We start from the raw sequence: 94,272 nt of genomic DNA, 5'->3' as shown, positions 1-94,272 counted from the left end.
CTGATCCTGCCAACGTCTTATTGTCATACCCAAACGCATGTTTATCTAACATATGTTCGATGAACATGCGTTCTTTTTTTGACTGCTCCAAAAACGCAATTTCCTATAAAGCAAAAAATGGCAGGATTCCTGCGAATCCTGCCATCATCATTCCATCAACGAAATTATTTAACGTTAACTTCAGCGCCTTCTCCTTCGAGTTTAGCTTTGATTTCTTCAGCTTCTTCTTTGGATACAGCTTCTTTTACTACCTTCGGAGCGTTGTCAACAAGGTCTTTTGCTTCTTTTAATCCAAGTCCTGTGATTTCACGAACAACTTTGATTACTTTAACTTTGGAAGCACCTGCAGAAACAAGTTCTACATCGAACTCTGTCTTTTCTTCAGCTGCTGCTGCTTCTCCGCCTGCTGCTGCTACAACAACACCTGCTGCTGCGGATACACCAAATTCTTCTTCACATGCTTTTACTAAATCGTTTAATTCTAATACAGATAATTCTTTGATAGCTTCAATAAATTCAGCTGTTGTTAATTTTGCCATTTTATTTACCTCCATATTTTGTATCGGTTTCGTTCTCTTGAATCAATGATTCTGAATCAATTACTCAGCTGGTGTTTCAGCTGGTTCTTCTGCCGGAGCTTCCTCTGCTGCTGCCTCGCACGCCTCTGCTCCACCCTGTTCAGCGATCTGATTAAGTACACGAGCAAGATTTGTGATAGGTGACTGTAAGCTTCCAAGCAATTTGGAAAGGAGCTCTTCTCTTGAAGGAATCTTGGAAAGTTCTGTGATTCCTGCTGCATCGTAAACAGTTCCTTCTACTACACCGGCTTTTACTTCCAGAGCCTCTGCTGTCTTGGCGAACTTGCAGATGATTCTTGCCGGAGCTGTAGCATCGTCTTTAGATACAACCATTGCGCTCGGTCCTTCCAGGTATTCTTCCAGACCTGCGAAATCCGTACCTTCAAAAGCTCTTTTCATCATTGTGTTCTTGCAGACTTTGTAAATGACACCTGCTTCTCTTAACTGTTTACGCAGTTCTGTGTCCTGTGCTACTGTAAGTCCACGGTAGTCAACAATGACAACTGACTGTGCATCCTTGATGTCATCAGCGATCGCCTGCACGATTGGCTGTTTTAATTCCACTTTTGCCACGATTAACGCACCTCCTTGTAGTATTTGTGAGCTGCCAGAAAAAAACCTCTCTGCAAAAAGACAGAGAGGTCAACATTCAAGTAAAGAATTTTGTCTTCCTCGGTAGGCGTTTTGATCCTTATGCCGTCCGGCACCTACTGTCTTCGGCAGTTACTTCGTAACAATACCATATATACTCATGGTTGTCAATATTTTTTGCTAATTTTTATTCTTCTGTTTTTGACGGGATTTTCATCGCTCTGTAAAACAGCAGGCCCCAAGAAACGGTGCCAGTACCGCAAAGCACATTCCTGCTTTCATTCCAAACTGTTCCGCTGTATATCCAAACTGCTGCGCAAAGGCCGTCACATTTTCACTTCTGACGGCGCTGTCTGTGATCACCCCGACAATCTGCGGATAGAAGGTCGCCGCTCCGAAAAGCGCCAGGCCAAGCAGGTCGCCTATCGTTTTATTAATTCCAAATGCCGTTTCCAGATAACTGGATGCCCACTGGCTCATCGTCGATTCCGACGCTCCCGCAAAGGAAATGCAGATCAGATACAAAACCGCGGTTCTGCTGTGCAGCACTCCTGATGCCCCGGAGTCCTCTTTTTCTCCTTTCAGTTCCGGAATCGGCGCAGCCGCCATCATAATAGATGTTACTGCAGGGAGCAAGGTCAGAACCAACGTCATGCTCTGCCAGTTTTCACTGCCAAAAGCAATCATAAATCCCGCCGAAACTACTACGACAGCCAGCACACCCCACGCGTAGCAGGAATGAAGGCGGCTTTTGTGATCCGATATCGTTCCATTTTCATTCTCATAGTCCCCTCTTCATATTTAAGCTTCATTCTATCACATTGAAATCATATGATGCAAGAAATCTTCTTCCGGGTTTCTATAATACCCAGATTCCATCATTCATGGTACAATGATCCTGAATAAAGCAAAAAACGGCATCCGGATTCCGGATGCCGCTGACGGAGGATTTGAACATGATTTTAATCAAACAAGCAGAAGTCTATACACCTCACATTATCGGAATCAAAGATGTACTCGTCTGCGGAGGACAGATCGAAGCCATAGAGGAACGCATCTCTCTCCCGCTTCCATCCTGTCATGTGATTGACGGAACAGGAAAACTGCTCATTCCCGGAATCATCGATCCGCACGTGCACGTCACCGGAGGCGGCGGCGAAGGCAGTTTTCACACTCAGGTTCCTCCTGTCTCCCTGTCAGATCTGATTCGGGGCGGTGTCACTACTGTAGTCGGTCTTCTCGGAACAGACGGAATTACCAGAAGCGTTGAAAATCTGCTTGCCCGTGTCAAAGCACTGAAAGAAGAAGGAATCAGCACCTATGCCTGCACCGGTTCCTATGGCTTTCCGTCCGTCACTCTGACCGGAGACGTCAAAAGAGATCTCGTATTTATCGATGAGATTTTGGGGGTGAAACTTGCCCTTTCGGATCACAGAGCGCCAAACGTCACTGTCAATGAACTCATGCGGCTCGGAAGTGACACCCGTACTGCCGGAATGCTCTCCGGAAAATGCGGTATCGTTGTCCTTCACATGGGCGATGCCCCGTCCGGTCTTGCACCTGTCCGGGAAGCACTTGCACAGACAGCCATTCCGGTCAAGATCTTTCATCCGACCCACGTCAACCGCAAACGTGAGCTTCTGGAGGAAGCGTTTGCGTTTGCCCGTCAGGGCGGCTTCATCGATCTGACCTGCGGGATTGACGGAGCCGGACGCCCGGCCGCCTGTATCATGGAGGCCAGAGAACGTGGTATCCCGATGGAGCAGATCACCATAAGTTCCGATGGAATGGGAAGCTGGTCCACTTATGATGAATCCGGCAGTCTTCTTGCGATCGGATACGCACCGGTAGATACGGTTCTGAAGGAGGTCAAAGTCCTCGTCCAGGAATATCAGCTCCCTCTGGAAGAGGCTCTGTGCTTTGCCACTTCCAACACGGCCAGATCGCTGGAACTCTTCCCGAAAAAAGGATGTATCCGTGCCGGCTCCGATGCAGACCTTTTACTTCTGGAAGAAGATCTTTCCATCCATACAGTCATTGCCGGCGGCAGGCGTATGATGGAAGATCATGTGCTTCTTCAGAAAGGCACCTACGAAATCTGATCCGATACTGTGAAATTTCTGTTAAACAAAAAGCAGGCACGGTCCGGGATGTCTGATTCCCGGCCGATGCCTGTTTTTCAATACTTATACTTATTTCAATGCTTATTCATGAATGGTCATTCGGATGGTACCGTCGGCCTCTTCCAGCAGTTGTGTGCGGAAAAAGATTTCTGACGCTTGTTCCAGATACACAAGATCCTTGATTCCAGAAGTCTCATAGGATGAATGCATGGCCAGCTGCGGGAGCCCGATATCAACGGCTTTCATAGACATCTGCGCCATGGCAAGATTGCCAAGCGTGCTTCCTCCGGCCATGTCAGAGCGGTTGGCAAAATACTGTACCGGCACCCCCGCTTTCCGGCAGATTTCCTGAAACAGCGCCGTACTGATGCCGTCACTTGTATATTTCTGTCCCGCATGGGACTTAATAACAATTCCCTCATTTAAATATGCACAGTTCCCCTCATCGGTTTTCTGAGGGCAATTCGGATGCACAGCATGTGCATTGTCACAGCTCAGAAGAAAGCTGGATGCAGCTGCCCGGCAGAAATCATCTTCCCCTTTTCCAAGGGCCCGGTTGACCCGTTTCAGGACATCTGTCAGGAACGTGGATGCAGCACCCTGTTTGGTCCCGGATCCCACTTCCTCGTTGTCAAAGCACGCAAAGACATTGATGCCTCCCGGATTTTTCCCTTTCAGGAATCCTTTCAAAGATGCATAGGCGCATTGAAGGTCATCCAGCTGAGGGCAGGAAAGGAACTCTTCCTCCAGCCCCCAGATCGAAGGTTTCATCCTGTTATATAAGAAAAGATCCATTCCAAGAATATGTTCCGGCCTTATCTGCAATTCCTCCGCGATCAGCTTCCTGACCGTATCCAGCTCCAGTTCCCTGGCAGACAACAGAGGCAGCATATCCTCCTGAAGGTTAAATTTCTGTCCCTCATTGACTTTACGGTTCATGTGAATTGCAAGACTCGGAATCAACAGAAGATCTCTGTCGATCTTCACCAGACGCTCCTGTATTCCGTCTTTTGTGCGCACGACTGCTCTTCCCGCCAGAGAAAGCGGACGGTCAAACCACGGTGCGCAGAGCATTCCACCATAGCCTTCTGTGTTAAGCTTTGTATAATGCCCTTTCACTGTCATTTCGGCACGTTCTTTTACCTTGAATGTGGGAGAATCACTGTGAGACGCCGCAATCTGGAATCCGTAGTCCTGCACGTCGTTTCCCACCTCAAATGCCAGGATACTGGAATGATTGCGGGTCACATAATAGCGCCCGCCTCTGTGGATTTCCCATCTTTCGGATTCTGCCAGCGGGAGAAATCCCTCCCGCTTCAAAATCTCCGTCATCTGTTCCACCGCATGAAACGGTGTCGGCGAACTCTGAATAAAGGCTGCCAGTTCCAGCGCCTCATCTTTGCACACCTGCGTATCCATCATCTTATTATGCATCCTGTACCATTCCTTTCTCCCGTTCCCGCTTTGCAATCTTTGGCAGGATCAGGCCAAGTGCAGTCAGAACAATCGGTGTGATGATGTTGAGCGCCATGGTCATCGGATCTTTGCTGTACATTCCCATAATACAGCACGCCGCTGTCACAACAAAACACCAGCCTCCGAAGAAATATGCTATCTTTTGGCTCTTCACAAACCGGTACTCTGCCGGAATACGCTTGATCGCTCTCCGCAGCGCAATGTAGGCTACAAATACCCACAGATAACGGAGCGGCATACAGACAGAATTCAATCTTGTCAGCTGCTGAAGAACGGATGCCGCTCCAGGCATCACGGTCTGGATCAAAATAATTGCGCCGGAAAGAATGACCACCAGCCAAATTCCATTGCTGAACGCACCGTATTTGTTCTTTTTCAACAGTTTGCTTGGAATGAATTCTTTTGTCTTCTCGTTATCAAGAAGCATACGAAGAGGTGCGTCAATACTTAAAATCAAAATTGCGAACTGTCCGATCATGTTGCAGAGCGCATAAAGAACCAGGAACAAGTCTCCCACATGGTAATACTCGCCCAGACGCTGGAACGCCCAATAAGCACCGTTCGCGGCATAAGAATCAAACGTCTCCTGGCTTTCATTGATCACCGCCGGATCAAACATCATTCCCATGGCGATTGTTCCAAGGATCGCACATCCTGCCACCATGACCGCCATAAAGATAATTCCCTTTGGAAAACCTTTACTTGGATCTTTTACTTTATTGACATAAGGAGAAATTTTCTCGCATCCGCCTACCGCAAAGACCAGAATGGAAAGGCTTGTGAAGTAACCCATATTAAAATTCGGAATCAAATTATCCAGACTGAAATCCAGACTGATAAAATCTGCGCCCGGGTTAATCGCAGGTGCAGCGAACATCATTACGATGTACAAAAGGGACATGACAAACATGCTGGTTCCGGCAATCGTTGTCAGCTTCTTCAATGGATTAAGACCTCTGCTGGCAATATAGCAGCAGATCAGAAATACTGCCAGTGTCGCAAGCTGTACATAAACCGTCGGAATCGTATCATAGGTCTCATGATCACGGAAAATCGCCCAGCTCAGCGCTTTAAGCCCGCCGCTTCCCTTGCTGGCAATGTAAGTGATGTGACATGCCCAGTACGTCCATCCTGCATAATAAGCGATCTTCGGTCCTGTTGTCTCATAGATCCAGGAATTGACACCGCTTCCGCTGTTCTTGAAAGCGGAGCCCAGTTCTCCGACCATCAGGGCATACGGAATAAAGTACAGGGCAAACATCAGTATCCAGCTGAGCATTACCTGCGTTCCGTTAAAATAGATAAATCCGTTTAATACATTTCCAAATCCCCACACGGTAGAGAATGACATAAATGCAAGGACATACCATTGTATTTTCTTATCTTGTGTTTTCATATTTCTTCTACCTTTCTACTGTTTTACGTACAGGGAAAGAATTTCTTTGATCACTCTCACGGCAAGATACATTCCTTCCGCTGTATCATGTTCATACGGCCCGTGGTACGCATGTCCGCCCGTTCTCCCACAGACCGGAGGTTCATCCTCTCTTCCTTTTAGATTTTCCGGCAGTTCCCTGCCTTTTCGTTCAAGCGCTTTTCACATGATTCCATTATAATTTTTATAAATATCAGTTTCAAATAACTAATCAGAATGACTTATATAACTGTTCCCTTATAATCCCTTTTATTTTGACTGATAATTTTCTCTTTGTATCCATAAATTGTATATCTTTCCCACACAAAAAAACAGCGCCCGAAAACTTTCCTTTTTTCCGGGTACTGTTTTTCTTCTTATTATTTGTTTCTTTTATATGTTTCATAACAGAATGTTTATAATTCTTTTTCTTCCACCGCAATTTTCATAAATTCTGCCATACACTTTGTGAAATATTTATTTTTACGGTAATAGAAATATACATTACGCTGCGCTGCCGGATCATCAATTTTATAGTATATAATATTCCGGTTGTACGGAAGACTTTTTACTACCGTGTCACTTACAATCGCGATCCCCATCTCCCGTTCTGTATATGCCAGGATAGACAGAATCTGATCCATCTTAAACGCCACACGCGGCACAAATCCGGCCCGTTTGCAGATTGCCTCCACCCGTTCTCTTGTATCATTGTGAGCCCGCAGCATGAGGAACGGATCCTGCTCAAACAGTTTCAACGCCACACCGTAGACTTCCGAACGCATATGAACATTCTGCTTGATATCATCCGATGTCATGCCCCACGCCTGAGCCGCTTTGTTGCTTTCAAACGAAGCAGGCACGGCAAGCAGCAGATTCTCTTTCATAAAAAACCGCCTGTCATAGATCTCCTCATCCATCGGATAGTTATCCAGCATCAGATCCACTTCCCCTGAAAAGAGCTTCTTCTCGATCTGGGAAGTGTGCGCTTCCACAAGGTTCAGTTTGATCTGCGGAAATTTCTCACGGAATTTCTTGATAATCCCCGGCAGTACAAACGAGATAAACAGATAGGTCCCGCCGATGCTCAGGCGCCCTGTGAGCATGTCGTTCAGATTCCCGACATAACACTCAAACTCCTCCTCCAGATCCATGATCTTTTCTGCCGTCTTGATATATTTTTTCCCGCACTCCGTCAACTGAACCGGCACCGTACTTCTGTCGAACAGCGGCATTCCGATCTTCTTTTCAATCTTCTTTACCGTTGCACTAAGAGCAGGCTGCGAAATGTAAAGATTGGCCGCCGCCCTGGAAAAGCTTCCTTCTTTATAAACTTCATAGACATATTCCATGTTTGCAAATGTATTTTCCTTCATGATTCTTCCTTCTCTTTTTTGCTTTCCGCCAGCCGGCACACCGCTCTGCCATCCGCCGCATCCAGATACAATACCGCATGTCCCCGCACATCATACACTTTTACGATCCGCAGCAGGTCCGCCGCGGTTTCTCCGGCTAATCTCTCTGTCACTTCCGGGCAGGCCGAAAGCATCTCCGGACGGTAGATTCTTGTCTTGCTGTTCTCGTTGATCGCTCCGTAGTAAACGTCAGCCTCAACCAGATTCTGGAACATGTGGCTTCCATAGGAAAGTTCCGGCCGGTACCCTGCCTTCCCGTACGCCACTTCACAGATAGCTCCGAAACTGCTGATATCCGCATAGGAAACCGGAACACCAAGCTCCGGTGACGAAGTCCCGATTCTGCCGGGAGCCAGAAGGAGTGCTTTCTCCTCCGTCTCCTCCAGATAATGATTGATCTTTCCGATCACATGCCCAACATCCGGTTTCTTCTTATATGGATAGTCATAGTACGCCTGCGGATCCACCCAGACAATATAATCAAGCTTCTGCTCTTTGGAACGCCGCATGGAAGTCCGCCGCACATCAAACAGGAATTCTCCATCTTTATCTTTCGGGATCTTGACCTGATCCGAAATTCCCGAACGCAGCGGCCTGCACTGTACAAGGGTTACTTTCCATCCATCTTCCGATGCATTCACGGCAAACTCGATATCCACCGGCTGCCGGTAATTCTCCTCCAGTTTTTTCAGAAGCGTTTTCATCATCCGGATAAACGTACGGTCTTCCACCAGTCCCTGACAGTCCGCAAAATAGATCTTCCTGTAGTCTCCCCGTCTTGCAAGCAGTTCTTCCGCATCCGTATCCCGTTCCAGAAGCAGCCGACGATAAGATTTCGGGAAGATATCCAGAAGCTCCGACAGATTTTTCGTACAGATCTTACGGGCATCCAGATCGATCACATCCACCTGACGCTGAGAGTACTTGTGTTTCTCCCCTGTCGTTCCCCAGAGATTCCCCTGCGCGCAGTCCAGGCCTACCAGCCGCGGATAATCCCCCGGTGTCCGGGTTACGGCTCTCGTTCCAAGCCCTGCCACCAGCCGGAGCATCCCTGCTTCCGGATTAATGTGTTCCATCCATTTGTATGGATTGTAGGAGCATCCCATCCCCGCAGCAGCCGGAAAATACAGACTTCCGATCTGTGTCCCCGCCGCCTTTTGAATCAGAAGCCCCATCTGCTCTTCCTGATCTTTCCGATGCCATTTCTTCCGGTATTCCACCGCTTCCTGATTCTTCACACTGTCGTAGACTCTTGAAACCGCGTTCAGCATTTCCCGGATCCGCTCTTCTTCTGTCCCCTGATTCGAGCAGAAAACGGACTCATACTTTCCAAAAAATGCATTGTCATACCCGTCTTCCATCAGGCTGCTGGAACGGACGATATACGGTGCTCCGTTAAAATAATTCAGGATCCTCTCAAACTCTCCCCGGAACGTTTCGACCGTTTTTCCGTCCCGTACCTGGCAGAAAATCTCCGTTCCCACAAACCAGGAGGGACAGCGCTCCCACCGATCTGCATACTCGCCAAGAAGTGTCTCCATCATCTTCTCCACCAGGACAAATCCGCATGCCTTCCCGCCGATCACTCCGCCTCCTGTCTTATGATCAGAAATCCTCTGAAAATCTTCCTCTTCAAAATATGTGAGGATTGTTCTCGCAAGTCTCGGATCCTGCGTCATCATTTTGCGGCAAAGCTCCCTCTTTTTTTCCTCTTCCATAATTCCTCATCCTCTCTGCTCTTCTACTTAAAAGTTTATCCCCCGACATCTCCGATTTCAAATACAACTCGTCTATAGTCTCTATAACTGTTTATTTATATCATAGCTGTTTTGTCTAATTATTTCAAAATATTTTTGATTTTTTTGTCTATTTTTTCGATTATTTTATGGGCTGCTATAGATTTTCTTTTATAAAATTTATACAAATATAAATATTTGTTTTTTCTCCCGGCCGTTTCTATAATGAGGGCAGAGCAAGGAGGAAAACGATCATGACATCTCTCAGAGCACTCTCCAAAGAAAAACTGACGGATCTTCAGTCTGCACTTTGGAATGAATACAAACAGGAACAGGCGAAGGGACTTCATTTAAATATGTCCCGCGGAAAGCCGGCCCCGGATCAGCTGGATCTTTCCATGGATCTTCTCCGTCTCCCTGATTCCTGTATATTGGAAGACGACACCGATGCCAGAAACTATGGGATCCTACAGGGTATCCCCGAATGCCGGAAGCTGTTCGGGAATCTGCTCGGTATACCGGCAGATCAGATTATTATGGGAGGAAATGCCAGCTTAAATCTCATGTTTGATACAATGGCTTTCCTGTTTTTGTTCGGCACAGGCGGAAACAGGCCGTGGGCCGATTATCGGACCGAAGGACGTACCGTCAAATTTTTATGCCCGGTTCCAGGCTACGACCGCCACTTCCGGATCTGCGAAGAACTCGGCATCGAAATGATCCCTGTCCGTCTTCTGGAAGACGGCCCGGATATGAACCAGGTGAAAGAACTGGTCAAAAACGACGAGCAGATCAAGGGCATCTGGTGTGTCCCGCTGCACTCCAACCCGCAGGGTGTCTGCTACAGCGATGCTGTGGTAGAGGAACTTGCTTCCATGGAAACAGCCGCGGATGATTTCCGGATTTTCTGGGACAACGCGTACGGAATCCACCATATATACGAAGAGGTACCGCTGAAAGATATCCTTACAGCTTGTGAAAAGGCCGGCCATCCAAACCGGTGCTACTATTTTTTCTCTACCTCAAAAATTACCTTTCCGGGAGCCGGTGTTTCTCTGATCGCCGCAAGTCCGGACAATATAAAAGAGCTTCTGGGCCATATGTCCGCCCAGACAATCAGCCACGACAAGCTGAATCAGCTCCGGCATGTACAGTTTTTCGGCACGCCGGAAAAGATTCTGATTCATATGCAGAAACTCGCTGATCTTCTGCGCCCTAAATTTGATATCGTCCTTCAGAAACTGGAGGAAGGTATCGGTCAGGATTCTTCCATTGCATTCTGGAGCCATCCGAAAGGAGGCTACTTCATCTCCCTGAATGTCTCCGACGGATGCGCAAAACGGACGGTCGAGCTTGCCGGGCAGGCCGGAGTCACGTTGACAGCAGCCGGCGCCTCTTATCCATACGGAAAGGACCCTGATGACAGCAATATCCGTATTGCCCCGTCTTACCCTTCCGAAGAAGAACTGGCACAGGCCATGGACATCTTGATTCTATGTATAAAAATCGCATATCTTGAAAAACTGCTGGGGAACCAGCCAAAATAGAAAGGTCATCAAAAAGGAGAAATGTAATCATGAAACAGAGCTACAATCCGTATGACAATGTACTGAAGGTAGTACAGGACGCAGCTGCCATTCTTGGATACAGTGACAGCGACATTGAAGCAATCAAGTATCCGGAGCGGGAACTGAAGGTTTCCATTCCGGTCCGGATGGATGACGGGACGACACATGTATTCCAGGGGTACAGGATCCAACACTCCACTTCCAGAGGTCCTGCAAAAGGAGGCATTCGTTTCCATCCGGACGTCAATGCAGACGAAGTACGCGCGCTCGCTGCATGGATGACTTTTAAATGCGCTGTTGTCAACATCCCGTACGGCGGCGGCAAAGGCGGCGTTGTCTGTGATCCATCCAAACTTTCCGAGAACGAAATCCGGGCTATCACAAGACGTTATACCGCAGCAATCGCTCCGCTGATCGGACCGGAACAGGATATTCCGGCACCGGATGTAGGAACAAATGCCGCTGTCATGGGATGGATCATGGATACTTACAGCATGCTCAAAGGCCACTGTATTCATGGTGTTGTCACCGGAAAACCGCTGGAACTGGGCGGAGCTCTTGGACGAAACGAAGCTACCGGACGCGGCGTTATGTTTACAACCTTAAATATCCTGAAAAAACTTGGCATCCCTTCTGAAGGTACAACGGTTGCTGTACAGGGTGCCGGAAATGTGGGAAGTGTTTCTGCCAAACTGCTTCATGAAGCAGGATTAAAGGTCGTAGCCATCAGCGACGTTTCCGGCGGCATCTACAATCCGGACGGTCTGGACATTCCGGCCATTTTATCCTATCTGGCCGCAGACCGCAGAAATCTCTTAAAAGATTTCAATGAGGATGGTACCACCCACATCTCCAACGAGGAGCTTCTGGAGCTACCGGTCACCGTCCTGGTACCGGCCGCTCTGGAAAACCAGATCAATGCAGGAAACGCCGGAAAAATACAGGCAAAGCTTATTGTGGAGGCTGCCAACGGTCCGACCACTTCCGATGCGGACGAAATCCTTGCAAAACGGGGAATCGAAGTGGTTCCGGATATTCTTGCCAATGCAGGCGGTGTTGTCGTCTCCTACTTCGAGTGGGTGCAGAACATTCAGTCCGTCAGCTGGACCGAGGACGAAGTCAACAAGAAACTCAAAGATATCATGGACGCGGCCTTTGAATCCGTATGGGATCTGACACAGGAAAAGCATACCACACTCCGTATGGGCGCTTATCTGATCGCATTGAAACGTGTTGTGGATGCGAAATCCGCAAGAGCAATCTGGCCGTAAAAAAAGCAAAATCCTCCAGAAAAGTTGAACATATAACTTTTTACATAAACAGGCGCATATATAACTGCGCCTGTTTTTTCTTCCATTTCCCGCTTTCTTCTGCTATACTTATTCTGCATTTATACAATCGGGCTATTTGCCCGGACTGGTTCGTGAACTTCCCAGTATAAAAAACCAAGTATCTCAAAATTCAAAAAAACAAAGGAGATTGGAGAATGAATGCAAGAAAAGTAATTCTGGACTGCGATCCGGGAATCGATGACGCACTGGCGCTCATGCTGGCTCTTTCCCTTCCGGAACTTGACGTCATCGGGATCACAGTTGTCTGCGGGAATGTTCCCGTCGAAAAAGGCGTGAAAAACGCACTGAAAATCCTTGAACTGATGAACAGAACAGAGATCCCTGTCTATGCAGGTGAGGCAAAGCCTCTTGTAAGGCCATACGTAGACGCGATGGATACCCACGGCGGGGACGGTCTCGGAGAATCCGCTTTTCCGGATCCGGAAGGTTCCCCGGCCGAAGCCGACGCAGTTTCTTATCTTTCTGATGTGCTTTTATCAGAGGAACAGGTTTCTGTCATTGCGCTTGGCCCGCTGACAAATCTGGCCCGGCTTCTGGAACGGTCTCCGGAAGCATTTGTCCGGATACAGGAGCTTGTCTCCATGGGAGGCACTTACAAATCACACGGGAACTGTTCTCCTGTGGCGGAGTACAATTACTGGTGTGATCCGGATGCCGCCGCAAAGGTCTTTGAAGCATATGCTTCCTTGCCGGAACTGTTCGGGAAGAACATTCATATGATCGGACTCGACGTCACCCGGAAGATCGTCCTGACTCCAAACCTGATCGAGTACATGAAACGGCTTCATCCGTTCCTTGGCGGAAAAATCGAAGCGATCACCCGGTTTTATCTGGACTTCCACTGGGAGCAGGAAGGCATCATCGGATGCGTCATCAACGACCCGCTTGCTGTTGCCTATTTTGCCGATCATTCCATCTGTAGCGGCTTTGACGCCTATACAGCAGTGGAAACCGGAGGAATCAGCTACGGACAGACTCTGGTGGATGCCTGCGAATTCTGGAAAAAGCCGCACAACAGCCACATCCTGACCGAAACGGATCCGTACCGTTTCTGGCTTTTGTTCTGCTGCCAGGTGCTTGGCGCAGACGAAACGGCTGTCCGTCACATGCTTTCCCAGATTCTGACAGAGGAGGTGACGGCATGAAATTTCCCAAAAAACTGACTGTACTACAGATGTGCTTCCTTGCTCTGGCTGCCGTATTAAACATTGCCGGGGCAAATATCGCGCTTCTTCTTAGAATCCCTCTGTACCTGGATACCCTCGGCACCTTTTTGTCGGCTATGTTGTTCGGCCCGTTTTACGGAATGATCCCGGGACTGTTAAGCGGGCTTCTGACCGGATTCACCACAGATATCTATTCCCTGTTTTATCTCCCGGTTCAGCTGGTCACCGCTCTTGCGGCTGGATTCCTCTTTTACGAGAAAGCTTTCAAAACGGGAAAATACCGGATTCTACTGTACGCTGCGGCAGTGACGGTCCCTGGAACGATTGTTTCCGCTTCCATCACCGCATTTCTGTTCGGCGGAATTACGTCCTCCGGTTCTTCTATCCTCGTACAGCTTTTGCACCATACAGGGCTGAATCTGACGGCAAGCGTGTTCTGTGTACAGCTTCTGACGGATTATCTGGACCGGGCTGTTATGCTGTGCCTGTCTGTACTGGTACTTGGAGTGCTGCCAACTTCCATGCTGGCAGTACTAAAGAAAGGACAAAGAAATTATGGATCGTTATAGTAAAATCACCAATAAAAACCAGCGGGAAATCGTCCTTCTGAAAGCCTATCCATGCGTCTGGGGCAAATGCCGGTTCTGCGATTACATCGATGACAATTCCAGAGACAAAGAAGGCATGCTCGCACTGAACCGTGAAGTGCTCTCCCACGTCACCGGAGAATTCGGTGTTCTGGAAGTCATCAATTCCGGAAGCTGCTTTGAACTTCCAGAAGAAACACTGGAGGATATCCGAAACATCGTCCGGGAAAAGAACATCCAAAAGCTCTTTTTTGAGGCCCACTGGATCTACCGGAAGCGTCTGGATGAAATGCGGGAATTCTTTGGAATCCAGATCGTCTACAAAACCGGTGCCGAAACCTTTGATTACGACTTCAGAGAACATTACCTGAATAAACATGCGGACTTTCAGGATGCCGAAGAGCTGAGCCGCTACTTTGACTCCCCGTGCCTGATGGTAGGAATCAAAGGCCAGACAAAAGAGATGATCCGAAACGATATTGCGCTTTTAAAGCGTTACTTCAAACTCGGTACCATCAACGTCTTCACCAACAATACGACGGATGTCAAACGGGATGAGGACCTGGTTAAATGGTTTCTGGAAGAATTCCGGTATCTGGAAGAAGACCCTTCCATAGAAGTGCTGTATGAAAATACCGACTTTGGTGTCGGAGACTGATAAAAGGCTGCGCGGCGTGCGCAGCCTTCTTTTATGGCTGGATGGTACGGATATCATTTTCCCGATCTACTTTGCATACATTTCCATCACTTTCCCGATCTCCCGCTTCATCTCTTCTTTGACCCACTCCGGCCCCAGAATTTCCATTCCGTCGCCGAGTGCAAAAATCCATCCGAAAAACTGGCTGCTGACATTGACATCTACGGAAACCGTAAAGTATCCTTCCTGTCCCGGTACCATCATGACCTCTTTTCCAAACCGGTCAATAATGACTCCCGCAAGATCATTTCTGACCCGAAGTCTTACTTTCTCCTCTTTCCCCCCAAACATTCCAAAACTTTTCCTTGAATAGGATGCCAGATCCAGCTTCTGGTAGAGCTCCCGTCCTTCTCTTTGCTCCTCCGTCATCTGAATATGCAGCATCTTATCCACACGGTAGTGCTTGATCTTTTCCGCTTCCGAATCATAGCCGATCAGATAATAGTTCTCTGCATCCCAGGACAGTCCCCACGGACTGACACAATAATACTCTCCTCCCCGGCGCAGCTCCATTTCCTTTTTCGTATTCCATTGATAGTAGTGAAAACGGATTTTCCTGTTCTCCGCAATTGCATGATGAATCTCGTCCACATTATAATAGATACTTTCATTCATCGCCTTGATCCGTCCGGACACATGAACCTGACGCTGAAGCTTTCTTGCGTCATATTCACTCACAAAGCCTTCCAGCTTTTTGATCAGCTCCCGTGATTTCCGTGCTGTAATAAATTTAGAAGACTGGATTGCGTCTACGAGAAGTTTCATCTCCGGAAGTTCAAACTGCCGGTCCACCACGTGATAGTGGTAGGACTTGCCGACCTGTTCCCCTTCCACTTCGATCCCAAGCCGCTCCAGATCTTTCAGATCTGTATAGACGCTCTTTCGTTCCGCCGTTACTTCATACCGTTCCAGTTCCCTCAGGATCTCCGGCATTGTAATATAATGTTCCTCATCGGTTTTTTCCAGCATGATTTTCGCGAGATAATATAACTTAAACTTCTGATTCGATCCTCTTGGCATCTTCATTTCCCTCCGGCCTTACGGTATATGTACCAGTATATCACAACCGTCCTCTGCTCCGCCCGGTTCTTCTTTCTTTTTCTTTCCGTCATTCAGATCTTTCTTTCGGATTTTGCAGATGACTCCTTCGTGAAGCACATATACCACTTTGGCAGATGCCGTTTCTCCGATTTTGTCATAAATTCTTCCCGCACTCATACTTTCTCCAAAAACCGTGTACGGGCTGTTCGCCACATAACCGATCTTGCCAATCCCCTTAATCTCTGCCCGGATTGCTTCTTTATCATATTCATTGTCCGGTTCTTTGATAAGTTCGATTTTCATTCCCGGTTTCAGGAAATCCTGTCCAAAATAGTGTTTCATCCCCGTAATTGTAACATAGACTTTTCCCATCTTTAGTCCTCCATATAATCGTAGTACTCTCTTTCGCTGGCGAAGAGAATGTAGCGCCCTTCAACCAGTCCCATATACCCTTTGTCCGTAACATATCCTTTCATATGTTTCACTCCCTTCACCTTTTCTTTTTCTGATTTTATCTTAGCCCTCATGATGTCCAATAAAAACGACTGTATAAAAAGAATCAGAAAAAGATTGCAATTTGCCGCGTTTCTGCTTATCCTATTATATGGAAGTAAACATAATGAGATCTTAAGAAGCGAGGTATGTAAAATGAAACCGATTAAAGAAGGAAAAGTACGTGAAATCTATGATAATGGTGACAGCCTGATCATGGTCGCTACTGACCGTATCAGCTGCTTTGATGTGATCCTGAACAATACGATCACAAAGAAGGGCACTGTACTGACTCAGATGTCCAGATTCTGGTTTGATATGACAAAAGATATCCTTCCAAACCACATGATTTCCACAGATGTAAAAGATATGCCGGAATTTTTCCAGCAGCCGCAGTTTGACGGCAACAGCATGATGTGCAAGAAACTGAACATGCTCCCGATCGAGTGTATCGTCCGTGGCTATATTACAGGAAGCGGCTGGGCAAGCTATCAGAAAGACGGCACAGTATGCGGCATCAAGCTTCCAGAAGGGCTGGTAGAATCTGACAAACTGCCGGAACCAATCTACACACCATCCACAAAAGCAGAGATCGGTGAACACGACGAAAACATTTCCTATGAGCAGAGCATTGCCCACCTGGAAAAATATTTCCCTGGAAAAGGTGAAGAGTACGCTGCAAAACTTCGTGACTATACCATCGCTCTTTATAAAAAGTGCGCAGATTACGCTTTGACCCGCGGCATCATTATTGCAGACACCAAATTTGAATTTGGTCTGGATGAGGACGGAAACATTGTGATCGGTGATGAGATGCTCACACCGGACAGCTCCCGTTTCTGGCCTGCTGACGGTTATGAGCCGGGACATGGACAGCCGTCCTTTGACAAGCAGTTCGCACGCGACTGGCTGAAAGCAAATCCGGACAATAACTGGACACTGCCGGAAGATGTCGTACAGAAAACCATCGACATCTATCTGCAGGGATATGAAATGCTGACAGGAAAGACACTGTAATCTTTTCAAACTTCTTTATAAACTGATAAAATGCCTCCACCCGTTCGGCGCTGCCGGGTCATGGACCCACAGTTCCATCCGGGGTGGAGGCATTGTCTGTTATATCTTTTTCTGAAAGCGCACTTTTAAACAAGCCAGAAACTTCCATCCGGCATCCGGTATAAATTTCCTTTCTCCACGCTGATTTCTTCTCCCGTTTCAACATTTACAGCTACAACATACTCCAGATATTCCGGTGTCTCCGCCCACCTGGAAAAATACAGCGTATTTCCGTCCCGATAAATCATACTGTCGTTTTCTTTAACTGCAAATCTTTTTTTCTCCGGCCAAAGAATCTCATAGACCTGATCTTTCTGTCGGCTAAGTGTCAACGGGGAGGCTTCTATTCTAAGATTATAACAGTCATGGATATCTGTAAGCGGAATCTTATGAAGGATTTGTACTTCTTTTCCAGGCATAAAGGAGTAAATGATCACTTCTCTTTTTCCAAAATCTACTGCCGCAATTCCAAACCTGTCTTCATCCCATACCGGCCTTTCATAATAGACATTTTCTTTCTTTTTCAAAGGGGCATAAACTTCTCCATCCGGATAGTGAATGAAATAAATCTGATTTCCGGAAAAACCAAGGCCCATACTGATCATATCTTCTGCCTCATAGATCTCATAAGGACCGCCTCCATAATGCATTCCTACATACCATTCGTCCGTTCCCTCCGTCTGTTCCATCCAAAGAACGGGCAGCTCCAGCTTTTTCTTTTTCATTGAATCCCTCCTTCCGTTTGTGGTGTCAGTATATCGAAACCGCTCCGGAGAAACAAGGAAGCTTTCCTTAAGATTTTTTAATTTTTACCATCATAATTTTTCATACTACAGTATAAACAATATGCACAAAAAACAGTTGAGTTCTTCCCTATCTGTGCTATAATATTCCCAGAGTATGTTAGCAATACGAAAGGAGCATATTACCAATGAATGACAGAATTTCAAGAGTATTAAGCAAAATGGAAGAGAAAGGCCTGACACAGCTGATCGTATCCGATCCGCTGAGTATCCGTTTCCTGACAGGAATCATGGTTAATCCGGGCGAAAGATTATACGCTCTGATTCTCAGAACAAGCGGAAAGCACACCATGCTTCTGAACTACCTTTACTTCGTAAAGGATACAGGATTTGAAGAAGTCTGGTTCTCAGATATGGAAGACCAGATCTCCATTATTGCAGAAAATATTGATCCGGAAAAACCGCTCGGTATTGACAAAACATGGCCGGCACGTTTCCTCATCCCGCTGCAGGAAAAACTTCCTCAGCTGAAAACAGTATGGGGATCTGACTGTGTAGACGGCGTCCGCGCAGTAAAGAACGAAGAAGAAATCGCAATCATGAAGAAAGCATCCGAAATCAACGATGCTGTTATGGAAAAGGTTGCTGATTACATCAAAGAAGGCATGACAGAAAAACAGATCGCTGACTTCATCGATTCCGAATACCTCAAAGCAGGCGCAAGCGGAAACAGCTTTGATACAATCGTATGCTTCGGACCAAATGCTGCTGACCAGCATCATGAGCCAAGCGATACACGTACTCTGAAAGCAGGCGAATGTGTCCTGATCGACATGGGATGTGTATGGCAGGGATACTGCTCTGATATGACAAGAACATTCTACTGCAAATCCGCTGATCCGGAACAGACAGAAATCCACGACATCGTACGTGAAGCTGTTTTAAGAGCAGAATCTGTAATCAAACCAGGCGTTCGTTTCTGCGATATCGACGCTCAGGCAAGAGATTACATCGATGAAAAAGGATACAGCGAATACTGGAAGATCCGTCTTGGACACTTCATCGGACAGGAAGACCACGAATATGGTGATGTCAGCCCGATCAACAAAAACGTTGCTGAACCAGGCATGATCTTCTCCATCGAGCCGGGTATCTACATCGAAGGAAAATACGGAGTTCGTATCGAAGACCTTGTTCTTGTAACAGAAGATGGACATGAACTTCTCAACTCTGTAGAAAAGAAATATCGTATCGTAGGCTAGTCTTTTGATACAAATGCCGCTGCCTTGCAGGACATGTTCCTGAAAAGGCAGCGGCTTTCTTTTTGCACTATTATAATCCATATTCCCGATACAGCTCTTCCCGCAGCTTCTCATCCTCGGCAATCCGGCTCAATTCTTCATTTCTTCCTTCTTCCACCCCTATCCTCTGGCTTTCTTCCCGGACTTTCTTCTCATACCATTCACGATCGAATTCCTCTAAGATCACGTCCTCCACCTCCGAACTGTTCTTTTCCAGGAATTCTTTCAAAATATCTTTGTCAATGCATGCTTTTCTCGCTTCTGCCACTGCGTTTTCAATAGGCACCCCGTTTTTCAGATTTTCCTTTACTTCATTGACAAAGTAAGCATACTCCCATAATGCACGGCATTTTTCCATCAGTTCCTTGTTGTGCCCGAGATTGATATTCAGCATCACTGCACGGCATTCGACCGCGGGTTTCTCTTCTGAAGATTCTGTTGGAAGAAATGCATCTGAAAGACATAATTCCTGGTAATCTGCTTCCGTCTGATTTCCATTGTAGAATACCACATATTTCGGAACCGGTAAAGGAATCAGAGTTTTCCCATAAATGTTTGCGTCTATCTGTTTGATATAGTTCTGATAAATTCTTGCCAGGTAGATAAATCCCCGAAGCGGCATATTGGGGTTGGGTGTGCTTTGATTGCAGAAAAGGGAGCACCTTTTGCCGTTTCTGGCGGCAGTCTGGTGCTCCCTGTTTCCAAAATTATTTTTTCTTACTTTTTTATTTGATCAAATCTGGTCCGATGGCAAGGACGTCATCCAGATTCAGATCTGTCTTCGGCTGTACATCAGCCAGTGCTTTCATGGTGATGACTGCAAGCTGTCCGCTTCCGTTGTAGAGCGGCTTGTCACCCCGGTTTGCAAATGCGAGGTTTACATAAGCGGTTCCATCACCGTAAACTTTATTGACTGTCAAATCTTCCATTGAAGCAACTGCGTCTTCCCGGCTGACAGATACAAATTCCAGTTTTGCCGGATCGTAGTCAAGCACCTTTCCGAAGGCATTGATATTTTCAGCCTCTTCTGCCATTGCAGTAATTGTAAAGGTTTCTCCTGCTTTGACCGTTTCTTTTTCCGGCACGAGGAGAATCTTTCCGGAAACAGTTCCGGTCTGCTTTGTGCCTCCGTCCAGCTGGAACATGGTGTATGCGTAGTCGTATACATCGTAAACACCATTCATGTTGATATCTCCGCCTCTCTTTTGAATCTGATCCACGAAGTTGGATCCGTCCTTGATAGAGGTTCCGAGATAGTTCTTCATGTTCGTGTAATCTCCTTCGGAGACTTCTTCATTCTTGTTTGTACTTCCCACAGCAAATGGTTTCGTGCCGTCTTTTTTGTAAACCGGAAGTTCGTGTGCCGCAAAGTAATTTCTTAAAGACTCTGTTACTTCCAGTTTCAGGAAGCGTGCAAGAACACCGGTAAGTGGTACGGTCTGTACGTTTTCCTCCACATCCAGATCCGTATTGTACGTCCATGCATCGTGTTCGGCTCCGTTCCACTCCAGTTTCCAGTGTACTCCGTCCATACTGGAGTAGACGTTCATACGCTGTACTGTACCGCTTCCATAGCTGTCACGCGGATAGTATTCGAATTTGTCCAGTTCGTATGCCGCGCCAAAATCGTAGATGAACGGGATCTTCTGTCCTGCAACATCGTCTGCCGAGAAGAAGAGGCCACGGAAACTGTGATCTGTCGCATATTTCAGCGGGCCGGCCTCATCGCTTCCGGTAAATGTTACCTTACCTGCTGCTCCGATTTCATTTCTCCACGGATCAGACAGCGTCATCGTTCGAACCTCGCTGCTCCATGCAGAATAGCCATCTGCATTTCTGGAACGAATCTGGTAACTATGTTCGGAATGATAATCCAGATCATCGTGCAGATAAGAGTCTGCGTCTCCCATCGTATAAAGCTGTCCGTCTACCAGCATTTCGTAACTGGAAGCACCATCTGTCTTTGTCCAGCGCAGCCACATGGAGGAAGCTGTTTTCTCCTCTTCCGCGATCGTAAGCTCCGGCACGCAAAGCGCCGGATTTTCCTGCTCTTTTCCTACTTCCATCTCACAGACAAATCCCTGAATTTCCACGGACTGTTCTACTGCTGTCACATCCACTTTAGGAAGCCGAATGTAAAGCTTCGGTGCCGTCCGAACTTCATCTGTCATCTTTGCAAGCTCTTTCTCATCTGCGGATGCAAAAGTACGAAGTTTTGGAGCTTCCTCATAGTAATAAAGTGCCTCGCCCGCATCCGGCATCTGGTTTTCCAGTGTCTGTAAATCTCTGGCTTCTCTTGCTTTCAGAGTCTCTGCTCCGTTCTTTACAAGCACCGCATCCGGTTTTTGTGTCAGATGGACAATCCATGTTGTACTGCGGTCTGGTTCATATCCTTCATAAGTTCCTTCGGACCGTTCTGCCGTCAGAACTGCCTTGTCTCCCTCTACTTTAGATGTGTACCGGATAGAAACATGATCCCCGTAGGAAACATGGTCGATCGTTCCGTATGCTTCGTCTTCTTCTGTCTCATTGGAAATATATTTTCCGTCATCCTCGTATACGGTATAGGTCGTTTCACCTGCCGGCCATACTTCAACGATTCTATGATCCTTTTTCACTGCATCCGGCGTATTGTTTGCTTCGTACATCGGCAGAATCGCTCCCTGTTTTACAAAGACAGGCAGCTTCCAGAGCGGAACATCAAAGTTATTTAAAACCTGCCCGCCCTGATACAGTTCTCCGGTCAGATAATCTACCCAGATCTGCTCCGGATCCGGCAGGTAGATATGATTTCTTACATCATTTCCCATCTCGTCTCCTGCCACGTTCTGGTAAACCGGCGCCACCAGAATACTGGAGCCGAGCATAAACTGATACTGCATGGAACGGCTGTATGCATACTCATCATCCGGATATTCCAGGAACATCGCTCTTACCATCGGAAGGCCTGTATCCTCATTTCCGGTTTCCAGATTGGATGCGGACACTGCGCAGGTATAAATATACGGCATCAACATGGATTTCATCTTCATATACATCCGGTTGATTCCGGTATACGGATCACCGAAAGTAAACGGTGCTTTCATATAGCTTCCCCATCCGTCCATGTTGAGCATCTGCGGTGTAAAGGATTTCCACTGGTAATCTCTTGCCGCAATCAGCGGTTTCCCGCCGAAAATTCCGTCCATATCACTTCCGATATTCGGGTTTCCGCTTAAGGAACTTCCAATGTAGGTCGGGATGTGGAAACGGATATATTCCCAGTTTCCTCCGGTCTGGTCACCACTCCATACACTGTTAAATCTCTGAGAGCCTGCCCAGCCGTCCAGAGAAATGATGTTCGGGCGGAAGTTCTCTGATGTTGTGACAATGTCGTACGCTGTCTTGACTCCATTTAACTGGAAGGAATATCCCGGTCCGACCCATGCCACGTCCGTTTTCAGCGTAGTAGCGCCGCCCCTGGTTACTTCCTTACGGAAATCACGGAGCAGATGCCAGTATGTCTTCTCGTCTGAATCCGGGCTTAAATTGCTCTCTGTCCACAGTCCGGATGCCACACCTCTTTTGTTTGCGTACTCTGTAAAGCGTGCCAGATTTTCTACATTGGCGTCCACTGCAGCGATACGCTCTTCGGAACTGCTTCCATCTTCCAGAACGCCTCCCTGTACATAGTAGCCGTTCTGGCCGTAACCTCCGCCATATCCATCGTTTGGCAGGAAATATCCAAGCGGCATGTCATACAGAAGATATTTATCCAGAACAGCCCTTGCCGAATATTCATACGGAGTATCAACATTTTCCGGATAGTTCTCTGTAGCCACTGTCGGGGTTTCTCCGTTTAATGACTCGGAATGCTGTCCCTCGGAAAGCCGGTAGCCGGTTGCCATTCCACTTTCATAATGGGTGGTTCCTTCGTTAAGGTGAGACTCGGTTCCCTTGACATTCCATTCCTTATCTCCCGCTTCCTCTGACCAGGCATCTCTGTTGTAGCAGTTCAGGTGGCCTTCATAGAATCCATACTCCGGAAGCAGTAGCGGATTTCCGGTTACATGATAGTAAGCCCGAAGCAGATCCATAACGATCTGACGGCCTCCTTCATTTTCGGTCACAAAATAATACGCACTGAAATGGTGCTCTTTGTGGGCAGCCGTAACCACATCCGCATCTGACTCACCGAAATCATAGAGTCCGTCTGAGAACGTATTTCTCAGCACACCATATCCGCCTGTCGTATAATAAAATGGATTCGGAGATGCCACACCTCCGTCCATCCATGCACTTTCATTGACAATCTGAATCTTCCGGCCTGTATGCACAAACCGGCCGTTCTGTGTTCCGCCGCCGTAGAAATGCTCATTTTCCCCGCGCAGAAGTGTCTGAACCGTTTCTTCTGAAGTAAATTCCAGAGACTTCGCCTCCTCCATTACCTTTCGCTCTCCTGCATAGACCGTCATCAGCGCTTTCGCTTTATCGAACACAATCCTTGTTCTGCCGCACTGTACTGTGACAGATGACGTGTCTTCCAGAATCTCAGCCTCTGGCTTTGTGTAGGCGTCCGCCTCATCCGGGTACTGCTGAATCTTTGCCGTATGGGCCTCATCTCTTGGAGCAGCATATTCCGGAAATGCTCCATCTGTACTTACATCGTAGCGGAAAATCGATTCTTCCAGAAATATAATCTTCCCCTTGATTCCTTCCTGAAATGACAGATATACGATATTGCTTCTGTCCGCATCCTTCTGAATGACGGATGCCTCACTTAATGTCCCGCAAAATGCGTTCTTTTCCTCACTCATTACAATCCTCCTTTGACACAACCAGAATGGTTATGCATGATGCCTTAAAATTTTGTAAATTCATTCTACCAGAACAGACAAAAAAGCGCTATCACTGAGCGCTTTTTCTGTCCAATATTACAAAAAGATTGTACTTATGTATAAATATATAAAGTGATTCCATCCTTCAATCTCTGAAGTCCGTCTTTTAGAACCGCCCTCGGGCATGCAATATTCATTCGAAGAAATCCCTCTCCTGTTTTGCCGTACTGGATTCCGGACGACAAATACAGCCCGGTCTCTTTCCTCAGAAACGCAGCCAGTTTTTCCGAATCCTCTGTAATTTCCCGGCAGTCAATCCAGAGAAGATACGTAGCTTCGGAAGGAACCAGATGAATCTTCGGGATCTCTTTTTTGATAAATTCCCCCGCAGTCTGTTTATTTTCATATAGATAGTCTCTCAGTGCATCCAGCCACGGGCCACCTTTCTGGTAAGCCGCGATTGTCCCCGTCATGGCAAAGACATTCGGCTCCGCCGCTTCATCCGTATTCAAGGCCCGCCAGATCTTATGACGCAAAGTTTCATCCGGCACCATCACAGCCGCTGTCTGTAGCCCCGCCAGATTAAATGTCTTGGTAGGCGCAATACAGGTAATACTGTTATTCCTGCACTTTTTCGATACCGATGCAAACGGGATATAGGATTTTCCAGGATCCGTCAGTTCACAATGAATTTCATCCGAAATAACCACCACATGGTATTTCCAGCACAGCTCTCCAATCCGCTCCATCGTCTCTCTCGTCCAGATTTTCCCCACCGGATTGTGCGGATTACAGAAAATCAACATAGTCGTCTGGGGATCAGAAAGCACTTCTTCCAGCGCTTCGAAATCCACATCGTAACATTCTCCATCATAGGAAAGCGGACACTCTACAACATATCTTCCATTATTTACAACCGAATTGAAAAAAATGTTGTAAACCGGTGTCAGAAGCACGACTTTCTCCGCCGGAGTCGTAAGTTTCCGAACCGCACTGGAAATGGCCGGCACCACGCCGGTACAGAAAATCAGCCAGTCTTTTTCTATCCGGAACTGATGGCGCGTCTCCCACCAGTTCTGAATTGACTCATACCACTCATCCGGGATCAAAGTGTATCCAAAAGCACCGTGGCCTGCTCTTTTCTGAATTGCATCCCGGATCTCCGGCGCCGTTTCAAAATCCATATCCGCCACCCACATCGGAAGCTCATTCCCGGCAACGTCCCATTTTACAGACAGAGTTCCACGCCGGTTAACCGGCTTATCAAAATCATAATTCATACCCTGTTTCCTCCTGTCCTGCCCGATTATGCACAAAATCGATCCAGCTTTTCTTCAACCGACTTGCAGCAGATCCTGGTCTTCTCCGGGTCAATCCTGTCTTTTTCAATAATCAGTTCTCCGATCTCATCCGCGCAGATCGTACCGCCGGACGGGTTCAAAATGCTGTCTACCTTTCCTGTGATTTCAGCATTCACGGTTGAATACTCAAATGCCAGCGTTGTATTCAGCAGACGACAGTTCTTCATTACAAGATTGTCGATGTAACACATTCCCTGAAGACTCTCGATTGTACAGTTAATCAATGTCAGATTTTTCGCATTCCATCCCAGATACTCTCCTGAAATAAAAGAATCATAAACTGTCACATTCTCACTGTTCCAGAACGCATCTTTCGAAAGCATCTTGGCATTTCGGATTTCCATGTTTTTCACACCGTCAAAAGAATAATTCCCTATCAGCTGGAAATCGGACAGCTTCATATTTTCACTGTTCATGGCAAAATAATCACCCTTTGCCGTAACATGTTCCATTGTCACATCACTGCAGTTCCAGAAAGTCTCAGCCGCATTCGGGAATGTCACATATTCCAGATGCACCCCCTGACAGCGCCGGAAATTCTTCGGCGCCTCAATGACCGCATTTTTCACCGTGATATCATTTGTATACCATACACCCGCTCTCGCCATCTCAAACCATGTACAGTCCTCCGCATAGATATGATTACAGTACCAAAGCGGATACTTCCATTTAAACATGCTGCCATAAAGCCTGATATCACTACTCTCCTTTAACGGCGACTCCCCATCTGTAAAAATTGTATCATAAACATCCGTATGCTCCGCATGAAACAACGGCCTTTCCCCTGTCAGATACGCCTGCTTTACTAATTCTCTTTCTGCCATGTTCCAAAACCTCCTCACGATCTTCTTTATAAATACCTGCTCCTGGATAATACCCAGTCTCCTTACTAAACTAACTATAGAACGGCCAAAACAAAATAGCAAATACTTATGTACTATGCCTTTTCATAGCTGAAAGTTATGGATATTTTTCGGGGACGTGTTCCGGCGTTTCGGAACCTGTCCCCGATGGAAAAAATCTGACAATTCGGTTTTGGCCTTATTTTATGCGGGTTTTGAGACTTTTTTGTCCATTTACGTCGTGTACCTGTGCACCGGAACACGTCCCCGATAAAGCGTATAAGATAGTAATTATTTATAGTTTATAAGGATTTATAGTTGAAACCTATTCTGCTTCGGGGTATAGTATTGGTAGTGTTTTATAGTACGTTTTAAATTTTGTATAGTTTATATTTTATGTGATGAGTCTGATGGAGGAATGTGTTTATGGAGCTTCGTGTTCTTCAATATTTTCTTGCGATTGCAAGGGAACAGAGTATTGTTCATGCTGCCGAGTCGTTGCGTCTTTCACAGCCGACGCTTTCTACGCAGATTAAAAACCTGGAGGATGAGCTTGGTAAGAAACTTTTTATCCGGGGTGGTAAGGGTTCCCGGCGGATTACGCTTACAGAAGAGGGGATGATTCTGCGTAAGCGGGCTGAGGAGATTCTCGAGCTTGTCCGAAAGACGGAGTCTGAGATCTCTGCTTCTGATGATGTTCTGATCGGTGATATTTATATTGGTGCCGGCGAGACTGACGGGATCCGGCTGATTGCGCGGGCGGCAAAGCAGATGCAGTCGCGTTATCCCGGCATCCAGTTTCATATTTCAAGTGGAAATGCTGTGTTTGTGAGAGAGTCTCTTGACAGGGGACTGATTGATTTTGGAATTGTTTTTGGTCCTGTAGATCTGACGAAATATCATGCTTTGAAAGTTCCGGTACGGGATATCTGGGGTGTGCTGATGCGTAAGGATTCGCCTCTTGCCGAGAAGGAATCAATCCGGAGAGAAGATCTCTGGGATCAGCCGTTGATCGTCTCCCAGCAGGAGTCCAACGGCGGCCAGGTGCTGCAGTGGTTGAAGCGGGATCCGGCTGATCTTCGTATTGTAGCCACCTACAATCTGATTTACAATGCTTCCCGGTTGGTCGATGAAGGGCTGGGCTATGCGTTTAGTTTTGACCATCTGATCAATACGACCGGAGACAGTACTCTTTGCTTTCGTCCGCTTGATCCGGCACTGGAGATAGAGATGTCAATTATCTGGAAAAAGTATCAGGTGTTTTCCAAACCGGTGGAAAAATTTATTTCTGTCCTGCGGGAATCTCTTTCTCTGGATGAAGCATAGGTTTCTCCTCCATTTTCCCCGCTTTATTTGACAATCGGATGTATTCTCTTTTATAATATAACTATTACATTTGTAAGATTGAAGGGAGGAATCTGTTATGACCCGTTTGCCGCAAATCTCCGAGGCGGAATTTGAAGTCATGAAAATCGTGTGGCAGCGTGCCCCGGTCAACACAAATGAAATCACGGAATGTCTGGAGAAAACGACATCCTGGAGTCCGAAAACGATTCAGACGCTGATCAAGCGGCTGGTCAACAAAGGTGCTCTGACCTACGAAAAGCAGGGACGTATCTTTGTCTACACTCCTCTGGTCGGAGAAAAAGAATATATCGGACAGGAGAGTTCTTCTTTTCTGAAGCGTTTTTACCATGGGGATCTCACCGAAATGGTTTCCTCTTTCCTGGAGGAGGACCGCCTTTCGGAAGAAGACCTCGATGAACTGCGTGCGCTTTTGTCCGGAACATCAAAAAAAGGAGGCCGCTGATCATGGAACGTTTTATGATACATTTTCTGTTCTGCAGCCTTCTTCTTTGTGGAATCATCGGTATCTTTTTCTTTCTCCGGACAGTATTCAAAACACTGCTTGTCGGACGGATGCGGTACCATCTCTGGCTTGTGCTGCTTATACTGTCTGCCATTCCGTTTCTTCCGGGTCTCCCTTTTAAATTTTCCGGAAATATTTTATGGTCTTTCCTGCCGTCAAACCATTCTTTTTCATTTCATGCTGTATCCGGAACAGGCCAGAATATGCAGCCTTACGTTGCTGCCGCCGGATGGATGAATGATTTCACGGAATCTGTTACACAGAGAACGCCGTCTTCTCTTTGGGGTTTTCTTTTTGCCGTCTGGATTGCCGGCGTCCTTTTTATGGGAATCTTTCTGATCCGTTCTGCACTTCGTCTCCATGCACTGAAAAACGCTTCCCTTCCTTTGCAGCATGAAAAAGCAAAAGCGCTGTATCAGTCGTGTCTGGAGGAACTGCACATCCGGCGGAAGATTCCTGTGTACAGCAATGCCTTTTTAAAGTCTCCGGTTATGGCCGGGGTCATTCGTCCCGGCATTTACCTTCCGATTCACCTGATCTCTGATTATCAGGAAAAGGATCTCCGGTATATTCTGCTTCACGAACTGTTTCATTACCGCCACCGGGATTCACTCATCGGACATCTGATGAATCTTGCGGGTATGGTCTACTGGTTTCATCCGCTGATGCGCCTTTCTCTTCACACCATGCGGGAAGACCGGGAAATTGCCTGCGATGCTTCTGTGCTGTCCCTGCTCGATGAAACTTCCTATGCCGAATATGGGCAGACCCTCATCCGATTTGCCCGGAAAACATCGCTTCATCCGTTTCCTTTTACAGCCGGACTTGGAGAAAATAAAAAACAGATCCGAAAACGGATTCTTTGCATTGCTTCCTACCAGAAGCCTACACCCTGTAGGCGATTCAAAAGCGGGTGCGCCTTTTTCCTGATCTGTCTCCTTTTGTCCGCATCGGTTCCCTTTCTTTCCTCCGATGCAGCGGCAGAAAATGCGGCGCTTCCCGAAAATGGAGCTTCCGGTACTTCATCTTCCCTTTCCGCCTATTTCCAGGGCTATGAGGGATGTTTTGTCCTGTACGATATGGAAGCGGACGACTGGACCATCTACAACGAATCCCTTGCCCGCAGCCGGGTTTCACCGGATTCGACCTATAAGATTTTTGATGCCCTGTTTGCTCTGGAAGAAGGGATAATCACTCCGGAACACAACTTTCTTCCACAGCCGGATGAATCGTATCCATTTGAAGAGTGGAATCAGGATCAGACACTGCAAAGTGCAATGACCTCCTCCGTCAACTGGTATTTTCAGAATCTGGATCATCAGATGGGCGCATCCGTCCTGCGTTCCTACCTGCATCAGATCGGCTATGGAAATGAATCCCTTCAGGGAGATCTTTCTTCTTACTGGATGGAATCTTCTCTGAAAATTTCTCCGGTGGAGCAGGTGCAGCTTCTTGTTTCATTTTATTACAACGACTGGAATTTCGATCCGTCACATATTGAAACGGTCAAAGATGCTATCTGCCTTTCCTCATCTTCGGGAACTGCCCTTTATGGAAAGACGGGAACCGGACAGATAAATGGGCAGAATATCAACGGTTGGTTTGTCGGTTTTGTAGAGTCTTCCGGGCACCCGGTCTTCTTTGCATCAAACCTTCGGGGCAAAGATGCAGCCGGAAGCGCAGCAGCATCCATCACCCTTTCCATCTTATCGGATCTGGGGATTTATTCTGATGAATCCCTTTAAATTCACGCAAAATGAAGCGGACAGGAATATTTACTCCTCGTCCGCTTCTTCCCACTGTTTTCCAAGCCGGTACTGATATTCCGGCACTTTCGCAAGTTCCTCCTCGGAAATCTCATTTCCCAGATATTGGAATGTCCCGTCATCCGAAAACTGCACGATCAGTTTATGAGTCATCGCATTGTCATTACACGCTGCCATGCACACCGCCTGCACCGTCAGTTCCACTATGCCGTCCCCCTTTTCTTCTGCCTTTACAACTTCCGGAATGGAAGTTCCAAACGTAGTCGGAGAATAGTTCCCGGTCCCAAGCCGTACCCACAGATAGGTTCCTGTCTCTGCATCGTATTCTGCACAGGCCCTGAGTTCATCTTTCGTCACCGGAAGATATTCCATGATCAGACTTTCAAATTCTTCCGCCTCGATCCCGTCCGCATACCGGTCATAATCTATGATCGTTCCATATTTCATTTCATAGAATGATTCAAACACTCCATTGTAATCCAGTCTGGAAAGATCGGACGTATTCCAGTTTGAACAAAGTAGATTATTTCCCTGATATCCAAGTGCCAGAACACACTTCCTGGAAAGTTCTCGGTACGTTTCTTCCATGGGCCGGATCCGTATCATCGTGGATGCGTCCACGACTTCCGTAACTTCCGGCGGCTGCGGCGCACACAACTCGTAGGAAAGCCAGCCTTTTTCCGTGTAGTTCCACCATTTCACCCTTGTATAGGAAGTGGAAGAAATGACAGGTTCCCCGTCACCGCTCCACTCGGAAATGGTATCCACCACATACAGGTTTTCCCCGTCATACTCAAACTCCATCCGGTTCAACCCGCCGCTGGACTTCACCTTATAAAGAACGGTCGTTCCCTCTTTTCCTTCCTTGCAGTCTGCCAGAAAGTCTTCCATCGTCTCATAGTTCTCCATTGTCGAATAGGCATCCGCGCCGGTTACCGTCAATCTGTCTTCCTTCAGCACCTCCTTCAGGGCGACAATCTCCTCATCGGATAATACTCCATCGGATGCATCCCCTTTATCCATGTTCTGATACTGACTGGAAATCAGCTCCATTGCCGCACTACACTCTTCTTCTGCATCTTTCTTCTTTTGGGTATCCAGCGGAAGATTGTATCCCTTTTCCCACTGTTCTGTCTGCTCTGTTGCCTCAGCTTCTTCCCCTTTGCTCTGGCTGTTTTCTTTTCTGTCTCTGCTCAGCATGATGCCGCTCAGACCAATCAGCAGAATCAGGAGAACTATAAGCATAGCATATTTTCTGTAAATTTTTTTACTCCCCATAGTAATGATTCCACTCCTCCTCTGTGAGCCTTGGCTTATACCAGAAATTAGTCATCCCTTCCTCCCTGGAAATCACACGGTTGGATACATACTGAAAACTCCCGTCTTTCATCGGGCGCACCACCAGTTCACTCTTCATGGCACAGTCCAGCATTTCCATCTCCCATACCGCTTCCACGGTAAGCTGAACCGTTCCATCCTCCAGTTCTTTATATCCGGTCACTTCCGGATACGGCCCGTATGGCGAGCCTCCATCATAACGCCCCCGCGGGCGGTAGAGAAAGGTGCCGCTCTCCGGTTGAAACTTCATATGGTCCCGGATCGTCTGCCTGCCAAAAGAAAAATAACTTTGCAGGACCTCCTCAATTTCTTCTTCCGGCACATGATATTCTGCCCCTTCCTTTGCTTCATATGGAACAATTTCCCCATATTTTGCGCGGTAAAGCCGTTCATACAGATCGCAAAAATCCAGTTCTTTGCTATCCTGCTCCGTCCAGTCGGTAATCAGCAGATTATTCCGCTCATATCCGACAGATGCGAGATAGGTCTGGTAAGCCTCCCTGCATGTCTGATCCAACGGCTTGACCCGGAAGGCTTTTTGCCCCGGAGCGCCGTCGTATCCCGCCGGACGGGATTCCTCCAAAAACAGATATCCCTTGTCCGTATAATCCCATGAGGCGGCTTCAAATTCATGATAATAATAGACCTCCGGGCTGTCGTTCTCCCACTGAAGGGAAGATTCTGTCACCTCTATGTTTCCATTCTGAGCCTCCAGATCGTAACGGATCCAGCCGCCTTCGTCCGTTACACAGAAAAACACCACTGAATCTTTTTCTCCTTGTTCTGCGCTTTCGCAGAAGTCCTGGACCTGCCCGGGATGTACCATGTTAATCTGATTGTCCGTGTCAACCGCCGCATATCCCTGCTCCCCGATGGCCTGTATGATCTGTTGCTGAAATGCCAGCGTATCTTTTTCCCCTCTGCCTCTCTCCTCTTCGTAAATCTCCCGGAATCCCTCTGCAAGCTGTTCGGACTCCCTGGAAATCCGCTCTTCTTTTTCCTGTCTTTCTGTTTTTTTCTGATTTTCCTGCCTGTATCCGTCCTCTCTTTCCACGGCAATACTGCACCCCGCCCCGGCAAACAGAAGAATCCATCCTGCAATCATCCACTTCTTCCAGCTCAAGAACTTCTCTCCTTTTCCATCTGTTACCACTGTAAAATATCTTCCCGGAAATGCAAGAATCTATCTGCTTTTCTTCCTTGTGTCTTAATATTACACTTGTAAGATTTCAAAGTCAAGAAGATTCCAACGGGCTGACTACGAATATTTCGCAGCAGCCCGTACCTCTTTTAGTCCTCTTCACTTATTTGGATTACAGGCGTGTTCCTCTCCCCGGTCTGCTTCCGCACCCATTCCCGGATTCTATCCGCGGAGATCCTCTTTTCTCCAAACACTGCCCGGTCCGGTCTTGCTAAGTATTAGTTTACACGATGGGACTCCTTTTTTCTTGACCGGATATGTGCAGTTCCATTTTTATTCTTTGTTCCAGCGAATGCCAATGCTACACAGCAGCAGTGCAAGAACCAGAATCACCGCAAGTGGAATGACGTTCTCCATCCATCCTCCCGCTTCTGTCATCAGGCAATATCCCCATGCAGCCGGAAACGCATTTCCGATGACCTGCAGCACGTTCGGGAGCAGTTCTTTCGGGAACAAAATGCCTGACAAAAGAATCGACGGAAGAAAGACAAACATTGACCACATGGAGGTCTTACTCTGATCTTTCACCATCAGACCGATCACGCCTGCCACGCTGATCGTAACAACCAGAAACAGTACCAGTGAAACCACATATGCAGCCGGATGTTCCGGAAATTCCGCGTCAAAAAACAGTGGCGCAGAAAAAAAGAGAATCATACTCATGCAAAACAAATGTACAAACGCAGAAAGACCTGTCGTAAAGAATCCAAGCCACTCCGGAACCCCGTTGGATTTGTAAACCTGCCGGATCTTGCTTCCGTAGATTTCCACAAGAGAAGGTGGAACACCGATGAGCGCACCCATGGAAACGCCAAACACGGTCATGGACTGGATCAGTGTCTCCTTGGCTTCCGGCATGACAGAAGTAAAAATGCCTCCCATCACCGCAAAGAACAGAAGCGGCACCAGATAGCAGGTAAGCAGAAGCGTCCGGCTCCGGATATCCATTTTCCACTGGAGCGAGACTCCGTAAAAGAATGCATTCATCCGTCATTCCCCCTTTGTGATTTTCATAAAGTGTTGTTCCAGCGATCCCCGGTCCACATGAAGATCCAGAATCGTCGCACTCCTCTTCCGGTACTGTTCCAACAGTTTCATCAGATCTGTTCCAATGTCTTCTGATTCGAACTCTTCCGTGCCATGTTCTGTCCGAATCGAAATCCGGTACTGCTTTCCAACCTTTTCACCAAGTTCCTCTACCGTTCCGAGAAATACAAGGCTGCCCCCATTTAAAATCCCAATCCGGTCACAGAGGCTTTCCACCTCTGTCATATCATGGCTTGTCATTACAATGGTCTTTCCATTTTCCCTCAGCTTTCGGATCAGGCCATGAAGCGATACCCGCCCTTCCACATCAAGTCCTGCTGTCGGTTCATCCAGAAACAGGAGATCCGGATCCCGTATCAGGGCAAGTGCCAGATGGAGCCGTCTCTTCTGTCCCGTCGATAACTGATAATACTGCTTCTTTGCAAATTCCGGAATGCCAAGCTCCTTCAGCATTCCCGCATCCGGCACGCAGTGATTCCACTTTGCAAACAGCCGGACCGCCTCCATCGCCCGGATATGCTCCGGCAGTGATGCCGACTGCAGCTGAATTCCGGTTTTCCCTTGAACATTGATCTGTCCTTCGTCATATGTTCTCAGCCCCTCGATGCATTCCATGGCCGTCGTTTTACCCGCACCATTTATCCCCAGGATTCCAAAAATTTCCCCCTGATTCACACCAAAATTCAGATCTTTCAACACCGTATGTGTCCCGTAACTTTTCTTTAATCCACAAACCTGTACTGCTTTTGTCATGCATCTTCCTCCTGAAACGGATTCACTCCCAGCCGGGAAAAATAAACATCCAGAACCTGCCCGACATACTCATTGGCCATCGCCTGTTTTTCCTGCCATTTTGGATCCGTTCCTTCAAATTTTCCAACTTCCACCAATTTGGAGAGCATACTCAAATCCCCTCCGGTAAATTCCGTGATCATCTTCCAATAATTCTCGGCAAAACGCTGTCCCTGTTCGCTGTCGGCCGGAACTTTCGCTATGTAAAGCTGTATTGCTTCCTCCTGAAGCTTTTGAAACCGGTGCATAAAATCCGTTCCGCTTTCCCGGTCAAAGCGGCTTCGGATGTGCTCCAGTGTCTGATCGTCAAAATGCTTGATCAGCCAGTAATACTCATTATTCATCTGCAGGTTTACGATAATATCCGCATACTTTTTGAAATCCACCTCCTGCATCTGAAGCACTTCTTCCCGCAGAATTTCAAGCTCCCTTAATGATTCGGACAGACTTTCGACTTTCCGTCGCACTTCTTCTGCCTGCTGTGCCAGGGCATCCGCCACCTCATCCGGCGTATCCAGCGGAATCAGGCGGTTTTTGATATCCTGCAGGGAGAATCCGAGCTGTTTCAAAGATAAAATCTGGTGCAGACGGATTACATCTTTATCTGTATAAAGCCTCCGCCCGCCTTCACTGATGGAAGAAGGCGAAAGCAGTCCTTCTCTGTCATAGTGCTGTAATGTCCGGACTGTGACATTCATCTTCTTTGCCACTTCCCCAACGGTCATAAATCCCTTCGGTACTGCTCTTTGTTTTTCCATGTCCGTGTCACCTCCTGCTCCTAGTATACTTCATGACGTAACGTCACAAGCAAGCCCCTTTAAAAATTTTTTCTTGACCGCAGATCCCGTCTTATGATAGACTGGTGACTCGGAAAATTCAGGTCTTTATTGGAAACGTACATTCTCCCGAATGAATAACGAACAACACGATTTTTCTGCTGATTTATTATTCATTCATAAGGAGGATTTTTTATGCCAAGAACTAAAAAACAGGAACTCATTTTTTCACTTCTGATGGTATTTTTCATGGTTTATGCCATGATCTGCTACAATATTGCACTGAACATGGGCGGAATGAATTATGCCGTATTCGGAGCAGCCTTTCATGAACTGATCATCATGTACCCGATCGCCTTTCTTCTGGACTTTTTCTTTGTGAGCCACATCGTAAAAAGAACCGCTTTTAAAATCGTAGACCCGGAAAAAGAAAACCCATTTCATCTGGTACTGGCAATTTCTGCCATCACCGTAATGTGGATGTGTCCACTGATGAGTCTTGCGGCTACACTGCTGTTCAAAGATGCAGGAATCAACGTAATCCCAGTCTGGCTTCAGACTATCGCAATGAATTTCCCGATGGCATTCTTCTGGCAGATGTGCTATGCCGGACCACTGGTAAGATTCCTGTTCAGAAAAATCATGAGACAGTCATAAAATAGAAAAAAGGAGCTGAGTTTAAAAGAAAACTCAGCCCCTTTTTTCTGTTATTTTACAGGAAATCGCCCGCAGGATTTTTTCTCCGGACAGTAATTCAGGAATTCACATTTTGGTTTACAGTACTGATCTACAATCAGCTCCCATTCCTCTGAAAGATTCCGAAGTTCTTTCAAAATATCCCGCATCAGATCACGATATTCCCAGTATGCTCTCATACACATCCTCTGTTTGCAGATATCCAGAAAATTCCTCAGATTCCGCTTATCCACAATCTTGGTTCCCATGCCAAGCGGCAGGATCATGGCTGCATCCTCTTTTGGAATCTGACATTCCTCGATCAGAAAAGAAGCGCATTTCTGAATTTCCTCCATGCAGGAACGATACCTCTCCAAAGCCAGATCTTTGTTTTTGACAGAAGGCGGAATTACAAACTCAAAATTCTGATAATTGATATATCTTGTACTTGCCTGCAGCCTTGTCGGAGCACCTCCTATATGAGTATACCATTCCCGAATTACTCTGGCCGAATACCCATCCAGAACCATTTCTATATTTACATACTCCAGTACACGTCCATGATTTGTTTTCAGACATTCCAGCCCTCTTTTATAGTTTTTCTCCGGGTCCTCTATATCGCTGCCCCAACAGATTCCAGCTCTTTCCCCCATCAAAGTAAGTGGTTTTCTCGTTGTTTCCTCCAAAAGCGTAACTTTGCCCATCGTACAGCCCTGATCTGTCCTAAACAGATTTTTTCCTTTCCTCAGTCATTATAAGTATCTTACTACAAAACCTTCGATTTTCCAAATGGTTCTCTTCAGTCAGTATAAAGAATCCCCGACATCATTTGGGAAATTCATCCAAACTCGCTGTGGAACAATACAGTATTCTGTTTGATTTTCTGAAGATCTTATAATCTTCATGTAAATGTAGGCTAAAATATTAGTCATTTCTTGCTTTTTTTAGATTTTAGGATAATATATTCATTATGAACACCCATATTTTTTCAAAACAACCCCCACTGGAAATCGAAGGAGAACTGGAACATCTGTTTGAGGAAGTTCCATTCCTCTCCATAGAGGAGGTCGCATATGTCAAAGATTGAACGTCTTCATGTTTTCTATCATGGTCGAAAGGTCGGAACAATGATGCTTTACCGGAAACGACTGACAGCATTTGAGTATGATAATACATGGCTGATTGCCGGATTTCCGATCAGCCCGTTTTCTCTTCCGTTGGAAAAAAAGTATTTCTTCCTAAAGTCGATCCATTTGAAGGACTGTTCGGTGTATTCGCAGACAGTCTTCCAGACGGATGGGGCGTCTGCTTGTAGACCGGTAATATCCATGAGCGTGTAAACGAATGTCTCGGCATTTATCTCCAAAATCCATCCTGATACACAAAAGATCCCGGCATTTCCATAGAAAAAAGGACGATTCTAGAAAGGATTGAGCGTTTTCAAAGCCTCAATCCTTTCTAGAATCGTCCTATCTCTTTAAACATCATGATTTATGCAAAACATGCTACTGAAATAATGACTGATGCAAACATAAAAAAGAGTCCGCCTATTCGCATAAATGCAATATATAAATCCGTTGGTTCTCCATTTTTCGCGGTAAAATAATGTTCCATTTTCCAAAGCAGCTTCGGATTGATTAACATAAACAATCCTAAAAGAAATAAAATGACCGGCCAAATAAGATTTATATCCTTCATTTTCTATCTCCCACAAATAATTTTATTTCGTGCACGAAAAACAGTATTTCCTCTATATCTGGAAACCTTACCATTATACAAAGGTTTACATAAAAAATTATAACGGATTTCAGCATAGCCGCAGATTCCCTGAAGAAGACCTAGCCTGTAAGATGTCACTTCCAAATACCGCTACCAGATGTTAAATGTCTTATCCGTTGTCCTGCACTGTACCTGAAGTTCATAATAATGCTGGATCAGCCGATCTTCCTTATCTCTTCGTTCCAACAGCTTTACATTGAGTACTTTTCCTTTGAAAAGTACACCTGGCCTTTTCATTCTGAAATGTCCTCTTATGTTGATCGTACCAAGAGCAAATACTGCCGCACCGATCAGTACAAGCACGATTGTCTGGAAAGTAAAAGATCCCATAGCTTTTTCTCCTTTGTCATATTTCCAAAAAGATCCTGCCCCGGCTCATTTCCTTTTAGTTCTGTCCGTAATATGCGTTTGCTCCGTGTTTTCTGTAGTAGTGTTTATCCTGAAGATCCTGCGGTGCCGGTTTTACTTCCGGATTAATCATCTCACAGCGGGCTGCCATCTTCGCCACTTCTTCCAGGACAACGGCATTGTGTACAGCCTCATGGGCATTTTTGCCCCATGTAAATGGCCCATGGTTCTTGCAGAGTACCGCCGGAACAGCCTCGTAATCTTTCTCCTTGAATGTTTCTACAATTAAAAGGCCTGTATTTTTCTCGTACTCATCAAATTCTTTTCCTTCCAGACAGCGCGCACATGGAATTTCACCATACATGTAGTCTGCATGTGTCGTTCCATAGCACGGAATTCCTCTTCCCGCCTGTGCCCAGCTTGTTGCCCACGGAGAATGGGTATGAACTACGCCTCCGATGTTCGGGAATGCTTTATAAAGCTCCAGATGTGTCGCTGTATCGGAAGAAGGGTTGTATTTTCCTTCAACTTTGTTTCCTTCCAGATCCATTACAACCATATCTTCCGGTTTCAGTTTGTCATAATCCACGCCACTTGGCTTGATTACAAAATACCCTTTTTCCCGGTCAATCGCACTTACATTCCCCCATGTGAATGTAACCAATCCATATTTCGGGAGATCCATATTTGCCTCGTAAACAATCTGTTTTAATTCTTCCAGCATTTTTTATTCCTCCGTAATCGTATATAATACTACTTTGTTAATCTCGCGGTTTGTCGATACAATCATCCCTTTTTTATAATATCGATTCCGCTTACTTTCAATTATACCATTGTATATAATTTTTTGTCATTATTTTGGGGATGAATGATCTTAAAATGAGCAGGAATCTTCCTTTAAAAGTATTTTTCCTCAAGTGCCAGAAGATCTTCCGGACCTTTTGCTTCTTTCAGTTCCTCCACAAGTTCTTCATTTGAAAGCATCTCGGCAAGTCTTGACATATTGTCCAGATGCTGATCCGTATTGCAGGAAGCAAGTGTGAAAAACAGAATGGCATCCTTATCATGGTCAGTCGGATCAAAACTTACCGGCTGATCCAGCTTCATAAAGGCAATCTCTGTCTTATGTACGCCTTCTGCAAATTCCTGCGAATGTGGCATCGCAAGCCCTGGCATGATTACAATGTAGGGACCATATTTTTCGACACATTTGATAAGGTCTTCTTTATAATTTTCCTCCACTGTTCCGTCCGCTTCCAGAACTTCACAGCTCATTCGGATTGCATCTTTCCAATCTTTTGCACTCTTTGCAAATTTATAATGTTTCTTTTCCACAAATTCTTTTAACATCTCTCTGACTCCTAGAATAATACTTTGATTTACAACCAGCTCTATCTTCTGCGTCCCTATGTAGGCGCGAGCTCATAAGTCCTGTCTCCCTTTAATTTTCCTGCAGAAGACTGGAAAAATCATGGAAATATCGTTCCCGTTCTTCGGTTGTCATCTTCACCAGTTCCTCAAAGCGATCCATGCTGATATATCCTGCCGAAAATAACAGCTCAGTATACTCTTTTTTGGAGAAACCATATACTTTCTCCCATTCACAGATTTTTTTCATACCATAGTAGTAACAGGTAAAGTATCCCGGGGAGTTCTGATGTGCCCTCACCTGACCTCTTGCTGTCACCCAGTCAAATCCAAGTTCCTTTTCATAAAGCTCAATTACTTCTTCCAACGATGCACCATAGTAAAAAAGCATTAGATCGGCACGGATCCGCACAGAAGCATGATGCCGCCGGTATGCGACAAAAAGTGGAAAAAACGGGTCTTCTGAAAAAAGATCCTGAAAGGCGCGCTCGGTTCGAAGACAGGTTCCTTCCAGAAGTGGCACCAGCTTAGCTCCAATTTTCACCGTCTCCGGTGTCTCATCAACCACAGCACGCACATACTGTACATGATGGCCCGGATATGCTTCATGAAGCGTGTTCATCCGGATCCAACCATCCGTTACATTTTTATAGTTGTATACATTCAGAAACATCTGTCCTACAAGAGGCCGGATACTGAAATCTCCACCTTCATAGCCGCCCCACGGATAAGAATCTTTACAGCACTCCGGCACCGGCAGACAGATACACTCTTCATCCTCCGGAAGCCGGACATACTCATGCGCCAGTGCCCTTGTCCGTTTTAGATACTCATTTGCACGGGCCAGCATCTCTTCCGGGGTGTCACACGGTCCTTCATATTTAAACAGGATTTCATTGATTTCCTCCATGGTAGTCGGCGCCGGTTCCGGAATATCCAGCCTTCCGGCAATATCGAATACGTCCGCCCTGGTCTTTTCAATCTCTTCCTGATACCAGGAAAGGAGCTCATCCAAAGACACACCCATCTGTTTTTGCAAGATAGTACGGTATAATTCTTCGTCCATCTTCACCGTCTGTTTCAGATCCTCTTCCTCCGTCTCCGCTGGTATCATTTTTTTACCATCCCGAAGTTTCTCTGCCATTTCTTCTAAAACAACTTCAGTCTCTGCCAGGGCCTTTTTCAGTCTTTCCAGTTGATTTTGTGAAAAGGATGAAAAAAATCTCTTCAAGTCCGTTCGGTACATCTCCACCATTCTGCTTTCTCTCATGAATTCATCTGAAAGATCTCCTTTTCTTCCCTTCTCTTTTGCCTGAATCAGTTCAAGTACACTATCCTTAGCTTCACAGATCTCGCGTAGATAGTCTAGCAGCCCCTGGCAACGTTCCTCGTCCGGATGCCGGTTCAATCGGGAAGTATTCTCGATTTCCCAGTGAATCCCAAGATGATCTGCCTCCGGATGTTCCTCTTTATCCTTCAAAGTATACTCCAGCGAATCCAGAAAGTCCTTAAAATGATGCTTTATCAAGGAGAATACCCGGTCTGGTTCCTCCAGTTCCTCCATCCTCTTTTTCAATTCCTCCACCCTGCTCCATGCCTGTCTCATGTGCTCTTCTGTTGGAAGAAATATCTTGCTTTTCTTCTGTTTGCCATCCAGCCAAAATCTGGACAGCAACGCGCAGTCTCTGTCCAGTTCCCGGTACTGTCGTCTCAGTTCTTCGTATCCCTTTGCCATCTCCGTTCGCTCCTTTTGTGTCCGATTGATCGGTTTTATGATCTTTTCTCCATCTTAGCACAGCATTTACGGTTCTTCAATACAACACAAAAAGGGACACTCTCTGAAAGTCTGCACTTTCAAAGAGTGTCCCTGATTACTTTATCTTCTGTCTCTTAGCTGAAAGACTGCTCTGTACGGTTAATGATCTCATCCTGAAGCGGTTTATCCAGGTTGCGGAAGAAATCACTGTATCCTGCAACACGAACAATCAGATCTTTATAATCCTCCGGATGTTTCTGTGCATTAATCAGAGTCTGGCGATCCACTACGTTGAACTGGATATGGTGACCATCCATCGCGAAGTAAGAACGGATCAGGTCTGCCATATGATTGAGGCCTTCTTCGCCTGCTACAACGTCCGGTGTAAACTTCTGATTCAGAAGTGTTCCGCCTGTTGCAAGATGATCCATCTTGGAGCAGGATTTAATAACTGCTGTCGGTCCGTTTGTATCTGCGGATTTTTCCGGAGAGATACCTTCGGATACCGGTTTGTGAGCTTTTCTTCCGTTCGGAGTTGCAAGGATGACATCTCCGAAGTATACATGACAGGTTGTCGGCAGCATATCGATGCGGTATTCTCCGCCTCTGATATTCGGACGTCCTGTGATGGTGCTTCTGTAAAGCTCGAAAATATCCTGCATGATATCATCTGCGTAATCATCATCATTACCATATTTCGGGCTGTTGTCATGAACCATCTTGTAGATGGAATCATATCCTTCGAAGTCATGTTCCATTGCTTCGATCAGCTCTTCCATGGTGAAGTTCTTCTTGTCGTAAACATTGTATTTGATTGCAGCAACACAGTCAGTAACCGTTCCGATACCTACACCCTGAATGTAGCTTGTGTTGTATCTTGCTCCACCTGCATTGTAGTCTTTTGCCTTGGAGATACAGTCATTTGTTACAACAGACAGACATGGTGCCGGCATGTTTTCAGCATATAATTTTTCAATAACATTGTTTCCACGGATCTTAACATCTACGAAGTACTCAAGCTGTTTCTTAAATGCAGCCCATAATTCGTCAAATGTCTTGAAGTCTTTTGCGTATCCAAGCTGAAGACCAAGCTGCTTTTTGCTGTACTCATCGTATCCGTTGAACAGTGTCAGCTGGAAGATCTTCGGAATGTTCAGGTAACCTGTCAGGATATAAGCTTCGCTTCCCCATGCTCCGGTCTCTACACATCCTGAGGATCCACCGCGTCTTGCATCCGGCAGACTCTTTCCTGCATTAAGGAGCTCTGCAATCTGAGCCTCTGTGTTATAGAATGCCGGCTGTCCCCATCCTTCTCTGGAGATTTCACATGCTCTCTTTAAGAATTTTGCCGGTGTCTTCTTGCTGATGGTTACGTTGGAGTTCGGCTGAACCAGTCTCATCTCATCCATGCAGTCAAGGATCAGATAACTTACTTCATTGACACCGTTACGTCCATCCGGTGTTACCCCGCCTGTGTTGATATTTGCGAAATCGGTGTATGTTGCACTTTCTTTCAGTGTGATACCAACTTTTACAGGAGCAGGCTGATTGTAGAATTTTACCCACAGACATTCCAGAAGTTCTTTTGCTTTCTCATCATCCAGAATACCGTCGGCAACATCTTTCTGATAATATGGATACAGATGCTGATCCAGTCTTCCCGGGCTGAAAGCATCCCAAGGATTCAGTTCTGTCGTAACTGCAAGGTGTGTAAACCAGTACAGCTGGATTGCCTGCCAGTATGTCTGCGGCTTGTGTGCCGGTACAACTTCCAGGTTTGCAGCAATCTGAAGCAGCTCTGCCTTTCTTGTCTCGTTTTCTTCTTTTTCTGCCATTTCAAGAGCAAGTTTGTGATAACGCTCTCCAAGAATAATGACAGCATCGCACGCGATGTCCATCGCTTTCAGCTCTTCTGCTTTATCCAGAGCTTCCGGATCATTGATATAATCCAGAGCATCCATTGTCTTTTTGATTTTCTCTTTATAATCCATGTATCCGGTTGTGAATACCTGCTCGCCTCCGCATGTATGTCCAGGTCCTCTCTGCTCCATGAACTCTGTGAACATACCTGCTTCATAGCAGTCATGCCATTCCGGTGTCATCTTGGAAAGAAGCTTTTCTCTCATGCTTCTTCCTGTCCAGTACGGGATGATCTCTTCTCTCTGAAGCTTCCGGTCTTCTTCTGTTGTCTTGAAGGATACCAGATCTCTTTCGCTCATGACGATCATATCCTCTTCACTGTGGCAGCAAAGTTCCGGGAATGTCGGAGATGCCTGAGGATCTTTTCCTTTTTCACCAACGATCAGTTCGCCGTCTCCAAGATATAATGTCTTCTTGGAAAAATATTCTTTCAGAGTCATCGCTCTCATAACCGGAATTGAATATTTTCCATCGTTTTCTCTGTAAAAGTCTGTCTCGATTTTTGCTCTTTCCAGGTCAATATGAACCGGAGTAGTTACACTGATCTGTCTGAGTTTCTGAATTCTTTCATTCATACCGCGAAGTTTTGCCATTTTTCTAACCTCCTATTTTGGTGTTCGTATATCCTGCATTGATAAATATAGCCGCCAGTGCTTCCATCTCTTCTTTGTCTGGTGCATGCAGGTCAGTGCCTTTATATTCCATATCCAGCTTTCTGTATTTTCCGCTTCCGGTATCATGGTAAGGCAGCAGATTGATCTGAGCCGGATGGATATCGTGTTCCTGAAGAAACGCGATGGTTTCTTTCATGTTCTGTTCGTTTCCGTTTACCTCTTTGATGGTAGGAATCCGGATATAGATTCTGGCGCCGTCCTGAGAAAGGCGGACCAGATTTTCAAGTATCAGTTTATTGTCAACTCCGATGTACTTCTTATGAAGCTCCGGATCCATAATCTTCACATCATAAAGGAATGTATCTACATAAGGAAGAATCTTCTGAAATCTTTCATAAGGAGCATATCCGCATGTGTCGATGGTAAGCGATATTCCCTGACGGTCCAGCTCTTTGGCTGCCGCGAGGACAAAATCCATGTCCACTGACATCACTTCACCGCCCGAGAAGGTAACTCCTCCGCCGGACTGTTCGTAAAACATCTGATCCTTCATGAGTTCTTTAACCAGTTCTTTGACTGTATACTCATATCCGACGATTTCTCTTGCGGACGCCGGACAAACATCTGCGCATTTTCCGCAAAATGTACAGGACAGTGAATTCCATACCGGCTTGTGATCCTCCACATGGATCGCACCATTCGGGCAGGCCGCCGCGCAGGCTCCGCATCCTGTGCATTTTTCCCTGTCCAGCTCCATCTCTCTTTCAAACCTCTGGGTCTCCGGGTTATGGCACCATACACACTTCAAAGGACATCCTTTGAAAAATACAGTTGTACGAATCCCGTCCCCATCATGAATCGAAAATTTCTGTATATTTGTGATATTTTTCATGATTCTCTCCTGTCAGTTCTCCCTCTTTGAACCTCAGTTTGAACTTTAGTCTAATCGTTAAATTAAATGTACAACAATGTTATAATTTTGTCAATAGGGAATGAAAAGAATTGATAAAAAAATAACATCTTTTACATCCAGATGCGCAAATTATCCTGTGACTTACTCCGTGGAACGTGGAATCTCATCAATATATTCAAGATATTTCCAGACCCACTCCTCCGTATACTCCCGGGCAGCAACTTCCATGGCATTATTGTAATACTCCTCTTTATCTTCCTCCGGCGCAGTATAATGTTCCGATGCGTTTTTGAAAATATAGGCATCGGCGTACATCCGAAGCGTATGATCGTCCTCATACTGGTCTTCCCAGTTCACACTGTCCGCTACCGCCTGTGTGTATGCATGATTGACCTCATGCAGCAGAATCTCAAGCATTCTCTCTCTAGAATAGTACCATGCCTTGCTCGTAACGCTGATCATCTGGTCTGCTTTGGAGTAGTATCCATCTCTCTCGCTTTCCGCTTCATACTGCTCCACTTCCACCGTTGGCGGCTCAATTCCCCAGTACCGGCTCTCCAGATCAACAAGGGACTGCCATAGTTCCTTTTTCTCCTGATTGTCCAGGGTAATATAGACATCCCCCTGCCACATGCTCAACATACGTCGGTTCTCATTCCATCCCCTGTCACCGTAAATTTCTGTCGACACTTCCTGTACTTTCGTTTCCGCAGGCGTTGTCCTGCTCATACCGTATCTAAGAGTACCCAGAAAGGACAAGGCTATCAGGACTGAAAAGCTTTTGTAGATGATCTTTGTCCACAGGTGGCCTATTTTCCTGCCGTGGTATTTCCGGATTACGACCTGTGTAAGCAAAGTCAGGATGTAAAGGACAAATACCGCCACAAGCAGCTTTGCCTCCCATACCTCCTCCGCCCACCAGCGGAACGTCAGAAGGATCCACGCCGGGGTCATGCCGGCTAAGATCATTCGGAATAACGATTTCTTTTTACTGTAGTCCATGTAAGACATCATGCATCCGGTGAGAATCGTATAGGCAAAAAACAGATACGTTCCTTTCACTACTTTTTCGTGATACACGAAATAGGTAAACAGTTCTTCTGAAAATACCGTGCCAATCACAGTTGATAGGAGTAAAGTTAAATAGGCAGTATGTTTTTTCGCGAACGCATTTGCTCTGAATAACAAGCTTCGAATTTTTTTCATTGGTACTCCCCTCTCATATGATAAGTTACTTTATAATCATGGCCTCAGCGGTTACAATAAGTTCTATGGGAATTGTAGCTATGGTCACTGCTCCATCCCAGTATCTAGCCACCAACAGCCTATTTCTACCGAATAAGGCTAATAACGCGAGGTTTAGGACGGCGCAGTGATCTGGGATAAATCATGATTACATTTTCTTTTATTCTTGCTTTCAATAATAGACTCCTTCCCACTTCCTACGAAACTTGAAATCACAATCACCCTGCTCGCTTTCACTAACTCCAATATTTTAACTCACATCCATTTTTACCATAGTCTAAAATTTATTAAAAAACATATACTAGTAGTTTTCTATTTATTTAATATCATCTATTAATCCATACTCCAAAGCTTCTTTTGCAGTCATCCAATAATCTCTATCAGAGTCTTTTTCAATTACATCTCTGGTTTTTCCAGTTTGGGTTGCCAAAATTGTATACAAGTGCTCTTTTGTTCTTGAAATATGCTTAGCAGCAAGCTCTATCTCTATTGCCTGACCTCGAGTTTCTCCCAATGGTTGATGGAGCATTATTTCTGTGTTTGGAGTAGCATATCTTTTGCCTTTCGTCCCGCAAGCTAATATGAACGCTCCCATAGATGCTGCCATCGCTGTTGCGATAACCTTTATATCTGATTGGCAAGCATTCATACAATCAACAATTGCAAGGCCATCTGTCACAGAACCACCCGGAGAATTAATCATAAGCGTTATATCCTTGCCATTTCCAACAGCATCTAAGTATCTGAGTTGACATATAATCTCTCTTGCTGTGTTTGAATTGATCTCGTCGAACAAATATATTGTTCTATTTTCTTGAAAGTCATATGTAAAAAGATCCATCTGCTCAATACCAGTTTTCGTAACTCTTTTCATATTAGGAATCATCTTCTGTGCCTCCAAACAATTCATCATATAACTCCGAAAATTTTTCCTCTACATCATCTTCAGAGATTTCTTCTTTTGTTACCTTATTAGTATTCTCCGCCTTTTTTTCTGACTTTGAAAATTTTTTCACTTCTTGTGTGTCTGGCTCTTCAAATGAAATTTCTCCCGATATAAGCTTCGAAAATAAATTTTCCGGAGTAAAAACGCAAAGATCCATATCCTCTAAGTTATCATGCCACGGTTCACATTTGTTCGTTGAAGCAAGCATTGGATAAACTTCATAATCCGGTAACTTTGCTGCATACAAATAATCCCCAACAATAACTAATGCATCTTTATATGTTCTTGTCTTTTTCATATGTCTAAGATCATGAACCGAAACTGCCGGAATCATTTTCTGTTCTTTTGACACACAAATAGTACCAGCTTCTTCAGAAACCTGCTTTAATACATCTGCACTACTATTTCCCAAAAAAATATGAGCTTTCATGTTGTACTTAATATTTAGCCAGTCCTTTTCGTATGTTGCTGCCATACCATCATCACTTTGATAAACTATAGTGAAATAAATCTGCCGTGATCTACTGATACTAACTTTGCTCCCAAGGTTGGGAATACGAGTATTCGAACACTCATCTATGATAAAATGGACATCTTTCGGCGCCCCTTCATGCTTATCTCTATATCGATTCGTATATTCATCGATTAATTCTTGATATACTACATCCATCAAGTAAGATGCCACGCAATCCATTCCGGATGTTTCGTCAGGAATAATAAAGAAGAGCGCCATTGGTTTTTGATACATTTCCCTTGGATCAAAGGTCGAAATAGATATCTGTTTCAATAACGCTTCACATACTGCAAATTCCTCAATCAGAGCACTAGCTGAAATAATAACAGAACGCACCGTATTCTCTGCAGCACCAAGAACATTTAACAACTCCCGTACCGGATTATATGGTAAATCTTTTGGCATAATTTCCAATAACATTTCCGCAATCTGTCTTATATAAGTATAATCCATACGAATAAAGGATTTAACAGATGCTAAGTTAAATTTTTCTTCTTCTCCGGCTGAATTTATAAGTATCCTTTTTAAAATGTCTATAATCAAACGATTAAGTCGCTGCCCTTCTTTAGGCCAAAAAGGATCTTTTGCTTGATTGTTTTCCAAAAGATTTCCCAGTAATTTTTCTATATAGACATTGGCTTTTGTTTTTTCTCCCGCTTTCTCAAATCTAATTGCTGGAGCTAAAACATTTAGTCCGTCACCCGAAAAGTCACGTAGATTTACACAATGGACTTCATAGCCATTTGTTTGTAATAGATGAATGATTGCAGGATCAGCATAGAGTTCTCCTTTAGGATCATTTACCACAAAGGAACATCTATCATTTAATACACAACTCAATATTTTCGGTCGAACAACGCAACGTGTTTTTTTGTTTCCAGATTCGCCACTAATACGTACATGTGGTCCGTATCGAAGGCAGTAAAGTTTATGCTGAGTTGAATCATAATAAACTGGTATTCCTGCTGCTATATGCGGATGTTCCTTCGCTTTGAAATCATACACATCGCATATTTTTAATAAATCCTCTGAAGAATCAGATAAAAAACGCTGATTTTCCTCTTGATTTGCATACTGTCGCCAAATAGATTCATAATCATAAAGCTTTTTTTTACTCAAGCTATTCTCTCCTTTCTAAAAGAATCTTTATGTCCTTTGTTACTTCTTTCACACCCTCTCAATATTTTTTCCATTTCTTCGTTATAAAGCATATAAAGACCCGTTGTCCTTACCTCTGTTGCACTCTCAATTAATAGTTGTTCATCAATCCATGTACTTGTTCTAGAAACCGAATTTTCTAATCCTGCAAGTAGTGAATCTAACTGTGATACACCGCCAATTTTTTCTTTATGCTCAATGACCAAATCTGCTATTTTCGTTACTAGCTCTTTGGAAATACGTTTATGTTTCTTACTTATGTACTGTTCTAGTTCTTTTGTATTCTTAAAAATTTGATTAGTCGTTATACAACCTTTTTCAAAATACTTAGAAAGTAGAATGATTAATTCTCTTACATCTTTCTCTTCATATGCTCCAGCTGTGAAAACATATTTTAAATTAAAATACGAGTGTTGATCATGAAGATACATGAAAAAGATATTAAGAAAATCTTCGTGGATTCGATCACCTAAAATCCACTCTTTCAAATTTATGACAACCGTCTTTTCTTGTAATTCATCCGAAAATGGATGATATCGACAGACTTTTTCATAGTTTATAATTCCTTCCCAATTTTCCTGATAGGGAGGTACATATGGTAAACAATAAAAAGACCAAGGCATTTCATCACCATATTTTTCACGGATATACTCTAAAACAATTTTATCGTTGTCTTCAACTCCCGGTGTTAAAATAAGATTAAACTCTTTCATATTCCCCTCCTATGCTGTCATTACTTTTGTTTTTAAGAACTTTCCAACAGAAATCATTTGAAGGAAATAGCAAATATTAAAAAAAAGTCGTTGTTTATCCGTATAAGAAGAATTTAGTCCAACATGTTTTTCACCATTATTATCTACAAACACAATATCACACCCTTTTTTCTTAGCGTTTTTTCCTAAGTAAAGAATAGTTTTCTGTAGATCTATAGAATAACATCCTATGTACTTATTCATAGTCACCCTATCGCCGTTTCCGAAAATACTAAATTCAACTCCAGCATATCTACAAAAATAAACATCACATATGCCTATACGTTTATATTGATACGTTACCCCTAATCGACTTAAAATTATAAATAATAATCTTTTCTTCTCATCCATACTAGTCCACCTCCTCAGACAACGTTGTATAACAATATTTTTCAATCTTTTTTATCCTCTTCTTAGATGCCGGATGACTAGCATACATGATGCCACGAAGTGTTTTGGGTGCACCGTCTTCCACTGAAAATCTGTTTAAAAAGAATGCAAGTTCATTGGCAAAATTCATTTTTGCTGCAAAACGATCCGCACTATACTCCATATTTCGGCTGATTATTCCAACTGTTATCTGATATATAAACAAAGATATATGTTGAAATCCTGTAAAAAAACATCGAATCATCTTACTCAAAACTCCTGTAATAAAAATAGATAAAAATCCACCACATAGCCCCAGAAAACACAATAAAGCAAAAGCAATCCAGAGAAAACCTGTGCTTAGAAATCCCATGATACTCAGGCCAAGGATAATAAGAGTTATATCGCAAAAAAGAATTCTTTTGATGAACGAATCCGCAGCAAGGCAATGCGCGCTTTCATGTGCAAGGACACCGGCAATACTGGCATCATCTAAAGCAAGTAATCCTTTTGTCACTCCAATATGGTTTCGTCCATAAGAATATGCATTTATTCGTTCATCAGGTACCATATACAGCCGAAGATATCTCAAATCTACTCCAGTACTCTTTCCCTGTTCACAAAGTAATTGATATGCAGTCTCAAGCTTGGATTTATAATAAACATCTAAATTTTGAACTGGTATAGCTTGATCTTTTGCAAGACTTACATATTCTCCCAAATATGCGATAATCGCAATAATTGCTGTGATTCCTAGTGCCCATTCTGCTTTGAAGACAGAACAAAATACAAAGAAATTAATTATCACTAGGATACACACCCTGATTAAGCCAAATATTTTTCTCATGATCACTCTCCACATTACAATGTAGTCATTATCTTTCTTCCAGACATGTCCAAAATAATCTGATTCGACTTTAACATTGATAGTAATTCTTTGGAATACAGCGCCTCCTTTACAGGGGCAAGTGTCTGATACCCTTGCGTTTTATTTCTACCCAAAAGTACATCCCAGGGTTTATTACTTGTAATTCTTCGATCTAATGTTTCACTATATGTACTTCTCTGAATATAGACTTCTCCTAACTCATTTTCCAATAATTTTGCACTGGACATATTGTGTCTTCCATATATCTTTATATCACAGCGATTTAGTATTTCTGGCAACACGGAACTTGGTGCAGTAAATATGTCTTTTGATAAAATGTGTAAGTTCACTCTTGAATAAAGTTCTGTGCAAAGATAATGTAACTCTTCTCTACTTCCACAGCCGCTATCAATATAGATCACCGTATTAATGTTACTTTCTTCATCTATCTCAAATTTTAAAAGTTGCATCACCATCTGTTTTAAATTCTGATCTCGTCCTAATCTTCCTGTATGCAAGACAACAGCAGATTTTTGAAGTCCCTTTTCCGTCTGTTTTATAGTTCTTTCCTCAAGAAATGGTTGAAGTAACGGAAATATATTTTCCAAATCCGCCCCTACGGAAGACAATTCACTATACTTACTTAGAAGAAAACACATTTCATCTTTATCGATAAATCCACCTTTTACCATGCCGTCCAATTTTCTTACAACAGACTCATAAGTACTATATCTCGCAAGATCAGATAATGTGAGGTTTGTAGCATTTCCCTCCAATAACCACATATGTTGAATGAGACTAAGGTAAGCCACTACTTTTTGTTTTTCCTTTTCCGTCATCTGAAAAGTTCCCAGTAGTTCTCTCAGTTTAGAAATATCTTGAAGAGTCGTAATATTAAACGGATTATACATAACCACACCAGAAAGCCTATTTATCACCCTGTATCCTTCAGATTTTAGCTTTTCCACTACACCAACAGAGTCTCTTGTGTCATCAATAACCAGCAAAGTATGATTTTCTGAATACGCCCTATGAATAATCTCTTTTAGCAGTACCTCATGAGCTTGTGTTTCTCCTGATACAAGAAACTGTGCCGCCCTTTCTGTTTGTCGCATTGTATGTTCAATATAAGATAAATAATTCACTCCTTCGACCTCCTATTCTCTAATTTTGACTCGATAAGGCCGTTCTGCTTCCACTTTGATATACATTTCTCCAATTCCTAAACTTGCAAAGTCCTGATCTTTCACATATGGCTCTTCTTTCATTTCCACTATCGGTCGATCATATCTGGATAATGGTGTTATTATTTTTTGAACAATATGATTTCCGTAGGCAGCCTTTAAAAGATCCCGTGTTGTAGCATCCATACCTGGATTAAAATTAGCTATTATCGGAAAACCAGCTAATAAAGATCGAATATCATGTTCATTTCCTTCCTCTGCTACTGCAAACAGGCTTTCAAAGCTTTGGGTAGATAGCAATATCTGAGTTCTTTTTCCATTCACATCCCGTCCTAATGTCGCAAGTTTTGCCAACGGGAACTCTCTGGCACGAGTCTTGTCTACTTCGTCTAACACCATCAGTAAATCCCCACCTATAGTTGTCTCACTTCCTAGCATCATATTTGTTATTCTTTTTAAAAAGTACTGCTCCATTATATAGGAAGACTTACTTCCTTCTTCGTGACAAAGGCAAATTCGAGTAACATCATTTTTCCCGGTACTATGAAGGAAGTCCCAAATAGAATCATCCCCTGCTTCTTTGAAAGTTCCTCTTAGCACTCTCACAATCTTCAAAATAAAGATCCAAATGTCGTGCCCACGTTTCGTCAATTTATACTCATTCTGATCTTGAGGATCATAATCGAAGTGTATCTTTAAGAAATTAAGATTAGGCGGATAATTTGCTATGATCCTCAAAATCTTTTCTGGTTCTTCATTCTCAAGGAAACCAAAAGTTTTATCATTAGGAATGTTTTCACTTGTTGAATTGAGCAATGCTACAAAATATCTCTCGATTGATTCTTCAGCTGTAGAAACAAAATAAAGATTTGCTCCTGCACTTTTGTGGTACTCCGAGGCAGCAATTGAAGTGAATTCCTGAATATTCTCCAAATAATTCTCTTCGCCACCAGAACGGAATTCCTTCATAGCATTCCATCTGAACCCCCTCTCTTTTGGATATCCAGTAGAATTCTGACAAATAAACACCCCTCTATCTCCCATCAGTTCATCAAAATCATGTGGTTTTATCTGAAGAATCGCCAATCGAAGATTCGATTCTTCAGATAAACGGTGGCGAATTATTTTTTTGACAAACTGTGTTTTCCCAGTTCCTGTTATTCCCGTTATAAAATAATTCTTTTTTGAAATTGGAATTTTTATTGGTTTATATTCAGGTAAGATATAAGCTGAGATACCACTTTCTGCGTCCCATAAAGGCGTTTTTTTCTCTTCATTCTCTTTTTCAAAATACATTTTCTTTCCCTCCTATGCATCGTCGTCAATCGACGAAAAGCTGTAGTCATCCATTGCACTCATTGTATCTATCTCCACTGAATTTTCATCCACTCCTATCATCGCATCATTTTCTTCTAATGTCTGCATACTGGAAACATCCATTGTCTGCGTTTCCAAAACACTGGACATTTCAAATGTATCTTCATATATAACTTCACCATTCGCTACCGCGAAATCAAAAGTTGCAAGAATCTGATTACGACCACCGTTCACTACAGAATCTACATCCGCTATTAACTGTTGCTCATAAGACATTTTCTCGGTTCCAATTCGTCCGGCCTCGCGAGCTGCAATTTCTCCTGGATGATTAAAGTATGCGTTCCATGAATCATCTTGGATTTCTGAGACACGTGCCCCTAACCCAGCTAATTCATCAGGTGTCATCTGCTGTCTTACTTCCTTAAACAGTACACCTTCAAAGTCTCTTAAATGCGAATGCTCATGTAGTAAAGCTTCAAATGCTTTTTGTAAATCATCATTTTTTTGAAGAACATCAGATTTTATGTACTCAGAGTTCAAAACAATAGTCCCGCCTTCTTGAAAAGCATATACATTTGGTTCAAGTTTCTGCGAGAGAACTTCCGCGGGAATCATATGATCCAGAGCGGCTTTTTTATTCTCCAAAGCCTGGAACTGTTCCAAAATTTCTGCTTCTGACATTTTTGAAACGCCCAGTGTGTTCAAATTACGTTCTGCAAGAGTTCCTGCTTTCAGAGCTTCATATTCTTCTCTTGTCATAACTTTTCCTCTTACTATCGAAACAAACATCGTATTAGCATATAAATACCGGCAACCATGATTACTGCTGGCATTGCTGTGACAATTATTGCTTGAAATATTCCTAGCACACTTGATGTAAAGTCAGATGAGCCAGTAATCTTCTGAATAGTTACTAAAAACAGAACCAGTAAAAACACTGTCTTTAATAAACTAGTTCCTTTTCTCATCTTACTACCTCCTAGTATTCTGCAAGAATTTTCATTCCCTGCTCACTATCACTTGAAAGAAAGGTTACAGTTCTGTTGACAGAGGCTTCATCGCCAAGTCCCAACCCAGTTTTATGAAAAGGTCCAGAGGAGCCAAGTCCTTTTACTGTTATGTTAGAGCCATCAATATTCAATTCATCACAAATAATGGACTTAACTGCCTCTCCCCTTTCTTCACTCAAAGATCTCACATCGCTACTTTCCACATCTATACCCTCATCACCGGCACATCCGCCACAAATAAGTAGTTTGAAATCTCGATTCTTGGACATAAACTCAATCACATACGAAAGTTCTTTTGTTGCTGAATTTTTATCCAAAAATTCGGCTGTATTTGGTTTAAATGCTACTTGTTTCTCACTAAATGTAATTCCTTCGCCCTCTTTAAAAATAGAATTCACCTTATCTTCAGACAAATTTTCTGCAGAAACAACTTTTACAAGTTGGGATGTTACCCCCTCCGTCGGCATACAAGATACTGGCTGATCTGGGAAATTGTAGGTTTCATCCAATGCAAGTCTTTTCTTAAAGGTAACAGATTCAGCCCCCATCCCTTTAAAAAGCTCATCATAGAAAGTCTTTAACTTTTCCACTTCTTCTGAAGATAGTGGGGCTTGGTCTCCCCGAACATCCCCCAAATAGTAAAATACTACACGAATCCCAGACAGATCTATCTTCAATTTGTCTACAAGAGTTGCAACGCTTTGTTCAATATCCATCGTTGAAATCGGGCAATCAATCATATTAATTTCTCCAATCGTGCTAATCCCTGTATGGCAGATTACAAGTGTGTTCGACAGTTCATCTGTCTCTCTTGCTCTGATAGCTCTTACCCCTAAAGTCAATGCTGCAGCCATGTCTGTTTCAGGTGCAGATGGAGTGGCTTCCATAATTCTATTCTCTATGTCAGTCTGCATCGAATTTTGGATTCTTGTAAGCATAGCCTGTGTGTACCCCTTATCTTCAAATGATGGCACTTCTCCCTCATAAATAATAGATGGATTTCCATCAGCGCCGATAATAGTATAGGAACTACCTGCTGCTTTCATAAGACATGCCAATTCATCGATACTGCAATCCATAACAGGGTGGTTATTGCAGTTTCCTAGGATAACGCTTAAATTGGACCTTTCAATCACTTCTGGGTCTTTGCCACATCCTACACATCCCAAAGTAACTATCATGACGATTCCTAATACTATAATTTTTTTTGCGATCTTCTTCATTTTATCCCCTCCTATACTGCCATTTTTTGAATTTTGTTAATATTGTCCCCTTTGTCTTCCTCATGAGTTCCAGAATATGAACTCTCTTCCAACATATTCTCTACTTTTTTTCCTGCCTTTTCGACTGTTTCAGCCGTTCCGATAGACTCCACCCAAGTACGGGTGAACTGTGCCTTTAACCGTTCCGGCAGTATAGATATATGGTTTATAGCCGCCTTACGTTTGTCTTGATCAAGTCTCATAGCTGCTTGATACTCACCTAAAATCGCATCTCGTTCCGTTAATGCGTTCTCTAACTCAAGTTCAAGAACAGACTTTTCTTTCTCTAGCTTCCGTTTCATTTTCACTTTGTCACTATTTCGATTATGATTAAAATGGAAACACAACAAGCCAGTAAATGCAGTCAGAAACGATGTAATCAAAGTAATACCATACTCTGCCATCGTGTAACCGCCTTCTCTCGCAATAAACTGCCCCGATGCAGAAATAGTCCCAAACTGCTGATCCATAGAACCAAATTTGATCATTGGACCTGCAACAACACTCAAACCAAATACTAAAAGATATGCTACCGACAGGATAATACGAGTTCTTTTACTCATAAAGGATTCGTCAGTAGTTGACCAAATATTTCCAAGGGCTGACATACTACAATTTGAAGTAATTGCCATTCCAAAAACGCTTACAAAAAGAAACAATCCTCCCATCGTTACAACACTTTCCAAATACGGATATGTAACAAGGACATCCGAGGCAATTGCAAAAAGATTAATAAGCAATCCCATAGGAATCTCTTTACCAAACACCGTTATTTCATTGTGCACCTTATACTCCTTTAAATGGGCAAGTTCTTCTTGGATTTTCTCCAATTTTGTTTGGGTTTTCTCAATAACACGTTCTACTTTACCAAGACGAGTATTTGTTACATTCTGAATACGAGTACTCTGGTAATCGGCCCATGCACAATCATTTTCAAAATCGGCTTTAATTGGATTCAAAATTTCAGCATCAATGTAGCCATACGCCTCTGTCCCGGAATTGTGTTTATCCATAGACTTCACTAAAGGTTCAAACGTCTTCATGGCTTTCTTACAGAGATTATCTGTATATTCTGGATCGTTATACTTATAGTCATGGGCGATAAAACCAATGGCGTTTGACAAGACAGGTAATTGCGTGTCAACGAATTCCTCATGCAACACCTTTGTTGAATTCCTTTTCTTCTTAAACATATTTCTTACCCTCCTTTATGTAATTTGTTAACATTACATCGTCATTGTCATATGTCTGTCTGTAATCATCAAATACATTAGAATAAGACATTTCTGGGAACTGCTCCACAGATACCTCTTTAAGGCGCATGCCATGACTATAAGTGGCAAAACGTGTCTTGAACTCCTCTGCGACGGCTTCAAGTTCTTTCTTCAGAGTGTATTCACACGTTTTTATCGATTTTTCAAGTTCAATCAACTTACTAAGAATTTCAGTGTGTTTCTGGTATAGTATATTTAGTTTCTTTCCAGCTGCTTCGCACTCTCTTGGCGTAGCACCCTCAGTACATATACTTTTTATCTCATCACATATTCTCATATCATCTTTAATGAGCTGAGCTGCTTTAATTCTTGCAGGTGCCAAAAAATTTCCTAACATTCCAACCCTGCGTTTGCAATAACTCTTATAGTTTGCCATCTGCCACGCAGTATATTTTGATCTAACATCTCCCCTTTCATCATCTATACATACATCTCGCCAAATATTGGCGTCAAAAAAACCCAAACATCCAACTAGAAACTTAGGTGTAGCAAGCCCGCGAGGTTTAAGTCCTTTAGGAAAAAGCTTTTCACTCTTTCCAACAATATTTGTTACAAGATCTACATTTTTCTTACTCATAATGCTTTCCTCCTTTTACGCCACTTCAAGTTCTTCCAATGCAGAACGTCTATATGATTTCATCAAGCACTTGGCGATTGTGTGATCGCGTCTGGGATTGCTATTATAACTGTGATATTTTCGCAACTCAGTTTCTGAGCGGCCATTGCGAAAGTAGTCATACACTCCTTTGTGATATTTTTCGCTGAAAAGATATGCTTGTCCAGCATCGCAATGTAAATAGAAATGAATATAATTGTTACTTTTTTTAATAGTAATTTTGTTCTTCATGATAATTCCTCCTCGCTTTTGTTTATGTCTAAATTTTACTATAGCCTTTATAATATGCACACTAACCACGAATATACAAGAAGGGCATGTGCATAAAGCACATACCCTTTAATCATATTCGATATTCTGTTTAACAGTGAAAGATCTATCTGGTCCTCTTCGTTATCGCGTCCACGATCTTCGATTCCGAGGACCAGATAATCCATCGAGCACTCATATAGCTCGGCAAGCTTGGCGAGATGTGGTGGTGTGGGCCAGTTTTTACCACTTTCCCACTTGTAAACCGTCAAACGGCTTACATCCATGATCTGTGCAAGCCCTTCTTGAGTGAGATTGTTATCACATCTCAGTTTTCCGAGGCGCTCTCCAACTATTTTACGGGTTACTTCTACCGTCTGACTTTTAATTGTTCTTTTCATACATTCTTCCTCCTTACTTATATGCCCCTCGTATATCCATTGGATTACAAGGATTAAAAAAAAGAAATCGTAAGATTGTATGAAGTAGAATCCCGTTTAGTTGTAACTAAATTATAATATAACTTTGAATATAATACAAGACTTACTGAGCAAACGAAAGTACATTGTATACCAACAGTATACTATTGTAAAATCACTTTTATCCCATTCCTTAGTACATTATACATACTAAACATACATAAAAGTCATTTTATTCCTTATTATGCTTAGTATTGTTTCATCGTCAAGTTCTTGATATTCTTCATCCACTTTGCGCATAGCTATTATCAATTTTTTTAATGCACTTTTTTCAAAATCATCTTCTTTAAACTTTTTATAACACTCATATTTTCCGTAGGCAATGATTACTTCTATAGTTGCGCCACTATTAGGAATTGATGTTTCAATCTTTTCTACACATTTTTTTGCATATTCAAAGTCATTTCTGGAAAATGCGATAAATGCCATATATTTATATGTAATCTCCGTTGGATGATTATATAATAGCAGGTTCTCTGTATCAAGCACATTCTTAAGTTTTCTATACAATTCTGAATTAACTTCGTCAAGATGGAACAAATATATACCTCGAATAAAAACGTATAACCCAAATCGTAGAGCAATCTTTCCTCTCTCAGATTTTCCCTCACGCACAAGATAATCCAGCTGTTCTTTAAGGGTGTTATACCCGCCAAAATAATCAATTGCCATTGCATCATAGCTTTCTTTTTCCCCTTGATCCAGAAAAAAATGTAAAAGATATGACATTGTAATCAATTGGTTGCTCGGATCATCTTTCATAATTTCTAATGCTGACAAAAAGATCTCTTTAGCTGACGGATCTCGTAGAAAAGCTAACACTTGCCCTTTCTGCGAAAGACATTTTGCATAGTGCAAGGATTCTTTGAATTTTTCTCCAAAGATTTCCTCTTTCATATCATTTAAAACTTTCTGATAAGTAATATTCGTTTCTGCAATTTCTAAAGCTTCTTCAAAATGAAATGTATCATTCAAAAATGTACTTCTTTTATTTCTAGTTGCAATAAAACGCTCCATTCGAATGTAAAATGCATAAGATTCACATTTCTCGTAGCATTCTCTTGACCTTTTACTATCCCCTATATGAGTAAATATAGATACACCTGCATCATACAGGTCATAAAAACAATCTAAATTTTTTTCCTCTTTATGCCTTTCATCTTCTGCGAGATCTGCTAAATGCTGATAAACATATAATAATTTATCTGTATGTACATTTGTTTTCTGTGTTGCCTCATAAAGCTTATGTACAGCTTCGACTACTGCTTCCCATTCATTCTCCTTTTTAATATCTAATATAAGCTTTTTTATCCAAGTCTTTACGTAATAATTTACCGCAGATCCATTTAGTTTCGTCAAATCATAGGCATATGACAATGCTTCATAATAATTTTTATGTTCAAATTCCGTATAAGCCTTTTTATACACCTCATCCGTTTTATCATAGGTAAATAAAAGATTAGTAACTCCTGGATTTAAATTTATTACACGCTCTGCAATCAAGTTAGTCCATTCATTTTTAGTGTTTTCTCCAATATTAAAAGACAAATACGAACAGATCGAATCTGCAAGGTACAAAAATTCCATCTGATTATATGTTTCGCCAGAGTATACAATAGAACGACTGCTGAGCCATTCAACTTCAATGTCTGTTTTTCCAGTACTAAGCATCTCTCGTTCTAAAGCTGTTCTATACATATAAGGATTTGTAAGTATGTATTCATTTTTATCCCCATTATTATGATTTGGATCTTCGCAAATATAAATGCCAAGAGTCTTGAATCTTCTGTTTAATTCCTCATCATTCTGTTTTACCAACACCCTTCTTGTCGCCAAATCCACATTCACTTTATCTATATGGGTAATGACTGGATTATGGAATATCACACGTTCCACAACATCTTCCGCCATATGCAAATAAAGATTTGCTGCATAATTATCCTTTGCCAATTTTGATACACTTTCGTTTAAAAGTTCTCTTTTACCTCCATCATTACGAAGAAGACAATAGATATAGTACTGACCTTTCCGTTTTTCACGAAGAAGATCAGTATCTTCAAATGTTCCTTTTTCAAAGAATTCTTTTAAAGTTTCACTGATTTTTGCCTTTGTTTTCGCTTCCTGAAGTCTATTGTTTCCATTTCTATGCAAGTCTTTTGGAAATTTTGTCCCGACACTGCTGCATACTTTTTTATAATAAGATTTTAACCTTTTAATTTCCTTTGCTTTTTCTCCTACAATTCCCTTATCATCATATATAATACCACCGATAAAGACCGGTTCCGTTTCCAACTTATTTTGAATATTTTCAAAATCACCCTGTTCATCTAAAGTAATGGTCAGCATATCCTTTTCTCCTATTCCCCATAATATCAGGCGTTTGCGAAACGCCACAAGCCACATAAATACGGTATTTTTTGTTTCTGAAAATAACTCTTCACCGGATATGGTATAATAAAGTTGATAAAGACTATAAAGCACCATCCACGAAAAGAGTTATCCTAATATTGACAATATCAGGATACCATATAAACGGTATTGATTGTCAAATAAATTTGGTAATTCTAACCATCTTCCTATTTCCATATTCATTTCCTTGCTGTTCTAACATATGTTCGATCAGCAGGGTTTCTTTTTCCCTTATCCAAAATCGGAATTTCCGTAAACGCCAAATAGCAAGTACCTTGACATTTTTCGGCGGCTGCTCTGCAGCCGCCTGTTTTTAAACTTTGCGAATTTCTGCCGGAAGTTTTTCTGACCATGGAAGAAGATTTTCCAGAAAGGAATAATCCGTATCCTCCATGTGTTGTGGAATCTCTTCCAGGAGATACTGCACATAATCAAAAGGCTTCAACTGATTGGCTTTTGCAGTTTCCACAATACTGTAAATGATCGCGGATGTCCTGGCCCCATTGATCGTATCTATCATCTGCCAGTTTTTCTTCCCGATACAAAAGCCACGGATCGCTCTTTCCGATGCATTGTTATCTATCGGGACATCCCCGTCCGTGAGAAATACCCGAAGATATTTTTCCTGATTCAGAGCATAACCAACGGCATCTCCAAATTTATCCTTTTTGGATACCTTCATGGTTTTCAGATACGCAAAAAAAGCATCCACAAGTGGCTTGATCACCGCCTGCCGCTGCTGAAGCCTTTCATTAGATGAAAGGCTGTTCAGTTTCCCTTCTTCCCGGTAGATCGCCTGAATCTGTTTCATCAGAAGAAATGCTTCGGATTCCTTTTGGCTGGATTTGTTGATGACCTTCAAAGCTTCATCAAATCTACGGCGGCAATGTACCCAGCATCCGGCAATTCTCAGTTCCTCCAACTCGTTTTTGTTTATGAGCGAGGTCAATTCCTCGTAATTGGCGCGGCACTTCCTTAAAATCATCATTGTCAGACAATTATAATTACTCATTCATGCCTTGATTACCATTATCGATACATTACCGTAAAATCAAGGATTTCAACCGCGATAGCGGCGCGAATGCGTCCTTGATTTTTCGGAAATGTATTGATATTCTTTGAAATTGCATGAATATACAACGCTGATTTTAGGGAATCATAACGATGAAAATGGGGAAAATTGCTCGCCAAAAAACAGATCACACCGATGCAGGAATGGGGAAGGGACAGCCGTCCCCTGACGTTCCTGGATACCGGCGTGGTGGCGGAAGCATTCCTCCACCACGAGACCCGTCTGGTAGACAAAGGCGCATGTATCAGCTTCCAGGGCAGGAAGTATGAAACGAAGCCTTCCCTGATCGGCTGCAAAGTGGAGATTTCCTACGACCCGATGGCGCTGGAAGTGATCCGGGTATCCTATCCTGGGATCCCGCCTTTTGAGGCCGGGCCGGTAAAGATCGGGGAATTCTGCTCCAAAACTCCGGCGCTGCCGGTCTCCATGCAGGAGCAGGAAACGGAAGCTTCCCGGTTCCTTTCCGCGTTGGAGAAGAAACATGCACAGAGCAGACAGCAGGTAGCTGACGCGATCTCCTTCGGCCAGTACAGGAAGGATGGTGGCAGCGATGTATGAAACATTTTTCCAGATGGAGCATACTCCCTTTTCCAGGAACACACCGGTTGCCGACCTTTATGAGTCGCCTGCCATGGCGGATACCCTAGGGAGACTCGCCTATGCGGCAGACCGCCAGCTCTTTGCAATAGTCACTGCAGATGCCGGATGTGGAAAGTCTACATTGATCCGCCGTTTTGTGACCAGCCTGCCCAAAGAGGAATACCTGTTCCTGTATCTGTCGGATTCCAAGCTGACCCCGCGGTGGTTCTATAAAGGGATGCTGGACCAGCTGGGGATCGAGTCAAAGTTTTACCGCGGTGACGCAAAGCGGCAGCTCCAGAAGGAAGTGGAGATCATCCGCGGCGTCCAGAAAAAGAAAGTGGTCTGTATCCTGGACGAGGCACATCTTCTGGAGAAGGAGACCATTGAGGAATTCCGCTTTCTGCTGAATTACCGCTTTGATTCTATCAGCCCGATGGCGCTTGTCCTTGTCGGGCAGACGGAACTGTGGGATAAACTCCGAATGCAGCGCTATGCGGCAGTCCGGCAGAGGATCGATATCAACTGTGTCCTTCCCCATCTGGACCGTGCGGAAACCGAACGATACATCCAGTCCCATCTGGCTTATGCCGGCGGCAGGCAGGACATCTTTACGGAGAAAGCCCTGGATGATATCTATAAGGAGTCCACAGGAATCCAGCGCCGGATCAACCGGATCTGTGAAAAGAGCCTGATGTATGCCAGCCAGCAGGGGAAGCGCCTGATCGATGAACACCTTGTCCGCTACATCATTGAACATGAGATGCTGGGAGGTGACACACGATGATCACATTTACCTGTAAAGGGAAGGGATGCTCGCCCCGGCAATGGGAAGGCAGCCTTGAGATCCTGCAGAGAGGGAATCCATGTGAGGCAGAACTCTGTGCCAAGGGAAGCCGCTTCCACCTGATCGTAGGAAAGCATTCCTACGGGAACTATCTCTGTATCCCCAACTGGGATGTTGGTACAGAACTCTCATCACTGACAGATCTCTTCTGGAATGAGGAACGCCTCCGGCATTACAGCCGAATGAAAAAGGCAGATGCCTGTACCATCGTATCGGCGCTTAAAGTGCTGGCAGAGCATGAATGTATGAACTAATTCCTTTCGTGATGGGGCGGACAGCCGCCCCATCAAAGGGAACATTCCATGACAGATATCCTGGCAATCTCATGACAGCATGACAGAGCGAGATCATGACAACCCAGGAGAGCATTAACAACTCACCTCCTGTAGTCCTGGTCAAAAAAGTTGAGTACTAAACTTTTTTGACTTTCTAGTGATGAGTCTATTATCTCACATATGGTGGTTTTGAAAAGGTACCTGATATTTGGCGTTTACGAATTTCCTGGTAAAGTACAAAAAAATAGAGGCTCTACGACATTTTTAATGTCGAAAAACCTCTTTTCTGATTAACACCTGATATTATGTATAAATTCCAGTAATGCCATTACCTGATCAGTTCATTCAGCAAATCTTTATCACAAATTGTTCTCTTTTCACATGATAAATCTGCAATCCAAGGCAAAGAATCTTTAGATTCACTTTACTCTTCATCCGTACACAAAGGGTGATTACTGGCTGTTATACTGATAAATTGATAGTCATATCTATAACCTTATCAACAAATCAGCTATTTCCAAAATCTTCCAGTTCTGGAAATATTCTATCACTTTCTTAACATACTCTAATGAAAAAGCATCTACCATCAATCCATTCTTTCTCATCTTCTCTTCATATATAACATTTCTGTTTGTTCTTCTGGTGTATAGTCTAGAAAAAAAGCAAATTCAATTCATCCACTCTAACAAGGAAGCGATAGATAGACCCAATACTGCCGTAATATCCTCTTACTTTCAATTCTCTGAATATCTGGGTGCCGTTAAACAGATATAGTTCACAGCACCATTCAATAATATGTTTTTTAATCTGTTCTTTAAAATCATTAATTTTTGTTCAACAGCTTTCTTGCTGTATTTGGGGACATTCCAAGAATTCTGGCAGTCTCTCTTGGGGACTGTGTCTGATTATAAACTCTCTGGACGGCTATACAAACTCACAAATTATATGCCTTTTTCAATAAAAAATAATAACAGAAACAGGGGCAATTCTGAGTATAAAATCAGAACTTGATCTACTTTCTACTGCCACACTTTCAAGCAGGACAAATCTCTTCGCAAATGCCGGGGCAATTATCAGTATAAATCAACATATGTAGGCTTGTCACCAGTATTGCAATATCAAATATGTCCCTCTTCCTGATCTGTTTATTGATCTGGAGATGTCACGGACAGACGTCAACTATAAAAAGTAATGTCTAAGTATGCCAATCCTGTTGTCCTAATCCTGGATGAATGGCTTCTGTTAAAAATAATTAATTCAGAACGAAAGGTTATCTTCAATCTGATCCACCAGAGATGTAAAAAAAGCAACAACACCCTTCTGCTCCCAGTATGATGAATTTGATGAATGGTATAACCATTTTTTTGAGGTATAACAATCCACTAGCAGATGCGATCATTGATCGTATTGCCATAACAGCTATCGCATCAACATCACAAGCATTGATGCCAAACATAACATCTCCATGCGTGAGGTCTATGGTTTGGACAAAACATTATAAGAATAAACTCGCATGAGATGATTTCCACTTCCTGGGCATCTGATTTCCAGATTTCCGGAAGTACGATTTTCTCATATGGGGAAGACAAGTTTAGTCATCAAGCCGGTTAAACTGATTACCCTTTATATCGGGCTTTTCTCACGTGCTATTTGGCATCAGTTTGATGGGCAATGATCATGTTTTGTGATTGCCCTCTATATCGGGCTTTTCTCACTTTATAGCCTTTGCCCTAATATTACTAGTTGGAGGATTTTTTGTAGAAGTGAACAAATAATTCGTGATTGCCCTCTATATCGGGCTTTTCTCACTTTTATAGCCTTTGCCCTAATATTGATGGTTGGAGGATGTGATTGCCCTCTATATCGGGCTTTTCTCACAGGCATAATGCGGGAAAATCACCCATATGCTGCACTCTTAGTCAAGGTGATTGCCCTCTATATCGGGCTTTTCTCACTTGGTGGTATCATTTCCGGAATAGGTTTAATCCTTTTAGGGATTGTATGTGATTGCCCTCTATATCGGGCTTTTCTCACAATAGAATTTTCGCTATTCTTTATTTAAGTCTATCACTTTTAATTGTCACATTCAAGTTTTTTATATAGAAAAGTGGGGCAACCGAAGAAAAATCTTCTTTATAAATGTCCTATTTTGGGCATTTTTTAATTTTAGCAAATCAGCGATTCGGTTGACCCACTTTTATACATATGATACCAGGATCAGAAATCCTTTGCGCCCAATATCATGTATACTTAAATGGTTTATACTTTTCATCCTTTTCTATACAGCACAATATCTTGTGAATTTCATTTTTTATAATACGGTCATACGTGATCTTTTGTCCATTCACAGACAATTTTAGATTCAACTTTTGTTCCAATTCCCTTATGAATATGCGTTTTCCCACATTGTTCAGATAAATGCCCTCTTCCTCTGCTGTCTCAAAATGTGTATTCCTATGCACCTGAAGATTATGTATTACTGAAAATATGGCCCGATCCACTATCAGAGGTTTAAATATCTCAGCAATATCCAAATTAAGCGATTCGCTCCGGCTATTCGCGGAATGTACAATTCCAATTCTTATATCTAGTGCCGTCTTGTAAATCGCATTTGCAATTCTTCTATAAAGAAATGTATTTCCAAAACTAATCAAAGCATTTACTTCGTTTTTGGGCGGCCTTCGAGTTCTTTTCTCAAAAGGGAACTCCTCGTTATCGATCATGTCATCAAAAGTTTGCAAATACCGCTGTTTTGCTCTGCCTTCTATCATCATAAGCTGATTTATATCTTTTACATTTTTCATCTGACTCATGTAATCTGTCATAGACTCTATCACTTTTTTTAACGATTCTTTTTTTGAATGTTTATAAAAATATCTTAGATTTTCCCTCTGATTATGCAAGGATGCTATCTCTATTTTTATCGCCAACTCCAGTCTTTTAGGCGGGTCATTGTATAAGGTTACCTGTTTCAGCAATATACTTGTTCGCTTATAATGCTCTTGCGAATGGAAGCTTCCCAGAAAATTTCCATACTTATCAAATATATTGACCGTTAATTTGCGCTGATTAGCATACTCCAGAAATGACTTACCAAAGATAATATTGGAATAAATATTGATCGATGAGCAAGCTTCCACTGGAATAAAAATCTTGTGGTTTTCGCCTTCAAATAAAATTGAAAAATCCTTTCGATTTAGTATTCCATCACTGATAATATGATAATCCTGTTCTATTTTTTGTATTGCAGAAGGATGCCAGGTTCCATAGTATTCACATTTCTTTTTTCCTGCCTTTATGGCGATAACTACCTTTGCTGCTTTATCTCTCTTGAATTCGTATCCCAGAAAAGTTCGCACAATTGCCGGATAGATGCCACTCTTTTTTTGATTTATTTTAAGTCCTAACTTTGTCTCCAGATAATAGTTTGCATCCGCAAAAGCTTTTCCCGCCTCTTCCTCTGTATTGCAGTAAATATTGATATTGTCTGCGAAACGACAAAAACTATATTTCGATTCCATATATGCGTCAAAATCCATCATATATACATTACTGAAAACAGGACTTAAGGGACTCCCCTGCACAAGCCCCAATGCTTTTTTTCTTTTCTTCCGTCAATAACGATCCATGAATACAAATAGTCGTGAATAAGCCTTTTCTCTGCTTCATCGCAGATTTCTTTCTGCAGAAAATACTCCAGCCTTTGCAGATTAATATTTTCAAAAAAATCCTTCACATCTATTTCTGCCACAAATTTTTTCCCTGAATCAATAAGCGCTGCTGCATATCGAACTGCTTTCTGTACTCCTCGATCTGGTATATAAGCAAATGAATACTTTGAAAATTTCTCTTTGTACACGGTCATCACCTTGTTTTTCAAAACATCCTGAATGATCCGATCTGTACATGTGTATTTTGAAATCAGTCTTTTTTTCCCTTTTTTAAAGATCATCTCCTCCAACAGCACCACCGAAGGTTTATACTTTCCCTCTCTAAGGAGAGAAAGTATTTTTTCTTCGTTCAATTTCCAGTAATCTGCAAACTCACTTATCAGAATTCCATCTGCACCGCAATTGTTGGGTTTAGACAAAAGTCTGTTAACCGATCCTTCAAAATTTTCCTTACTAAAAATCACTATGATTCCTCACTATAAAATATTATCTTTATGTCTTATGACACCTATAGACTCTTTCCGTGTATACTTTGTATTCTGGATTTCATAAATATAGATACTATCGTCTGCAGGCACAATAACCTTTTTCAGTTCGTTCTTTAACTTGTTTAGTTTCGCTTCCGTAATTATGCCTTCGAAAACGGAGTTTTGCACATGTGTCAGATATTTTCTGCAGATTTTCATCGTCTTCGTCACTCGTTTCTGAGCCACATCATAGGTTACTATCACAAACATTTTTTATTCCAGTTTGATTCCGACAAACGGATTCCAGGTGATATGATTGGAGTACGATTCTTTATTCTTCTCCTTTTTCCCTTGATTGTTACTACCTTTTCCCCGTTTACCATTTTTACTATTATCATAGTTTTTGTCTCTGTCCGCTTTTTTTTCATTCAAATCCTGAGCTTTTTGAGAACGAACAATTATATCTCCACCTTTATCGTTTACAGCTCTATTCGGAAAATACAGAATATCTCTCACCGTCTCTAAATAAAGACGATTTTTTGCATCGATCTTTCGTTCTCCTTCTTTAACCTTATATGTAAACCGATCAGAATTTATCTCCTCCAATAGGAATGCTGCCCTATCTTTTGTTTCTCCTTTTCCAACCTTTTTTTGATCTTTACTGATAATCGGTTTAATGACCACATTATGCCGAAGCAAAATATTTTGCAGATGATTCAGTACGTTCTTTCGATATTTCATATCATATGTAAAGAATCGATCAAAGATCTCGCCATATAATGATAAAATACTGTCATTTCCCTGATAGTACTTGAAATGATCAATCTTATTTCTCAGTTCAACAATATTATCATGCTCTCCGACTACTTCAAATAATTCCAGCCCAGCATTATAAAGTTCATATTTTTTCTTTTCTACCGTACTTGCCCATTGGCAAAACGCCCCAATCTTTAACCCCGCACTGCCTGTTTTACACCGCGCTTTTAGTTTCCCTTTTTCAGGTACATATACAGGAAATCCATTTATATACATAGCTATAATTTGATACAAAACAGCATTCTCAATGAAAACTGTATCTGTACAAATTGTTTTATATGCATCTGGTTTTTTTGATTCATTCATCAGGCATCTATAATGGAATCCAAGCTGAAAATACAGTAGATCCCGCTCTCGTAGATAGGACCAGTTAATCAGTTGCCCTAAAAGTTCGTTAATCAGTTCTCCATAATCTGACAAGTCACGCAGTTCCACTCTGTTTTTTAATCTCTGATACTCCAGAATTTGTTGCTGTTCCTCCCAAGAAACGGTGTCTCCCTTATTTTTAGTTTGAAGAATTTGCTCTTTTTTTTCGTTAAATTCTCGGCACTCATTTTGGCTTATTTTCTTAACCACTTTTTTCAGCACCATATCCGGTGCATATAATTTTGCCTGAATAATGTTTCTGTTTACCTTTGGATTGGAGGCATCAACATACAAATCGATTTTCCCCTCATTACCAAATGCCAACAGAGCACTATAGTCCAATGGCATAGCACTATCCTCAAAATCCACATACCCTTTCAGATACGATGCATAAGCCTCTTTATCTTTAAAATAATCCGTAAATTTATCGGATATTCGAACTGATAACAAAAGGCAGACTTCCAGTATCTGGATCCATTTTTTTACCTGCTCCACATTTCCAGCAAAAAGATGCAATTGGTACTCTCCTAAACCGTCTGCTCTTTTTTGTATATCACTCACATACTGCAAATAGGAACGCATAGACCCTATCAGCAAATTTAGCGTCCTTGCATTCATAAATTTTCCAACAATATACCACTTTTGCAGATCTGGACTATTTTTGACTTCAGATATCAGAGCATCATATTTCCTTGAATTCCAATTCGGAAGAAAGCTATCCTGGCTTACTTTAAATAGTTCCTTAGTTGGATTGTACACAAACTCTAATTCTTTGCTATTCTTAATATACGAAGCAAACGCCATCTTTAACGCTTCTTTCAACAACATCTTGTAATGCTGATAAATAGGCTCATTAAACATACTGTCGTTTGCACTCTGCACTTTTCTTTCTTTATTGTTTTGCTGATTATATTCTGTCATAAAGGATTGACATATCTCAGCTAAGGATGCATTTTTAGATATTTCCCAATATCTTTTCGTAAAGTTCTCTATCGCTCTTTCCTGTTTTATATCTGTTCCTTTTAATGCTTTAACTGCATCTTCAAACAGCGCTTTTGCACTGGAATCCTGCAAGAAAGCGTTATAGTAAACTTCTTTGAACAAATAATAGCATGCGCTGTACCACTGGTCCTGTATTGTCAGATCATAAACCGGTTCCTGTAATTTCAACAATTGTTTCAGAAAGTCAGGAAATGACTTTCTTGGCAGAATTGTGTTATAGGAAAGAATTTGTGCGGCCCTGGAGCATTCTTTTCCGTATAATTTATCTAAAATTACATTTAAATCCTTCTGCGTGTAGAACAGAGCCAGATTATTTGAATAAAACTTGTTCTTTTCAACATCCAAACAGATTCCTGCCTCTTTTTCAAACAAATTTCCAAACAGCCTCGTATTCCAGCTGCCTTCATCAATAGCCGCTGTTTTAAAATGGAAAGTTTCATTTCGTACCGCATAAATTGCACGCCTCAGATCATTTAAAAATTGCAGTTCGTAATTAGAATCTGAATACGCATTTTCAAATAAACTCTCATCCCATGATGACCTGCCACCAAAGAATTGTAAAATCGCGGATAATATTTCTCCTTTTTCTGTATATTTTACGTGCCGGGCTATTGTCTTATCATCCCACAGCAGAAAGTCTGATTCTCTATCCGACAAATTCTCCATCTGGCAGGTTGCTCTAGCCAAATTATTTGTAGAAAATGCCACATCAACTGCCATCTCTCTTTGTAAATCTTCCTGCGCTTTTACCATTTCATAGTCAAAAGAAGAAATTCCCTTAATCGCAAAGTCATTAATCTTTCCTGGTTTTTTATCATAGGAATCGTTCCATATATCATCTAATGCAAAATGATACACTGCTTTTCCAAGCGCGATATACTTGATACTTAAAAGATTTAGTATATCCTTCCACACCTTTTCAGACAGATATCCGATCTTCAATTTGAATAGTGTACCTACATTACATTTTTTAAGTATACGTTCTACCGCATTTTCCATATGATGAATCCAATACTGATTCATAGCCATATTCTCCAAGAAAAATCTATGATATCTCTCGTCTGCGGCTAATGCATTTGCAAAATGATAGCAGGCAATATTACGGCGTCTAATGTCAGTTCTTAATTGTTCTAAGCTATGTTCCTTTTCAACTTTGTTTATTATATTATTGTTCTGCTCGGCTTTTAACAAAACTTCTGGAATTTCTACAAAATATATATTTACTTTTTTTGCGGTCTCATGTCTCTCCCACACGTTCAGCTCAGAAGAAAAATTAATATTTTCTGGCAACGAGACTTCAGTTCCCTTGACATAAGAAGAAGGCGCGGCAAAATATGTATCCAACAAGCGACGCAGCTTTTTTAGACACTCCATCCTACCACTCTCATCAATTTGCGCATATTCCGTTAAAAAAGCATCCAAGCCCGCTTTTTCAATTTGTTTTGTCTTGGTTTTTTTTCCGACATTTGATATTTTAGACAAAGATAACTTATTTTCCTCTGGCTGTATAACCATGTCCTGATGTTCAATGGAACGAATTATCATTGTTCCACTGGACTCTTTCTTATCTGAACTATTCTCATCCGGATTCCACTTATTATAGTCCTCACGAATCAGTGCCAGTAGTTGCTTAATCTGCCGTTCATCGTCTACGGATATATTCTCTTTCCCTATATTTTTCAAAAAAACCGTTGCAGCCTTTCGTGAATCAAATATTTCTTTATTATAGGTCGAAACAACCAGGCTTTTTCTCAATGTAATCAGAACAAAATCCTCTATTTTGCCTTTAAATTGGGGCAATCTTTGGTTCTGCATATTGGATATTATCTGATTATCCGAAAGCATCCTCTTTGGTTTCTCACTAAAAATAATTTTTCTTACTGTAAAATTCGCTTTTTTCGCATAGTTCTCACATGCTCTCCTCAATTCATAATTTGCCTTCTGAACCGTTTTCTGTGCTTCTCGCTTCTTGTTTTCGGTTTCTGATAAGTAATCTTTCCACTCGTACTCCGAAGGAGCTGTTCCTGCCTGTATTTGATTGAAAACATTGTACAAAATTTTTGTATTTTCACTTCTTTCTGTAAGATATCCTGTCAAATCAATTCCAGAACCGCCAGGTACTTTATAAACAACTCCCCCTGCTCTGTTTTCCATTACAGCAACTGCCGTCCTTTTATGCCCTTCTTTCGATATCTTCATTCTGCTTCACCTCATTCCTATGTATTTTTACTTTGACTGTTCAAATGTATATAGAATAATGTTACTAATAAACATCTGGAAAGTAGGTTTATCCTGATTGTGGACAGCTTCCTCACTGTCTAACGCTACCTATTCTTTCCTAGATATTGTATTATAGCCAGCTATAAATCTTTTCTCCTTTCCACAAACAAAAACGCTTAGTATTCCTACAGTTCATAAATTCTAATTTTTACCAGAATACAAAAGAACATGGACCGCTTACAATCCAATTGTACTGTAAATCATTTAAATAAGTTCTGTAAGTATATTCCCAAGAATCAAAATACTATACACTACTTATGTAACATTCTTTTGCTTAGCACTAAACATGATGTAAAATTTTTTCTCTTCTATTTTCCCATTTCTTCTTTAATTTCCCGTATCAGACGTAATGCTCCTGTAACTAATGTCAAATAATATCCTTCATAAACCCATGCACTCGTTTGTCTTATATAATCTACGAGTTCATCCGAATATCCATCTTTTACTATTTTTCTAACAGTATTCTTTATATCTAAATCCAAGTCTTCATATACATATAAATGCAAGGATCTTTCCGCATAAGACAATAAAAATTCTTTATCCAATGGATTTTCTTTGATATAACGACTAACTTCTTTTTTAACCTCCTGTAGTACTGAATCTTCTATATCTTCCTTTTCATCTTCTGATACCCATTCTCCATCAAAATACATCATTTCAAGAATTCCATTATCTCCAAATTCTATGATATATTTATTTTCTCCATATAATTCAATGACCAATTGAAGTTCTGTTCCTGCATAATTATAAAATTTATCTCTACCATATTTATAAAGGATAGTTTGAATTTCACCGAATGGAAATAAAGGCTTTCCATCTATCGCAAGATATTCATCATCGTTTTTATATATCATAATATCTGCCAACTCATTTACATTTTCACTAAAAACTTATAAATTCTTCCCTCTTGGATTTATTCAATATTTCCTTAATCGTTTCAATAAACTTTTCTTTTGTCATGTTCTTTCCCCCTTACATATTCCTCTACTTTCTCAATTAACTCTATCGCTGTGGCAATCTGATCTTCTGCCTCTTCTCTCGTTGCTAGCTAGCAAGCATCATAATCGCTCGCATGCCGGATTTCTTCCGCCTCAGCAATTCTTCTTCCTAAAGCTCGTGGAAAAATTTCTGTCTTTATATAATTCTTAATAAATTTTGTCCCTTTTCGTTATGCTGCATCAAACAGTTTTACCCCCTCCCTTTCTATATTTGTGTAAAACGGGTATACGTCCACCCACTTATTAAAATGCTCCTTATTCTTGACTATCGGCTTGATATCCAGATCATAATCCATGTTAAAATCATAGGTCATGCCCGACAATTCATGGCGGTATTTTTTTATGTCAATATCGCTCAAATCCAAAAGCACCATAATATCAATGTCCGAATTTTCCGTATAATCTCCTCTCGCATAAGAACCATATAAAATAACCGTCTTTAAATGCTCTCCATATATTTTACTGAGCAGTTCCACATACTGCTTTACCAAATCGCTTGTTACTGTCGGCATATCAACACCTTCTCTCCTTAAATTCTCATAGGCTCTGACAAACCATCTCTAACAACTACTTATATTATACTTGGTTTTGTTCTGTTTCGACAGGCTTTTTTGCTTAGTCGGTTCAAAATCCCGTGACACAGATAACACAAACAGCCATGACGGTTCTCTGTCAGTACCATCATGGCTGTATTTTATCTTTTATTCTATTCGCTCTTAGTAAAGCTTTGCTCCTGCCGGAATCTTGTCATCCACGATCAGTACATTCAGTCCTTCTCTTCCATCTACAAGGTGAGTTGCTGAAATGATCATACCGCAGGAATCAATTCCCATCATCTTTCTCGGAGGCAGGTTGACAATCGCAATCAGTGTCTTTCCTACCAGCTCTTCCGGCTCATAGTAGTCGTGGATACCGCTTAAGATCACACGGTCTTCCCCGCTGCCGTCATCGAGAACGAACTTCAGAAGCTTCTTGCTCTTCGGCACTGCTTCACACTCTTTGACTTTTACTGCACGAAAGTCGGATTTGCTGAATGTTTCAAAATCAACCATATCTTCAAATAACGGCTCTACTTCCACGTTGGAGAAATCGATATCAACTTTCACCGGTGCAGTCTCTGCCGGTGCTGCTTCTGCTACTGACTCTGCCGCTTTTCCTGCTGTCTGAGCTGCATTGTGTGCCTCATTCTTTGCTGCGCCCTGTGCTTTCATTGTCGGGAAATATTTTATGATCTCTTCGTGATCACTCATTATCCCTTATCCCGGCTTGCAACTGATTAAGGAATTTATTCACAATCCTTCGTTATCATTCATTATTCAATTCATTTTGTTGTCATTTTGCTGTCATTCAAAACTTTTGTTGTCATTCTCGAATTTGTGAGCCCTTCTCAAAAGATATCTAATTTAGCTGCCAAATTCTCGAATGATTCTTGTTTCTTCTTTTCTGTTGCTTCAGCGTAGATGTCCAATGTAGTCTCAATATTCTTGTGACCCATAATGGACTGGATAACTTTTAAATTCGTTTCGTTTTCGCAAAGTCTGGTGCAAAAAGTGTGCCGCAAATGATGGCATGAAAAATTAGGTAGAATAATCGGATCCCTGTGTTCTTTTTTTGCCCGCACCACTTCATCAGCATTATAGTTGTTGGCAATACGTTTTATTGTGTGATTGACTGTCTGCGGATTTGGCACCGAACCAAAGCGGTTACAGAAAATAAAGCCCGTCATTCCGTCAATCTCTGTCTCATTGAATCCGTTTTCTTTTTGTTCTTCATAGAGCATTTCAAAAGCGTCTTTTACGATATCCAACATCGGTATAGTTCTGATGCCGGCATCTGTTTTCGGAAGTGAAACCCTTAAAACACATTTATTACTTCCATTCGTCGGATAATATACCAGGCTATGATTAATACTGATTACCCGATTTTCAAAGTCAATGTCTTGCCAGCGTAATCCAAGGGCTTCCCCAACCCTGCAGCCTGTTCCCAATAAGATAGTAAACATAGGCCACCAGTGATAATAAATCGGATGATTAGCAATATACTCCATAAAACATCTCTGCTGTTCAATGGTCAACGCATGTCTGACGCCTCTATTTTTCCCTGACTCTCTGCTTATTTCCTTCATTACACCGTCTGTAGGATTTTTTCTGATAATCTCATCCCTTACCGCCAACTGAAATGTAGGATGAAGCAAACAATGCACTGAATCAAGTGTTCCTAATGAAATACCCTGCTGATTAAGAAGATGATAGTAAAACTGCAAAACATCAGAATATTTTATCTCTGCAATTCTTTTCAATCCAAAAGTATCCTTCACATAGTGATCATAAGTATATAAATAAGAACTTCTTGTAGACTCTCTCAAATTATATTTAGTAGAGATATAACGATCAAAGGTTTCATTCAGAGTAGCCTTCCCGGCCACATATATGTCCAAACCGTCCAACTGATCCTTTAACAGTTTTTCTTCCTTTTCTCTTAATTGTGTAAGATCATTTGCATAAATAAATTTTCGTCTGCCAAGCGGATCCGTATAAGTATACATATACCGCTTATCTGACGTTCTCTGCACCTCTCCTTTTCTTAACGACCTTCCCCGCAGATCTTTCCTTGTCTTTGCCATGTTATTTTCCTCCTCCCAATATGAAAGAAGGACTCACTGATTATTCCTGCTTAGAGATAAAAGCCTCCACTCCACGTAAAACAACATCTGTAGTGGTCATATTGTGTTTTTCGGCGTATGCAAGCATCTGAGAATATAACTGGTCAGACACACGAATACTCAAGACTTTCTTCTTTGTGTTTTCAGACTTTGGTCTTCCCATCTTAGTCATAGCTACATTCATACCTCCTATAAATCATATTATACTTTTTGTATGACAAAATGTCAACAGGCAACAATCTTATCCGAGTCCTTTTTCGCACTGTAAATAATCAATATTCTCTAAATGTTTCAAGATACTTTTCAAAGATCTCACAGTTCACTAAGACAACTTTATCAATTTTATATGTCGCCTTAGCCTCTTTTGCTAATGCCTGGAATTTTGTCAATCCAAGACTGTATTTTTCAGCGCCTTCCTGATATCTCACAAACTTCTTTTCACAGCGCTTCGTTGCTTCAACATCTTTTCTCGCAAAACCCATAAATAAAAGCCCCTTTCTACAGATTAGATAGGGAATAATACTATTCCCTTCACTTTTCCATAAGAAAGAGGATTATTTCACAAGATGCCAAATTAATTATTATAATTTATTTTGAAATATTATCCCTTAACTTCCTCCAACTCCTCTCAGTTCTCCCGGACCATCTGTACCCGCTTCTTCCTGATGCCTTCCACCTCAAAAAGGTGGCCTATGTCATCTTCAATAACAGCAATAGTGTCCGTTCCAAACTGCTGCACAATCCTCTTCACAAACTTTTGCCCTATTCCCTTTATCAAGCTGCTACCCAAGAATTTCTCGATGCCATAGATGGTGGCAGGCATGGTCTATTCCCATTTTCCGCTATGAACTGCCTGCCGTATTTAGCATCTTCAGCTTCTGATAATGCGACAAATATCTGTTCAGGCATTGTGCCGTCCAGTCCGTATTCAGATTTTTCGATACCTCATCGCAAAACGGCTCAAGATAGCCCGGCGAAGGAGGATGTTATAAAGTTCGATACTTTTTTCTAATCTTGGTTTCATACTTACGTTTCTCAGCCTACAATTTCCGTATATTTCATCCCTCGTCCGCCCATTCTGATTTCATCAGAGAAAATCCAGTTGCTGCCATTCTAATAATCACATAATTGGTCAGTTAAATGCATCCATTAGTTATCTTCCTCCTCAAAAACTTCCCAATACCCTTTACGACTGGTTCCAGCCCTTTTTATCTTGTTCGCCCGTTTTAATTTTTGAACATAATATTTCACCTTACTCACTGACCAATCTAAACTTTCAGCAATCAGTGTATTGGTCATATCAGGATTTAGTTTTATCCAATTCAAAAGTTTCTGTTCCTCTTCCGTCAATCCAGTTTGGTTTGATTGGTTTGATTGGTTTGACCGACCATTCTGACCAAAGTCAAATGAATAAGCATCATTCAGCGGCACAATAATACGAAAAACATCGCCTTCCATAAACGTTGGCTCAGCCCCTGAATAGTATTTACTGTACTTGTAAAGATTTCTTACACCGGAACCAAGTCGGTCTGCCCTGCCAATATTTCTAAAAAATGAAGAAATAATCGGGTTCTTCGGATTTGGCTCCAGATTTTCCGGGGTAATGATACCCTGTTTAGAAGCACGGCTGGCATTTTCCACATACATTCTATCTTTTTCAATCACAAATTTTGCTGCATATGTGCTTGTAAACTCTCTATGCATCAAAGTATTACTAATCATCTCCCGAGCTAAAATGTTTCTTAAACTGACATTAACCTCATTCTCCAGAAAAAATTTATCAAGAAGATGCTTTCTGGCAAATTCCATCAAAAGATCAAAGCTTTCAATCAAATTTGTTCTAATGATTTCCCTGTCGTCGTATCTGTCTACATTGACCTTTCTGACCAGAGCATCTGTTTCATATGCAGGACAGGCATTAAGGATAATATGGTCTTTCCCCAACAGCATAATTGCAGCAAGGTTGTAGCCTTTTTCTCCAGTACTGATATCCATGCCATACAAGCCTGCACTTTGTAAAAGTTCCTGATCTTCCATATGATCCCATGGATGCTTTCCCCCTGCATGGGTCAGTGCCATTTGACGAATTCTTGGCAAAAGATCCAATCTCAAATCAGCCATCGTAACAAAAGGATAAATCTTCTTTTCCGTAAAGATATTTTGTTTACGAATATACATTGCTGCAATCTGACTGGTTGCTGTCACTTTTACATCTGCATCATCCACACGGTCATAAACCACCTTCTTATAACTGTGAACTTCTGCGCTTGGCGGAATGTGTACATGAATGATACTATGTCCCTTCTCATCCTTAATCACTTCAGGAGTCAAATAAACGGTCGGGGAAAATAATGCTGGGTTACTGATTACAGCGATAAAGTTTTTCACCATATCAGGAGCCGCTTTTTCCGGCACGCCAACTACAGTTCCATCATCCAGCACTCCCATAAAAATGTCTCCGCCAAAGCGATTCAAAAAAGAGCATACCAATTCTTAATCTCAAAAACAATGCAGTATCTTATTCCTGTTCACATAGCATCACTTCTTGCCCTCCCCCTAGTAAATCCTATGTCCTTCCTGCTCAAACTTTCGTAACCCCTCTCTCTTTTGCTGATAAACAAATAAATGCTCAATATTTCCTCTGTCTGCCATTTTAAACGCTGATCGTGCTATTCGCAACGTATTCATAGGATTAGTTGTTGCATAAATATTTACTCTAGACACAGTTAGAAACTTCCTGACTTCTTCTGATACCGAATTTATAAATTTAGGGCTAAAATGACGAGTATGACTATTATCAGTATTTCTGCTGATTTTTACCGTTGGGAGGGATTTCTTTCTAAATGGTATTTGGTTTGACTCTATAACATATGTATCCTCAAGAATTAAATTTATCTCCGATAAATCCGCTCTCATATTTTTCTTTTCAATGATGCACTCTGGCTCAGCTTCAATTACCGGAAAATCCATTTCATCTAAAGGGTAATCTTTAAATATATTTTTAATAACAAGTTTAAACTGCATATATATCGGCACTAAAATAAGATTACACTTTTTAATTCCCAACACCTTTGCACAAAACCAATACCATATAAACGGATAATCATGATATACATTATCATTATTCATTACAAATTCTTTGTTGTATCTACGGATTACTATAAGAACGGCAAATAATAATCCTAATGAAATCGCCACATTTCCAGCTTTCAGTATATAATACGGGAGAAAATTGCTTATCTCTGGTTCTGGTTTATGATCTCTCAAATAGTCCTCAAACCATGAGGGAATATCTAGTATATATGGCAAAAAAATTACTGTTATCAACATCAACACTTCTAATATTTGGACAGAATTTGCCTTTATTTTTTTATTATTTTCATATTCATTCCCCCGTCTCTTGCTATAGATATAAACCATCCTTCCCCTTTTCGCACTCAAAAATTTCAATAATTATACCATTTTTCAAATCCCCCATCCAAACACGCCATTCTTCTACGCCCACAATGATAAAAAATATATACTCGCAACCCGTTTTTTCTTTTTTTAGCGAGTCTGTCCAGTCTGCCCAATCTATACTAGACGGACTGGGAATCCGCTGTGGATGTGTATGCCAAACTCCCATATAATAACTTTTATTACGCTCTGCTTTTTTTAAAAAGAGTATATGGCGTGGATCTTTTATGCTAAATCTAAACCGATTTTTAGTATCTAACATATAAGGATGAGATACTGTCTCAAGAGAAACATGTCTGCAAATTCCAGTCGATTGGTGCGTCCATTCCAGAATTAGCGGTGCACCTATTCTGAAATAGCGGTGCGCTGATTCCATTCTAAACGGTGCGCTTTCTTTTATAATGAACAATGAAACTCGTTCATTACAAGTTGAGAAAGGAGCACCAAATGCAAAAATACTCAACCATCATTGGCGTGATTGAATTACGTCAGAGCGGTATTGGATACCGCACTACCAAGAAGCGGTACAACATAGGAAACAGTACCGTAACACTTATTATGAACCGCTTTCATGAACTGGGGCTTTCCCTGGAGGAGTTGAAAGCAATGCCGCCGAAGAAAGTCGAGGAGGCTTTCTATCCGCCAGAGAATCTCCGCCGCGCTGAAAAGGAATTGCCAGATTTCTTTCAGATCCATCAGCGTATGATGGCGATGGAGACTCCTGATCTTGCATTCCAGTGGTTGGAATACAAAAAAGAGCATCCGAATGGCTATCAACTGTCACAGTTCTACAAGCTCTACCGAGATTTTCTGAGAGAAAATTTCGGACAGGATTCCGTATCTATGCCAGTCGAACGAATCCCAGGAGAGCGGATGTATATTGACTGGGTCGGCGACCAGCCTGAACTGCTGACGGATCCTGCAACCGGCGAGATACACAAAGTTCATGTGTTTGCTACGACACTTGGCTTCAGCAGCCGTGTATATGCAGAAGTATTCCTTGACGAGAAGCTGCCAAGTTTTATTACCGGCGTTGTCCACGCACTGGAATACTATGGGGCTGTTCCGAAGTATCTTGTTCCAGACAACCTGAAGACCGCGATTTCTAAACACTCAAAGGACGAATTGATCCTGAATTCGGCTTTTTCAGATCTGGAGGATTTCTACAATACGATTGTGCTGCCTCCACCGCCGCGCAAGCCGAAAGGGAAACCGACGATAGAAAACCACGTCCGTTTTTTGGAGACACATTTAATCGAGCGCTTAAAAGAAAACATATTTACAAGTCTCGATTCCCTGAACAAAGAAACCCAAAAGATAATAGCGGCAATCAATCGTACACGGTAAATCATGAGTACCAGCATATTTTTTGACCGCCGTTTCCTGGCGGCCGGTTTACACATTCGTTGTTTTGGTTTTGCTTCGGCAGATTTCCGGTAGCTGCTCAAACCATGGAAGCAGATCTTCCATAAAACGGTAATCCGTATCTTTCTGATGATCCTTCATCACAGTCAGGACGTGTTCCAGGTATCGGAAGGGATTCAGGTGATTTGCCTTTGCTGTTTCCGTAATGCTGTAGACGATCGCACTGGATTTCGCACCATCGATACTGTCGATCAGTTTCCATGCATGTTTGTGCAGGCAGAAGCTGCGCAGCGCCCCCTCTGTTGCATTGTTATCAAGCGGGACTTCACCGTCATCCAGGAATACTTTTAATGCCTCTTCCTGATTGATACAATAGTTGATTCCTTCCAGCGTTTTCCCTTTAGAGAGACGGCCGGAAATCTGGATCTCTTTTACCCACGCAAAGAAAGCCTCCACCAGAGGTTTGAGGTTGATCTGCCGCTGCTTTCTGCGGTCATCCGGTTTCAGACCGGCAAGCTGGTTATCCAGATGATAGATCGCACCAATCCGCTTGATTGCTTCATAAGCGACCGTATCCCTGGCTGCTTCATGCTCCTTTTTCGGCAGTGCTTTCAGGGCATCGGCGAAATACCTTCTCGCATGGGTCCAGCACCCTGCGAAGACGATGGCTTCGGTTTCCCGGTCCAGCTTCCGGTAGGCAGAGTATCCGTCGCAGACGACAACTCCCGTGAATCCTTTCAGGAATTCCAGCGGATGGTCTGCTTTCCGGGTCTTCTGGTATTCATACAGGATAATGGGTGTATCCTTATATCCCTTTCCCGTCCGGTAGACCCACATGTAACTCTTGCTATTCGCCGGACGCCCATCTTTCGATACCTTGACCGGAGTCTCATCGGCCTGCAGCACATGGAAGCGGTACATCCTGTTATGAAGGTAATCATAAAGGGGTCCCAGATACCGGTCGGCACACTGGATCACCCAGTTTGCCATTACCTGCCGGGAGATATGGATGTCATTCCGCAGGAATTCCTGGCTGATCCGGTATAAGGGAAGTCCGTTGACATACTTGGCATTCAGGATGCTTGCAGCCAGGGAGAGGGTCAGGATGCTGTTTCGGAGCAATTCCTTCGGCCGGTCTGCCTTCACGATCGTCTGGTTGTCCTTTCCGGCATACACGGCCACATGGTGCTCTTCAACTGTGTAGACTGCCGGCTGTACCCGGACTCTTTTATAAACTTCATCCGGAAGCTGCTTCCAGCCAACAGCGCCGAAGATCTCCTGCAGCTTTTCTTCCGGAAGGGTATGGGGAATGATTTCCACGGGAAGATCCTTAAGATCTGCCTCGCGTTTTCCTTTTTTCTTCCGGCGCGTGACCTGGATCACATCCTCTTCGGCAGGTTCGACAACATAAAGTGTCTCTGTCAGAGCTTCCGCTTCGTTAAAGATGAGCTCCAGTTCCAGTTGTCCGGCGATCATATCCAGCTTTTCGGAAGAGCGCCCATAACGGTGATTGTTTGCAGACGCGATCTGCTCGATCAGGCGTTCCATGTTTGTATTCAGCCTGGCCAGCTGGTCCTGCATGGACAGGATCACTGCCACGAGTGTTTCCCTGCTGAAACTATTCAGTTCTTCCGGTGAGTAGATCTTCGTCATGTTCGGCGCTCCTTTGTCTTGCTGGGACTATTGTACCGCAAACAAAAAGAAAAAGCGAACCGGACGAAAAATGAGTCCGTCATTCTCACCAACGGATAAACACTCTGAAAAGCCGAAAAAACTACTAGTTTTTTCAGTTTTTCAGAGTACTTATCCACACAGCAGCTGATCGCTGTGGAGTACTCTTAAGTGAATGAATGGTATGAAACCCGGATGTGGATAACTTCCACTGTATCTGCGAGGGCGGGCCGGAAAAGATTTTTAAATTTCTCCGTTTTGCACAATGTATCACAGGAGATCGCTGGGCTGCACTTCCTGGATCGGGTGCCTGGATACGATCTCCAGCCCCTGCATCAGCGCCCGGTATTGTTCCGGCGTGATCTCCAGCGCCTCTTCTTTTGTACGGGGCCAGCTGAAACCGCCAAGCTCCAGCCTTTTGTAGAGGAGAAGGAATCCGTCCCCTTCCCAGACCAACCCTTTAATGCGGTCACTGCGTCTACCGCAGAACAGGAAGAGGATATCCTTTTCGTATGGATCCAGCTGGAAGTTGAATTTCACAATGGATGCCAGTCCGTCAATGCCCCGGCGCAGGATGCACTGCCAGTAAAAGAACTGTTTCTCAGAGATCCCGTTTGCCCGGCACCAGGCGGTCTTTGACATCCCGCTGTTCAGACATTCATTCAGGATCCTGGCCCAGTGCTCTGCACGGACCTGATGTGTGATTTTATCCATGGCACTAACTCCTTTAAAAAACTTGTAGTTTTCTGGAGTTATTATCTCATGGAGCGAGGAAACTAGCACGGTACTGAGAATTTACCGTGTACCAAATAAAGAGCCGATCGCAATGGCTATCATTGTAATCGGCGCAATGATATTTGTAGCTCCGTTTCCAAGAAATCCTACTCCCTGGCCGATAAAAATCTGGTCAACCATATTATAGAGAGAGTTGATGATCAAAGAAATGATACTGGGAATCGCATAACTCCTCAGTAATTTTCCAATCCGTTCATACCCAAGAGGATTTGCGGCTGTTGTAGTCTGATTCATAGTTAAAATTCCTCCTTTTGCTGTTAAATGTTTCATTATTTAGAATTCTAAGTATTTGTTTAAAAAAATTACCTGCCCGTATTTTCCGTCATCTGCAGTATCACTTTTTCAAATACTTTCAGATCATCTTCTGATATTCCCAGAAACATATTTTTCATATAACTGTCAATACACTTTTCTATTTCCTCTTCCATTTCCATTGTTTTCTCTGTCAGAACAAGCTTTTTGTAACGTCCGTCCTTCGCCAGACTTTCCCTGCGCAGATAACCGTTACGCTCTAAATTGCTGATCAGGCTTGTAACAGAAGATGGCTTGATCTCCAGGAACTCTTCCAGGTCCTTCGGAAAAACATCCCTTTTCTTGGTTTCAACAATAAGATACTGCAGCACCAATGCCTGAATGCTGGTCACCGCCGTCCCTGTAAAAAAGCTGGAAAAATACCGCTGCATTTTCCGATTCAGTTTATCATATTTTTCCATAATACTTTTCTCATTCATAATCTGCCATCCTTTAATTAGAACTCTAAATACTATGGACTATCTTACATCCGTTTTGTGTAAATGTCAAGAAGCGGGTAATTACCATTTGATCTTCTGGTAATTACCCACTCCGTTTCATTCTCCAGGATACATGGGGTTTTCTGTCCGCAGGAACGAATGGACGATACGATTCCGCCATATAGTATCCTATACAAGATCATATTTCACGACATCGATATTTACGTCTCCGTCTGCGAAAAAGGAAATCGCTTCCGCTGACTGGTCTGTATAGATTGTCGCCGTCATAACCTGCTCACCGTCGTTTATGAAGACCTCTGCACTGAACCTGTCAAGGATCACCCGCAGTTTCAGTTCACCGTTTTTACTGTTCACCAGACACCGGCGCTGATGGATGATCGCTCTTCGGGAACCGGAGAATTTTCTGTCGATTTTAAGAACGGATTCATGAGGGCGAAAACTGAGCGCTGTCTGGTATGTGTCATCCTGAGCAAAACGCAGCGCGAATTTCCGGTACATATTTTCTAAATCGCCGGGGCGGAGGGTCAGTTCCAGATCGATCCTTCTGCCCCGGATCCCGTCCAGCCGTATCACATCGGTAAATGCAACATTGCGGTACTCTGTTTTATTCTTCCGCATCCCTTCCAGCTCTCTGACCGGACGCTGGTAAAGCCTGTTGTTCTTTATAAAAATCTCTCTCGGAAGGCTCATCTGCCCCAGCCATTTTTCTTCCGGCGAGCGGATCGCACATGCATCCCAGTTCTGCATCCAGCCGATCATCACCCGACGTCCGTCCGGTGTCAGGATCGTCTGAGTCGCATAGAAGTCAATTCCATAATCAATGGCCTGATCATGCTGTTCTGTAAAGGTTCCTGTCTCCTCATCATATTCTCCGATCAGGCAGAGCGTTCCGTTTCCGTTATGGTATTCAAATCCTTTCGGCAGCATATCCTGCGGACTTGTCAGCAGCACCCATTTCCCGTCCAGTCTGAAGAAATCCGGACACTCCCACATCTTTCCGAAACGATTATGATTGGATGCCAGAATGCTCTTAAACTTCCATTTGAATCCATCCGGGCTGGTATATAATAATATCTGTCCGCTCCCGTCTGCTGGCCGGCTTCCGACCACGCAGCAGTATGTGCCGTCTTCTTTTTGCCACATTTTTGGATCCCGGAAATCATGCGCGCTGCTCCCCTCCGGAAGATCCGCTTTATCCAGGACCGGGTTCATCTCACACTTTTCATAATCCACACCATCGCCTACGGCAAGACACTGCGTCTGGATATCTCCATATCCGCCGTTTGCCTGCCGTTCCCGGAGCACACCGGTATACATCAGCAGATGCCTGCCGTCCGGAAGCGCTACCGCGCTCCCGGAGAAACATCCGTCCCGGTCAAAAGCATCATCCGGTGCAAGTGCCGCCGGAAGGTATTCCCAGTGCAGGAGATCACTGCTTACCGCGTGTCCCCAGTGCATTGGTCCCCATTTTGTTTCATACGGATAATACTGATAAAACATATGATACTGCCCATTGTAGTATGAGAAGCCGTTCGGATCATTCATCCAGCCAGTGCGCGCAGACAAATGGAAATCCGGCCGCTCCTCTTTCTTTATCATCTTTTCAGAAGCTTCTTCGTATTTTCTTGCTTCACGCAGTGTCTGACTTGTCATATTGATTCAGTTCCTTTCCTTCTTAATTTCCGGACGCGTCGTCCGCGGATCCTGCCGCTTCAAGCTCTGCAAGGGATTCCTGATAGCTGTCGAAATATTTCTGCTTGATCTGCAGATATTCGGATAAGCCGTAGTCCTCCATCTTCTGGAGATACTCGTCCCACTCCTCATCAATCCCGCCGTTTAAGATCCAGTCCGCTTTCTTCTGTTCCGCGTATTTCTTGATATCCGTATCAAGCTGTGAAACCCGGTTCGTATCATCAATGCTCATAAACACATTCGGATAAACATATTTACTATGCATGTCATCCAGATAGACCTCATGCATGTTGTCAAGACGCCATTTCGCATCGTCCGGCTGTGTTACATACACATCATAATAATCATTGAGCACAGCGAGCGGTCCGTTTACAGACTGTGCCTGCCGCACCTCCACCGGCGAGGCGTCGCCCAGGTCCAGGTGCTTCAGCATCGGTCCGCCTTCTGCATTTGTACTCATCTCGAAGATATTATCCGCATCTTTCTCGCCATAGGTTCCCCAGTTGTTCTGCGGTGACTGGAGCGGTGCATACATCTGGTCGATCCACGCTGCTGCCAGCGCCGTATCGCGGCAGCTGGTCGTAAGCACGCATCTTCCGCGGTCAAAGCCGCTTGTCTCACTTCCGTTCTGCCTTGTAATATTGACAAGACCATCCGGTCCTGCCAGCGCCGGCATCATCACGTAGTCCTCATAGTTGTCGATATTTGCGATATCCCATGTAAAGCAGAGGCCGTATCTGTGGTTCTTTCCTTTCGCAACATATGAGGACCACTCCTGGGTAAATGCCTCGGGATCCACAAGATCCTGCTCTACCAGAGAGTGCAGCCACTTGATCCCTTCTTTATACCCTTCCTGTACGGTGGTATATATTACCTCGCCTTCATCTGTCACTGCAAAATGATCCCCGGTATCTCCATAGCCCTCACCGAAGCCGTTGATCAAAATCGCCGGATCCTGGTCGCCGTTGTTGATGATAAACGACATCGGGATCACATCGCCTTCAATATTGAATTCTTTTTCAAGAGCGTCTGCATTGTCCCGGAATGCGATGAGCGCCTGCTCCAGTTCTTCCGTTGTAGTCGGCACTTCAAGTCCGAGGAAATCCAGCCACTTCTTATTGATATACGGGATATCACCGATAGCCTGGATTGCTTCCTTGCCCTCACCCAGCTGCTCAATCCAGGGGAAGGAATAAATGTGGCCGTCCGGCGCTTCGACCATGGTCCTGTATTCCGGATATTTCTCAAACACAGCCTGAAGATTTGGCATATATTTGTCGATCAGGTTTTCCAGTGGTATGATGATGCCCTGCTTCGCATACCGGAGCAGATCGTAATCGTTCATACCCGCCGTAAAAAGTCCGTCCGGAAGATTGCCGAACTGCGCCAGAGCAAGGTTTTTCTTGTCGGCAAACTGGTCATCTACAAAGCATGTCCAGTCAATATGTACGTTAGTCTGCTCCTCCAGCCTCTGGAAGATCAGTTTCTCATTCGGCTCCTGCGTAGTCGTCGCCGGAGCGCTTGTAATAAACGAAAGTTCTTTCGTCTCTTCGAGCGGAAAGGTTACTTCTTCCACCGGCGTATCCGGATCTGTATCTGCAACCTGCGCATTTCCACTGCTGCATCCGAACAGGGACATTATCAGTATCAGCGACAGGCCAAGACCCGTCAGTCTTTTTATTCTTTTTCTCATCACTTCTCGGCCTCCTAACCTTTGACAGAACCAACCATGATTCCTTTGTCAAAATACTTCTGGAAGAACGGATACATGATCAGCAGCGGAAGGCTCGATACAACAATTGTCGCGTATTTCAAAAGTTCCGCCACCTTCGCCATCTCCGCCGTGCTCTGAATATCCGCGATCATTCCCGGCTGCGGCGTATTCTGCACGAGGATCGATCTTAAGACAAGCTGCAGCGGCTGCATATCCGCGTCGTTTAAGTAGATCATTGCGTCGAAATAGCTGTTCCACATTCCTACAAAAGACCAGAGCGCCAGCACCGCGATGATCGGTTTGCACACCGGCAGCATGATCTTGAAGAAGTGCTGGATCTCGGTTGCCCCGTCCAGTTCGGATGCCTCTCTGAGCTCGGCCGGGATCGACTGGAAGTATGTTCTGGCAAGGATCATATTCCACACATTAAATGCACCCGGGAGCAGGATAGCCCACACGGTATTGACCATATGCAGGTTGTTGACGAGGATGAATGTCGGGATCATTCCGCCGCCGAAGAACATCGTGATCACAAAAATAATGTTAAAAAACTTACGTCCCACAAAGTCCTTCTTGGACATCGGGTAAGCGGCGAGCAGTGTGATAAAAACCGAAATCACGGTAAATGCTGCCGAATAGAAGAATGAGTTGGCAAATCCTCTCCAGATCATATCATTTTCCAGTACCCGTTTATATGCATCCAGCGTCCAGTCTTTAAAATCAAAACTGATCCCCTGGTTGTTCAGTACATTCGGATCCATAAAAGAGGCGAGCACCACATAGACCAGCGGGACAAAAACCGCGAGCACGAAGAGCCCAAGAAGTGTATAACCCACACCCAGGATTATGCGGTCGGATGTCCCGAGTTTTATTTTTCTTCTCGTTTTCATAATCATATCCCCCTTTTATAATCCTTCACCGTCATTCAGTTTCTTTACTACCTGGTTTACGAAGATCAGCAGGATCACATTTATGATGGAATTAAACAATCCCACTGCCGTAGAATAACCGTAGTCGCCATTCAGAAGACCGAGTCTGTATACATATGTAGAAAGAATCTCGGAAGCCGGCAGGTTCATATCTGTCTGCAGTGCATATGCCTTCTCAAATCCGATGCTCATAATATTACCTGCCTGCAGGATGAACTGTATTACGATGATATTCTTGATGGCAGGAAGCTGTACGTATCTGATCTGCTGCAGGACGTTCGCGCCGTCCACGATCGCCGCTTCTTCCAGATCTTTGCTGGCATTTGAAAGCGCTGCCGTGTACATGATCGAAGCCCAGCCTGCCGTCTGCCAGATCCCGCTGGCTATGTAAATGGTCCGGAATGCCTCCGGCATGGTCATCCAGTTGGTATCAATACCGAACAGGGAGTTGATCGGGCCAACCGGTGACAGGAACATACGCACCATACCACAGAGAACGATGACAGAGATAAAATTCGGTGCGTAGATCAGAAGCTGGATCTTTTTGCGGATCCCTACCCGGCGGATCTGATTGAGCAGAAGCGCCAGAATGATCGGAATCGGGAAACCCCAGAGCAGTCCGAAGACGCTCAGCTTCAATGTGTTCATCAGATAATTCATGAAATCCGGTGAAGACAGGAACCGTCTGAAATAATCAAGTCCCACCCACGGACTTCCGAGTACGCCTTCGATAACATTGTAATCCTCGAACGCGATCAGAATACCGCCCATGGGCCCGTACTTGAAGATCAGCGTAAGCAGAAGTCCCGGAAGCAGAAAGAATACATAAAGCTGCCAGTTCTTCTTTACATACTTCAGTTTTTCCCGCGGCGTCTGCTTTACAGTAACAACCGCTGTTTTACTTTTACGGAGAACTCTCATTCAGTAACCCCCTCCTTTTTTTACATTTGCACCATCCACATTGTTTGACCGGTCATTTTTATGCATGGTTTATCTAAAGGTTACTTTTACAGTACCATTATTTGTGCATAATGTCAATATCTATTTTACATTTGCATAACATTTATATTGTGCATTTGCATCATTTTGTTTTACTTTCTGTGTTATTATATCTTTTATTGTATTTTTCGCTTATTTACGATGTTACATTTGACAAATCATGCACAATGATTTACATTAAATGTAACAGTATCATATAAACGGAGTATTGTATTATGGAGAAAAAAGTTACGATCCAGGATATTGCAGACAGTCTCGGCTTATCCAGAAATACAGTTTCAAAAGCGCTGAATAACACCGGTATCCTCGCCGAAGAAACCCGCCAGAAAATCCTGACGCGGGCAGCAGAAATGGGATACCGGAGATTCATATACCTGCAGCAGGGCCAGCCGGAACATAATACTCCTCCCGGCGAACTGGCGCTGATTTCCCAGAATATGCCCTACGGTTCCCATTTTGGAACCTATGCACTCAATACATTTCAGGAGAAGATCAGCCAGAACAACTACCGGCTCACCATGTTTCCGATCCGCGAAGAAGAGATTGCCACCCTGCAGCTCCCTCTTGGATTTGACAGAGAAAAGACAGCCGGCATCATCTGTATGGAGATGTTCCAGCCCGAGTATATGGAAATGCTGAATTCACTCGGCATTCCCCTGTTGTTTATTGACGCCGCATATGACACAGACTTCACACAGATCAATGCTGATTTTCTGATGATGGAAAACCGGATCAGCGTGTACAACATGACAGACGCTCTGATCCAGAAAGGGCTTACACGGCTTGCTTTCGCCGGCGACCGCAGACACTGCCGTTCTTTCTTCGAAAGATGGCAGGGATTCACAGACGCCATGACGGAAAACGGTCTTACACCGTGTACAACACAGTTCACAGATACCAATGTCTTCGCAGAAGCCGCCCTTCTGGACGAGACACTAAAACGCACATTAAAACTGCCTGAAGTATTTATCTGTGCCAACGATTTCATCGCCATTGATCTGATCCGTGCACTGCGCAGGCAGGGGGTCCGGGTGCCGGAAGATATATTCATCACCGGCTTCGATAATTCCGCCGAATCACGGATCATCGAACCCCATCTGACTACGATCGATATTCCGAGTTCAAAAATGGGGTACATTGCGGCCGATCTGCTGCTCTCACGCATCCGCGAACCAGAGACTCCATATCGCATCATGTATGTACGGACAAATGCCAAATATCGTGAATCTGCAATGATTTAGCCAAGATAAGATAGAAACTGATAAAGAATAGAAACAGAAATAAGCGGGTAATTATTCAGCTATTCCAGCTAATAATTCCCGCTTCGTTTCATGCTCCCGGAATAAGTCAAACACCGGGCAACTTTTCAGCTACGATATTTCTCTCAGAATCTTTTTTTCATTTGCTCTTGAAAAGTCACTTAACCGATAAGATCGACATCTGTTGATCACTGTTTTGTTTGTCACTCCGATCATTCTGCTTACATCGATCGGTGTAAATTCATAGAGTCCCTTCTTTAACAAAAACGCCAGGAACTCTTTTTCTTGGAATTCTTCCTGATCCTGTTTTTTAACAGAAGGAAGTTTCATCGTACCGAGAAAAAAAACGGTTCTCATCGATTTCTGCTATTCGTCTTAATATCTCGTTTGTAAGAGTTACTTTTATCAATGTATCACCCCGTTTCGTTAAAAATATTGTATCTAAAAACGGGTAGGATTTCCACTAAAATTACACTATTTTTTCACTATTTAATTAAATGCCGCAGATCCATCTTGTAAGATGAACCCGCGACATCCTTTTACACTGTTATTTCCATTCTATTCCTTTTATCACTTTTAAGATCATTTCCCGGTTCTTTTCATGCAGATAAACTTCGTTCAATTTTGACTTGCTGTATTGCAGATAGGTATCCCTGGTCTTTTCTGTCAAAAGATGTGAGAAAAATCTTTCCCAGCTAAAATACGTTCTACTGTCAATATAGACTTCCGGATTCTCTAATATATCCTGAAGTTCTTTCCCTTCAATCAATCCGGAACTCAGGATAAGCCATTCAAAGGATTCTGGAAAATACAGATATATATTATCCCTCCGGGAAGCATATTGATAAAGGCGGTCCACCTCTGGTCCGATCGCTGCCCCGTCTGCTATAACGCAGATCTTTTTCTCTTCCGTCTGCTCCAGCATATGAAAAATGTTAGATTTCCCTCCGGCGCATTCGCAATTGATACCATTTTCTTTCCCTACCGCTTTAAAAAATTCAAACCCCGAATTAGAATCCTCTGTTATTATCTCTTCCGGTTTCACCGGCAAACTTCCACCTTCTGGCGTTCATTCTGGAAAACAGCTTCCTGTTCAATCACAGGCGTCTCCTGATCTTTGTAAGTAAAAGCCACTGTCTGCGCTTCCCCGTTCAGCACAAAGCCTTCTGGGGCGGTAACTTCCACAACCTTGTAACTGCCAAGAGGAAGATCAGAAAGATATGCCTCCCCGTTTTCATCCGTAGTCACCATTCCTACCAGCTCGCCGGCAGCGTACTCCAGGATGCGGTTCCCCTCTGCGTCCTTTTGGAAGTCAGCGGTATAAATATCATCCGCAGCGTACACCTCAAAGACTGCGCCCGCCAGATTCTCCACTTCATAGACAAAATCCTTGCTGAAACCGTCCAGTACTTCGCCCTGTTTTACGATTTTCAGTTTTCCTTTTACCGGATGGTTCTCATAGACTGCTTCGATCACCACATCCCCGGACACCGGGTCGATCTGGTAAGCAGTATCGGAATCCACTGCAATCTCAAAATAATTCTCATTCAGCGTATAGCCGTAAGGCGCTGTGACTTCCTCAATCCGGTAATGCCCGATCTTCAGGTTCTGGGGCAGGATCAGGTAGCCTTCCTCGTCGGTAAAAAATGTCTTGTGAACCGTGGTCGTAGGATAAGTCGTTACCTGTTCAACGTATTCTTTGTTATTCAGATCATAGATCCGGAACTCAGTGCCTTTATGAAGCACCGGCTTTTTCGTCTCATCATCCTGCTTGATAATTTTCAGCTTCGCCTCAAATTCCTCATCCAGAAGCACCCGCCACACCTGGGGCGTGTTGGGATGATGCTCGGTGATCCGGACGATGAAATCATCCACCGGCTTATAGTTATGGGGTGTGGTTGTCTCACGGACTAGGTATGTACCATAAGGAAGGCTGGCTGTGAGGCTCCCCTGGGGATCTGTATCAACAAGCAGCACACTTTTCCCTTCTCTTGCAAGTCCAATTCCTAAATTTACCGCTGTTGTTGTTTTAGCGACTCCGCCCTTCTGATTTGCTACGGCAATAACTCTTCCCATTCTTCAGTCCCCCTTTTCACATAATTTCTCAGATATTCTTCAAAAATGCTTCGCCGGATCAATACCTTTTTTCCAATCTTATAAACAGATCCCGATATATGAGACAGCCTGACAATTGGTTTATAACCCAATCCGTAGTAGTCCATTGCCTGCTGGTAACTGACAAATTCCCTCTGCAGGAACGCCAGATCCTCATCATCGATCAGATGTGAAAACATCCATACTTTACTGTGCATACTTATCCTCCTCTTCTTCCATAGGAAAAGCATCTTTTGTTTCATGAAATCTTTCAAGGTATTCATCAAATATATCTCGATTAATCAACACGATTCCATCCATTCTGTAAATTGCTCCTGCGGCATTGGCTAATTCCATTAATTTCTTATGAGACAGACTGTATACAATCTCTGCCTGCTGATACCGGAGAAATTTTCTTCTAAGTCTCCGGGCCGCCTCCATAACTTCACTGCGTTTCTGCTCGTTATAGTACATATCTTCTGTTCTCATAAAACAGTCTCCCTTCTTTGATTCGGCCACTACTGCTGTTTATACGTGAGGAATAAAAAAAGAGCACTCTTCGAAAGTTTTTCTTTCAAAAAGTGCTCGAATAATCGGTTTCCCGATACAATTCAAGAATGACAACTCTTCACCACGCTTCATGATAATTCGTGATTCCCTTTGAATTTGTTGTCAAAATGTTGTCAAAATGAATTTTTGCTGTCAAATCTGAAGGTCATTTCTTATCCTTAGTAGAGCTTCGCTCCTGCCGGGATACTGTCATCCAGCATCAGCAGATTCAGTCCTTCGTGTCCGTCGTACTCGTACACCGCACTGATCAGCATACCCTCGGAGTCGATACCCATCATCTTCCTCGGCGGCAGATTCGTGATCGCCACACAGGTCTTTCCGACCAGCTCTTCCGGCTCGTAATACTCGTGAATTCCGCTTAAAATCGTACGTTTCCGTTCTGTTCCGTCGTTCAGTGTGAACTTCAGGAGCTTCTTACTCTTCGGAACTGCCTCACATGCCTCTACCTTTACAACCCGGAAATCGGACTTGCTGAAGGTGTCAAAATCAACGGCATCCTCAAACAACGGCTCGACTTTCACCTTGGAGAGATCGATCTTCACAGCCGGCTCGGACTCCTCTTTCTTGTCCGTTTTCTTGCTGTCAGATCCGCCGATGCTCTTCATTGTCGGGAAGAGCAATACATCACGGATGGCTGCGGAATTGGTGAGAAGCATACACATTCTGTCGATTCCAAATCCGATACCACCTGTCGGAGGCATACCGATTTCCAGTGCGTTGAGGAAATCTTCGTCTGTTGTGTTGGCCTCTTCATCTCCCTGTGCCAGAAGCTCTTCCTGTGCTTTGAACCGCTCTCTCTGATCGATCGGGTCATTCAGCTCGGAGTAGGCATTTGCCATCTCCCAGCCGTTCATAAAGAACTCAAAACGCTCTACATAGTCCGGATTTCCCGGTTTCTTCTTTGTAAGTGGAGAAATCTCAATCGGGTGATCCATGACAAAAGTCGGCTGGATCAGGTGCTCTTCTGCGAATTCCTCGAAGAAGAGGGAGAGGATGTCACCTTTCTTATGGCGCTCCTCATATTCTACATGATGTTCTTTTGCAAGCTCTCTTGCCTGCTTTAATGTCTTTACTTCGTTCCAGTCTACACCTGCGTATTTCTTAACGGCGTCTACCATGGTGATACGCTCAAACGGCTTGCCGAGATCCATCTCAACTCCGTTGTAAACGATCTTTGTTGTTCCAAGTACATCCTGTGCCACATGGCGGTACAGGTTCTCTGTCAGATCCATCATACCGTTATAATCGGTATATGCCTGGTAGAGCTCCATCAGAGTAAATTCCGGATTGTGGCGGGTGTCCAGACCCTCGTTCCGGAATACTCGTCCGATCTCATAAACACGTTCCATTCCGCCGACGATCAGACGTTTCAGATAAAGCTCCAGAGAAATACGAAGCTTGAAGTCTTCGTCCAGTGCGTTAAAATGTGTCTCAAACGGTCTTGCTGCTGCTCCGCCTGCGTTTGCCACAAGCATCGGAGTCTCAACTTCCAGGAATCCCTGAGAATCCAGGTATTTCCGGATGCTACTCAAAATTTTGGAACGTTTGATAAATGTATCTTTTACCTCGCGGTTCATGATCAGATCCACATATCTCTGTCTGTATCTTGTATCTGTATCTGTCAGGCCATGGAATTTCTCCGGAAGAACCTGCAGACTCTTTGAAAGCAGCTGTACACTTTCTGCGTGAATCGAGATCTCTCCTGTCTTTGTCTTGAAGACAGTTCCCCTGATTCCTACAATATCTCCAATATCAAACTTCTTAAAATCT

Annotated in this window: 87 protein-coding genes, 4 pseudogenes, 1 CRISPR repeat array, 1 riboswitch and 1 other annotated feature (1 of these 94 cut by a window edge); of the genes and pseudogenes, 18 read left to right on the top strand and 73 right to left on the bottom strand. The window is 43.2% G+C overall.

Annotation, left to right across the window (positions count from 1 at the left end):
* Positions 1-164: 164 nt before the first annotated feature.
* The 3 genes from rplL to B5G11_RS10160 all read right to left on the bottom strand — a co-directional run bounded on the left by rplL (position 165) and on the right by B5G11_RS10160 (position 1,856).
* On the bottom strand, positions 165-539 hold the full coding sequence (gene rplL, locus B5G11_RS10170) for a 50S ribosomal protein L7/L12 (protein WP_087167025.1): 375 nt from the start codon (positions 537-539) through the stop codon (positions 165-167).
* A gap of 60 nt (positions 540-599) precedes the next feature.
* Positions 600-1,151: a 50S ribosomal protein L10 gene (rplJ, locus tag B5G11_RS10165; protein ID WP_087167024.1), complete on the bottom strand. Its 552-nt coding sequence runs from the start codon at positions 1,149-1,151 to the stop codon at positions 600-602.
* Between the two features lie 30 nt (positions 1,152-1,181).
* Positions 1,182-1,316 (bottom strand) — a sequence feature (ribosomal protein L10 leader region).
* A gap of 66 nt (positions 1,317-1,382) precedes the next feature.
* Positions 1,383-1,856, bottom strand: coding sequence for a hypothetical protein (locus B5G11_RS10160; protein WP_087253325.1), 474 nt, complete (start codon positions 1,854-1,856; stop codon positions 1,383-1,385).
* Positions 1,857-2,125: 269 nt separating this feature from the next.
* On the opposite strand from B5G11_RS10160, the gene iadA reads away from it, so the two are divergent.
* Positions 2,126-3,271 (top strand): beta-aspartyl-peptidase, encoded by a 1,146-nt coding sequence (iadA, locus tag B5G11_RS10155; RefSeq protein ID WP_087253323.1) that lies wholly within the window; start codon positions 2,126-2,128, stop codon positions 3,269-3,271.
* Positions 3,272-3,373: 102 nt separating this feature from the next.
* On the opposite strand, the gene B5G11_RS10150 is transcribed toward iadA, so the two are convergent.
* The 4 genes from B5G11_RS10150 to B5G11_RS10135 all read right to left on the bottom strand — a co-directional run bounded on the left by B5G11_RS10150 (position 3,374) and on the right by B5G11_RS10135 (position 9,315).
* The gene (locus tag B5G11_RS10150; RefSeq protein ID WP_343215500.1) at positions 3,374-4,714 is read right to left on the bottom strand and encodes a M18 family aminopeptidase; all 1,341 of its coding nucleotides are present in this window, start codon (positions 4,712-4,714) and stop codon (positions 3,374-3,376) included.
* Positions 4,715-4,718: 4 nt separating this feature from the next.
* The gene (locus B5G11_RS10145) at positions 4,719-6,164 is read right to left on the bottom strand and encodes an amino acid permease (protein WP_087253320.1); all 1,446 of its coding nucleotides are present in this window, start codon (positions 6,162-6,164) and stop codon (positions 4,719-4,721) included.
* Positions 6,165-6,598: 434 nt separating this feature from the next.
* Positions 6,599-7,558 carry a LysR family transcriptional regulator gene (locus tag B5G11_RS10140; protein WP_087253318.1) on the bottom strand — a complete coding sequence of 320 codons (960 nt, stop codon included), beginning with the start codon at positions 7,556-7,558 and terminating at the stop codon, positions 6,599-6,601.
* The gene (locus tag B5G11_RS10135) at positions 7,555-9,315 is read right to left on the bottom strand and encodes a PEP/pyruvate-binding domain-containing protein (protein ID WP_087253316.1); all 1,761 of its coding nucleotides are present in this window, start codon (positions 9,313-9,315) and stop codon (positions 7,555-7,557) included. The genes B5G11_RS10140 and B5G11_RS10135 overlap by 4 nt, the downstream gene beginning before the upstream one ends.
* A gap of 272 nt (positions 9,316-9,587) precedes the next feature.
* Here B5G11_RS10135 and B5G11_RS10130 point away from each other — a divergent pair, with 272 nt between their 5' ends.
* From B5G11_RS10130 to B5G11_RS10110, 5 genes are all read left to right on the top strand, one after another.
* A complete protein-coding gene (locus B5G11_RS10130; RefSeq protein WP_087253314.1) occupies positions 9,588-10,880 on the top strand; it encodes an aminotransferase class I/II-fold pyridoxal phosphate-dependent enzyme in 1,293 nt (430 codons plus the stop codon).
* Between the two features lie 29 nt (positions 10,881-10,909).
* Entirely contained in the window at positions 10,910-12,172 is a 1,263-nt protein-coding gene (locus tag B5G11_RS10125; protein WP_087253311.1) for a Glu/Leu/Phe/Val dehydrogenase, read from the top strand.
* Between the two features lie 139 nt (positions 12,173-12,311).
* Positions 12,312-12,356, top strand: a riboswitch (PreQ1 riboswitch).
* A gap of 31 nt (positions 12,357-12,387) precedes the next feature.
* Complete coding sequence (locus B5G11_RS10120) at positions 12,388-13,398, top strand: nucleoside hydrolase (RefSeq protein ID WP_087253309.1); 1,011 nt, start codon at positions 12,388-12,390, stop codon at positions 13,396-13,398.
* The gene (locus tag B5G11_RS10115; protein ID WP_087253307.1) at positions 13,395-13,988 is read left to right on the top strand and encodes an ECF transporter S component; all 594 of its coding nucleotides are present in this window, start codon (positions 13,395-13,397) and stop codon (positions 13,986-13,988) included. The genes B5G11_RS10120 and B5G11_RS10115 overlap by 4 nt, the downstream gene beginning before the upstream one ends.
* Positions 13,975-14,664, top strand: a complete 690-nt coding sequence (locus B5G11_RS10110) for a radical SAM protein (RefSeq protein ID WP_087253304.1) — start codon at positions 13,975-13,977, stop codon at positions 14,662-14,664. The genes B5G11_RS10115 and B5G11_RS10110 overlap by 14 nt, the downstream gene beginning before the upstream one ends.
* A 66-nt stretch (positions 14,665-14,730) precedes the next feature.
* Here the strand turns inward: B5G11_RS10110 and B5G11_RS10105 are convergent, their stop codons facing one another.
* Complete coding sequence (locus B5G11_RS10105) at positions 14,731-15,723, bottom strand: WYL domain-containing protein (protein WP_087253301.1); 993 nt, start codon at positions 15,721-15,723, stop codon at positions 14,731-14,733.
* 18 nt (positions 15,724-15,741) lie between these two features.
* Positions 15,742-16,116, bottom strand: a complete 375-nt coding sequence (locus B5G11_RS10100; RefSeq protein WP_087253299.1) for an HIRAN domain-containing protein — start codon at positions 16,114-16,116, stop codon at positions 15,742-15,744.
* 252 nt (positions 16,117-16,368) lie between these two features.
* Between B5G11_RS10100 and B5G11_RS10095 the strand changes: the two genes are divergently transcribed.
* Positions 16,369-17,253: a phosphoribosylaminoimidazolesuccinocarboxamide synthase gene (locus tag B5G11_RS10095; RefSeq protein ID WP_255396427.1), complete on the top strand. Its 885-nt coding sequence runs from the start codon at positions 16,369-16,371 to the stop codon at positions 17,251-17,253.
* A 125-nt stretch (positions 17,254-17,378) separates the two neighbouring features.
* Here the strand turns inward: B5G11_RS10095 and B5G11_RS10090 are convergent, their stop codons facing one another.
* Complete coding sequence (locus B5G11_RS10090) at positions 17,379-18,017, bottom strand: hypothetical protein (RefSeq protein ID WP_087167011.1); 639 nt, start codon at positions 18,015-18,017, stop codon at positions 17,379-17,381.
* Between the two features lie 206 nt (positions 18,018-18,223).
* On the opposite strand from B5G11_RS10090, the gene B5G11_RS10085 reads away from it, so the two are divergent.
* A complete protein-coding gene (locus B5G11_RS10085; RefSeq protein WP_087253296.1) occupies positions 18,224-19,297 on the top strand; it encodes a Xaa-Pro peptidase family protein in 1,074 nt (357 codons plus the stop codon).
* Positions 19,298-19,367: 70 nt separating this feature from the next.
* Here the strand turns inward: B5G11_RS10085 and B5G11_RS10080 are convergent, their stop codons facing one another.
* The 4 genes from B5G11_RS10080 to B5G11_RS10065 form a co-directional block, all read right to left on the bottom strand.
* A complete protein-coding gene (locus B5G11_RS10080; RefSeq protein WP_087253294.1) occupies positions 19,368-19,958 on the bottom strand; it encodes a hypothetical protein in 591 nt (196 codons plus the stop codon).
* A 103-nt stretch (positions 19,959-20,061) separates the two neighbouring features.
* Complete coding sequence (locus B5G11_RS10075; RefSeq protein ID WP_087253293.1) at positions 20,062-24,132, bottom strand: TIM-barrel domain-containing protein; 4,071 nt, start codon at positions 24,130-24,132, stop codon at positions 20,062-20,064.
* A 134-nt stretch (positions 24,133-24,266) separates the two neighbouring features.
* A complete protein-coding gene (locus B5G11_RS10070; RefSeq protein ID WP_087253291.1) occupies positions 24,267-25,433 on the bottom strand; it encodes a MalY/PatB family protein in 1,167 nt (388 codons plus the stop codon).
* 26 nt (positions 25,434-25,459) lie between these two features.
* On the bottom strand, positions 25,460-26,338 hold the full coding sequence (locus B5G11_RS10065; RefSeq protein WP_087253289.1) for a DUF3737 family protein: 879 nt from the start codon (positions 26,336-26,338) through the stop codon (positions 25,460-25,462).
* Positions 26,339-26,782: 444 nt separating this feature from the next.
* On the opposite strand from B5G11_RS10065, the gene B5G11_RS10060 reads away from it, so the two are divergent.
* The 3 genes from B5G11_RS10060 to B5G11_RS10050 all read left to right on the top strand — a co-directional run bounded on the left by B5G11_RS10060 (position 26,783) and on the right by B5G11_RS10050 (position 29,971).
* Positions 26,783-27,682: a LysR family transcriptional regulator gene (locus tag B5G11_RS10060; protein WP_087253287.1), complete on the top strand. Its 900-nt coding sequence runs from the start codon at positions 26,783-26,785 to the stop codon at positions 27,680-27,682.
* 97 nt (positions 27,683-27,779) lie between these two features.
* On the top strand, positions 27,780-28,166 hold the full coding sequence (locus tag B5G11_RS10055; protein WP_087167002.1) for a BlaI/MecI/CopY family transcriptional regulator: 387 nt from the start codon (positions 27,780-27,782) through the stop codon (positions 28,164-28,166).
* Between the two features lie 2 nt (positions 28,167-28,168).
* Entirely contained in the window at positions 28,169-29,971 is a 1,803-nt protein-coding gene (locus B5G11_RS10050; RefSeq protein WP_087253285.1) for a BlaR1 family beta-lactam sensor/signal transducer, read from the top strand.
* A 30-nt stretch (positions 29,972-30,001) separates the two neighbouring features.
* Here B5G11_RS10050 and B5G11_RS10045 read toward each other — a convergent pair whose 3' ends face one another.
* The 5 genes from B5G11_RS10045 to B5G11_RS10025 form a co-directional block, all read right to left on the bottom strand.
* The gene (locus B5G11_RS10045) at positions 30,002-31,237 is read right to left on the bottom strand and encodes a DUF6070 family protein (RefSeq protein WP_158099256.1); all 1,236 of its coding nucleotides are present in this window, start codon (positions 31,235-31,237) and stop codon (positions 30,002-30,004) included.
* A 22-nt stretch (positions 31,238-31,259) separates the two neighbouring features.
* Positions 31,260-32,453 (bottom strand): DUF6070 family protein, encoded by a 1,194-nt coding sequence (locus B5G11_RS10040; protein ID WP_242959028.1) that lies wholly within the window; start codon positions 32,451-32,453, stop codon positions 31,260-31,262.
* Positions 32,454-32,804: 351 nt separating this feature from the next.
* Positions 32,805-33,518: an ABC transporter permease gene (locus B5G11_RS10035; RefSeq protein ID WP_087253282.1), complete on the bottom strand. Its 714-nt coding sequence runs from the start codon at positions 33,516-33,518 to the stop codon at positions 32,805-32,807.
* 3 nt (positions 33,519-33,521) lie between these two features.
* Complete coding sequence (locus tag B5G11_RS10030; protein ID WP_087253281.1) at positions 33,522-34,331, bottom strand: ABC transporter ATP-binding protein; 810 nt, start codon at positions 34,329-34,331, stop codon at positions 33,522-33,524.
* Entirely contained in the window at positions 34,328-35,128 is an 801-nt protein-coding gene (locus B5G11_RS10025) for a MerR family transcriptional regulator (protein ID WP_087253279.1), read from the bottom strand. The genes B5G11_RS10030 and B5G11_RS10025 overlap by 4 nt, the downstream gene beginning before the upstream one ends.
* 213 nt (positions 35,129-35,341) lie before the next feature.
* On the opposite strand from B5G11_RS10025, the gene B5G11_RS10020 reads away from it, so the two are divergent.
* The gene (locus tag B5G11_RS10020) at positions 35,342-35,803 is read left to right on the top strand and encodes a DUF2798 domain-containing protein (RefSeq protein ID WP_087253277.1); all 462 of its coding nucleotides are present in this window, start codon (positions 35,342-35,344) and stop codon (positions 35,801-35,803) included.
* Positions 35,804-35,853: 50 nt separating this feature from the next.
* Here the strand turns inward: B5G11_RS10020 and B5G11_RS10015 are convergent, their stop codons facing one another.
* Positions 35,854-36,525 (bottom strand): FAD-dependent thymidylate synthase, encoded by a 672-nt coding sequence (locus B5G11_RS10015; RefSeq protein ID WP_087253276.1) that lies wholly within the window; start codon positions 36,523-36,525, stop codon positions 35,854-35,856.
* A gap of 369 nt (positions 36,526-36,894) precedes the next feature.
* On the opposite strand from B5G11_RS10015, the gene B5G11_RS10010 reads away from it, so the two are divergent.
* Positions 36,895-37,161, top strand: a complete 267-nt coding sequence (locus B5G11_RS10010) for a HipA N-terminal domain-containing protein (RefSeq protein ID WP_242959027.1) — start codon at positions 36,895-36,897, stop codon at positions 37,159-37,161.
* A gap of 151 nt (positions 37,162-37,312) precedes the next feature.
* Here the strand turns inward: B5G11_RS10010 and B5G11_RS10005 are convergent, their stop codons facing one another.
* The 24 genes from B5G11_RS10005 to B5G11_RS09890 form a co-directional block, all read right to left on the bottom strand.
* The gene (locus B5G11_RS10005) at positions 37,313-37,519 is read right to left on the bottom strand and encodes a DUF6199 family natural product biosynthesis protein (protein ID WP_087253274.1); all 207 of its coding nucleotides are present in this window, start codon (positions 37,517-37,519) and stop codon (positions 37,313-37,315) included.
* A 171-nt stretch (positions 37,520-37,690) separates the two neighbouring features.
* A complete protein-coding gene (locus B5G11_RS10000) occupies positions 37,691-37,930 on the bottom strand; it encodes a hypothetical protein (protein WP_087253272.1) in 240 nt (79 codons plus the stop codon).
* A 55-nt stretch (positions 37,931-37,985) separates the two neighbouring features.
* Positions 37,986-38,672 carry an L-ribulose-5-phosphate 4-epimerase gene (locus B5G11_RS09995; protein WP_087253270.1) on the bottom strand — a complete coding sequence of 229 codons (687 nt, stop codon included), beginning with the start codon at positions 38,670-38,672 and terminating at the stop codon, positions 37,986-37,988.
* A 173-nt stretch (positions 38,673-38,845) separates the two neighbouring features.
* Positions 38,846-39,298 carry a PTS sugar transporter subunit IIA gene (locus tag B5G11_RS09990; protein ID WP_087253269.1) on the bottom strand — a complete coding sequence of 151 codons (453 nt, stop codon included), beginning with the start codon at positions 39,296-39,298 and terminating at the stop codon, positions 38,846-38,848.
* Positions 39,299-39,389: 91 nt separating this feature from the next.
* The gene (locus tag B5G11_RS09985) at positions 39,390-41,051 is read right to left on the bottom strand and encodes a DUF885 family protein (RefSeq protein ID WP_087253267.1); all 1,662 of its coding nucleotides are present in this window, start codon (positions 41,049-41,051) and stop codon (positions 39,390-39,392) included.
* 155 nt (positions 41,052-41,206) lie between these two features.
* The gene (gene hypD / locus B5G11_RS09980) at positions 41,207-43,585 is read right to left on the bottom strand and encodes a trans-4-hydroxy-L-proline dehydratase (protein ID WP_087166970.1); all 2,379 of its coding nucleotides are present in this window, start codon (positions 43,583-43,585) and stop codon (positions 41,207-41,209) included.
* 4 nt (positions 43,586-43,589) lie between these two features.
* Positions 43,590-44,498, bottom strand: coding sequence for a trans-4-hydroxy-L-proline dehydratase activase (locus tag B5G11_RS09975; RefSeq protein WP_087253264.1), 909 nt, complete (start codon positions 44,496-44,498; stop codon positions 43,590-43,592).
* A gap of 162 nt (positions 44,499-44,660) precedes the next feature.
* Positions 44,661-45,641, bottom strand: a complete 981-nt coding sequence (locus B5G11_RS09970) for a hypothetical protein (protein WP_158099255.1) — start codon at positions 45,639-45,641, stop codon at positions 44,661-44,663.
* A 439-nt stretch (positions 45,642-46,080) separates the two neighbouring features.
* Positions 46,081-46,638, bottom strand: a complete 558-nt coding sequence (locus B5G11_RS09965; protein WP_242959026.1) for an ATP-dependent Clp protease proteolytic subunit — start codon at positions 46,636-46,638, stop codon at positions 46,081-46,083.
* A gap of 1 nt (position 46,639) precedes the next feature.
* A complete protein-coding gene (locus B5G11_RS09960; protein ID WP_087253258.1) occupies positions 46,640-48,343 on the bottom strand; it encodes a type IV secretory system conjugative DNA transfer family protein in 1,704 nt (567 codons plus the stop codon).
* Positions 48,340-49,095, bottom strand: a complete 756-nt coding sequence (locus B5G11_RS09955) for a hypothetical protein (RefSeq protein ID WP_087253256.1) — start codon at positions 49,093-49,095, stop codon at positions 48,340-48,342. Before B5G11_RS09955 ends, B5G11_RS09960 begins: the two co-directional genes overlap by 4 nt.
* Positions 49,096-49,104: 9 nt before the next feature.
* Positions 49,105-49,485, bottom strand: a complete 381-nt coding sequence (locus B5G11_RS09950; RefSeq protein WP_087253255.1) for a hypothetical protein — start codon at positions 49,483-49,485, stop codon at positions 49,105-49,107.
* 1 nt (position 49,486) lies between these two features.
* Positions 49,487-50,350 carry a M48 family metalloprotease gene (locus tag B5G11_RS09945; RefSeq protein ID WP_158099254.1) on the bottom strand — a complete coding sequence of 288 codons (864 nt, stop codon included), beginning with the start codon at positions 50,348-50,350 and terminating at the stop codon, positions 49,487-49,489.
* A 14-nt stretch (positions 50,351-50,364) separates the two neighbouring features.
* The gene (locus B5G11_RS09940) at positions 50,365-51,516 is read right to left on the bottom strand and encodes a hypothetical protein (RefSeq protein ID WP_087253250.1); all 1,152 of its coding nucleotides are present in this window, start codon (positions 51,514-51,516) and stop codon (positions 50,365-50,367) included.
* Between the two features lie 12 nt (positions 51,517-51,528).
* Positions 51,529-52,851, bottom strand: coding sequence for a hypothetical protein (locus B5G11_RS09935; protein WP_087253248.1), 1,323 nt, complete (start codon positions 52,849-52,851; stop codon positions 51,529-51,531).
* A 12-nt stretch (positions 52,852-52,863) separates the two neighbouring features.
* Entirely contained in the window at positions 52,864-53,631 is a 768-nt protein-coding gene (locus tag B5G11_RS09930; RefSeq protein WP_087253246.1) for a hypothetical protein, read from the bottom strand.
* A 14-nt stretch (positions 53,632-53,645) separates the two neighbouring features.
* Positions 53,646-53,840: a hypothetical protein gene (locus tag B5G11_RS09925; protein WP_087253244.1), complete on the bottom strand. Its 195-nt coding sequence runs from the start codon at positions 53,838-53,840 to the stop codon at positions 53,646-53,648.
* An 11-nt stretch (positions 53,841-53,851) separates the two neighbouring features.
* Complete coding sequence (locus B5G11_RS09920; RefSeq protein WP_087253242.1) at positions 53,852-55,105, bottom strand: hypothetical protein; 1,254 nt, start codon at positions 55,103-55,105, stop codon at positions 53,852-53,854.
* An 11-nt stretch (positions 55,106-55,116) separates the two neighbouring features.
* Positions 55,117-56,337, bottom strand: coding sequence for a hypothetical protein (locus B5G11_RS09915; protein ID WP_087253240.1), 1,221 nt, complete (start codon positions 56,335-56,337; stop codon positions 55,117-55,119).
* On the bottom strand, positions 56,330-56,995 hold the full coding sequence (locus tag B5G11_RS09910; protein ID WP_087253237.1) for a hypothetical protein: 666 nt from the start codon (positions 56,993-56,995) through the stop codon (positions 56,330-56,332). Before B5G11_RS09910 ends, B5G11_RS09915 begins: the two co-directional genes overlap by 8 nt.
* A 15-nt stretch (positions 56,996-57,010) precedes the next feature.
* Complete coding sequence (locus B5G11_RS09905) at positions 57,011-57,265, bottom strand: hypothetical protein (RefSeq protein ID WP_087253236.1); 255 nt, start codon at positions 57,263-57,265, stop codon at positions 57,011-57,013.
* Between the two features lie 47 nt (positions 57,266-57,312).
* Positions 57,313-57,684 (bottom strand): helix-turn-helix transcriptional regulator, encoded by a 372-nt coding sequence (locus tag B5G11_RS09900; RefSeq protein ID WP_087253234.1) that lies wholly within the window; start codon positions 57,682-57,684, stop codon positions 57,313-57,315.
* Between the two features lie 228 nt (positions 57,685-57,912).
* Positions 57,913-60,246 (bottom strand): hypothetical protein, encoded by a 2,334-nt coding sequence (locus tag B5G11_RS09895; protein WP_144289684.1) that lies wholly within the window; start codon positions 60,244-60,246, stop codon positions 57,913-57,915.
* A gap of 238 nt (positions 60,247-60,484) precedes the next feature.
* Complete coding sequence (locus B5G11_RS09890) at positions 60,485-61,093, bottom strand: transposase (protein ID WP_343215499.1); 609 nt, start codon at positions 61,091-61,093, stop codon at positions 60,485-60,487.
* 258 nt (positions 61,094-61,351) lie between these two features.
* On the opposite strand from B5G11_RS09890, the gene B5G11_RS09885 reads away from it, so the two are divergent.
* Genes B5G11_RS09885 through B5G11_RS09875 form a run of 3 tightly spaced genes read left to right on the top strand, consistent with a single transcriptional unit; the run spans position 61,352 to position 62,923 of the window.
* Entirely contained in the window at positions 61,352-61,801 is a 450-nt protein-coding gene (locus B5G11_RS09885; protein ID WP_144289683.1) for a Mu transposase C-terminal domain-containing protein, read from the top strand.
* On the top strand, positions 61,794-62,609 hold the full coding sequence (locus B5G11_RS09880) for an AAA family ATPase (protein ID WP_087253226.1): 816 nt from the start codon (positions 61,794-61,796) through the stop codon (positions 62,607-62,609). The genes B5G11_RS09885 and B5G11_RS09880 overlap by 8 nt, the downstream gene beginning before the upstream one ends.
* Positions 62,606-62,923: a DUF6618 family protein gene (locus tag B5G11_RS09875; protein WP_242959025.1), complete on the top strand. Its 318-nt coding sequence runs from the start codon at positions 62,606-62,608 to the stop codon at positions 62,921-62,923. Before B5G11_RS09880 ends, B5G11_RS09875 begins: the two co-directional genes overlap by 4 nt.
* Before the next feature lie 1,633 nt (positions 62,924-64,556).
* Positions 64,557-64,978: direct repeats of the CRISPR family, unit length 31 nt; unit sequence GTGATTGCCCTCTATATCGGGCTTTTCTCAC.
* A 206-nt stretch (positions 64,979-65,184) separates the two neighbouring features.
* Here the strand turns inward: B5G11_RS09875 and cas1 are convergent.
* The 14 genes and pseudogenes from cas1 to B5G11_RS09795 form a co-directional block, all read right to left on the bottom strand.
* A complete protein-coding gene (gene cas1, locus B5G11_RS09865) occupies positions 65,185-66,303 on the bottom strand; it encodes a CRISPR-associated endonuclease Cas1 (protein WP_242959030.1) in 1,119 nt (372 codons plus the stop codon).
* 36 nt (positions 66,304-66,339) lie between these two features.
* Positions 66,340-66,896, bottom strand: a pseudogene (locus B5G11_RS09860) (reverse transcriptase/maturase family protein); the annotation flags it as partial.
* 195 nt (positions 66,897-67,091) lie between these two features.
* Positions 67,092-67,352: a CRISPR-associated endonuclease Cas2 gene (cas2, locus tag B5G11_RS09855; RefSeq protein ID WP_087253218.1), complete on the bottom strand. Its 261-nt coding sequence runs from the start codon at positions 67,350-67,352 to the stop codon at positions 67,092-67,094.
* A gap of 3 nt (positions 67,353-67,355) precedes the next feature.
* On the bottom strand, positions 67,356-71,465 hold the full coding sequence (gene cas13a, locus B5G11_RS09850) for a type VI-A CRISPR-associated RNA-guided ribonuclease Cas13a (protein ID WP_087253216.1): 4,110 nt from the start codon (positions 71,463-71,465) through the stop codon (positions 67,356-67,358).
* 389 nt (positions 71,466-71,854) lie between these two features.
* On the bottom strand, positions 71,855-72,412 hold the full coding sequence (locus B5G11_RS09845; protein WP_144289682.1) for a hypothetical protein: 558 nt from the start codon (positions 72,410-72,412) through the stop codon (positions 71,855-71,857).
* Positions 72,413-72,714: 302 nt separating this feature from the next.
* Entirely contained in the window at positions 72,715-73,056 is a 342-nt protein-coding gene (locus tag B5G11_RS09835; RefSeq protein WP_087253211.1) for a nucleotidyltransferase domain-containing protein, read from the bottom strand.
* A 204-nt stretch (positions 73,057-73,260) separates the two neighbouring features.
* Positions 73,261-73,662: pseudogene (locus tag B5G11_RS09830) on the bottom strand (hypothetical protein); the annotation flags it as partial.
* A 269-nt stretch (positions 73,663-73,931) separates the two neighbouring features.
* Entirely contained in the window at positions 73,932-75,167 is a 1,236-nt protein-coding gene (locus B5G11_RS09825; RefSeq protein ID WP_087253208.1) for a tyrosine-type recombinase/integrase, read from the bottom strand.
* Positions 75,168-75,207: 40 nt separating this feature from the next.
* A complete protein-coding gene (locus B5G11_RS16525; protein ID WP_204229597.1) occupies positions 75,208-75,378 on the bottom strand; it encodes a hypothetical protein in 171 nt (56 codons plus the stop codon).
* A gap of 100 nt (positions 75,379-75,478) precedes the next feature.
* On the bottom strand, positions 75,479-75,688 hold the full coding sequence (locus B5G11_RS09815; RefSeq protein WP_087175153.1) for a DUF6462 family protein: 210 nt from the start codon (positions 75,686-75,688) through the stop codon (positions 75,479-75,481).
* A gap of 146 nt (positions 75,689-75,834) precedes the next feature.
* Complete coding sequence (locus tag B5G11_RS09810; protein ID WP_087253204.1) at positions 75,835-76,029, bottom strand: hypothetical protein; 195 nt, start codon at positions 76,027-76,029, stop codon at positions 75,835-75,837.
* 326 nt (positions 76,030-76,355) lie between these two features.
* On the bottom strand, positions 76,356-77,681 hold the full coding sequence (locus tag B5G11_RS09805; protein ID WP_255396425.1) for a winged helix-turn-helix transcriptional regulator: 1,326 nt from the start codon (positions 77,679-77,681) through the stop codon (positions 76,356-76,358).
* A gap of 81 nt (positions 77,682-77,762) precedes the next feature.
* Positions 77,763-78,626 carry a hypothetical protein gene (locus tag B5G11_RS09800; protein ID WP_087253200.1) on the bottom strand — a complete coding sequence of 288 codons (864 nt, stop codon included), beginning with the start codon at positions 78,624-78,626 and terminating at the stop codon, positions 77,763-77,765.
* On the bottom strand, positions 78,610-79,038 hold the full coding sequence (locus B5G11_RS09795) for a Mov34/MPN/PAD-1 family protein (protein WP_087253198.1): 429 nt from the start codon (positions 79,036-79,038) through the stop codon (positions 78,610-78,612). The genes B5G11_RS09800 and B5G11_RS09795 overlap by 17 nt, the downstream gene beginning before the upstream one ends.
* Before the next feature lie 71 nt (positions 79,039-79,109).
* On the opposite strand from B5G11_RS09795, the gene B5G11_RS09790 reads away from it, so the two are divergent.
* The gene (locus tag B5G11_RS09790) at positions 79,110-80,009 is read left to right on the top strand and encodes a transposase (RefSeq protein ID WP_242959023.1); all 900 of its coding nucleotides are present in this window, start codon (positions 79,110-79,112) and stop codon (positions 80,007-80,009) included.
* A gap of 48 nt (positions 80,010-80,057) precedes the next feature.
* On the opposite strand, the gene B5G11_RS09785 is transcribed toward B5G11_RS09790, so the two are convergent.
* The 8 genes from B5G11_RS09785 to B5G11_RS09750 form a co-directional block, all read right to left on the bottom strand.
* Positions 80,058-81,680, bottom strand: a complete 1,623-nt coding sequence (locus tag B5G11_RS09785) for an IS66 family transposase (protein WP_087253197.1) — start codon at positions 81,678-81,680, stop codon at positions 80,058-80,060.
* Between the two features lie 288 nt (positions 81,681-81,968).
* Positions 81,969-82,412: an IS66 family insertion sequence element accessory protein TnpB gene (gene tnpB, locus B5G11_RS09780; protein ID WP_087253194.1), complete on the bottom strand. Its 444-nt coding sequence runs from the start codon at positions 82,410-82,412 to the stop codon at positions 81,969-81,971.
* A gap of 81 nt (positions 82,413-82,493) precedes the next feature.
* Positions 82,494-82,727 carry a hypothetical protein gene (locus B5G11_RS09775; protein ID WP_343215498.1) on the bottom strand — a complete coding sequence of 78 codons (234 nt, stop codon included), beginning with the start codon at positions 82,725-82,727 and terminating at the stop codon, positions 82,494-82,496.
* A gap of 68 nt (positions 82,728-82,795) precedes the next feature.
* On the bottom strand, positions 82,796-83,224 hold the full coding sequence (locus B5G11_RS09770) for a MarR family transcriptional regulator (protein WP_087253192.1): 429 nt from the start codon (positions 83,222-83,224) through the stop codon (positions 82,796-82,798).
* Between the two features lie 189 nt (positions 83,225-83,413).
* The gene (locus B5G11_RS09765) at positions 83,414-84,898 is read right to left on the bottom strand and encodes a glycoside hydrolase family 32 protein (protein WP_087253190.1); all 1,485 of its coding nucleotides are present in this window, start codon (positions 84,896-84,898) and stop codon (positions 83,414-83,416) included.
* A 22-nt stretch (positions 84,899-84,920) separates the two neighbouring features.
* Positions 84,921-86,630, bottom strand: coding sequence for an extracellular solute-binding protein (locus tag B5G11_RS09760; protein ID WP_087253187.1), 1,710 nt, complete (start codon positions 86,628-86,630; stop codon positions 84,921-84,923).
* A 14-nt stretch (positions 86,631-86,644) separates the two neighbouring features.
* A complete protein-coding gene (locus tag B5G11_RS09755; RefSeq protein WP_343215497.1) occupies positions 86,645-87,547 on the bottom strand; it encodes a carbohydrate ABC transporter permease in 903 nt (300 codons plus the stop codon).
* A gap of 9 nt (positions 87,548-87,556) precedes the next feature.
* On the bottom strand, positions 87,557-88,501 hold the full coding sequence (locus B5G11_RS09750; RefSeq protein ID WP_087253183.1) for an ABC transporter permease subunit: 945 nt from the start codon (positions 88,499-88,501) through the stop codon (positions 87,557-87,559).
* Between the two features lie 293 nt (positions 88,502-88,794).
* Here B5G11_RS09750 and B5G11_RS09745 point away from each other — a divergent pair, with 293 nt between their 5' ends.
* Positions 88,795-89,820: a LacI family DNA-binding transcriptional regulator gene (locus B5G11_RS09745; RefSeq protein WP_087253181.1), complete on the top strand. Its 1,026-nt coding sequence runs from the start codon at positions 88,795-88,797 to the stop codon at positions 89,818-89,820.
* A 129-nt stretch (positions 89,821-89,949) separates the two neighbouring features.
* Here the strand turns inward: B5G11_RS09745 and B5G11_RS09740 are convergent, their stop codons facing one another.
* The 7 genes and pseudogenes from B5G11_RS09740 to lysS all read right to left on the bottom strand — a co-directional run.
* Entirely contained in the window at positions 89,950-90,195 is a 246-nt protein-coding gene (locus tag B5G11_RS09740) for a hypothetical protein (protein WP_087253177.1), read from the bottom strand.
* 190 nt (positions 90,196-90,385) lie between these two features.
* The gene (locus B5G11_RS09735; RefSeq protein ID WP_158099252.1) at positions 90,386-90,763 is read right to left on the bottom strand and encodes a hypothetical protein; all 378 of its coding nucleotides are present in this window, start codon (positions 90,761-90,763) and stop codon (positions 90,386-90,388) included.
* A 116-nt stretch (positions 90,764-90,879) separates the two neighbouring features.
* Positions 90,880-91,251 (bottom strand): annotated as a pseudogene (locus B5G11_RS17010) (prealbumin-like fold domain-containing protein); the annotation flags it as partial.
* Positions 91,252-91,362: 111 nt separating this feature from the next.
* Positions 91,363-91,914, bottom strand: a pseudogene (locus tag B5G11_RS17005) (SpaA isopeptide-forming pilin-related protein); the annotation flags it as partial.
* Positions 91,893-92,150, bottom strand: coding sequence for a DUF6462 family protein (locus B5G11_RS09725; RefSeq protein ID WP_087253171.1), 258 nt, complete (start codon positions 92,148-92,150; stop codon positions 91,893-91,895). The gene B5G11_RS09725 and the pseudogene B5G11_RS17005, both read right to left, overlap by 22 nt.
* Positions 92,140-92,421 (bottom strand): DUF6462 family protein, encoded by a 282-nt coding sequence (locus B5G11_RS09720; RefSeq protein WP_087253169.1) that lies wholly within the window; start codon positions 92,419-92,421, stop codon positions 92,140-92,142. Before B5G11_RS09720 ends, B5G11_RS09725 begins: the two co-directional genes overlap by 11 nt.
* Before the next feature lie 239 nt (positions 92,422-92,660).
* Positions 92,661-94,272, bottom strand: partial view of a lysine--tRNA ligase gene (gene lysS / locus B5G11_RS09715; protein WP_087253167.1) — the 3' portion only. It continues 308 nt past the right edge of the window; only the last 1,612 of its 1,920 coding nucleotides appear in the window; its start codon lies off the right edge, out of view; it ends in the stop codon at positions 92,661-92,663.

Source organism: Drancourtella sp. An57 (assembly GCF_002161525.1).
Lineage (GTDB): Bacteria > Bacillota > Clostridia > Lachnospirales > Lachnospiraceae > Sellimonas > Sellimonas catena.
Note: the sequence above shows the minus strand (reverse complement) of the source record. Positions and strands in the feature narration are given on the sequence as shown.

Bases quoted from the DNA above. Each gene is read 5' to 3' on its own strand.
- rplL (WP_087167025.1), bottom strand. From the start codon at position 539: ATGGCAAAATTAACAACAGCTGAATTTATTGAAGCTATCAAAGAATTA.
- B5G11_RS10160 (WP_087253325.1), bottom strand. From the start codon at position 1,856: ATGATTGCTTTTGGCAGTGAAAACTGGCAGAGCATGACGTTGGTTCTG.
- iadA (WP_087253323.1), top strand. From the start codon at position 2,126: ATGATTTTAATCAAACAAGCAGAAGTCTATACACCTCACATTATCGGA.
- B5G11_RS10150 (WP_343215500.1), bottom strand. From the start codon at position 4,714: ATGATGGATACGCAGGTGTGCAAAGATGAGGCGCTGGAACTGGCAGCC.
- B5G11_RS10145 (WP_087253320.1), bottom strand. From the start codon at position 6,164: ATGAAAACACAAGATAAGAAAATACAATGGTATGTCCTTGCATTTATG.
- B5G11_RS10140 (WP_087253318.1), bottom strand. From the start codon at position 7,558: ATGAAGGAAAATACATTTGCAAACATGGAATATGTCTATGAAGTTTAT.
- B5G11_RS10135 (WP_087253316.1), bottom strand. From the start codon at position 9,315: ATGGAAGAGGAAAAAAAGAGGGAGCTTTGCCGCAAAATGATGACGCAG.
- B5G11_RS10130 (WP_087253314.1), top strand. From the start codon at position 9,588: ATGACATCTCTCAGAGCACTCTCCAAAGAAAAACTGACGGATCTTCAG.
- B5G11_RS10125 (WP_087253311.1), top strand. From the start codon at position 10,910: ATGAAACAGAGCTACAATCCGTATGACAATGTACTGAAGGTAGTACAG.
- B5G11_RS10120 (WP_087253309.1), top strand. From the start codon at position 12,388: ATGAATGCAAGAAAAGTAATTCTGGACTGCGATCCGGGAATCGATGAC.
- B5G11_RS10115 (WP_087253307.1), top strand. From the start codon at position 13,395: ATGAAATTTCCCAAAAAACTGACTGTACTACAGATGTGCTTCCTTGCT.
- B5G11_RS10110 (WP_087253304.1), top strand. From the start codon at position 13,975: ATGGATCGTTATAGTAAAATCACCAATAAAAACCAGCGGGAAATCGTC.
- B5G11_RS10105 (WP_087253301.1), bottom strand. From the start codon at position 15,723: ATGCCAAGAGGATCGAATCAGAAGTTTAAGTTATATTATCTCGCGAAA.
- B5G11_RS10100 (WP_087253299.1), bottom strand. From the start codon at position 16,116: ATGGGAAAAGTCTATGTTACAATTACGGGGATGAAACACTATTTTGGA.
- B5G11_RS10090 (WP_087167011.1), bottom strand. From the start codon at position 18,017: ATGAAAAAGAAAAAGCTGGAGCTGCCCGTTCTTTGGATGGAACAGACG.
- B5G11_RS10085 (WP_087253296.1), top strand. From the start codon at position 18,224: ATGAATGACAGAATTTCAAGAGTATTAAGCAAAATGGAAGAGAAAGGC.
- B5G11_RS10080 (WP_087253294.1), bottom strand. From the start codon at position 19,958: ATGCCGCTTCGGGGATTTATCTACCTGGCAAGAATTTATCAGAACTAT.
- B5G11_RS10075 (WP_087253293.1), bottom strand. From the start codon at position 24,132: ATGAGTGAGGAAAAGAACGCATTTTGCGGGACATTAAGTGAGGCATCC.
- B5G11_RS10070 (WP_087253291.1), bottom strand. From the start codon at position 25,433: ATGAATTATGATTTTGATAAGCCGGTTAACCGGCGTGGAACTCTGTCT.
- B5G11_RS10065 (WP_087253289.1), bottom strand. From the start codon at position 26,338: ATGGCAGAAAGAGAATTAGTAAAGCAGGCGTATCTGACAGGGGAAAGG.
- B5G11_RS10060 (WP_087253287.1), top strand. From the start codon at position 26,783: ATGGAGCTTCGTGTTCTTCAATATTTTCTTGCGATTGCAAGGGAACAG.
- B5G11_RS10055 (WP_087167002.1), top strand. From the start codon at position 27,780: ATGACCCGTTTGCCGCAAATCTCCGAGGCGGAATTTGAAGTCATGAAA.
- B5G11_RS10050 (WP_087253285.1), top strand. From the start codon at position 28,169: ATGGAACGTTTTATGATACATTTTCTGTTCTGCAGCCTTCTTCTTTGT.
- B5G11_RS10045 (WP_158099256.1), bottom strand. From the start codon at position 31,237: ATGCTTATAGTTCTCCTGATTCTGCTGATTGGTCTGAGCGGCATCATG.
- B5G11_RS10035 (WP_087253282.1), bottom strand. From the start codon at position 33,518: ATGAATGCATTCTTTTACGGAGTCTCGCTCCAGTGGAAAATGGATATC.
- B5G11_RS10030 (WP_087253281.1), bottom strand. From the start codon at position 34,331: ATGACAAAAGCAGTACAGGTTTGTGGATTAAAGAAAAGTTACGGGACA.
- B5G11_RS10025 (WP_087253279.1), bottom strand. From the start codon at position 35,128: ATGGAAAAACAAAGAGCAGTACCGAAGGGATTTATGACCGTTGGGGAA.
- B5G11_RS10020 (WP_087253277.1), top strand. From the start codon at position 35,342: ATGCCAAGAACTAAAAAACAGGAACTCATTTTTTCACTTCTGATGGTA.
- B5G11_RS10015 (WP_087253276.1), bottom strand. From the start codon at position 36,525: ATGGGCAAAGTTACGCTTTTGGAGGAAACAACGAGAAAACCACTTACT.
- B5G11_RS10010 (WP_242959027.1), top strand. From the start codon at position 36,895: ATGTCAAAGATTGAACGTCTTCATGTTTTCTATCATGGTCGAAAGGTC.
- B5G11_RS10005 (WP_087253274.1), bottom strand. From the start codon at position 37,519: ATGAAGGATATAAATCTTATTTGGCCGGTCATTTTATTTCTTTTAGGA.
- B5G11_RS10000 (WP_087253272.1), bottom strand. From the start codon at position 37,930: ATGGGATCTTTTACTTTCCAGACAATCGTGCTTGTACTGATCGGTGCG.
- B5G11_RS09995 (WP_087253270.1), bottom strand. From the start codon at position 38,672: ATGCTGGAAGAATTAAAACAGATTGTTTACGAGGCAAATATGGATCTC.
- B5G11_RS09990 (WP_087253269.1), bottom strand. From the start codon at position 39,298: ATGTTAAAAGAATTTGTGGAAAAGAAACATTATAAATTTGCAAAGAGT.
- B5G11_RS09985 (WP_087253267.1), bottom strand. From the start codon at position 41,051: ATGGCAAAGGGATACGAAGAACTGAGACGACAGTACCGGGAACTGGAC.
- hypD (WP_087166970.1), bottom strand. From the start codon at position 43,585: ATGGCAAAACTTCGCGGTATGAATGAAAGAATTCAGAAACTCAGACAG.
- B5G11_RS09975 (WP_087253264.1), bottom strand. From the start codon at position 44,498: ATGAAAAATATCACAAATATACAGAAATTTTCGATTCATGATGGGGAC.
- B5G11_RS09965 (WP_242959026.1), bottom strand. From the start codon at position 46,638: ATGAAAAGAGTTACGAAAACTGGTATTGAGCAGATGGATCTTTTTACA.
- B5G11_RS09955 (WP_087253256.1), bottom strand. From the start codon at position 49,095: ATGAAAGAGTTTAATCTTATTTTAACACCGGGAGTTGAAGACAACGAT.
- B5G11_RS09950 (WP_087253255.1), bottom strand. From the start codon at position 49,485: ATGGATGAGAAGAAAAGATTATTATTTATAATTTTAAGTCGATTAGGG.
- B5G11_RS09945 (WP_158099254.1), bottom strand. From the start codon at position 50,350: ATGAGAAAAATATTTGGCTTAATCAGGGTGTGTATCCTAGTGATAATT.
- B5G11_RS09935 (WP_087253248.1), bottom strand. From the start codon at position 52,851: ATGTATTTTGAAAAAGAGAATGAAGAGAAAAAAACGCCTTTATGGGAC.
- B5G11_RS09930 (WP_087253246.1), bottom strand. From the start codon at position 53,631: ATGACAAGAGAAGAATATGAAGCTCTGAAAGCAGGAACTCTTGCAGAA.
- B5G11_RS09925 (WP_087253244.1), bottom strand. From the start codon at position 53,840: ATGAGAAAAGGAACTAGTTTATTAAAGACAGTGTTTTTACTGGTTCTG.
- B5G11_RS09920 (WP_087253242.1), bottom strand. From the start codon at position 55,105: ATGAAGAAGATCGCAAAAAAAATTATAGTATTAGGAATCGTCATGATA.
- B5G11_RS09915 (WP_087253240.1), bottom strand. From the start codon at position 56,337: ATGTTTAAGAAGAAAAGGAATTCAACAAAGGTGTTGCATGAGGAATTC.
- B5G11_RS09910 (WP_087253237.1), bottom strand. From the start codon at position 56,995: ATGAGTAAGAAAAATGTAGATCTTGTAACAAATATTGTTGGAAAGAGT.
- B5G11_RS09905 (WP_087253236.1), bottom strand. From the start codon at position 57,265: ATGAAGAACAAAATTACTATTAAAAAAAGTAACAATTATATTCATTTC.
- B5G11_RS09900 (WP_087253234.1), bottom strand. From the start codon at position 57,684: ATGAAAAGAACAATTAAAAGTCAGACGGTAGAAGTAACCCGTAAAATA.
- B5G11_RS09895 (WP_144289684.1), bottom strand. From the start codon at position 60,246: ATGGTGCTTTATAGTCTTTATCAACTTTATTATACCATATCCGGTGAA.
- B5G11_RS09880 (WP_087253226.1), top strand. From the start codon at position 61,794: ATGTATGAAACATTTTTCCAGATGGAGCATACTCCCTTTTCCAGGAAC.
- B5G11_RS09875 (WP_242959025.1), top strand. From the start codon at position 62,606: ATGATCACATTTACCTGTAAAGGGAAGGGATGCTCGCCCCGGCAATGG.
- cas2 (WP_087253218.1), bottom strand. From the start codon at position 67,352: ATGTTTGTGATAGTAACCTATGATGTGGCTCAGAAACGAGTGACGAAG.
- cas13a (WP_087253216.1), bottom strand. From the start codon at position 71,465: ATGAAGATATCGAAAGAAGGGCATAAAAGGACGGCAGTTGCTGTAATG.
- B5G11_RS09835 (WP_087253211.1), bottom strand. From the start codon at position 73,056: ATGCCGACAGTAACAAGCGATTTGGTAAAGCAGTATGTGGAACTGCTC.
- B5G11_RS09825 (WP_087253208.1), bottom strand. From the start codon at position 75,167: ATGGCAAAGACAAGGAAAGATCTGCGGGGAAGGTCGTTAAGAAAAGGA.
- B5G11_RS16525 (WP_204229597.1), bottom strand. From the start codon at position 75,378: ATGACTAAGATGGGAAGACCAAAGTCTGAAAACACAAAGAAGAAAGTC.
- B5G11_RS09815 (WP_087175153.1), bottom strand. From the start codon at position 75,688: ATGGGTTTTGCGAGAAAAGATGTTGAAGCAACGAAGCGCTGTGAAAAG.
- B5G11_RS09810 (WP_087253204.1), bottom strand. From the start codon at position 76,029: ATGCCTGCCACCATCTATGGCATCGAGAAATTCTTGGGTAGCAGCTTG.
- B5G11_RS09800 (WP_087253200.1), bottom strand. From the start codon at position 78,626: ATGGTTTATATCTATAGCAAGAGACGGGGGAATGAATATGAAAATAAT.
- B5G11_RS09795 (WP_087253198.1), bottom strand. From the start codon at position 79,038: ATGGAATCAGCGCACCGCTATTTCAGAATAGGTGCACCGCTAATTCTG.
- B5G11_RS09790 (WP_242959023.1), top strand. From the start codon at position 79,110: ATGCAAAAATACTCAACCATCATTGGCGTGATTGAATTACGTCAGAGC.
- B5G11_RS09785 (WP_087253197.1), bottom strand. From the start codon at position 81,680: ATGACGAAGATCTACTCACCGGAAGAACTGAATAGTTTCAGCAGGGAA.
- tnpB (WP_087253194.1), bottom strand. From the start codon at position 82,412: ATGGATAAAATCACACATCAGGTCCGTGCAGAGCACTGGGCCAGGATC.
- B5G11_RS09775 (WP_343215498.1), bottom strand. From the start codon at position 82,727: ATGAATCAGACTACAACAGCCGCAAATCCTCTTGGGTATGAACGGATT.
- B5G11_RS09770 (WP_087253192.1), bottom strand. From the start codon at position 83,224: ATGAATGAGAAAAGTATTATGGAAAAATATGATAAACTGAATCGGAAA.
- B5G11_RS09765 (WP_087253190.1), bottom strand. From the start codon at position 84,898: ATGACAAGTCAGACACTGCGTGAAGCAAGAAAATACGAAGAAGCTTCT.
- B5G11_RS09760 (WP_087253187.1), bottom strand. From the start codon at position 86,630: ATGAGAAAAAGAATAAAAAGACTGACGGGTCTTGGCCTGTCGCTGATA.
- B5G11_RS09755 (WP_343215497.1), bottom strand. From the start codon at position 87,547: ATGATTATGAAAACGAGAAGAAAAATAAAACTCGGGACATCCGACCGC.
- B5G11_RS09750 (WP_087253183.1), bottom strand. From the start codon at position 88,501: ATGAGAGTTCTCCGTAAAAGTAAAACAGCGGTTGTTACTGTAAAGCAG.
- B5G11_RS09745 (WP_087253181.1), top strand. From the start codon at position 88,795: ATGGAGAAAAAAGTTACGATCCAGGATATTGCAGACAGTCTCGGCTTA.
- B5G11_RS09740 (WP_087253177.1), bottom strand. From the start codon at position 90,195: ATGAGAACCGTTTTTTTTCTCGGTACGATGAAACTTCCTTCTGTTAAA.
- B5G11_RS09735 (WP_158099252.1), bottom strand. From the start codon at position 90,763: ATGCTGGAGCAGACGGAAGAGAAAAAGATCTGCGTTATAGCAGACGGG.
- B5G11_RS09725 (WP_087253171.1), bottom strand. From the start codon at position 92,150: ATGCACAGTAAAGTATGGATGTTTTCACATCTGATCGATGATGAGGAT.
- B5G11_RS09720 (WP_087253169.1), bottom strand. From the start codon at position 92,421: ATGAGAACAGAAGATATGTACTATAACGAGCAGAAACGCAGTGAAGTT.